Below are 115,055 nucleotides of genomic sequence, written 5' to 3' on the forward strand. Positions count from 1 at the left end.
CCGACATGTCGGTGGGCGTCACCTTGCCGGCGCGCGCGGTCGCGGTCAGGTCGGCGAGGCCGTCGGCCAGCTCGCGCAGGGAGAGCCGGTGCGCGTCCTTGATGTTCGGCACGACGAGGCCGCGGGGCGTCGCCGCCGCGATGCCGAGGTTCACGTAGTGCTTGTAGACGATCTCCTGGGACTCGTCGTCCCAGGACGCGTTGATCTCCGGGTGCCGGCGGACCGCCAGCAGCAGCGCCTTCGCGGCGACGAGCAGCGGCGTGACGCGGACGTCGGCGAACTCGCGGTCGGCGCGCAGGCGCTCGACGAGCTTCATGGTGCGCGTGACGTCGACCGTGTGGAACACCGTGACGTGCGGAGCGCTGAACGCGCTCGAGACCATGGCCTCCGCGGTCCGCTTGCGCACGGACTTCACGGGGACGCGGGTCTGGCGACCGTCGGACGACACCGTGCCCGACGCCAGCCACGGCTGGTCGTCGCCGGGGTAGGTGGCCAGCGTGCGGGCCTCCGCCTGCGCGGTGTGCGCGAGGACGTCCTCCCGCGTGACGATCCCGCCGGGCCCCGTGGGCGCGACGGAGTCGAGGTCGACGCCCAGGTCACGCGCGAGCTTGCGGACCGGCGGCTTGGCCAGGGTGTGGTGGCCGCGGTCGGGCGAAGGAGCTGACGGTGACGCGGGCGTGCCGGTCGTTGCGGGCGTGCCGGCCGTCCCTGTGCCGTCGGTGGCGGACGAGGCCGCCGCTCCCGCGCGTGGGCGTCGACCGGCGCCCGCGTCCGCGACGCCGTACCCGACGAGCACGGCCTGCCGCTCCGCGGGGGCCGGCTCGGTGACGGGCGCGCTCGCCTGAGCCGCGGGCGCGACCCGCGCAGCCTCGATCTCGTCGGCCCCGCCGGGCTCGACGCCGCGGTGCCGCTCTGCCCCGCCGACGTGCCGGACGGACCCGGTCACGACGGGAGCCTCGTCGGACTGCGCAGACGCCCCCTCGTCACTCGCCGGAGCCGCCGCAGCCGCACCGCCCGGGTCCACGTCGATCTCGATGATCGGCGTCCCGACGTCCACGGTGGTCCCGGGTTCGACGAGCAGCCGCGTGACGACGCCGGACCACGGGCTGGGCAGGTCGACGAGCGACTTGGCCGTCTCGATCTCGACGATGGTCTGGTTGACCTCGACGGTGTCGCCGACCGCCACGTGCCAGGTGACGATCTCGGCCTCGGTCAGCCCCTCACCCGCGTCGGGGAGCGGGAACTGCTGGTACGTGGGCACTGACGGACTCCTCGGTGGTTCGAGTGCGGTGCGAGCGCGGGTCAGAAGGCGAGCGAGCGGTCGACGGCGTCCAGGACACGGTCGACGCTGGGCAGGTAGTCGTGCTCGATCTTCGCGACCGGGTACGGCACGTGGAAGCCCCCGACCCGCAGGACGGGCGCCTGAAGGTGGTAGAAGCACTCCTCGGTGATGCGGGCGGCCACCTCGGCACCGGTCCCGTACAGGACGGGGGCCTCGTGCACGACGACGCAGCGGCCCGTGCGCTGCACGGACGCGGCCACGGTCGCGGTGTCGAGCGGCGACAGCGCCCGCAGGTCGATGACCTCGATGCTGGTGCCCTCGGCGGCGGCGGTCTCGGCGGACTTGAGCGCGGTCTGCACGGTGGGGCCGTACGCGACGAGCGTGACGTCCGTCCCGGCGCGGACGATGCGCGCGCCGTCGAGACCGTTGCCGGCGGGTGCGTCGAGGTCGACGTCGCCCTTCTCCCAGTAGCGCCCCTTGGGCTCGAAGAACATCACCGGGTCGGGCGACGCGACGGCCTCCTGGATCATCGCGTACGCCTGGGCCGGGCTCGACGGCGTGACGACGCGCAGGCCGGCCGTGTGCGCGAACAGCGCCTCCGGCGACTCGCTGTGGTGCTCGATCGCGCCGATCCCGCCGCCGTAGGGCACCCGGATGACGACGGGCAGCGTGAGGCGTCCGCGCGAGCGGTAGTGCATCTTCGAGAGCTGCGTGGTGATCTGGTCGAAGGCCGGGAAGACGAAGCCGTCGAACTGGATCTCGCACACCGGCCGGTAGCCGCGCAGGGCGAGCCCGATCGCGGTGCCGACGATGCCGGACTCGGCCAGCGGGGTGTCGACCACGCGTTTCGCACCGAACTCGGCCTGCAGCCCGTCGGTGACGCGGAAGACGCCGCCGAGCTTGCCGATGTCCTCGCCCATGAGCAGCGTCTTGTCGTCGTCCGCGAGCGCCCGACGAAGGCCGAGGTTGATCGCCTTCGCGAACGTGATCTTCTGCGTGCCTGCCGGCACGGGCGCCTGCGCCGCGGGTGCGGCCGCCGTCGTGGTGCTCATCGGTGGCTCCCCTCGCCGTGGTGACCGTGCTCCAGGAACGACGACTCGTACCCCTGGAACCAGGCGCGCTCGGACTCGACGACCGAGTGCGGCGTGGCGTACACGTGCTCGAACATCGACGCGGGCGAGGGGCGGCCCATGCCACGCACGGTGGTGCGGACGTGCTCGCCGAGCGCCTCGCCCTCGGCGTCGAGCTTCTCGACGAAGTCCGCGGGGAGCTCGCCGATCGACTCGAGGTGGAGCCGGAGCCGGTCGATCGGGTCGCGCTGCCGCCAGTACTCCTCCTGCTCGGAGGAGCGGTAGCGGCTCGGGTCGTCGGACGTGGTGTGCGCGCCCATCCGGTACGTGAACGCCTCGATGAAGCTGGGACCGCCGCCCGAGTGGGCCCGCTGCAGGGCCTCCTGCGTCACGGCGTAGGTGGCGAGCACGTCGTTGCCGTCGACGCGGACGGCCGGGATGCCGACGCCGGGCGCACGGTTGGCGATCGGGACGCGCGCCTGGTGCGTGGTCGACTCGCTGATCGCCCACTGGTTGTTCTGGCAGAAGAAGACGATGGGGGCCTCGTTGACCGCGGCGAAGGTCAGGGCCTCGCTCACGTCGCCCTGGGCCGTGGCGCCGTCGCCGAAGTACGTGACGACGGCCGCGTCGCGCGTAGGGTCGCCGGTCCCGACGGCCCCGTCACGCTGGATTCCCATGGCGTAGCCGGTTGCGTGCAGGGTGTGCGAGCCGATGACCAGCGTGTACAGGTGGAAGCCGTGGTCGGCAGGGTCCCAGCCGCCGTGGTCCACCCCGCGGAACAGGCGCAGCAGGTCGGTCAGCTCGAGCCCGCGGACGTGGGCGACGCCGTGCTCGCGGTAGCTCGGGAAGACGTGGTCGAGCGGGCTGAGCGCGTAGGCGGACCCGATCTGCGCGGCCTCCTGGCCGAGCGACTGCGCGAACAGCGCCAGCTCGCCCTGTCGCTGGAGCGACGTGGCCTCATTGTCGAAGCGCCGCACCAGCACCATGTCGCGGTACATCGCGCGCAGGGCGTCGGCGTCCAGGTGCGCGACGAGGCCGTCGTACCGCTCGTCGTGCACCCGCTCGCCGCCGGGGGTGAGCAGCTGGACCAGGCCCTCGGTGCTCAGGGGTCCGGCGGGCTGGGTGGGTGCCTGCGCGTTCTGGATGCCGTCGGGGGTGTCGACGCCGGTCGCGTCGGCGGTGGCATTCGTGCTCACGCGTCGCTCCTTCGCGTGCCGCGGCCGGGAAGCCGCTCCGTTGCGTCCGAGGGGGTCTCTCGAACCTACGACACCGTAGCCTACGGATCCGTAGGTTGTGGCGGAAGCCCCCCACAACGCTCGACGGGCCCGGTTGTGGATGTCCACAACCGGGCCCGTCGTGCGGTGTCGCCTGGTCCCTACCGCACGGTGATGCTGTGCGCGGTCACCTTCCGGGATGTCAGGTAGTGCGCCGACGACCCCGTCGGTGCGAACGTGACCGTCACCTTGTAGGTGCCCTTCTTGAGCGCGGGCAGCTTCACGGAGACCTTGCCGTGCGCCGACGACCTCAGTGTCGTCGTGAGGTGCTTCTTCCCGTAGGTCACCGTGACCTTGCCCGACGGGCCCGACTGGCCGGTCACCCGCACGGCCACGCTCACGCGCTTGGCCGTCGAGATCTTCGTCGCAGAGAGCGTCGACCGCACGGTCGGCTTCACCTTCGGCACGACGGACGTGGTGAACGACCGAATGAACGGCGCGTATCCCGCTCTCTTCACGGTCACCGTGACCGAGACCCTCTTGCCGACATCCGCCAGCCCCACGTCGTACGTCGGCGACGACGTCCCGGACCTGGCGATCGACGTGTTCCTCCAGCGGTAGGTGACGGTCGTGCCGCTGGGCCACACGCCTGGCGACGCGGTGAGTCTGTGCCCGACGAGGGCAGTCCCGGCGAGCCGCGGCGCGACGGTTGTCGTCAGCACCCCCGGCGCGACCGGCGCGGTGGTGAACACGGTGACGACGCGGGCGGCACGACCGGGCGCCGTGGCCGTCACCTCCGCGACGAGCGAGCGGCCGACCAGCGCGGGAGGCACGACGAAGGACGCCGAGCGCACACCGGGAACGACCGTGCCTTCAACGGTCAGCCACCTGTAGGAGAGAGAGCTACCGGTGATCCACGTGCCGGGGTCCACCGTGAGGACACGACCGACCTGCGCCTTCGACGTCAGCACCGGCTCCCGCGAGGGCGCAGGGATCTCTCCCAGGCCGACGACCTCGGGCCACGCGCGAAGCTCCCAGTCATGAGGCTCGTACCCGAACGCGCTCCCGCGGATGTCGACGGTCAGGTGCTTGCCGAGGTCCGCGGGCTGGACGTCGTACCTCGTGTCTGTCGCACCGGGGATCTCGACACCGTCACGGAGCCACCTGTAGTCAGTCGTCACGCCGCTCGGCTTCCACTGCATGGGAGCGGAGAGCCGCAGGGTCGAGCCGACCACGGCGTCCCCGACCAGATCGGGCAAGGCGGCATCGACCCACAGGTCCGGCCGGAGCACGACGGCGTCGAACGTGCTCGACGGTGCCGTCATCGCCGTCGCATCCTCAACTGCAGGAACCACGAATTTCCCCGGCCCTGCGTAGCATCCAGGGGCGCTCGTGTCCTCCACGCCATACGCATGCTGGTTGTACCGCCCGCAGATCACGTAGCTGGACCCCGCGCGCAGGCCGGTGAGCACCACCTCACCTGTCCGTTCGACGGTTGCCCCGAACTGGCTCCGGGTGTCGGGCTCCCCGGCGCGGCGCTCCCACACCGTGACGTTCAGCCGCGGCCTGCCTGTCACCGTCTCGAGCGGCCCGTCGAACGACCGGAAGCGTCCGCTGATGGTCACCGGCTCGTCCACCGTGATCGCCACCGAGGAAGGTCGACCGTCGCGGATCCACGAGGCGTCGTCCTCCCAGTCGCTCGTTCTCCCGTCCGCGGTGATCCACCCGCCGAGATGGTCAGGTCCAGCATCGAGCCACAGCCGGTAGGCGACACGCGGGTCGACTCCACGCAGGTCGAACTGGCCCTCGTCGTCGACGTAGGTCTGTGGTACGAACTGCGACCCTTCGCCCTCGGCGACGACCCTCGATCCCACAGCCCGGTCGCCGTTCGTCACGATCCCGGAGACTGTCGCCGTGTCGACCAGATCGGCCGTGATCGAGCTCCCCACGGCGAATGCCTGCGCGCCTGCCTGGTCGAGCGCGAGCCTCTGCCCGTCACCGGCGTACCACCCCCCGGCGACGGCGACGTCGCCGTCCTGCACCTTGACGTGCAAGCGCAGTGGCTCACTGACCCGGACTGCGTCGCCGATCGTCACGTCGAAGTCCTGCGCGACGTCGGCTGTCATCGTCACGGTCGTTCCTTGAACCTGTGCTCCGGTCGGGTCGACCACGGTCACGAACACGACCTCAGACACCGAAGCCGTCAGTATCCCGTGCACCAGCGAGATCGGTGCGGCCGTCGCCGGCGCGGCGGCGATCCCGCCGCCCAGGAGCCCGGCAAGCGCGGCGACGATTGCCACGCGCCGCGACAGCAGGGAGTAGAAGCGCGCCATGGTTCCTCCGGGAGCACGAATCGTCGAGATGCCCTCGGAATGTCGTCGTCCGACCCTGAGCAGCGAAAGAGTGTCGCAGGTACCGCGCACGATCACAAGCGTCGCCATCGCGATCAGCGCGGGGCGGCCTCCGCGGCGATCTCGAGGAACAGGTCGACGGCCTCGGGCTCGCCGACGCTTACGCGCACGCCGTCGCCGGCGAAGGGCCGCACGATGACCCCCGCGCGAGCGGACCGCTCGGCGAAAGCGGTCGCCGCGTCGCCCAGCGGCAGCCAGACGAAATTGGCCTGGCTGTCGGGCACGTCCCAGCCCTGCGCACGCAGACCGTCGAGCAGCCGTGTGCGCTCGCCGACGACGCGCTCGACGCGGGCCAGCAGCTCGGGGGTGTGTCGCAGCGACGCGACGGCGGCGAGCTGGGCCACGTGCGAGACGCCGAACGGGGTCGACGCCGCGCGGATGCCCGCAGCCAGGCGTGCGCGGGCCACCGCGTAGCCGACGCGCAGACCGGCCAGCCCGTAAGCCTTGGAGAAGGTACGCAGGACGACGACGTTGCGGTGCGCCGCGAACAGCGCCATCGCGTCGGGGGCCTGCGGGTCGCGGACGAACTCGACGTACGCCTCGTCCAGCACGACGAGCACGTCCTCCGGCACGGCGGCCAGGAACTCGTCGAGCTCGTCGGCGTGCACCGACGGGCCTGTCGGGTTGTTGGGCGTGCAGACCAGCACGACGCGCGTGCGGGGCGTGATCGCCGCCGCCATCGCGGGCAGGTCCAGACGCCCACCGGCCGCGAGAGGCACCGGCACACCGACGCCGCCGGCCAGGGAGATCGCGATCGGGTACGCCTCGAAGGAGCGCCACGGCAGGACGACCTCGTCGCCCGACTCGCAGACCGCGGTCAGGATGTGACCCAGCACCGCGACCGAGCCGCACCCGGCGACCACCGTCTCCGGGTCCACGCCCAGCGAACCCGCGATCGCCTCGCACAGCTCCGTGGCGTGCATGTCGGGGTAGCGGTTGATGTCGACCGCCGCGTCCGCGATGGTCGCGACCACCGACGGCAGGGGCGGGTACGGGTTCTCGTTCGACGACAGCTTGAACGCCGCCGCACCGACCGCGGCGCGGGCGCCCGGGACGTAGGGCGGCAGGTCGGAGAGGGCTCGGCGCAGGGGGACGCGGGTCACGCGTCCAGCATGCCATCCGGGACAGGTGGCAGGATCGCGGCATGTCCTTCGTCGTCCGCGTCCTCATCAACGGTGTCGCCATCTGGCTCGCGACCGTCCTGCTGTCCGGCCTCGACATCGTCGGGTACGACTCGACCTGGCAGAAGGTCGGCATCATCCTGCTGATCGCGTTGGTGTTCGGGATCGTCAACGCGGTCGTCAAGCCGATCGTCGCCTTCCTCTCGATCCCTCTGTACATCCTGACCCTGGGCCTGTTCACGCTGGTCGTGAACGCGCTCATGCTCATGCTGACCGCGTGGATCACGGAGTTCACCGACTGGGGCCTGCGCATCGACGGCTTCTGGACCGCCGTGTGGGGCGGCCTGATCATCTCGATCGTCAGCTTCGCGCTGTCGGTGATGGTCAGCGACGACCGCTGACGCACCCGGTTCACGGCGCGCGCCTGATCGTGGGTGCACGCGGCCGACCCGTCGCCGGGTCGGTCCGCACCGTCTGAGCGTTGCGGGTCACGGAGTACTGCGACGTCGTCGCGGTGGTCCCGTCGGGGCCGAGCACGTCCGCGAGCGCGGCGTCGAAGTCGCGCAGCGCCGGGCTCCCGGCGAGCTGGTCCTGGGCCAGCTGCGCGGTACGGACGTAGCCCGTGACGGCGTGCGCGTGCGCGACGTTCTGGCGGCCGATGCTCCGCCGGACCACGACGACGTTGCTCGACTCGGTGTCCGGGCGCGCGTCGGTCTGCGGCACCAGGTCCTCGTCGACGCGGTAGTGGCGCACCTGGACCGTCGCGGGCACGCGCCGCGGGACGTCGGGCGACCCCGCGGTCAGGACGGCGCGCACGTGGTACGCGCCGGCCGCGAGCGAGGCAGCCGCCACCGCGACCATCCCGCCCTGGCTGTGCCCGGCGATGGCCATGGGATCGTCGGCACCGACGCCGGCGTCCTGCAGGGCCTGCAGCACCGCCGTCGACATGTCGTCAGGCAGACCCGCGGTCAGGCGCGCGTTGGTGGTCATGTCACTGGGGACGTCGCCGCCGAAGCTGCTCGACTGCGTGCCGGGGATCTCCACGACCCAGCCGATCGTGCCGTCCGGGTGGGTCAGACGCTGCACCGAGATGGTCGACGGAGGCGTCCCCGCAGCGCCACCCTGTCGTTCGGGGTACGACGCGGCCACGTTGGTCAGCACGTCCGCGGCCGTGCGCGGCGCCGCGAGCTGGGGCGGGTCGGCGCGTGGGAGGACAACCGTGGGCGCGGTGTCCCCGCCCGCGATCTCGGCGGACAGCGCACGGAAGGGGTCGTCGACGATCGGACGGGTGCCGGGCAGCGCGCCTCGCAGGAACCCGGCGACCGCCTGGACGGCCTGCTCGGGCACCTGCGCCGCGGACAGGCTGCCCGTCGCATCCGTCAGCAGGCCGGCGACCGTCAGCCCGGCGAGCACCTCGGCGCCCGGCACCACCACCGGCGCGAGCATCGGCCACAGCGCGGGCGTCTCCCCGATCATCTGCGCGTCCAGCGTGACGAGGCGGCGCACGGTCCGCCACACCGACGACTCGGCGTCGGCGTAGTGCGTGACCACGCGGCGCAGCCGCACGACGAGGTCGTCGACCGCGCTCGCCAGCGCGTGCGCGGACCGGCAGTCGCGCTCTGCCCGGTCCACGTCCACGCCCGACGAAACGGCCGCCCCACCGGGTGCGGACACCGGACCTCCCGCAGCGCCCCACGGCGAGACCGCGGCGGCCGAACGCGCGGTCACGGCCGCTCCCCACAGCTCGGCCGACGCGGTGCGCAGCGCCCGCGCCGCCGCGTGCAGGCTCGTCACCGCCGCGGCGAGATCGGCCAGCTCGACCGTCGTCGGCCCGCGCCCGCCCGTGGCCCGCACCTCCCCGAACCCCCACGGGGCTCCTCGCCCGGACGCCGCACCGGAGAGCGCGCGAGCCGCGCTCACGGCTGGCACAGTGCGGACCCGACGAGGCCGGCCACGTCGCCACGCAAGGCAGTCACGTCGTGGACCAGCGCCTCCACCTCGGCCCGGTACCGGGGTGCGATCGGTCCGGTCCAGGGCACCTGGTCGGCGGCGACGAGGTGGCGGCGGGCCTCGTCGACGTGCTCGAGCGCCGCGTGCAGCCGGGGGAAGGGGTCGTTCCACATCCCGTCACGCTAGGCAGGCAACCACCCGGCCCGAGGGGCCCGGACGTGATCTGTGGACGAGCGTGCAGGAGACGTGGGCTGTGGTCACCTCACGGACGCGATCGACACCAGGTCACCGCGGACGCGGCAGCACCGCAGCGACCAGCCCGATCGCGCCGATCAGCGCGAACGCGCGCCACGCATCGCTCGCGCCGACGTCGGCCCCCGACACCAGCACGGCGACGACGGCCAGCACCTGCGCCCCCACCTGCACCACGGCGGGCCCTCGCGCTTCGCCCGCGAGCACCGCGACCTCGACCTTCGCGGACCACGACGCCCGCGCGGCGAACGACGACACCCACAGCACCGCGTGCGCGAGCAGCACCAGCACCATGACGGTCAGCAGCGACGCGGCCCCACCCATCAGCAGGACCACGCCGGCGACCCCGACCGCCAGCGCCACCGAGCCCGTCCACGGCCGCAGCATCACCGCACACGCGACCGCCACCGCGACGGCCACGTGCCACGGGCCGACGTGCCACCCGGACCCGACCGCCACCAGAAGCATGACCGCGACGAGCACCGCACCGACCACGCGCAGGACCCACGTGGGCACGACACGCCCGGTCTCGACCATCACCTCGACAGCGCCGCGACCACTCATCGCGCCCCCGCCCCCGTCCGCCGCTGCGCCCGACGGGCCATCCGCGCCAGCGCCACCGCCGGCGCGTCGCGCCACTGCACCACCTCGACGTCGGCGTCCGCGAGCGCGGCGAGCCGGTCCTCGCGGCTCATGGTGACGATGCGCAGCGCGATGCGCTGGCGTTCGCTGAGCTCCGAGGAGCGCACGCGCGGCAGCACGTCGACGGCCACCACACGATGTCCGGCACGCCGCCAGGAGGCGGCCACCGCTGCTGCGTCGTCGTCCAGGAACGTCGAGAACACGACGACGAGCGCGCCCGACGGCAGCTGCGGGGCGCGCACGCGCCGGGCGGGCTCGCCGACGGGCGCGGTGACGGCGAGCGCCTGCCGGATGCGGTCGAGCTGGCGCCGCCCACCGCCCGCAGGCAACGGCCGACGCATCGCGGCCAGGTCGTCGAGCCCGACACGGTCGCCCCGACCCAGGAACGCCTCGGCGACCGACGCGGCGGACTGGCGGGCCACGTCCAACGAGGTCGCGTCGGCGGCGTCCGGCGGCTCGGAGCCGCGCCACGTCGCGGGGTCCGGCCCCACGTCGTCGCGCGAGTCGACCACCAGCATGACGACCGCCTCGGCCTGCGCGTGCTCGCGCCGCACGTAGAGCTCGTGCAGGTCAGGTGCCCGACGAGCCGTCACGCGCCAGTCGATACGGCGCAGCCGGTCGCCGGGCGTGAAGGGGTGGACGTCGCGCAGCGAGCCCCCCTCGCCGGGGCGGCGGGACTCGTGCGCGCCCGTCAGCCCGCGCAGGCGCGGCGGCAGCGGGACGTCGTCGAGCGGGCGCGTCGCGGGCAGCACGAGAACGGCGCGCGACGCCGGCTCTGCCGGTTCGCTCGCGCTCGCGGCACCGGGCCCGATGCCCAGCGCGTCGACCTCGGCGAGGTCCTGCGGCCCGGTCCGGACGGTGAGGACGGACAGCGGCAGCCGCCGTTCACCGTCCACACGCACCAGCACCTCCGACATCTCGCGGTGCCGGCGGCGCACGCGCACCAGGACACCCGCGGTTCCCGCCGGCGCGCGCAGCACGACGTCCGCGAGCAGCACGCCGGGCTCGGACGGTGCGTCGGACGCCTCGAGGGCCACCGTCACGTCCGTCGTCGGGCGCCGCCACCAGTCCCACACGGCCGCGACGACCGGGGCGGCCCCCAGCACCGCGACATCGGGCCGCCCGAAGGCGGCACCGAGCAGCACCAGGAGCGCGGCGGCGACGACGCCGGCCCAGGCGCTGCGCGTGCGGGTCCAGGTCACGCGCGGTCCGCCACCCGGCGGGCGGTCGTCGGGCCGGGCACGGAGGACAGGACGTCGGCCACCACGCGCTGCGGCGCGACGCCGCCCGCCCACGCCTGCGGCGTCAGCGAGATGCGGTGCGCGAGCGTCGGCACGGCCACGGCCTTGACGTCCTCGGGTGCGACGAAGTCGCGGCCCGAGAGCACCGCGAGCGCGCGCGCCACCAGCACCAACGCCTGCGAACCACGCGGCGACGCACCCACCTCGACCGTGTCGTGCGACCGCGTGGCGGCGGCCAGGTCGACGCAGTAGCGCAGCACGTCGGGGTCCACGCTGACGGCCTCGACGCCGGCCTGCATCGCGACGACCGTCGAGGCGTCGACCACCCGCCGCACGGGGGCGGCCTCGGCGCGCCGCGACAGGCGCCGGGCCAGCACGTCGACCTCCGCGTCGCGCTCCGGGTACCCGACGGCCAGCCGCACCATGAACCGGTCGAGCTGCGCCTCGGGCAGCGGGTAGGTGCCCTCGTACTCGACGGGGTTGCTGGTCGCGAACACGTGGAACGGCTGCGGCAGGCGGTGCGTCTGCCCGTCGACCGTCACCTGCCGCTCGGCCATCGCCTCGAGCAGCGCGGACTGCGTCTTGGGGGCGGTGCGGTTGATCTCGTCGGCCAGCAGCAGCCCCGCGAACACGGGTCCGGGCCGGAAGTCGAACGTCGCCGTCGCGGGGTCGAAGACCGACGAGCCCGTGATGTCCGACGGCAGCAGGTCCGGCGTGCACTGCACGCGCCGGAACTCCAGCCCCAGGGCGGTGGCGAGCGAGCGCGCCGCCAGCGTCTTGCCGAGCCCGGGCACGTCCTCGAACAGCACGTGCCCCTGCGCCAGCACCGCGGCGAGCGCGACGCGCAGCGGCTCGCGCATCCCGACGACGGCCGTGGCGACCTCGTCGAGCACGGCCTGCCCGGCTTCGGCGACGGCCCGCACGGGCATCGGTGCGGCGGTGGGGGCGGATGTCATGAGCTCTCCGAGGTGGTGCGGGCGGTGGGACCGAGTCGTTCGAGGGCGTCGAGCGTGTGCCGCAGGTCGGCCAGGCTGGGGGTCGGGTGGCCGGGCTTCGTCAGCGTGACGTACGCGCGTTGCCCGACGAGCTCGCGTACGCGGTCGGCGTCGAGCGGGCTCGTCAGCACGACGCCGTGCCGCGCGAGCCGGCGGGCGGCGGCCTCGCGGACGCGCCGCAGGGCGCGCTCGCCCGTGCGTCCGTCCCGCCCGACGAGGCTCCATGCCAGCTCAGCCACCTCGCCGCGCGCGCCGTCACGGCGCTCGCGTGCCACGGGTTCCAGCTCGGGCTCGACGTCGGAGTCCAGGCGCCCGACGACGATCGCGAGCCCGGCCGCGATCAGGGCGACCAGCAGCGCCGAGCCGACTCGCAGGAAGAAGATCGCAGCCCAGAACGTGAGCACGAACGTGAGGACCGCGGTGCGGATCTGCCGGCGCTTCATGCTCGCGCCCCGCCCTCGTCGGCGGGTCGCGCGTCAGCCCGGACGTCCTCGTCGGTACGCACAGGGGCGTGCCGCAGGTGCGCGACGCCCTCGGCCAGGGTGGCGAGCGCCTCGCGCGCCCCCTGCACGTCGGCGGCCGTGAGCACGTGCTCGCTGTACCGCGCGTCGAGGTAGCGCCCCAGCAGCCAGCGCGTCGCAGCGGGGTCGGCGAGCGTCGCCCCGAGCACCTCGACGGTGAACTCGGACGCCGTCTGCGCCCGGTCGCGGACCACACCGCTGCGGCCGGCGGCGTCCTCGAGGGCCACCCACGCGGCGATCACGGCGTCGCCGGGCGGCACGAGGGCGTCCTCCAGCAGGCGGGCGGCCTGCGCGACGCCCTCCTGCAGCGCCGGCGTCGCGGGATACGCCTCGAACCCGGCGGGCGTGCCGGCGTCGACGTCGTCGTCACGATCCTTCGGCCCGCGTCCGGTGAGCCACCGCTTGACCATCGGCACGACGAACCACGCGACGACGGCCAGCACCACCACCAGCACCACGACGAACACCCAGCTGGGGATCGAGATGTGGTTGCTCCCGCCGTCACCCAGCGGCGCCGAGGTCACCTCGTTGCTCGGCATCGGCGGCGGCGTGTAGTCGATCCTCGGGATCCGGCCGTTGCGTGTCGAGATGTGCCACGGCCCCGCGAGCGCCGCACCGAGCACGACGAACACGACGAGCCCCGCGACGGCGATCGCCGTACGGCGCGCGTCCTGCGTCGGTCGCACGGTCCTCCCCCGGGTCGTCGATCGTCGTCGGCCCTCGTCGGCCGGCACCCAGGCTATAGACCCCAGCGCGCCCCGATGACCGCCGCCCGGGTGGTGACGCGCCGCACATTCCTCTCCATACCCGACGATCACGCCCGCGGACAGCCCGCACGCGCGCCGCGCGGCTCTGGGATCATGGCCGCATGACTGAGCGCGCGTCCCTGGCCGATGTGTCCCCCGCGATCGCCCTCGGGCCGCTCGACGGCCGCTACCGCGCGGCGGTCGCCCCGCTCGTCGACCACCTGTCGGAGGCCGCGCTCAACCGCGAGCGCGTGCACGTCGAGGTCGAGTGGCTCATCCACCTGACCCGCCACGGCGTGGTCCCGGGCGCCCCGCGGCTGACGGAGGCCGACGAGGCCTTCCTGCGCGACGTCGTCGCGACGTTCGGGGCCGACGAGGTCGCCGCGCTGGCCGAGATCGAGCGCACCACGGTCCACGACGTGAAGGCCGTCGAGTACTTCCTCAAGGGCCGCATGGCGACGGCGCCGGAGGGTTCCGCGCTGCACCAGGTGGGCGAGCTGGTCCACTTCGCGTGCACCAGCGAGGACATCAACAACCTGTCGTACGCGCTGATGGTCCAGGGTGCCGTGCGCGACGTGTGGCTGCCGGCCGCGACGACGCTGGCCGACGAGGTCGCGGCGATGGCCGTCGAGCTGCGCGACCAGCCCCTGCTCGCCCTCACGCACGGCCAGCCCGCCACGCCGACGACGCTCGGCAAGGAGCTCGCCGTCCTGGCGCACCGCCTGCGCCGCCAGCTGCGCCGCATCGCCTCCGACGAGTTCCTGGGCAAGCTCAACGGCGCGACGGGCACCTACGGCGCCCACGTGGTCGCGGTGCCGGGCGCCGACTGGCCGGCGATCAGCAAGTCCTTCGTCGAGCACCTGGGCCTGACGTGGAACCCGCTGACCACGCAGATCGAGTCGCACGACTGGCAGGCCGAGCTGTACGCGGACGTCGCGCGCTTCAACCGCGTGCTGCACAACCTGGCCACCGACGTGTGGACCTACATCAGCCGCGGCGTCTTCACGCAGATCCCCGTCGCGGGCGCCACGGGCAGCTCGACCATGCCGCACAAGGTCAACCCGATCCGGTTCGAGAACGCCGAGGCCAACCTCGAGATCTCGTCGGCCCTGCTCGACACGCTCGCCTCCACGCTGGTCACGAGCCGCCTGCAGCGCGACCTGACGGACTCGACCACGCAGCGCAACATCGGCCCCGCGTTCGGGCACAGCCTGCTGGCGATCGACAACGTGCGCCGCGGGATGAAGGCGCTGTCGGTCGACGAGGCGCTGCTGGCCCGCGAGCTCGACGAGAACTGGGAGGTGCTCGGCGAGCCCGTGCAGTCGGCGATGCGCGCCGCGGCCGTGGCGGGCGTGACCGGCATGGAGAACCCGTACGAGCGGCTCAAGGAGCTCACGCGCGGGCACCGTCTGACGGCCGACGACATGCGCGAGTTCATCGCCGGTCTCGGTCTGCCCGACGACGTCGCGGCGCGGCTCGGCGCCCTGACGCCCGCCTCCTACACCGGCCTGGCGGCCTCGTTGGTGGACTTCCTGGACGCCTGACTGACTCGTTTGGGTGGTACCACAGCCACTGGGTGAACCCCATCTGGACACGCGCCCGATTTGTCTGCACAATCGTGCGCGCACCCCGTCTGTTTCGTCCGGATTCATCGGACGGACACCCGAGGCGCGCCCTCCCTGCTCCACCCCCCAACGGCGAGGTACCCCGTGACGCTCATGCAGAAGGCGATCACGCCGGCCCTGTCCCGCGCGCACCTGAGCGCGGGCCACGACCGGCTGTCCGGCTACGTCGTGCGCGCATCGGACGTGTCGTTCGCGACGACGCCCGCGCAGCTCTTCGAGGTCCACGGCCTCGGGTACCCGGGCACGCCGTTCAGCCCGCACGACGAGCACATCGACGTGCTCCGCTTCGAGTCCTCCCCGCAGCTGCAGTACCGCGACGTGCCCGGCTACATCGTCCCGCTGTGGTGGCTGCGCCACTCCCGCATCCCCCCGGGCACGGAGCTGGTCCGCATCCACGCCGACGGCACCGCCACCCTGCTGGCCCGCTACGGCGACGTCGGCACCGGCTGGACGCTGACCTCGCTGGGCGGCCCGCGTCCCGCGCTCGCGTCCCTGTCGCGCTGCGTCGGCCCGGTCGCCAAGTGGCACGGCGCGTACCTCGAGGCCGACGTCGTGGACAACGGCCACACCGTGGTGCTCGCGCTGGCCAACCCGCCGCTCGCCGAGACCGGCTTCCGCCAGTCCGCCAACGGCCGCTGGTACCGCCGGGTCCCCCGCCAGGACGTCACCGAGCTGTTCGAGCTCGACCTGACGGCCCAGTGGAACGGCCTGTCCGTCCGCGTCGTCGACCAGTGGCAGGACGCCCAGCGCTACGTCGTCGCCCGCATCGCCCACCTGGGCGACGACATCGACCGCGCCGAGCAGCTCCAGATGGACCATCTCGAGGCCGGCGTGTACGAGGCGGTCGTCTACGCCGCCGAGCTGACGGACATCCAGACCAACCAGGTGGTCCCGCACACGTGGGCCCCCGGCCCCGCGGCCGCCACCACCCAGCGCCAGTCGGTCCACAGCTGACCAGCTGGCCCCAGACACGTGCCGGGCTCGGCACCTCCCCCTGCTACCGAGCCCGGCACGTCCCCTCACACCCGCAACGTCCGAGTCTTCGGCTGCGATAGCGACCGGTTGCTCGGACGCTTGGGAGTGGTGAGGCGGCGTCAGGCGGGTTGCACCGCCGGGATCGCGATCGCCGCGAGGTCCGCGAGCGCGGTCGCGTACGCGGCGGTGTCGCCGGCGCGGGACGCCTCGCGGGCGCGGACGGTCGGGGCGTGCAGGGCGGCGCGGGTGCGACGACGCAGCGAGCGCTCCGAACGCTCGTCGCGCAGGTCCGCCGGCAGCTCCTGCAAGGCGGCCTCGAGACCGCCCAGCACGCGGGTGCGCTCGGCGACGACGGCGGGGTTCCACTCGCGCACGCGGCGCTCGGCCTCGTAGGCGTACGAGGCGTCCTGCACGATGGCGCGCGCGGCGACGACGGCGGCGTGCTCGGCCGGGGCGTGCTGGGCGACGGTGTGCAGGGAGACGAGGCGGACGCCGGGCAGCTCGCGGACGCCGGGGTCGACGTCGTGGCGCAGGGCCAGGTCGACGACGGTCAGGGGCTGGGAGGTCCCGACGCGGGCCTCGGCCAGCGCGTCGACGCCGAGCACGGCGCCCGCGGCGCCGCTGCACGCGACGACGAGGTCCACGCCCGCCAGCTCGTCGGCCAGGTCCGCACCCGCGGGCACGGCCCGCACGCCGCGCGCGGTCGCGAAGGCCCGCGCCCGGCCGGACGGCGAGTAGACGCGGACCTCGCCGACGCCGCGCGACTTGAGCGCGGCCAGCGACGCGCCCGCGTAGGAACCGGTCCCGATCAGCACGCACCGCACGTCGGCCCACGCGGGCAGGTTCTGCTCGGCGATGTCGAGCGCGACGCCGACGACGGACCGGCCCGCGCTGCCCAGGCCCGTGGCCGCCTCGACGGAGCGGGACACGCGGGACGCCGCCTGGAAGAGGGACTCGAGGTCGCTAGTCGTCGTGCCGTCGCGCCGGGCTGCGGTCAGCGCGCGGCGCACCTGCCCCGCGATCTCGCGCTCGCCGACCACCATCGACTCCAGGCCGCTCGCGACGGCGAACAGGTGCTCGGCCGCGTCGGTGTCGGTCATGGCGTGCAGGTGCGCGGCGACAGCAGCAGGGTCATAACCGGAGCGGGCGGCGACGGTCGCGGCGGCCGCGGCACGCGCGGCGGGGGTGTGCGCGGCGTCGTCGACGTCCAGGTACAGCTCGAACCGGTTGCACGTCGCCAGGACGACGGCACCGGAGATCGAGCTGGCAGCGCCCACGATCTCGTGCCCCACGGCGTGCGTGTCCGACGAGAGACGTTCCAGCACGGCGAGGTCGAGCTCGTGGTGCGACGCGACGAGGGACAGCAGCACCACGTCCTGATTGAATCACTCCGCCATTTGTCGGGCACAATCGACGCGTGGTTCTTTCGCTCACACATCCCCTGGTCGACGGTCGTACGACCCATTCCGCGCTGGTGCGCGCCTATTCGGGCGAGCGCCCCGAGCAGCTCCCCGTCTGGTTCATGCGCCAGGCCGGCCGCTCGCTGCCCGAGTACAAGGCGGCCCGCGCCGGCACCGCGATGCTCGACGCCTGCCTGCAGCCGGAGCTCGCCAGCGAGATCACGCTGCAGCCGGTGCGCCGCCACGGCGTCGACGCCGCCATCTTCTTCTCCGACATCGTCGTGCCGCTGAAGCTGGCCGGGGTGGACGTCGAGATCAAGCCCGGTGTGGGTCCCGTCATGGGTGCGCCCGTGCGGACGGCCGACGACGTGGCGCGGCTGCGCGAGCACACGCTGACCGCCGCCGACCTCGAGCCCGTCAGCCAGGGCGTCGCGCTGACCGTTGCCGAGCTGGGCAGCACGCCGCTCATCGGGTTCGCGGGCGCGCCGTTCACGCTCGCCGCCTACCTGGTGGAGGGCGGCCCGTCGCGCGACCACCTCGCCGCGCGCACGCTCATGCACGCCGACCCCGACACCTGGCGGGCGCTGACCGAGTGGACCGCCGACCTCACGGGCGCGTTCCTGCGGGCCCAGGTGCTGGCAGGCGCGAGCGCCGCCCAGCTCTTCGACTCCTGGGCGGGCTCCCTGTCGCTCGCCGACTACCAGGCGCACGTCGCCGCGGGCTCGGCGCGCGCGTTGTCGCACGTCGCCGACCTGGGCGTGCGCAAGGTGCACTTCGGCACGGGTACGGGCGAGCTGCTCGCCGCGATGCGCGAGGTCGGCGCGGACGTCGTCGGCGTCGACTACCGGATCCCGCTCGACGAGGCGTCGCGGCGCATCGGGGGCAGCACCCCGGTCCAGGGCAACATCGACCCCGCGCTGCTCTCGGCGCCGTGGTCGGTGCTCGAGGCGCACGTGCGTGACGTCGTCGAGCGTGGCAGGTCGGCGCCCGGGCACGTCGTGAACCTGGGCCACGGCGTCCCGCCGACCACGGATCCCGAGGTGCTGACGCGCCTCGTCGGCCTGATCCACAGCCTGTAGCGGTGCCAGCAGGCCGGCCCGACGAGGCCACCGACGGCGCTCCGCAGGAGCGCTGGGACGTCGTCGTGATCGGCGCCGGCGTCGCCGGCCTGGTCGCCGCACGCGACCTGGCCGACGCCGGTCTGCGCACGCTGGTCGTCGACGGCCGCGACGCGCCGGGCGGCGCGGTGCGCGGCCACGAGGTCGCGGGCCTGCGGCTCGACGCCGGCGCGGAGTCGTTCGCGACGCGCGGCGGCGTGGTCGCCGACTACCTGACCGAGCTGGGCCTGGGCGAGCGCATCTGCGCGCCCAGCGGCCTGGGCTCGTGGGTGCACCTCCCGTCCGGCGACGGCCCGCTGCCTCGCACAGGCCTGCTGGGCATCCCGTCGTCGCCTTGGTCGGCCGACGTCCGACGCACGATCGGCCTGCTCGGCGCCGCGCGCGCCGCACTGGACCTGGTCCTGCCCCGCCGCGTGGGCGCTGACGCCACCACGCTCGGCGCTCTGGTCCGGGCTCGCATGGGCGCGCGCGTCCTCGACCGGTTGGTGCGGCCCATCGTCGGCGGGGTCCACGCCGCCGAGCCCGACGACCTGGCCGTCGGCGCCGTCGCCCCGACGCTGCCCGACGCCCTGGCCGGATCCCGCGGTTCCCTGGCGCGGGCCGTCCGCACGCTGCGGGCGTCGGCGCCGGCGGGCTCGGCGGTCGGTGGCATCACCGGCGGCATGAACGTGCTGGTCAGCGCGCTGGTGGAGGCCGTGCAGACGGCTGGCGGCGAGGTCCGGGTCCGAACAGCGGTCTCGGCAGCGCGGACTGACGACGACGGCTGGACGCTCACGACGTCCGAGGGCACGCTGCGGACGCACGCGGTGCTGCTGGCGGCGCCCACGCCGGACCTCCTGCCTGCACTGTTGCCGTCGCTCGCGCCGGCCTCGCAGCCCGACCCCGGCGCCGAGGTCACGCTCGTCACGCTGGTCGTCGACGCGCCCGCGCTGGACGGCGCGCCCCGTGGGACCGGCGTGCTCGTCGCCCGCGAGGCGACGGACGTGCAGGCCAAGGCCCTGACGCACGCGACCGCGAAGTGGCCGTGGCTCGCGGGACAGACGCCGCCGGGGCGGCACGTGGTCCGGTTGTCGTACGGGCGCGCCGACGGCGTGCGGAGCGGGGATGACGACGCCTCGCTGCCGGTGCCGGGCACGGGCGTCGACCCGCTCGCGACGGCCCTGACCGACGCGTCCGTGCTGCTCGGGACCCCCCTGACGCGGGACCAGCTCGTCGACCACGCCGTCGTCCGCTGGACGCAGGCACTCCCCCGGCCGAGCGCCGCCCACCGCGCGTTCGTCGCGTCGGTGCGTGCCGCGGTCGCGGCCGGTGCGGCGGACGCCGACGCAGGGGCGCCGACGGCGACGAGCCGCCCCCGTGTCGCCGTCGCGGGGGCGTGGGTGGCCGGCAACGGCCTGGCGTCGGTCGTCCCCGACGCCCGCGCCGCGGCGGGCTCGCTCCTCGGGTAGCGGCCCGCCGGGGCTGCCGCGGAGGCCGCCCGGCCCCCGGCGGCCTCGTCGGCCACGGGTGATGTCGCGCACAATTGTTCTGACAATGTGTCACTGAATTCCCGAGGTGCCAGCAATTGCCCCGACGACATGACCTGCGTCACGCATTTCCGGCGGGCGACGTGACAATCTGTCAGGTCAATTCCACGCGACCGGCGGCGACTTCGACACGCCGCCGCACGCAGGGGGACACTGGGCCCATGCCTCAGCCCGTCCGCATCGGTACGCGCGCCAGCGCCCTGGCCCTCACGCAGACCGGACACGTAGCCGACGCGCTGGCCGCCGCGGGCGACCTCGCGATCGAGACCGTCCGCGTCCGCACCGACGGCGACCGCCTCACGGGCTCGCTGTCCTCGCTCGGCGGCACGGGCGTCTTCGTGACGGCGCTGCGCGACGCGCTGCTCGACGGCCGTTGCGACGTGGCCGTGCACTCGCTCAAGGACCTCCCGACGGGTGACGCCGAGGGACTCACGCTCGGCGCGGTCCCCGTGCGGGAGGACCCCCGCGACGCCCTGTGCGCGCGCGACGGGCTCACGCTCGCCCAGCTCCCGGAGGGCGCGAGCGTCGGCACGGGGTCCCCTCGGCGCGCGGCCCAGCTGCTCGCGGCGCGCCCCGACCTGCGCGTCGTCGACATCCGCGGCAACGTCGACACGCGCCTGGGCAGGGTCGTCGGCTCCGGCGGGGTAGGCGACCTCGACGCGGTGGTCCTCGCCCGCGCCGGCCTGGCGCGGCTCGGGCGGCTCGAGGCCGTCACCGACCTGTTCGACGAGGCCACGATGCTCCCCGCGCCCGGCCAGGGGGCGCTGGCGATCGAGGTCCGCGCGGACCTCGACCCGCGCTCGGGGCTCGCGGGTGCCCTCGCGCTCCTGCACCACGAGCCGACCCACCTCGCGGTGGTCGCCGAGCGCGCGCTGCTGGGCCGCCTCGAGGCCGGCTGCGCGGCGCCCATCGGCGCGATCGGCGTCCTGGCGGGGAACCAGCTCAGCCTCGAGGCCGTGGTCGTGCGCACCGATGGCACGCAGTCGCTGCGGCGCACGGCGACGACGACGCTGGGCGACGACCCCGTCGCGGCGGCGCGAGCCCTGGGCGTCGACCTCGCGCAGACGCTCCTCGCCGACGGCGCCGCCGACCTGGCCGATCTGGGCGCGACCGGATGACCGAGGACGTCACGCGCACCCCGGGCACCGCGCACTCCGGCGGCACCCCGCATCCGGCCGACACCGCGCGGTCGGCCGATACCGCGCACTCCCCCGGCATCACCCGGGCCACCGGCGCGCTCGCCGGGTGGCGCGTCCTGGTCCCGCGCCCGACCGCCGGCGCGAGCCCCGCGGTCATGGCCCTCGCCGCCGCCGGCGCCGTGGCCGACGTCGTCCCGCTGATCGCGACCGTCCCGCCGCAGGACACGGCCCCGCTCGACGACGCCCTCCTGGCGCTCGGCGCCGGCTGGTACCCGTGGCTCGCCGTGACGAGCGCCGCCGCCGTCCCGGTCCTCGAGCAGCGCGCGGCGGCAGCCGGCCGGACGCTGGCGGATCTCGTCGTCGACGGCGGCGCGCGGGTCGCGGCCGTCGGACCGGGAACTGCCCGCGCGCTGGAGGCAGCCGGACTCGACGTCGCGCTCACCGCGCGGCCGTCGACGGCCGAGCAGCTGGTCGCGTCGTGGCCATCCATCGAGTCGTCGGCGGGCACGACCCCTCGGACGCGTCCCGCCAGGATCCTGTTCCCCCGCGGCGACCTCGCGGCCCCCACGCTCGCGGACGGCCTCCGTGCCCGCGGCTGGCAGGTCGACGACGTCGTCGCGTACCGCACGGTCCCGGCCGACCCGCCGCCGCGGGAGATCGTCGAGGCCTGGCGCGACGGCACCATCCGCGCGGCCTTGCTCACGTCTGCGAGCACGGTCCGGGAGCTCGTCACCCGTCTGGGTGCCCCGCCGTCCGGCACATTGCTGGTGGCGATCGGCCCGACGACGGCCGCCGAGGCGCATCGGCACGGTCTGACCCTGGCCGCGACGGCCCCCGAGCAGACGATGACGGGGCTCGTCAGCGCCCTGGAAGCAGCAGCACGCAAGGAGCAGCAGTGAACTCGAGTCAGAACCCCGGCCGCATCCGCCCTCGTCGCCGTCGCGCCACCCCGGCGATCCGTCGCCTCACGGCCGAGACGCGCCTGCACCCCGCCGAGCTGGTGCTGCCGGTGTTCGTGCGCGAGGGCCTGACGGAGGCGCGACCCATCGCGTCGATGCCGGGCGTCCTGCAGCACACGCGCGACTCGCTCAAGAAGGCGGTGGCCGAAGCCGCGGGCGCGGGACTGGGCGGCGTCATGCTCTTCGCCATCCCGAGCCACCGCGACGCGACGGGCACCCAGGCCACGGACCCGGACGGCATCCTCAACGTCGCGATCGCGGACGCGGTGGCGGAGGCGGGCGACGCCCTCGTCGTGCAGGCCGACCTGTGCCTCGACGAGTTCACCGACCACGGACACTGCGGCGTCCTGACGCCCGACGGCGCGGTCGACAACGACGCGACCCTGGTCCGCTACGCCGAGATGGCGCTCGCGCAGGCGGCGGCGGGCGCCCACCTCGTCGGGCTGTCCGGGATGATGGACGGCCAGACGGGCGTGGTCCGCGACGCCCTGGACGACGCCGGCTACGACCAGACGGCGGTGCTGGCCTACGCCGCCAAGTACGCGAGCGCGTTCTACGGCCCGTTCCGCGACGCGGTCGAGTCCCAGCTCGAGGGCGACCGCCGCACGTACCAGATGGACCCGGCCAACCGCCGCGAGGCGGCCCGCGAGGTCGCGATCGACATCGCCGAGGGCGCCGACGTCGTCATGGTGAAGCCCGCCATGTCCTACCTGGACGTGCTCGCCGACGTGGCCGCGACGTCCACGGTCCCGGTCGCCGCCTACCAGGTGTCCGGTGAATACGCCATGATCGAGGCCGCTGCTGCGAACGGGTGGATCGAGCGCAGACGGGCGATTGTGGAGTCCGTGCTCAGCATCCGACGCGCGGGTGCCGATCATGTGCTGACGTACTACGCGACGGAGCTGGCCGGGTGGCTGGCGGAGGAGACCCGATGAGCACGACGACGAGTGCCGAGGCCTTCGCGCACGCCCAGTCCGTGATCCCCGGCGGGGTGAACTCGCCGGTGCGCGCGTTCGGTGCCGTCGGGGGCACGCCGCTGTTCGTCGCTTCGGCGTCCGGTCCGCGCGTCACCGACGTCGACGGCCGCACGTACGTGGACCTCGTCGGCTCGTGGGGCCCCGCCCTGCTGGGCCACGCCCACCCCGAGGTCGTGGAGGCGGTGCAGCAGGCGGCCGCGCGCGGACTCGGCTTCGGCGCCCCGACGACGACGGAGGTCGAGCTCGTCGACGCCATCCGCTACCGCGTCCCGGCGGCGGAGAAGGTGCGGCTCGTCTCGACCGGCACCGAGGCGACCATGACAGCGCTGCGCCTGGCCCGCGCGTACACGGGCCGCGACCTCGTCGTGAAGTTCGCCGGCTGCTACCACGGCCACGTCGACGCGCTCCTGGCCTCCGCCGGCTCCGGCGTCGCGACGCTGGCCCTACCGGACTCGGCCGGCGTGTCCGCGGCGACGGCCGCCGAGACGATCGTCGTCCCCTACAACGACCTCGACGCGCTCGAGACGGTCTTCGTCGCGCACGGCGACCGCATCGCCGCCGTCATCACCGAGGCCGCGCCCGCCAACATGGGTGTGGTCCCGCCGCTGCCCGGCTTCAACGCCGAGCTGCGCCGCATCACGCTCGAGCACGGCGCGCTGCTCATCCAGGACGAGGTGCTCACCGGCTTCCGCGTGGGCTACTCCGGATGGTGGGGACTCGAGGGCCTGCGCGAGGGCTGGGCGCCCGACCTGTTCACGTTCGGCAAGGTCATCGGCGGCGGATTGCCGGTCGCGGCCGTCGGCGGGCGGCGCGACGTCATGGCCCAGCTGGCCCCGTCCGGGCCCGTCTACCAGGCCGGGACCCTGTCCGGTAACCCGGTCGCGACGGCCGCGGGCCTCGCGACCCTGCGCCTCGCGGACGCCGACGTCTACGCGCGGGTCGACGAGGCGTCGGCCCGCCTGCGCTCGTCCGTGAGCGCCGCCCTCAGCGACGCCGAGGTGCCGCACGCGATCCAGTACGCCGGCAACCTGTTCTCGATCATGTTCGGCCCCGACGCAGCCGACCACGGCGCACAGGACTACGCCGCCGTGCAGGCCACCGAGACGTACCGGTACGCGCCGTTCTTCCACACGCTCCTGGAGCACGGCGTCTACGCGCCGCCGTCGCCGTACGAGGCGTGGTTCGTCTCGGCCGCGCACGACGACGAGGCGCTCTCGCAGATCGAGGCGGCCCTCCCGGCCGCCGCCCGCGCCGCCGCGGAGGCCTGAGCCCAACCGCATCCGCGCAGGACTTCGAGGGTTCTGCACGCCGGACGCGCCGAGCTCTCGGAGTCCTCGTCGGGTGCTCAGCGCGTGCGAACCGCTGTCGTGCCCGCGAGGGTGTCGGCGATCGTCTGGCGGTGCCACAGCGGGCGCAGGAAGCCGACGAGGCTGAGCACGTCGAGCACGTGCGCCAGGTCGCGCAGCAGGGCTCGCCGCACACCGGGCGTCCGCTCGGTGCCGACGCGTTCCAGCCGGACGCCGACGAGCTGCTTGCCGAGCGACTGCCCCTCGCGGCCGTCGGCCAGCATGTTGCCGACGTACCAGCCGACGCACCAGACCAGCCCGAGCACCGTCATCAGCGCCGTCTCGTACGCGAGCGCCAGCAGCAGCGGGACCAGCATGACCGCCAGGTCGACGACGAAGCCGCCCGCCCGGCGACCCCACGACGCCGGCACCGGCCCGACGGGCGCGGGTCCGTCCGGGACTGTGACGCCCATGCCCTCGAAGGGCCACGCGCTCTCGGGCTGCGGCGGCGCCGGGCGCGGGAACGGGACGGTCGGGGTGGGCAGCCACGCGGCGGCGCCGACGACGTCGTCGTCGCGCTCGTCGTCCGCGTCCCTCGTCGGACCGTCGCTCGTGGCACTCATCGGTTCGAGTATGGCCCGCGATCCGATCCGTGCAAATCGGTCAAACGGGCGGTGCCGCTCAGCCCATCGAGCTCGACCTTGTTCACTCCATCGGGCGCGGTGGCGTGAACGGTGTCGATCTCGACGAGACGTCGGGGTCACGCCGTGCGGGTCGGCTCCAGGGCGTCAGCGAGCTCCGTCTCCAGCTCGGCGACCTGCTCGCCGGCGGCGAGCTCCGCGGCCTGCTCGCGGCGGTAGGCCCGCACGGACCACGCGACGGCGCCGGCCCAGAGCAGCGCGATGAAGCCGAGCACCAGGGCGGCCGTCGTCGTGCCGCCCAGACCCAGCCAGTCGCTGTTGAGCAGCGTGCGGGCGTTGGTCAGGACGATGATGCCGCCGACGGCCGAGCCGAGGATGCGCGGCGGGAGCAGCCGCACCAGCCACGCGGCGACGGGGGCCGCGATGACGCCGCCGACGAGCAGTGCGGCGACCCACAGGAAGTCGATCCCCTGCGACCCGAGGGCGAACAGGAATCCGAGCGAGGCGGCCACCGAGATGAGGAACTCGCTGGTGTCGATCGAGCCGATCACCTTGCGGGGCTCCATGCGGCCGGACGCGAGCAGCGCGGGCGTGCCGACCGGCCCCCAGCCGCCGCCACCGGTCGCGTCGACGAAGCCGGCGAACAGGCCGAGGGGCGCCAGGAACCGCTTGCGCAGCGGCTGGCCCAGGCGGTCCTTGCGCAAACCCTTCACCGTGAACCGGATCAGGATGTACAGGCCCAGGACCAGCAGGATCGTCGACATCACGGGCTTGGCCAGCTCGAACGAGAGGTTGGCCAGGAACGTCGCGCCCAGGAAGGCGCCGATCGCGCCGGGGACGCCGACGCGCCACACCACGCGCCAGTCCACGTTGCCGAACCGCCAGTGCGAGACGCCGGACGCGAGCGTCGTGCCGATCTCGGCCAGGTGGACCGTGGCCGACGCGGCGGCGGGGTTGGTCCCGATGGCCAGCAGCAGCGTCGTCGAGGTGACGCCGTAGGCCATGCCGAGGCTGCCGTCGACGAGCTGTGCGGCGAGGCCGACGATGGCCAGGAGCACGATCTTGCGCACGGGGGGACCTACCTCGGATCGGGAACGATAGAGAGATAATCCCGATCCGAGCAGTAGGTATTCAAGTCCGCACTCACATCGTGAGACGCGCGCCTCGCGTCAGGGGTTCTCCCAGGCGCCGTCGGACGCGGCCATGGTGCGCACGTGCGCGGGCAGCCTGCCGTCGACGAGCGACGCCAGCGTCACCTCGTCGAGCACGCCGCGGACGCTGACGCGCAGCGCGACCCACACGTCGAGCAGCGCCGCGGCCGATCCCTCGTACGCCAGGCTCGGGGGACGCTCGTCGCGCACGGTCACCAGGGGGCCGTCGACGGCGCGGATCACCTCGGCGAGCGTGATCTCGTCGGCCGGGCGCGCCAGGCGGTACCCGCCGGAGCGGCCCCGCACGCTCGCGACGACGCCGGCGCGACGCAGGTCGCCCAGGATCCGCTCGACGAAGCTGACCGGCAGCCCCTGGCCCGCGGCGAGCACGTCGGCCGCGACCGCGTCCCCGTGCGGGCTCGCCGCCAGCTCGGCACACGCCCGCACCGCATAGTCCGCCTTCGCCGAGACCCGCATGGACCCATTGTGCCTTCCCGCAAGGCTCCGCCCGGTCGTCGGAATACCCCATGGGGGTATGGTGTTGCGCAGGACATGGACCACGACGGAGGCATCATGCCGGGCTACTCCGACACCAAGGACGACCACCTCAAGCGCCTGCGCCGCATCGAGGGCCAGGTGCGCGGCATCGCGCGCATGGTCGACGAGGACACGTACTGCATCGACGTCCTCACCCAGATCGCCGCGGTCACCAAGGCGCTGCAGGCCGTGAGCATCAGCCTGGTCGAGGAGCACCTGGGCCACTGCGTCGTCGACGCGGCCCGGCGCGACCCCGACGAGGGCGCCGCGAAGGTCGCCGAGGCCAGCGCCGCCATCGCGCGCCTGGTCCGCAGCTGAGGCACCCGACGACACGAGGAGAGCACCATGAGCCAGACCACCACCTTCGGAGTCGACGGCATGACGTGCGCCCACTGCGTGCAGCACGTCACCACGGAGCTGACCGCACTGCCCGGCGTGCAGGACGTCGCGATCGAGCTGGTCGTCGGCGGGTCGTCGCGCGTCACCGTCACGTCGCAGGGACCCCTGGCGGACGACGACGTCGCGGCGGCCGTCGACGAGGCCGGGTACGCCGTCACCCCGCGGAGGTCGCTGCTGTGAGGCGCGTCCCCGTCCACCCCAGCGTCCACCGCCTACCCGAGCCGGCGCAGGCTGCCACGCCCGAGGACGCACCCGTCTCGGACGCACCCGTCGCGGTCGTCGACCTCGCGGTCGAGGGCATGACGTGCGCGTCCTGCGTCGCGCGCGTCGAGAAGCGGCTGGGCCGCCTCCCCGGCGTCACCGCCACCGTGAACCTCCCGCTGGAGTCGGCGCGCGTCGAGGTGCGACTGCCCGACGACGACACGGCCGACGGCCCGTCGGGCGCGGCGGGTGTCGACGACCTCGTCGCGGCCGTCCGCGCCGCCGGCTACGACGCGCGCGTCACGCACGTCGCGCAGACGCAGCCCACGGGCGCCCCTCACGACGACCACGAGCCCGACGCGCACACCGGCATGGACCCGTACGAGCACGCACTGTCCGGTCACTCGATGGCGCCCGGGCACGACATGGACCCCGACGACGACACGTCGGCGCCGACGGACGCACGCGGTGCGGACCTGCGCCGCCGCCTGGTCGTCGCCGCGACGCTGACCGTCCCCGTCGTCGCGCTCTCGATGATCCCGGCCCTGCAGCTCACCGGCTGGCAGTGGGTGGTCGCGGCGCTGGCGCTGCCGGTCGCGACGTGGGCGGCGTGGCCGTTCCACCGCGCCGCGGTGCGGGCCGCACGGCACGGCGCGTCGACCATGGACACGCTCGTGTCCATCGGCATCACGGCGGCGACCGGCTGGTCGCTGTGGGCCCTGCTCTTCGGCGGCGCCGGCGAGCTGGGCATGACCATGACCCCGTCGCTGTGGCCGCGGGCCGCGCACGACGGCGCCGCGCCCGAGCTCTACTTCGAGGTCGCGGCCGTCGTCACCACGTTCCTGCTGGCCGGTCGCTACGCCGAGCACCGCTCGCGCCGTCGGGCCGGTGACGCGCTGCGGGCGCTCCTGGACCTGGGCGCGAAGGACGTGGCCCTGCTGGTCGACGGCGTCGAGCAGCGAGTCCCCGTCGACCGGCTGGCGCTCGGCGACGAGTTCGTCGTGCGGCCCGGGGAGAAGGTCGCGACCGACGGCGTGGTGGTACGTGGCAGCAGCGCGCTCGACGAGTCGCTGCTCACCGGCGAGCCGGTGCCGGTCGACGTCGGCCCGGGTGACGAGGTCACGGGCGCGACCATCAACACGTCGGGCTCGCTCGTCGTGCGGGCCACGGCCGTGGGCTCCGACACACGGTTGGCCCAGATCAGCCGCCTCGTCGCGACCGCGCAGACCGGCAAGGCGCCGGTGCAGAGGCTCGCGGACCGCATCTCGGCGGTCTTCGTACCGATCGTGCTGGTGCTCGCGGTGATCACGCTGGTGGCGTGGCTGGTCGCGGGGGCCGACGCCCAGCAGGCGTTCACGGCCGCGGTCGCGGTGCTCATCATCGCGTGCCCGTGCGCCCTGGGCCTCGCGACGCCGACGGCGCTGCTGGTCGGCACGGGTCGCGGCGCGCAGCTCGGCATCCTCATCAAGGGCCCGGAGATCCTCGAGCAGACCCGCGCCGTCGACACCGTGGTGCTCGACAAGACCGGCACCGTCACCCAGGGCCGGATGGCCGTGGTGGACGTGCTGGCAACTCCCGGTGCGGCGCCCGACGAGGTGCTGCGGTTCGCGGGCGCCGTCGAGCAGCTCGCCGAGCACCCGATCGCGGCCGCGATCGCCGCAGCTGCCGCGGACGGCTCGTCGGGAGACTCGGCTCCGAGCGAGGACTCGTCCCAGGCGACCGGCGCCGACGGTGTCGCGATCGGCGCCGACCAGGTGCACGACTTCCGCGCGGAGGCCGGCCGCGGCGTGAGCGGCGTCGTCCGCACCGCTCACTCGGGCGTCGGGCTCGGCCGCCGTGTCCTCGTCGGGCGCCCCACCTGGCTGCGCGACCAGGGCCTGGCGAGCGACGCCCTGCAGGAGCGGTTCGACGTGGCCGAGGCGGACGGCGCCACCGCCGTGATGGTGGCGTGGGACGGCTCCGTCCGCGGGGTCGTCGTGCTGCGCGACCCCGTCAAGGACTCGTCGCGGCAGGCGGTCGACGAGCTGCGCGCGCTGGGCCTGCGGCCCGTGCTCCTGACGGGCGACAACCCGGGTGCGGCGCAGGCCGCGGCGCGCGAGGTCGGGATCGACGACGTCGTCGCGCGGGTGCTGCCCGAGGACAAGGTGTCCGTGGTGCGCCGGCTGCAGGCCGAGGGGGCCCGCGTCGCGATGGTGGGAGACGGTGTCAACGACGCCGCGGCGCTGGCCACCGCCGATCTCGGCCTCGCCATGGGCACCGGGACCGACGTCGCGATCGAGGCCGCCGACATCACCCTGGTGCGCGGCGACCTACGCTCCGCCGGGCAGGCCGTCCGGCTGTCGCGGCGGACGCTGACGATCATCCGCCAGAACCTGTTCTGGGCGTTCGGCTACAACGTCGCGGCCATCCCGCTCGCGGCGTTCGGGCTGCTCAACCCCATGATCGCCGGGGCTGCGATGGCGGCGTCGTCCGTCCTCGTCGTCGGGAACTCCCTGCGCCTGCGCCGGTTCCGCTAGCAGGACGACCACGGGCGGCAGTCCGAGACGCTGGACGACATCGGGGAGAACCCTGAGATCTCCCCCAGGGTCCGGGACTAGGGTGCGGCGCGTGACCGAGCAGCTGGCGCAGGACAAGGTTCCGCAGCCGTCCGACCGTGCCGTGCGGCGGCGGCTGACGGTCGAGATCTGGATCGTGCTGGGGCTGTCGCTGGGGCGGTCGGCCGTCTACGCCGTCGTGAACATCGTCGACCGCCTGACGGCAGGCCCGCCGCTCGCGGACCAGTCGACGACGCTGAACCCGACGTTGTCGCCCCGGCCGTGGCTCGACCTGACCTACCAGGTGCTGTCGATCGCGTTCGCGCTGGTGCCGGTCGCGCTCGCGCTGTACCTGCTGTCGGCCAACGGCCGGTCGGCGGTACGGCGCATCGGCCTCGACCTCTCCCGGCCCCTGCGCGACCTCGGGATCGGGGTGGGTCTCGCCGCGCTGATCGGCCTGCCGGGGCTCGGCCTCTACGCCGCCGCGCGGGCCATGGGATTCGCGGTGCAGGTGCAGGCCAGTGCGCTGGACGCGTACTGGTGGACGGTCCCGATGCTCATCCTGCTGGCGCTCAAGAACGCGCTGCTCGAGGAGGTCATCGTCGTCGGCTACCTCATGGAGCGGCTGCGCGACCTGCGCTGGCGCCCGGCCATGATCGTCGCCGCGAGCGCACTGCTGCGCGGCGCGTACCACCTCTACCAGGGCTGGGGTGCGCTGGTCGGCAACGCCGTCATGGGGCTCGTGTTCGCCGAGTACTACCGGCGCAGACGGCGCGTCATGCCGCTCGTGATCGCGCACACCGTCATGGACACGACCGTGTTCGTGGGCTACTCCCTCCTCCCGGCCCACATCCGGGACTCGCTCCACCTGTCCTGACTTCACACCTCCCGCACGTGCGGGAACGCGGCGGCGCGCACCGTCGAACCTCGCCGTCCGCAGAATGGGACAAGACTGGCAATTCGTACAGGTGTTCGATAGGTTGTGGGGGTGACGACGACCACCACGGGCGCATCTCGCGGCCCGCTCCACGCCGAGAACGGTGCGGGGCTCGAGCTTGCCTCGCAGCCGGTGGCGGATGGTCGGCTCGTCGCCAGGTGGCTCGGGTCGATGCGGGCCGCGATCGCGGCAGGTGCGGGGTCTCGGGGCGGGGGCAGCCCTGCGGCAGGGCGGTTCGATGCGCAGGACGACGAGGATCCGGGCGCGGCGCGGATCGATCTACTGCGCGCGCTCGAGGAGCTGAAGTCCGTGGCCAGCGCGCTGCAGGCGTCGCTGGCCGTCGATCTCGAGCAGGCCGAACGTGATCGCCAGATGCACGCCGGCGTCCCGAGCCGACACCGCGGGCGTGGCGTCGCGTCACAGCTCGGCCTCGCGCGACGGGAGTCGCCGCACCGCGCTGCGGCGCTCCTCGGGGCTGCCAAGGTCTGGCTGAGCGAGATGCCGTGCATGTTCGACGCGTTGAGCGACGGACGCCTGTCGGAGCACCGCGCCATGACGCTCGTCCAAGAGACGGCGTGCCTGGAGGTCGAGGACCGCCGAGAGGTCGACCGGCTCATGTGCGCCGATCCGGGCACGCTCGAGGGGATCGGCACGAGGCAGCTCGTCGCGATCGCGCGTCGGCACGCGGCCCGGCTCGACCCCGCCGCCGTGGTGAAGCGCGCCCGACGAGCAGAAGGCGAGCGGTGCGTGACGCTGCGACCGGCGCCGGACACGATGACCTACCTGACTGCGCTGCTCCCGATGGCGCAGGGCGTCGCCGCGCTCGCGGCCCTCCAGCGAGCGGCCGATGCTGCCACGGCGGCCGAGGGTGGTGACCCACGCAGTCGCGGGCAGCTCATGGCAGACACCCTCGTCGAGCGGATCACCGGACAGGCGCGCGCGTCTGAAGTCCCCGTGACCGTGAACCTGGTGATGAGCGACGCCGCACTGCTGGCGGGCGGGCACGAACCGGCTGTGGTCGAGGGCGGCGGCACGGCCGGCGGCGTGGTGCCCGCCGAGGTGGCGCGTGCGCTGGTCGCGCAGGGCATCGACATCGACGCGACGTGGTTACGACGCCTGTACGCCGACCCCGCGGGTCAGCTGGTGGCGATGAGCTCGCGCGGGCGCTTCCATCCCGAGCAGCTCGCGGATTTCCTGCGGCTGCGGGACCAGGGAATCTGCCGCACACCGTGGTGCGGTGCGCCCATCCGACAGTTCGACCACGTCGAGTCGGCCACGCGCAACGGCCCGACGAGTGCCGAGAACGGTCAGGGCCTCTGCGTGGCGTGCAACCTGGCCAAGGAGGCCCCCGGCTGGTCCGCCGCCGCCGCCTCCGCCCGCTCCGAGCCGGTCGCCGGGCGGACACCAGCGGAGCGCCTCAGAGCCGGTCCGCCAGCGCCTCTGTCGCGTCACACCGTCGAGACCCGGACCCCGACCGGTCACACGTACCTGAGTCGAGCTCCCCACCCGCCGACACCTGCCTTCTTGCCGCGGTCCGACCCTGCCGTTCTGGACCCTGCCGTTCTCGACCCTGCCGTTCTGGATCGTGAGAGCTGGACGCCCGTGGAGGCGATGTTCGGGAGCCTGACGACCGACTGGCGCGACGCAGCATGACGGCCGACGACCCGGATCGGGTCGCCGGCCGCCGGCGCTGCGGTCCGAGGAGCTGCGGCGGGCAGCGCGGGGTCAGGCCTCGATGATCGTCGGGCCGTCGGCCGCGATGCGGTTCGCGAGGGAACGTGCGGCGAACCCGCCGACGAGCAGCACCACGCCGCCCACCAGCGTGAACATGCCGAGCAGCAGCATGACCACCGCGATCGAGGTCTGCGGGTTGGTGACCAGCAGCAGACCGATCAGCAGGCTCACCAGGCCGAGCGTCAGCGGGAAGTACCAGGTGGGGTTGTCGTGGCTGTGCGCGACGATGGACGCCACGATCCCGATGACGCCCAGCAGGATCACCCAGAAGGCGACGAAGTAGAACAGCACCTGGACGGTCGGGCCGGGCCAGACCAGCAGCACGACGCCGAGGGCGATCGTCAGCAGCCCGCCCACCGTCGGCCACAGCACGCCGGCATCCCTGCGGTCCAGGAGCGCGCTGACGATGGCCAGCACGCCGTCGACGACGACGAAGATCCCGAACAGCCACACCACGGCGGTCAGGGTGTCGAACGGACGGAACACCATGAACAGACCCAGGATCAGCAGAACCACACCGCGGAGCACCGGGATCCACCAGTAGCGCCGCACCTGCGCGACGGCCTCGTTGACTGTCGTGTCGGCCATGAGCGGTTCTCCTCGTCGTCCTTCGTCGTCCTGGCCGGCACGGGCTGCCGCCTAGGACCACACGCTAGCGGGCGCGCCACCTCGTGTGCCGTAGATCGCGTCCGGAATGCCGCGTCGCCACCGGCGGGCTCGACCCGGCCTGCCTACACTCGCCTCTATGTCCGCGACGCCGCCGCCCGCTGGTCGCGCGGCCGCCGACGCCGCGGTCGACGCGGTCGACGCGCCCGAGCCGGCTCCGGCGCACCCGACGCTTCCCGACGCGCCGACCCTCGCGCTCGAGGTGATGCGCGACGACGTCCCCGCCGCACGGGTCCACCACCCGAGCGACCTGATCGGCACCATCCTGTCGGCGCTCGGCGCGGTGGTCGTGATGCTGCTGGCCACCTACGCGCAGCACACGACCACGGGCGTGGCCGAGGACGTGCAGGGCTTCGCGACCCTGCTGCGCAACATCCTCGTCGTGCCGGTGACCGTGCTCGAGGGCCTGGTCACGCTGCTGGTGCCGATCGCCGTGCTGACCGAGCTGGCCGTGCGCCGGCTGGGCAGGCAGGTGCTGGAGGCGCTCGCCGCCGCGGTCACGGCCGTCGCGCTCAACGAGGTCGTGCTGTGGCTGCTGCACCACGTCGGCAGCGACAACCTGGTCCTGGGGATGTCGGTCCCGGTCAACGGGACGTGGACGGTGGTCCTGCCGGGCTACCTGGCCATGCTCGCCGCGCTCCTGACGGTCTCCGGTCCTCGGTCCCGACGCCGGACGGTGGCCTGGTCGTGGAACGCGGTGTGGGTCGTCACCGGTGTCCTGCTCATCACCGCGCAGGTCTCGTTGCCTGGGCTCGCGGTCTCCCTGCTGCTGGGCCGCGTGGCCGGCCTGGCCGTCCGCTTCCTGTCGGGCGTCCGCTCCGAGCGCGCCTACGGCGCCTCGCTGGTCACGGGTGTGCGCCGGGCCGGGTTCGAACCCGCCCGGCTTCGCCGGGTGCCGGAGACGCCCGACGAGGACGGCGACGAGGCCGGCGCGACGCACGACGCCGCCGCGCGCGCCCTCGTCCGCTCGTCGGGCTACCGCGCGTACGAGCTCACCACGCAGGACGGCGAGCACCTGGACCTGTTCGTCATCGACGGCGACCGCCAGGTGGTCGGCATGCTGGCCCGGGTGTGGCGGTCGCTGCGGCTGCGCGGGCTCGAGGGGCGCTCGGTCGTCTCGCTGCGGCAGGCCACCGAGGGCACCGCCCTGCTCAGCTACGCCGCCCGTGCGGCGGGCGTCCGCACCCCCCAGCTCCTCGCGGTCGCCGAGGCCGAGGACTCGATGCTGCTGGTCCAGTCACGGCCGCACCGGGCGGTGCCGCTGGCGGAGGTCGAGCCCGGCGACCTCACGGACGAGCTGCTCGCTGAGGCGTGGGCCCAGCTCTCGCTCGCTCACGCGGCCGGCATCGCGCATCGGAGCCTGACCAGCGACTCGGTGCTCGTCGAGTCGGTCGCGGGCCGTCCGGTGGTGTGGCTCACCGGTTGGGACCAGGGGTACGTCGCCTCGTCGGACCTGGCGCGACGCATCGACGTGAGCCAGATGCTCGCCCTGCTGGCCCTGCGGGTGGGTGCCGCCCGGGCCCTCGAGTCCGCGGCGGGCGTGCTGTCCGACGACGACGTCGCGGCGATCGGCCCGCTGATCCAGACCATCTCGCTGCCGCGTCAGACACGCGACGAGCTGCGCACCCACAAGCAGGTCCTCGGTGAGCTCCGTGAGGCGCTCGTCGCCCGGCTGCCAGAGGCCGACGTCGAGCCTCTGCAGCTCACTCGGTTCGGGTTGCGCACCGTCCTGACGATCGTCGTCCCGATCCTCGCGGTCCTGTTCATCGTCACGCAGATCAACCTCGACGAGATCACGAGCGCCGTGGCCGACAGCGACTGGCGCTGGAGCGTGCTCGCGTTCCTGCTGGGCTTGCTCACGCTCGTCGGCGCCGCGCTCGCCATCGTCGCCTTCTCACCGGTGCGCATCCCCGTGTGGCGCGCGATCCTGGTCCAGACGGCGGCGACCTTCGTCGCGCTCGCCGCCCCTGCCGGCATCGGCCCCGCAGCGCTCAACCTGCGCATGCTCACCCGGCGGGGCGTGAGCGCCACCCTCGCCGGCGCCACCGTGGCGCTCGTGCAGGTCAGCCAGCTCATCGTGACCCTGGGCCTGCTGCTGGTCCTGACGATCGCGTCCGGCAACCAGGAGTCCGCGCTTCCGATCTCGTCGGCCGTGCTGGTGGCGATCGGCATCGTGGCCGCGCTCGTCGCCGCGACCCTGCTGATCCCCTCGGTGCGCCAGTGGGTGCTGGCCAAGATCATGCCGACGCTGCGCCAGACGTGGCCGCGCCTGATCGCCGTGCTGGGTCAGCCCTGGCGGCTGGCGCTCGCGATCGGGAGCAACCTGCTCATGACGCTCGGGTACGTGCTGGCGTTCGACGCGTGCCTGGCGGCGTTCGGGCAGCACGCCACGCTCATCCAGGTGGCGATCGTGTACCTGGCCGGCAACACCGCCGGGTCGATGGTGCCGACCCCCGGCGGCATGGGCGCCATCGAGGCCGCGCTCGGGGCGTCCCTGTCCGCCGTCACGGGGATCAACTTCGGTATCGCGACGTCCATCGCGATCCTCTTCCGCGTCGTCACCTACTGGCTGCGCATCCCGATGGGCTGGATCGCGATGCGGGTGCTGCAGCGCAGCGGCGAGCTCTGACGGGGGACGACGAAGGCCCGGTCGCGACACGCGACCGGGCCTTCGTCCTATGGCAGATCAGGTCAGGCGAGCGCCTTGGCCTTGAGCTGCGCGAACTCGGCCTCGTTGATGGCGCCGGCGTCCAGCAGCTTCTTCGCGTCGGCGATCGACTCGGTGGCCGACTTGCCGGCGACCGAGCGGATGTACGTCTCGGTGTCCTTCTGCGCCGTCTGGACGGCGGCCACCTGACGCTCGGCCATGCCCTTGCCGCGCGCGATGACGTAGATCAGCGCAACCAGGAACGGGAACACGATGAGGCCGATGATCCACAGCGCCTTGCCCCAGCCACCGAGCTCGCGGTCGCGGAAGAGGTCACCGATGATCTGGAAGAGGATCACCAGGTAGGCGAAGAAGAGGAACCACCAGATCAGCAGCCCGAACCAGTCCCAAAAGCTGTCCATGCGTCCTTCTCTCAAGCGTGCGAGCGTCGCCTCGTGTGGCGCCGCGGTCGCTTGAGATTAACGCAGATCGTGCGCAGCGGACAGAAGGCTCCGCGAGCGTCGGGCCGCGACGCCGCAGCGCGATGACCAGGAGAGACGCGAGGAGCCCCGAACCTCGCGGTTCGGGGCTCCTCGATGCGTGCGAGCCGTCTCAGGCGGCGGCCGCGTCCTCGCGCTGCGACGGGATGTAGTCGACCGTGCGGAGCCGAGCAGCGATCGCACCCCAGGCGGCGGTGCGGCCGATGACGGCGGGGGTGGCCTCGGTGGGCTCGGCGGGGTATCCAGTGGCGTCCATGCCGGTGTCCTGTCTGTTCGGTGGCCCGGCTGACCCCGTGGGTCCCGTGGCTTTGCGTCTCCCCCTTGCGGAGGGTTTGCCGTTTCGCTGACAAGTGGGACATTACCCCACTGACCAGGTGGTCAGGAAGAGGCCGCACCCGGGGCAATTCGGACATCCGTCCATTTCACCCGTACGCCTCCGACGGCGACGCCTGCGACCCGCTATCGGCGGGTGATCGGCCGCTCAAGGCGCCACCCGTCGCGCGTCATACCTGCAGGCGAACGCGTTCCCCGGGCAGCGCAAAGGGCCCTCCGCAAGCGGTAGGGCCCTGAGCGTATGGGGCGCGTGCGCCGGTCCTGCATCCCACCGTCCCGGCGCGCCCGTCAGTTACCTCACGTCGGTCAGTGGAACGCGTCCTTGACCTTCTCGCCCGCCTGCTTCAGATCGGCCTTCGACTGGTCGGCCTGACCTTCCGCCTCGAGCTTCTCGTCGTCGGTGGCCTTGCCGGTAGCTTCCTTGGCCTTGCCCTTGGCATCCTCGGCCGCGTTCGAGATCTTGTCTCCCAGACCCATGTCACGCCTCCGTTCCTTTGCGGTGCCTTGACCCTACGACGGGTCCGACGTTCCCGCATCCTGAACCGGCACTTCTTCACGAAGCCGCGGCTCTGTGCGCCGCGACGGCGCGAACCCGGCCTTGTCAGCGTAGAAGGCCCGCACGACGTCCATGTCCGCGGGGATGTCACCGGTGAGGCGGATGGTCGGGCCCAGGCCGGTCGTCATGGTGGTCCGGTCCACGTAGCCGAGGGTCACGGGCAGGTCGGCTGCGCGCGCGATGCGGTAGAACCCCGACTTCCAGCCCGACCCGCTGCGCGTGCCCTCCGGCGTCACGACGAGGTAGAAGCCGTCGGCCTCCGCGATGCGGGCGGTCAGCTCGTCGACCAGGCCCGCGGGGTCGCGACGGTCCACCGGGATCCCGCCGAGCGCCCGCATGAGGCCGCCGAACGGTCGCTTGAACAGGGTGTGCTTGCCGAGCCACTTGAAGCGGAGGTCCGCCTCGCCCGCGATCGCCAGCATCAGCACGAAGTCCCAGTTGGAGGTGTGCGGGGCCCCGATGAGGATGCCCGCCTGGTCGCGCGGCACCCGCTCGGTGACCAGCTTCCAGCGGCTGAAGCGCCAGAACGCTCGGGCGGCGGTGCGTCGCAGGCTCATGGAAGGAGGGTAGGCGAGCCGTCGTGTGCGAAGCGGACGGCCGACGATGGGCCGTGGCGCCGCAGACCGGCGGGGGTCCGGCCGGCAGCGTCGGGCCGTCGACCGATTCGTCCGGTTCCTCTTGACTCACCCCGCGACGGTTCGTATGGTCGGCGAGCACGGTTCGCAAGAACTCGACATCTACGCCGCACAAAGTAGTGCGGTGCAAGAAAGTGTTCAACGAGCGCCCAGGTCGGACGCACACCCCTCGCATCCGACGGCGCGTCAGCCCACGTTCGCAGTCCCTGCACCACCCACCCCATCGGCACGGTCGCATCGTCGCGCCCGGGCCGAGGACCCACCCGCCACGAGCGGGAGAACGAGGACGACCTCATGAGAAGGAACCTGCGCAGGACCGACCTGCGTCGCGTCGTCGTGGCCGCCGCCACCGCGGCGCTCGTCGTGCCGCTCGGCGCGATCGCCGTCGACGGCGCCCACGCCGCCACCGTCAACCTCGCGGCCGGCAAGGCGACCACCGCGAGCAGCAGCAACAGCCCCTACACGTCGGGCAACGTCACCGACGGCGACCAGGGCTCGTACTGGGAGTCGTCGGGCAGCCTGCCGCAGTGGGTCCAGGTGGACCTGGGCAGCGCGTCGACCGTCACCGACCTCAACCTCAAGCTGCCGAGCGGCTGGGGCTCGCGCAACGAGACGATCACCGTCCAGGGCTCGACGGACGGCTCGTCGTTCAGCACCCTGAAGGCTCAGGCCTCCTACACCTTCAGCGGCTCCAACACGGTCGCCGTCGACGTCACGGACACCTCCGTGCGCTACGTCCGCCTGCAGTTCGCCGCCAACACCGGCTGGCCCGCGGCCCAGCTCTCGGAGCTCGAGGTGCTCGGCACCGGGACCACCACTCCCCCGCCTTCGGGCAACAACCTGTCGCAGGGCCGGCCCGCCACGGCGTCGTCGACCACCCAGACGTACGTGGCCGGCAACGCCACCGACGGCAACGTCGGCACCTACTGGCAGGGCGGCGACGGGCAGTACCCGAGCACGCTCGCGGTGGGCCTGGCGTCGACGAGCAGCCTGACGGGCGTCGTCGTGAAGCTCAACCCCGACTCCGCCTGGGGCAACCGGACCCAGATGTTCTCGATCGAGGGCAAGACCGGCAGCGGCACCTGGACGACCCTGAAGTCGTCGGCCGCGTACGCGTTCAGCCCGTCGACCGGGAACACGGTGACCGTTCCCGTCAGCGGGACGGCCGGCGACGTGCGGCTGAGCTTCACGGCCAACACCGGCGCCGGCAACGGTCAGGTGGCCGAGCTGCAGGTGTTCGGCTCGCCCAGCACGCAGCCGACGAGCCCCGACCTGGTGGTCAGCTCCGTCTCAGCGAGCCCGGCCAGCCCGACGACGTCGGACACGATCACGCTGTCCGCGGTCGTGAAGAACCAGGGTGACGGCGCCGCCGCCGCCTCGACCGTCACCTTCGTCGTCGCCGGTCAGAGCGTCGGGACCGCCGCCGTCGGCGCGCTGAACGCCGGCGCGCAGGCGACCGTCACGAAGTCCATCGGCACCAAGACCGCCGGCACGTACGCGTTCAGCGCCGCGGCCGACTCCGCGAACGCCGTGGCCGAGTCGAACGAGAGCAACAACTCCGCCTCCGGATCGGTCACCGTGACGACGGCCCCCACCGACCCGCCGACGGACCCGCCCGCGACCCAGAACCTGTCGCTCAACCGCCCGGCCACGGCGTCGTCGACCGAGTGGACCTACGTCGCGGCCAACGCGACCGACGGCAACCTCACCAGCTACTGGGAGGGCGCGGGCGGCCAGTACCCGAGCAACCTCGCGGTCAACCTCGCGTCCACGTCGACGATCAGCGGCGTCACGGTCAAGCTCAACCCCGACTACGCCTGGGGCGGCCGGACGCAGACGTTCTCGATCGAGGGCAAGACCGGCTCGGGCTCGTGGTCGACGATCAAGGCGTCGGCCGCCTACGCCTTCGCGCCGGGCAGCGGCAACAAGGTCACGATCCCGGTGTCCGCGACGGCCAGCGACGTCCGGCTCGTCTTCACCGCGAACACCGGCTCCGGCAACGGGCAGGTCGCGGAGCTCGAGGTGACGGGCACCCCGGCCCCCAACCCGGACCTGACGGTCACCGCCGTCACCGCGACCCCGGCTGCACCGGTCGAGTCCAGCGCCGTCACGCTCAACGCGACGGTGAAGAACGTCGGCACGCTCGCGTCGGCGGCCACGACCGTCCGCCTCCTGGTGAACGGTGAGAACGCCGGCACCGTCAACGTCGGCGCGCTCGCCGCCGGGGCCTCGGCCACGGTGAGCGGCTCGGTCGGCGCGCTCGCCGCGGGCAGCTACACGATCGGCGCGACGGCAGACCCGTCGAACACGGTCGTCGAGCAGAACGAGAACAACAACACCCTGACGGCCACCTCGAAGCTGACCGTCTCCGCGGTCCCCAGCTCCGACCTGATCCCGGTGGTGAGCTGGAGCCCGACGACGCCGTCGAAGGGTGCGACCGTGACGTTCACGGCCGCGATCTCCAACACGGGCAACGTGGCGACCTCGTCGGGCGCCCACGCGATCACGGTGACGGTCAAGAACGCGTCCGGCACCACCGTCAAGACGTTCACCGGCTCGGTGGGTGGCACGATCGCGGCCGGTGCGACGAGCGGCCAGATCGCGCTCGGCACGTGGACGGCGGCCGACGGCAACTACACGGTGACGTCCGTCGTCGCGACGGACTCGACCGAGGTGGCCGGCAAGCAGGGCAACAACACGGCGACCGGCGGCATCTTCGTCGGGCGCGGCGCCAGCATGCCGTACGACTTCTACGAGGCCGAGGAGGGCCGCACGGGCGGCGGCGCGAGCGTGCTCGCACCCAACCGGACGGTCGGCGACCTGGCCGGTGAGGCGTCCGGTCGTCGGGCCGTCACGCTGGCCGACAACGGCGCCTACGTCGAGTGGACCCTGAAGAACTCGACGAACACCCTGGTCACGCGCTTCTCCATCCCGGACAACGCGGCCGGCACGGGGAACACGGGCTCGATCGACATCTACGCCGGCGGCACGTTCCTCAAGCGTCTGGATCTGACCAGCAAGTACGCGTGGCTGTACGGGAACGAGACCAGCCCGGGCAACACCCCGAGCGCGGGCGGTCCCCGCCACATCTACGACGAGGCCAACATCCTGCTCGGCACCACGGTCCCCGCGGGCACGACCATCCGCCTGCAGAAGGCCGCGTCCAACCCGCAGCCGGTGACGGTGGACTTCGTCAACACCGAGCAGGTGGCGCCGAAGGCCAACCCGGACCCGTCGGCGTACGTGACGGCCACCGGCTTCACGCAGCAGGCGGTCCAGAACGCGCTCGACACGTTCCGCCAGGACACCACCGGCAAGCTCAAGGGCGTCTACCTGCCCGCCGGTGACTACGCCACGGCGAACAAGTTCCAGGTGTACGGCAAGGCCGTCGACATCGTCGGTGCCGGCCCCTGGTACACCCGGTTCTTCGCGCCGACTGACCAGGAGAACACCGACATCGGCTTCCGCGCCGAGGCCTCGGCCAACGGGTCGAAGTTCCGCAGCTTCTCCTACTGGGGCAACTACACGTCCCGCATCGATGGTCCCGGCAAGGTCCTGGACTTCACGAACGTCGCGAACATGACGGTCGACGACCTGTGGGTCGAGCACATGATCTGCATGTTCTGGGCGTCCAACATGGACTCCAGCACCATCACGAACTCCCGTATCCGGGACACGTTCGCCGACGGCGTCAACATGACCAACGGCAGCGCGAACAACCGGGTCGCCAACATCGAGGCGCGCGGCACGGGTGACGACTCGTTCGCCCTGTTCGCAGCCACCGACGCGGGAGGCACCGGCCAGACCGGCAACGTCTACGAGAACCTGACGTCGCTGCTCACCTGGCGGGCCGCGGGCCTGGCCGTCTACGGCGGCTACGGCAACACGTTCCGGAACATCTACATCGCCGACACCCTGGTCTACTCGGGCATCACCATCAGCTCGCTGGACTTCGGCTACCCGATGGACGAGTTCGGCTCGGCGGCGCCGACCACCTTCGACAACATCTCGATCGTCCGGGCCGGCGGCCACTTCTGGGGCAACCAGACGTTCCCCGCCATCTGGGTGTTCTCCGCGTCGAAGAAGTTCCAGGGCATCCGGGTCAGCAACGTCGACATCGTCGACCCGACCTACTCCGGGATCATGTTCCAGACCAACTACGTCGGGAACAGCCCGCAGAACCCGATCACCGACACGGTGTTCACCAACGTCTCCATCAGCGGCGCCAAGAAGTCCGGCGACGCCTGGGACGCCAAGTCCGGGTTCGGCATCTGGGTCAACGAGCAGCCGGAAGCCGGTCAGGGACCCGCCGTCGGGTCCGTGACCTTCCACAACCTGACGTTGTCGAACAACTACCAGGACATCAAGAACACGACGTCGACGTTCACGATCAACCGCGACTGAGCTGTTCCGCCGGCGGGCGGTCGGGGTGCTCCCCGGCCGCCCGTCGGCGCGTCAGGCGCGGTCACGCCAGCTGCGCTGCGGGTCCCACCCCAGCAGGCGCCGGGCCTTATCGATGCCCAGCAGCGTCTCGTTCCCGACGAGCGGGCGCGTCACCGGCACGTCCGGGAAGTACTCGGCCACGAGGTCGGCGGACGGCCGGTCCAGCACGGTGTCGGGTGAGGCGACGACGAACGCCTCGAAGCCGGTCAGGTCGCTCTCGAGCGCCAGCCGGGTCGCGACGGCCCCGTCGCGCGCGTCGATGTAGCCCCACAGGTTCCAGATCCGCGAGCGCGGGTCGTCGGCGAAGGCGGGGAACGCCGCGTAGTCCTCGTCGGCCATGACGTTGGAGAACCGCAGCCCGACGTACTTCGCGGTCGGGTCCCAGCGCGCGAAGTGACGGGCCATCTCCTCCTCGACCGCCTTGCCCAGCGAGTAGGTCGACTCCGGGCGCACCGTGTACTCCTCGTCGACCGGCACGTACGGCGGCGGGACGTCGAACGGCAGGCCCAGCACGGTCTCCGACGAGGCCCAGACCACGTTGCGGATCCCGGCCTGGCGCGCGGCGAGGAAGACGTGGTGCGTCGCGACGACGTTGTTGGCGAAGGTCGCGCCGCTCGGCCGGAGCCCGGGCGCGGGGATCGCCGCGAGGTGCACGACGGCGTCCACGCCGGAGTAGCGGTCGTCGACGCCGTGCAGCGCCTCCATCACCTGACCGAGGTCCGTGAGGTCGACGCGGGTGAACGCCGCCGGCTGCCCGGCCGGTGGCGGTGCGACGTCCACGTTGACGACGTCGTAGCCGTGCGCCGCCAGCTCCTCGACGACCGCTCGGCCCAGCTTGCCGCTACCTCCGGTGACCACCACTCGACTCATGCGGGTCACGTTACTTCTGCTGGTCGCGCAGGAACTCCTCGAGCAGCGGTCCGGCGGTCGTCGAGCCGTAGACGCCCTCGTCGACGAAGACCGCGACGGCCAGGTCGCCCTGGTCGGCGATCATCCAGACGTGGTTCTTGAGGTCGCCCTCCTTGCCGAACTGCGCGGTGCCGGTCTTCGCGACGACGTCGTCGCCGGGCACGTCCTTCAGGAACGTCGCCCCGCCGTCGGTCACGACGCCGCGCATGAGGTCGTGCAGCGTGCTCGCCTCGTCCTTCGTCAGCGGCTGGACCGGGCGGGCGGACTCGGAGGGGCTCGGCGTGTCGCTGGCCGTGGGCGTCGCGGTCGTCGCTGCCGCGTCGTCCTGCCCGATGACGAGGCGCGGCGCGACCGTCGCACCCTTCGCGACCGACGCGGCAACCGTCGCCATACCGAGCGGCGAGGCCAGCACCCTCCCCTGCCCGATCATGGTCGCGGCGTGGTCGGTGCCGTCCGAGTCGCCCGGGACGGCACCCAGGAACGACGCGAACCCGAGCGTCTTGCCGGGGACCAGGCCCAGCGAGCCGGCCGCGTCGATGAGGGCGTCCTGGTCGACCTTGTCGCGCTGGGAGATGAAGGCCGTGTTGCACGAGTTGGCGAAGGCCGTGCGCAGGTCGATCTTCCCGGTCTTGTCGGCCGGGTAGTCGGGGAAGTTCTTGAACGTGCGGCCGTCGACCTCGGTGGTGTCCGAGCAGGTCACCGACGAGTCCGGGGTCTCGCCCTGGCGCAGCAGCGCGAGCGCGGTGGCCACCTTGAACGTCGAGCCGGGCGCGTACTGGCCCAGGGTGGCCGTCGACATGCCGTCGCCGCCCGGGCCGCTGGCCACCGCGAGCACGTCCCCCGTGGACGGCTGGATGGCGACGAGCGCGCTGGCCGGCTTCACGGTGGACAGGATCGACTCGGCCGTGAGCTGCATGGTCGGGTCGATCGTCGTGCGCAGCGGGGTGCCGGCCTTCTCCTCGACCTTGTCCAGCACGCGCTCGGTGTCACCGTCGGCCGACACGGCCTTGATCGTCAGGCCAGGCGTGCCGCGCAGCTGCGCGTCGTACTGGCGCTGCAGCCCGGACAGGCCCGTGACGTCGCCGGCCGCGATGGCGCCGTCGGACTTCTCGACGATCTCCGCGGTGGCCGGGCCGACCGTGCCGAGCACCGGGCGGGCGAACGCCCGAGTCGGGGCCAGCGGCATCGTCGTGGCGACGGCGTTGACGCCCGTCATCGCGGCCAGCTTCGGGACGTCGTAGTCGGCGTCGCTCTCGCGGACGGTGATCGCCTCGACGAAGGCCTTGGGTCCCGCCGCCGCGACGGTCTTCGCGTACGCGTCGGGGTCCAGGTCCAGCTTCTTGGCCAGCGCCTTGGCCGCCTTGGCCTGGTCGGGGGCATCCACGCGGGTCTTGTCGATGCCGATGCGGAAGACCTTGTGGTCCTCGACGATCGGCTCGTCGTTGGCTCCCAGAACCTCGGCCCGCTTGGGCGTCGTGCGCGTGACCTGCAGGGTCTCTCCGTCGACGAGGTCGGGCGCCAGCAGCGCCGGAGTCCAGGCGGTGCGCCACACGTCCTTGTCGTCGCGCGCCAGCTTCGCGTCCACGACGTACGTCCACTCGTCGCCCGCGTCGTCGAGCGTCCACGTGTAGCCCAGCGTCGCCGTCGCCGCGGCGTCGTCCTTCGGGTCCACCACGACCTTGGTGAGCTTCACGCTGGGTGTGCGCTCGCCCAGCCCCTCGTACGCGGCCGTCCGCTCGCTGGCAGCGGCGTCCGCGTCGTCGCCCGTCGCCAGGTCGACCTTGCTCAGGTCGCCCGACGACAGCGCGGTCGCCAGCGCCTTCGCGGCGGACTCCGGGCCCGGCGGGTCGCTGGTGCAGGCCGTCAGGCCGACGACGGTGAGGCCGACGACCGCCAGCGCGCAGAGGGGCTTGCGGGCGGACGTCATCGGTCTCCTCGGGTCGTACGGGGGTAGGACGCGTGCGTCCGCACACCGAGACTGCCGTATCAGCGAGCGGTCGTGGGCGGGGGAGCGCGAGCCTTCACCCTTCCTCCCCAAGCGGGCTGCGGTCGAGCCGAATTCAGACGCCGGCACCTCGCGCGCTGCCGTTCGCGTGCGCGCCGTGACGAGCTGGGCCACGCTGGCACGATGGACTTCCCGGCAGCGGGCGCGGACCGCACATCCGCGCAGGTTCACAACCTTCCGCCCGGTTGGCTGCGGGCCGACCGTGGCGCCGTGGTCCGGACCACCACAGCGCTGTCTGTCGACCGCGTGCCGCGGCACGGCGACGGCCGGGCCCACCCCGTACTGGCGGCCTACGTGTGGCCGGCCCAGTGGTTCGCCGTCGTCCTCGAGCGTCGCGGGTGGTACCTGCACGTGCCGACCGGGACGGCCTTCGGACTGCGCCGGAGCAAGACTCGCCCGGGTGGCTGGTCCTTGGCGGCCTTCGTGGCGGTGTGGCTGCTGTTCCGCGTGCTGCGTTCCTTCACGGACCTGTTCTGGATCGCCCTCCTCCCGTTCGCGGCGGTCGGGCTCTACACCATCCCTGTCGGCATCCTCCTCTGGTGGGCGCACCGACAGCAGAGATCCGCAGCCGAGCGGCGCGGACGGATCCGGTTCCCTGCCGACGTTCCCGGGGAGGCGTCGGCTCTCGTGGTCGCCGGCTGGCACCCGAGCCTCCCGGCAGGCGTGAACACCACTGCCGAGCAGGCCGTGCGCGAGCTCGTTCCCGTCGTCACCGCCGGGCGCCCCTTGTACGCGCGCGCGGTCTCGAAGCAGGAGGACGACCGGTTGCGCGCGACGGGATTCGACGAGGTCCCCGGCCACTTCGGTCTGTTCGTCAGGCGGGGCACCGACGCCTAGTCCGGGCGCGGGTGGTTCAGTCCGCGTCCAGCCACGTCTCCGACGGCGGGAGCAGGGCCTCCAGCGCAGGCCACAGCTCGTCGGGAAGGTCGGCGGTAGCCGCCGCGACGGTCTGCTCGACACGCTGCGGGCGGCTCATCCCGACGATCGTCGACGCGATCCCCGGGTCGCGTACCGAGAACTGCAGCGCGGCCGTGCGCAGGTCCGTGCCGTGCTCGGCGCACACACGGTGCATCTGCTCGACGGCGTCGAGGACCGGCTGCGGCGCCTCGCGGTAGCCGTAGCTCGTCGTGGTCCCGACGGGTGCCGCCAGGATCCCGCCGCCGAACACCGCGGCGTTGAGCACGCCCATCCCCCGCTCGTGGGCAGCCTCGATCAGCGGCCCGGCGCTGCGGTCCAGCAGCGTCCAGCGGTTGTGCACCAGCAGCACGTCGAACACGCCCAGGGCCAGGTAGCGCGCGATCTCCTGCACCCGACCACCGGCCAGACCGATGCGGCCCACGTGCCCCTGCTCGCGCAGCGCGACGAGCGCCTCGACCGCCCCGCCCCGGGCGGTCAGCTCCTCGAACGCGAAGCTCTCCGGGTCGTGCAGGTGCACGAGGGGCAGCTCGTCGAGCCCCAGGCGCTCGCGGCTCTCCGCGACCGACGCGCGCACCCGCCCGCGCGAGTAGTCGCGTCCGCGCGGATCCACCTTGGTGGCGACGACGACGTCGTCGGGCAGCCCGCCCGCGAGCGCCAGGGCTGCGCCGATGCGCCGCTCGCTCTCGCCGTTCGAGTAGCCGTTGGACGTGTCGATGAAGCGGATCGGGCTCGCGAGCGCGGCGCCGACCGTCGCGACGCCCTCGTCGGCCGGAACGTCCCGGCCGAACAGGTCCGGCATGCTGCCCAGAGGTCCGCCACCGAGGCAGACCGCGGACACCGTGAGGTCGGTGCCGGGTAGGGGGCGGAGCCAATCGGGCACAGGCCGGAGCCAGTCGAGAGCGCTCATGCCGCCACTGTCCCACCCGGCAGGCGCGTTCCCGTCATCCTCTCCCCCGCGTCCCAGATCCACGCCGCCGCGCGCTCGTCGCGCATGTGCCGGCTCAACCTCGTCGGCCCCGTCGGGCCCACCAGGCCCCACGTGCCGCTGGGCCCGTAGTAGCCGCCGTTCACCGCGTCCGGGTCGCACGCGGCGAAGAGCAGCGGCTCGGCACCCTGCGGCGGGTCCTGCACGGGGATCAGGGGCAGGTCCAGGAGCGAGCGGCGCGGCGGGGCGTCCCGGCCCAGCGACGCGCCCGCGGTCTGCAGGTTGGTCCGCGTGAAGCCGGGGTGCGCGGCGGCGCTGAGCAGCGTCCAGCCGCGCTCGTCGGACACCCGGGCCAGGTGCAGCGCCAGGTAGAGGTCCGCGAGCTTGGACTGGCCGTACGCGCGCTGCGGGCTGTAGCCGCGGGTCCAGTGCAGGTCGCGCGTGCGGATGCGGCCCCAGTGCGCGGCCACCGAGCTCATCGTCACCACGCGCGGCGCGGGTGCGGCGAGCAGCAGCGGGAGCAGGCGGTTGGTCAGCGCGAGCGGGCCCAGGAAGTTGGTGCCGAGCTGGAGCTCGAAGCCGTCGGCCGTCTCGAACCTCGTCGGCGGCGCCATGACGCCCGCGTTGTTGACGAGCGTGTCGAGGCGCTCGAGGTCGCCCAGGCCGTTGGCGAAGCGCTCCACCGACGCGAGGTCCGCGAGGTCGCAGATGCGGACCTCGGCGCGCGCGTCCGGGTGCTGCGCCCGCACCTGCGCGAGCGCCGCCGCGCCCTTGTCCGCGTCCCGGACCGCGAGAATCACGCGGCCTCCGGCGCCCGCGATCCGCGTCGCCGCCTCCAGGCCGGTGCCGCTGTTGGCACCCGTGACGACCACGGTGCGATCGTGCTGGTCAGGGACGGTGTACACGGGTCTCCTCCGGTCCGGGCGGTGCGAAGGCCGACGCTGCCACGAGGGTCCGACACCCACAACCGGGGGCGCTCCCGCCGTGCGGTGGAAGCGATTGCGTGGTCTGGTGGACGTGATCCCCCAACGATTGGAGTACAGGCGTGTCCACCATCCCCACCGTCACCCTGAACACCGGCGCCACCATCCCCCAGCTCGGCTTCGGCGTCTTCCAGATCAAGCCCGACGACACCGAGAAGGCCGTCCTGTCCGCGTTCGACGCCGGCTACCGCCACATCGACACCGCGCAGATGTACGGCAACGAGGCGGGCGTCGGCGCGGCCGTGCAGAGCTCCGGCCTGGATCGCTCCGAGGTGTTCATCACCTCCAAGCTGAACAACGACTCGCACGACCCCGAGGTCGCGGCGAAGGCGTTCGACCGCACGCTCGACGCCCTCGGCTCGGACTACGTCGACCTCTTCCTCATCCACTGGCCGCTGCCCGGCGTCGGCGACTTCGTCGAGACCTGGCACGCGATGGAGGAGTTCTACCGCTCCGGCCGCGCCAAGGCCGTCGGCGTCTCGAACTTCCAGCCGCACCACCTGCGCCGCCTGATGGAGAGCTCGACCGTCGTCCCGGCCGCCAACCAGGTCGAGGTCCACCCCTACCTCCGCCAGGACGACGTGCGCGCCTTCGACGCGGAGCACGGCATCGCCACCGAGGCGTGGTCGCCGATCGCGCAGGGCAAGGTGCTCGACGACCCGACCATCCGCCGGATCGCCGAGTCGTACAGCGTCACGCCCGCGCAGGTCACGCTGCGCTGGCACCTGCAGCGTGGCGACATCGTCTTCCCCAAGTCGGTGACGCCGGACCGCATCCGCGAGAACCGCGACGTCTTCGACTTCACGCTCGACGAGGTGGACATGGCCGCGATCGACGGGCTGAACCGCGACGAGCGCACCGGTCCGGACCCGGATACGTTCAACTACGTGCCGTGAGCTCGAGGCGCGCGGCTGTCGATCTGCGGGCCGGTCGCGCGTCATCCAGGCATCGCCCGACGAAGGAGGAGCCATGCCGAAGTTCGTGCTCAACGTCATCCAGCCCCCGGGGCCGCCCCCGGCGGACATCGACCGGATCATGGCCGACGTCGACAAGCTCGACCAGGAGCTGCGCACCGCCGGGCTGTGGGTGTTCGCGGGCGGCCTGGCACCCGCGTCGGGCGCCAAGCTCGTCCGGCCCGGTGAGGGCGACGTGACCGTGACCGACGGGCCCTACGTCGAGACCGCCGAGCAGATCGGCGGCTTCACCATCGTCGAGGTCCACGACGAGGCCGAGGCCCTGGCGTGGGCCGGCCGCTTCGCCCTCGCCACCGGCCTGCCGATGGAGGTCCGCGCCTTCCAGTGACGAGGCACCAGGGTAGACAGCCATGGTTGACTGGTACCCATGAGCCTCAACATCAAGAACCCGCGCGTGCACGCGCTCGCTCGCGAGGCGGCCGAACGTACCGGGCTCTCCCAGACGAGCGTCATCGAGCAGGCGTTGGAGCGCCTGCTCGATGACCTCGGACGGGCAGGACGTGCGGACCGCGAGTCCCGGATCGCGCGGATCCTGGCGGACGTGGACGCGTCGCTCTCCGACGATGATCGCGCAGCCCTCCTGTCGGACGACCTCTACGACGACGCAGGCCTGCCCGCATGATCGTGGACACCTCCGCGATCGTCGCTGTGCTGGCAGGTGAGCCGGAGCGAGAGCGCCTTCTCGCCGCGCTCCTGCAGGCCCCATCGATCAAGATTTCAGCCGCGACGCTCGTCGAGCTCGGGATCGTCGTCGATCGCCGTCGCGACCCGCGCCTCTCGCGCCGCCTCGACGAGCTTCTCTCCGAGCTGGCCGTCGAGGTGGTCGCTGTCGACGCGGCACAGGCGTCGACGGCCCGGGGCGCGTACCGCGACTACGGCAAGGGCTCGGGCCACCCTGCCGGCCTGAACCTCGGCGACTGCTTCTCCTACGCGCTCGCGTCCGTGGCACGCGAGCCGCTGCTGTTCGTCGGGCACGACTTCGTCCACACCGACCTCGAACCGGCCTGACATCACGACGGGCGGGTGGTCGACCGACCACCCGCCCGTCGTCGTGCTGCCTCAGGGCTGCGGGTACTCCGCCAGGTAGGCCGTGGTGGAGCCGCCCGGTGCGGCGGCCGCGGGGCCGCCGACGCCGTTGACGACGTGATCGATCGTGCCTGCGTTGTTGAGCGACACGATGATCATGTTGTGCAGCTTCACGCCGTGGCGCTGGGGCACCTCGAACGCGTTGGTGGCGTGCAGCGTCGGGTCGACGTTGGTGTAGATGTAGCTGCCGAGCCCCCACGCTTCGTGCGTCGTGACCTTGTCGTTGATCTTGTACGCGGCGTAGCCGAGCGTCTTGCCGTGCTGCCAGGCGGCCTGGTTCGGCGCGTCGTACGGCAGCTCGTTCTGGAAGAAGATCGTCTTGCCGCGCTCGCCGTTCCAGACCACGTTATAGCCCTGGTAGTGCTCGGCGAACAGGCCGGTGGCCAGCACGTCGTTGCCGTTGACCGTGACACCCGTCTTCGCCGTGTTGACGTCCCAGCCCACGCCGTCGGTGCCGTGGTCGGCACGCCAGGCCCACGTGTGGTCGATGATCACGTTGTTGGCGTTGACCACCAGCGACTGCGTGGCCTTGCCGACGTGGGCGCCGCCGACGCGGAAGAACACGTCGCTCAGCGTGGTCGGGTCGGACGCGCTGCTGAGCTTCGGCTTCTTGTTCAGGGCGTCGACCTGGGACAGCTGGGTGCCGACCGTGAGCAGCGACGGCGAGTTCACCGCGCCCGCGTCGAACATGATGCCCGCGATCTTCACGCCCTTGACGTCGAGCGTCTTGAGACCGACCGACCCGTTCTGCGGGACGATCGTCGCCAGCCCGAGGCCGAGGACGACCTGGTCGGGCCGGGTGACGGTGATGGGCTTGCTGTTCTTGTAGATGCCGGGCGTGAGCAGCAGGTTCTGGCCCGCCGCGAGCGCCTGGTTCTGGTACTTCACGTCGTCGCCCGGCTGCGCGATGAAGAACTTCGACAGCTTGATCGACTTCCCGGCCGTCTCACCCGTCTTGTAGGACGTGCCCGACGAGTCCTTGACCGCGTCGGGGACGAAGACGTTCCACTTGCCCTTGCCGTCGACGTACAGGAACGGCTTCTCGCGCGACAGCGGCGTGGCAGCCAACGTCGTGTACTTGTTGTCGTCCGTGAACGGGCCACCGGCGGGGGCGCCGTCGACACCGGAGAACACCTGGTTCCACACGGCGTTGCTCCAGCCCTCGACCGAGCTGTTGCGGGTGATGAACTGCTGCTGGCTGCCGCTGACCACGAACGGGAGCTTCGAGTCCGCGATGAACCCGCCGGACGCGTACTGCGGGCCGGCCGTGCAGTAGTCCATGAGCGAGAGGTTGGCGCCCGTCAGCTCCACGCGGCGCATGGGCGCAGCCTGGGAGACGGCCCAGAAGTTGGCGCTGTCGCGGCAGCCGTCACCGCCGCCGACGAAGTTGATCGACAGGTTGGACAGCGAGCGCCAGAAGTTGACCAGCGCGAGGCAGTTGGGGTCGGCGCCCTCGGCGACCGGCAGGCAGCGGTTGTAGACCTCGATGGCGCCGTTGATCTTCACGTCGCCGGGGTTCAGCCCCAGGCCCGCGACCTCGGTGTAGTAGCCGACCTGGAAGCGCAGCGGGTGCTCGGTGGTGCCGTACGTGCCGGGCTTGAACAGGATCGCGTAGCGGCCGTCGCCCATTTCGGCGTCCACCTGCTTCGCGTGGATCTCGTCGACCTTCGCCTGGATCTGGTCCACCGGCATGCTCGGGTCGAAGACGATCGTGTTGGGGCCGAGGTCGGGGTCGTGGTTCTTGGCGGCGGCGTTCGCGGGTGCGACCGCCAGCGCGGAGACGCTGACCGCGAGGGCCATCGTCAGGACGGCGGCGCCGAGGCGCCGGGCTGTCCGGGGGCTGTGCATCCGCCGGTGCGGGCGGAGCGTTCTGGGCAGCATGGAGAGACCTTTCTGCAGGGGAGGTCACCAGAAGCCCCGCAGTCGTGTCGCCGCACGTCAGGCACCCTCGTTGGCGCCTCGTTCGTTGCGGCGGCGGTGACGCGAGGTAGGACAAAACGTACCTCTCGGGCGACGGCTGTCAAGGGTTACCGACCAGAAAGTCGGCATGGGATCCGCCCACGACTGGACGCGCTTCCAGCCAGCCGTGGGAAAACTGGGCCTGGACCTCGCCAGGGTCGTGGCGATACGGTCGGCATATCGATCATCGATATGCATAGGGGGAAGTGCGATGTCGCAGCGTGGAGTGGCGCGTCTGGCCGCGTGGGTCGTGGTCGTGGGCGTCGTCGCGGCCGTCTGGGGCGTGGTGGTGTGCGCGTACGGGATGACCCGGACGGGCTCGACCGTCACCGCTCCCGTCCACGTCAGCTCCGACGACGGGAGCGGCCTCGGCAGACCCGAGGTCCATCTCGACGGCGTCACCGTGCCCGAGGCCTGGCTCGCCCCCGGCGGAGGCAGGGCCGGGGTCGCCGCGGGCAGCGACGGCACGTTGACGATCGTCGCCGACGAATCGACCTGGTACGAGCAGCTGCTCTCGCGTGGCGACACCCTCGTCTACGGCATCGGGCTGCTGGTCGGGGCGCTGATGCTCGCGCCGGTCCTGCGGTGGATCGGGCGCGGGCGGGCATTCGCGCCGGGGAACGCGCGACGGATCAGCGCGGTGGCGGCGACCATCGCGGTCGCGGGGACGTTGGCACCGATCCTGCCGGACGTGGCCGGCCAGCTCGTGCTCCGCCGTCTCGCCGTCCCGGCGGGGAACGGCGACGCGTTCGCCTTCGGCCTGACCATCGAGCTCGTCCCCACCCTCGTGGCGGTCCTGGTGCTCGCGGTGGCCGCCGCCTTCAGCGCGGGCGAGCAGCTGGAACGCCAGGCGAAGGCCATGGCCGACGAGCTCGCGGGCCTCGTGTGACCGACGACGACCACCGGGTGGTGTGCCACCTGGACCGCCTGCTCGAGGCGCGCGGCATGACGCTCGTGCAGCTCGCCGAGCTGACCGGCATCACCGTCGCGAACCTGTCCGTGCTGAAGAACGGCCGCGCCCGCGCGATCCGCTTCACCACCCTCACCGCCGTCTGCGACGCGCTGCGCTGCCAACCCGGTGACGTGCTCGCGGTGGTCTGACGGGCAGGGCGTCAGCCGGTCACAGCCGCGGGTCGACGGGATCCGACTCCATCGCGAGCACGGCGAACACGGGCTCGTGGACGCGCCACAGCGGCTCGTCCCGGGCCAGGCGCTCGAGCGCCTCGAGGCCGAGGGCGTACTCGCGCATCGCGAGCGAACGCTTGAGGCCCAGCCGCCTCTCCTTGAGGCGCGCCAGGTTGGCGGGGACCGTGTAGTCGGGGCCGTAGATGATCCGCAGGTACTCGCGCCCGCGCACCTTGAGGCCCGGCTGGACCAGGCCTCGGTGGGTCCGGGTGAGGTTGGTCAGCGGCTTGACGACCATCCCCTCGCCGCCTGCGCCCGTCAGGTCGGACCACCACGTCACGGCCTCGCCGGGCGCCGCCGTGTCGACCACGACCCGGCGCGTCGTGCGGAACAGCGCCGGGTCCGCCGCCACCAGCCGGTCCGCGACGGCCAGGTGCCACAGGTGGTCACGGTCGTGGAAGGTCGCACCCTGCGCGGCGAGCACCTGGAACACGGCGAGCTGGACACCCTCCAGCCCGTCGGTGTCCCACCGGTAGCGGCGGTAGGCGTCCGTGTAGGCGTCCGCATCGGTGCGTCGCACCGCGGTCCGGTCCGCGAGCGCGGTCACGTCCAGGCCACGGGCGGCGGCCGACGACAGCGCGTCGAGCGCGGCAGGCAGCGCGAGCCGGGCCGCGGCACCGACCGCCGCGTACTGCTCGCGCAGCAGCGCGTCGGCCTTGAGCGACCACGGCAGCAGCTCGGCGTCGAGCAGCAGCCAGTCGGTGCCGAGCTCGTCGAACAGCGGCGCTGCCGCGGCCCGGACCCGGGCGAGCAGCGTCTCGGTGAGCGTGGCGTCGAGGAACGATCGGCCGGTGCGCGTGTAGACCGCCCCCGTCCGGCCCGGTTCGCCGCCGAACCGGCGGGCCGCCGCGGCCTCGTCGGCGCACACCAGCACCACCGCGCGCGAGCCCATGTGCTTCTCCTCGCACACCACGCGGGGCACACCGGCGGCGGCGAACGCGGCGAACGCCTCGTCGGGATGCTCCAGGAAGTCCGGGCGCGGCGAGCTCGTCACCGGCGCCATCGTCGGCGGCAGGTACGGCACCCACCGCGGGTGCAGCGCGAACCGGCTCATGACCTCGAGCGCACCCGCGGCCTGCTCGGCCCGCACGGTGACCCGCCCGTGATGCGCCGTCTCGACGACTCGTGCGCCCAGCACGTCGGTGATCGCGAGGTCGTCGTCGGCCCGTGGCGCGACCGCCGGGAACGGCCGCGCCGGCTCGTACCAGACCTGCTGCGCGTCCACCTGGACGACCTCACGCTCCGGGTAGCGCAGCGCGGTGAGCCTGCCGCCGAAGACGACGCCGGTGTCCAGGCACATCGTGTTGTTGATCCACTCCGGCTCCGGGGTGGGGGTGTGGCCGTACAGCACGGTCGCCGCGCCGCGGTAGTCCTGCGCCCACGGGTAGCGCACGGGCAGCCCGAACTCGTCGGTCGCGCCCGTGGTGTCGCCGTACAGCGCGAAGGAGCGCACCCTGCCCGACGCGCGTCCGTGGTAGGCCGCCTTGAGGCCGGCGTGCGCGACGACGAGGCGGCCGCCGTCCAGCACCAGGTGCGCGAGCAGACCGTCGCACCAGTCGAGGACCGCGCGCCGCTCGTCGTCGGTCGCGTGCTCGAGCTGTGCGAGCGTCGTCTCCAGGCCGTGGCTGACCTGCACCTGGCGCCCCCGCAGGGCGCGGACCAGCTTGGCCTCGTGGTTGCCGGACACCGCGAGCGCGTGGCCCGCCGCCGTCATGCCCATCACCAGCCGCAGCACGCCCGGGCTGTCCGGCCCGCGGTCGACGAGGTCGCCGACGAACACCGCCGTGCGCCCGTCCGGGTGCACGGCGTCGGTCGGGCGACCCGCCTCGTCGCGCGTGACCCGGTACCCCAGGCGGTCCAGGAGCTCCAGCAGCTCGGGCAGGCAGCCGTGCACGTCCCCGACCACGTCGAACGGCCCGGTCCGGTCGCGGTGGTCGTTGCGCAGCCGCTCCCGCACCACCTGGGCGCCCTCGATCGCGTCGAGGTCCAGCACGTGCACCGTGCGGAAGCCCTCGCGCTCCAGCCCGCGCAGCGACCGGTGGAGCTGGTCGTGCTGGCGGCGGACCACGTGCGCACCGAAGTCGCGGTCGGGTCGCTGCTCGTTGCGGGCCACGGCGACGGCGACCGGCACGTCGAGCACGATCGCGACCGGCAGCACGTCGTGCGCCCGGGCCAGCTCGACGAGCTGCTTGCGGGCCTCCCGGCCCACGTTGGTCGCGTCGACGACCGTCAGGCGGCCGCGCTCCAACCGCTTGGCGACGATCGCGCCCAGGACCTCGAACGCGTCCTTCGACGCCGACTGGTCGTTCTCGTCGTCGGCCACCAGGCCGCGGCAGAAATCGCTCGAGACCACCTCGAACCGGCCGAAGTGACGGGCGGCGAACGTGGACTTGCCCGAGCCGGACGTCCCGACGAGGGCGACGAGGGCGAGCTCCGGGATCGCGACGCGGCTCATGCGGCCGCCTCCGACCGGAACAGCGCCAGCTGCGTCGGGCTGCCGAACGCCGCGTCCACGTCGCCGATGCCGCGCAGCTCGACCGTGTAGCCGTGCCGCTCCGCCGTCGAGCCCGCCCAGGCGGCGAACTGCGCCCGCGTCCACTCGAACCGGTGGTCCGGGTGCCGCAGACCCCCCGGCAGCAGCCGCGGGTACAGCGCGTTGTACTCGGAGTTCGGTGTCGTCACGACCACCGCGTGCGGGCGTGCGTGCGCGAACACGGTCGTCTCGAGCGCGGGCAGCCGGTCGGGGTCCAGGTGCTCGATCACCTCCATGAGCACGATCGCGTCGAAGCCCTCCAGCGCAGGGTCGCGGTACGTGACCGACGACTGGCGCAGCGTGACCCGGTCTCGCTGCCGCTCCGGCAGGCGTTCGAGGCGACGCTCGGCGCGTGCAAGCTCGCCGGCCGCCACGTCCACCCCGACCAGCTCGGTGACGGACGGGTCGGTGACCAGCTCGCGCAGCAACGAGCCCTCGCCGCAGCCCAGGTCGACGACCCGTCGGGCGCCCACGTCGCGCAGCGCCGTCGCCACGGCCTCACGGCGGGCGCGCACGAGCGCGACGCGCGGGGCGGCCTCCTCGTCGCCCTCGTCGGGCTGGACCGTTCCGTCCAGCGCGACCAGCCGCCGCGTCGCGTCGTCGACGTAGGCGCGCTGGTGCGCCAGGTAACGACGCGTGATCAGCTCGCGCTCCGGGTGGTCGGCCAGCCAGTCGGCGGCACGGACCAGTTTGTCCACCTCGTCGGGCCCCACCCAGTAGTGCTTGGCGCCGTCGAGCACAGGCAGCAGGACGTACAAGTGTGTGAGCGCGGCCGCGAGCGTAAGCGTCCCGACGAGCGTGACGTCGGCGTACGGCGCGTCGCCCCAGGCCGGCACCTGCGGATCGAGCGGCGGGACGGTCGCGTCCACGCTCCAGCCGAGCGGCTCGAACAGCCGCCGCACCAGGTCGGGACCCTCTGCGCACGGCAGCGCCGGCACGCGGACGGTCAGCGGCAGCTCGGCACCCTCGAGGTCCGGGCGCGCGGCGCACCGTCCCGCGCGCGCCGTCGAGAAGACCTTGCCGAGCGCGACCGCCAGCAGCGAGGACGCGGCGTACGGGCGGTCGTTGACGTACTGGTCCTGCGTGGCCGCACCTCCGCGAACCAGCGCGACCGGGTCGACCTCCAGCAGCAGTGCCGCCGTGCACCGGTCGTCGGTCGCCTCCGGGTAGAACACGTGCGCCGTGCCCACCGCCAGGTCGAACGTCTGGACCCGGTCGGGGTGCTTGTGCAGCAGGAAGCCCAGGTCGGAGGCCTGCGGCGCCGTCGAGGTGATGGTCAGGAGCACATGGCCATCCTGCCGGGCGCAGCTCGGGGGCGCGCCTCGTTTCTCCGGCAGACTGGCCGTATGGCTGACCAGTGGGGCACGGACCGGCTCGATCTCGATGCGTATCTGGCGCGGGTCGGGGTCGACGCCGGCGCGTCGGTGGCCGAGCTGCACCGCGCCCACCTGGCGGCGATCCCGTTCGAGAACCTCGATGTCATGCTGGGGCGCGGGGTGCGGGTGGACCTGCCCGACGTGGCCGCCAAGCTGGTCGACGCGCGTCGTGGCGGCTACTGCTACGAGCACGCGCTGCTGCTGGGAGCCGCGCTCGCGCAGCTCGGGCACCGGGTCGAACGGCGGCTCGCGCGCATCGGCGACCCCGCCGTCGAGTCCCGGCCCCGCTCGCACCTGGTGCTGCTGCTCGCGGGCGACGACGGGACCACCTGGCTGGCCGACACCGGGTTCGGCGCGGGGCTTCTGGAGCCCGTGGCGCTCGTCGACGGCGCGGTGGTGGTCCAGGGCGCGTGGTCGTTCCACACGGACCGCACCGCGCACGGCTGGCGGTTGTCCGAGCAGCGCGCGGGCACCTGGGTGCCGCTCTACACCGTGCCCGACGAGGAGACGTTCCCCGTCGACGTCGTCGGCGCCAACTGGGTCACATCCACCCTGCCGACCTCGCACTTCACCCAGCGGATCCTGGTCCAGCGCAAGGAGGCGGACCGTCTGCGCGCCCTCGTCGGCCGCACCCTGGTGACGGACACCCCGGCCGGACGCGCCGACGAGCGCACGCTCACCGACGCCGAGCTGGGCCCGACCCTCGTCGACCTGGGCCTGGATCTCCCCCCACAGGACGTCGCCGCGCTCGTCGCAACCCTCCCGCAGGCCCCCTGACCTGCTCCCGCGTAGAATCGACAGGTTGAGCTGTGCAGTTCGCGCTGATGGATGTATCGTGCAGGTATGAGTGAGGACGCGGCAGGAATCAGCGCCGGCGTCGTCGCCCGGGATCTGCGGGTCGTGTTCGGGCGGTTGCGACGGCGGCTGCGAGAGGTGGCACAGGCCGACGACCTGACGTCGTCGCAGATCGCGGTGCTGATCCGGCTCGGCAAGGGCGAGGTCGGGACCGCGAGCACGTTCGCCGCGGCGGAGGGCGTCCGGCCGCAGTCGATGGCCGCGACCATCGCGGCGCTCGAGCAGCACGGTCTGATCCAGCGCACCCCCGATCCCGACGACGGCCGCCGTCAGCTCGTCACCCTCACCGACGCCGGGCGCGAGCGCGCCGCCGGCGACCGCGAGGCCCGCGCCGAGTGGCTCGCCTCCGCGATGGAGCAGGCCTACACGCCTGACGAGCTCGCGACGATCGCGGCGGCGATCCGGTTGCTCGACCGCGTGGTGGGGGCGTGACCACGACGGCCGACGAGACGACCGTACGGCGCACCCACGGCTCCGGCCCGCGCGCCGACGCGTTCGACCGGCGCCTGATCGCGCCGATGATGCTGGGCTCGCTGCTCAACCCCATCAACTCCTCCATGCTGGCCGTCGCCCTGGTGCCGATCGGCATCGCGCTCGGCGCTCCCCCGGCCGAGACCGCGTGGCTCGTCACCGCCCTCTACCTGGCCACGTCGGTGGGGCAGCCCGTGGTGGGGCGCCTCGTCGACACGTATGGGCCCCGGCCCTTGTACCTGGTCAGCACGGCGCTCGTGGGTATCGCCGGGGTGCTGGGCGCGCTCGCGCCGAACATCGGCACGCTCGTCGCCGCCCGCGTGCTGATCGGATTCGGGACGTGCGCGGGCTACCCCGCCGCCATGTACCTGATCCGCAGCGAGTCACGCCGCACGGGGCAGGACAGCCCGGCCGGGATCCTGTCGTTGCTCGCCGTCACCAACCAGGTGGTGGCGGTGATCGGCCCGACGCTGGGCGGTGCGCTGATCGCGATCGGCGGCTGGCGGGCCATCTTCACGGTCAACGTCCCGCTCTCGGTCGCGTGCCTGGTGCTGGGCGCCCTCTACCTGCCGCGTGTGCCCGGGACCGGCGGACCGCGGCGGCGGCTCGACGCGGTCGGCATCGCCGCGTTCAGCGCGATGCTCGTCGCCGCGATGCTCTTCCTGATGAAGCCGCGGGTCGCGCACTGGTACGAGCTCGTCGTGGCCCTGCTGGCCGGCGCGGCGTTCGTCTGGCGCGAGCGCCGGGTCGACGACCCGTTCATCGACCTGCGCGTGCTGGGCGGGAACCGGCCCCTGCTCTCCACGTACGTGCGCCAGGTGCTCGCCACGACCGTCTCGTACTCCCTGCTCTACGGGTACACCCAGTGGCTCGAGGCGACGCGCGGCCTGTCCGCGTCCGACGCCGGGCTGCTGCTCCTGCCCATGTTCCTGTGCGCCATCGCCGTCACCGCGATCTCCGGACGCCGGCCCGCGGTCCGGCCCAAGCTGCTGGTCGGAGCGGTGACGCTCGTCGTCGCGTGCGCGCTGCTGCTGGCCGTCGACGCGCAGACGTCGATCGCCGTGCTGGCGGGCATCGCGCTCGTCGCCGGGGTCCCGCAGGGTCTCAACGGGCTCGCCAACCAGAACGCGCTGTACTACCAGGCCGACCCCGAGCGGATCGGGGCGAGCGCCGGTCTGCTGCGCACGTTCACCTACCTCGGCGCGATCGCCTCGTCGGCGGCGACCGCCACCTTCTTCGACGACGGCGCGACGACCGCCGGCATGCGGGACCTGGCGTGGTTCATGCTCGCGGCGGCCGTCGCGCTCGTCGTCGTGACCCTGCTGGACCGTTCCCTGCGCCGCACCGGCGCCCGCACCACCTGAGAGGCACCCCCATGGCAGTCACCACCATCGACCCGAAGACCGCGCTCGTCCTCATCGACCTGCAACGCGGCATCGTCGGCGGAAACGCCGTCCCCCACACCGGCGCCGAGGTCGTCGAGCGGTGCGTGACGCTGGCCGACGCGTTCCGCGAGCGCGGCCTGCCCGTCGTCCTCGTGCACGTGACCTCCCGCACCGACGGGTCGGACTTCGCGCGCGGCCGGACGCAGACGCCTCGCGGCGGCCCGCGCCCTGCGGACTGGGACGTGCTGGTCGACGAGGTGACCGGGCACGACGAGGACATCGTGGTGACCAAGCGCAACCCCGGCGCGTTCTACGGCACCGACCTGGAGCTGCACCTGCGCCGGCGCGGGATCACGCAGATCGTGCTGGGCGGCATCGCCACGAGCATCGGCGTCGAGGCCACCGGCCGCGCCGCGTACGACCACGGCTACAACGTCACGTTCGCCACGGACGCGATGGCCGACCGCGACGAGGTCAACCACACCCACAGCATCGAGCGCAGCTTCCCCCGCGTCGGTGAGACCGGCACGACCGCCGAGATCCTGGCGCTGCTCGCGGCGGTCTGACGCCGCCCGACACCAGCTGACGGCACCTGACGGCACCTGACGGCGCGGTAGTGCCGGCCCGCCGTCCTACGTCCGACGACGCCGCACCGCGGCCGCCGACGCGCCCGCCGCGACCAGGAGCAGGGCGACCAGGCCCGCGGGCCACGCATCGAACCCGGTGGTCGCGATCGCTCCCGGCCCGGGCGTCGGGCCGGTGCTCGGCTGCTCGGTGGGTGCCGGGCTCGGCGTCGGCGACGGCGGCACGGGAACAGTCGCTCCGGCGTCGTCGGAGACGGGGTCGCACACCGGGCACGCCCCCGACGCGGTGGCCACGTTGTCCACCTCGGCCCCTGCGTCCGCCGTCAGCCGACCGGTGACCGTGAGGTCCGGTGCGTGCGTCCCCACCGCCACGGCCCCCGCGTACGTGCAGGTGATCAGGGTGGGGGTGCGCGTGCAGGTCCAGTCGTCGCCCGCGACGGACGCGAACCGCAGGCCCTCCGGCGCCGGGTCGGTCACGACGACCGGGAGCGTGGTGGCGTTCGGACCGGTGTTGGTGACCCTGATCCGGTAGGTCACGTCACGGCCGCCCTGGTCCGTGACGGACTTGTCGACGGCGAGCGCCGACAGCGGCGTCACGGCGGCCGTGTCGGTCGCGGAGTTGTTGTCGGGGTCGAGGTCCTCGGACGGCGTCGACACCGTGGCCGTGTTCACGACCGCCGGGTAGGCGCCCGCCCCGACCGTCACGTCGACGGCCACGCGGGCGGACGCGTCCACGCCCAGCGCCGGGACGGTGCAGGTGAGCGCGCGGCCGTCGGCGGTGCACGCGATGCCGTCGTCGGAGCGGGCCGCCACGTAGGTGGTGCCCGGCGGCAGGACATCGGTGACCGTCGCGGGCAACGAGTCCGGCGTCGGCCCGGCGTTGTGGACGACGAGATCCCACGTGGCGCCGCTGCCGACCACGAAGTCGTCGGGGTGCGTCTTGGTGATCGACAGGTCCACCTGCGCCGGCACCGGGACGCCGTCGCTCGCGTCGTTGTCGTCGAGCGCCGTCTCGTGCGTCGTCGTGGCCGCGTGCACCGTGTTGGTCACCGCGGGGAAGGCGGCCGGCTCGACGGTCACGACCAGCGCGACCGGGTCCGTCGTCGCCCCGGCAGCCAGCGGGTCGGCCAGCGAGCAGGTCACGACACCGTCGTCGACGGTGCAGTCCCAGCCGTCGCCCGTCGCGGAGACGAACGTGACGCCGTCGGGCAGCGGGTCGCGCAGCGTGACGCCCGCCGCGTCCGACGGGCCGGCGTTCGTGACGGCCATCGTCCACGTGAGCTCGTCGCCGACCCGGGCCGGGGCGTCGTGCGCCTTGGTCACGCTGAGGTCGGCCAGCCGCGCGACCGGGAAGGTGTCGTCGTCGGCGTTGTCGTCGGGCGTCGGGTCCGTGGTGGCGGACGACACCGTCGCCGTGTTGGTGATCGCGTCGCGCTGGTCGTCCGCATCGATGGAGACCGTGATCGACAGGCCCGGGGCGTGCGCGTCGGCCGCGAGCGCCGTGACGTCGCTGAGCACGCACGTCACGGTCTCGCCGTCGGCCGCGGGGGTGCAGGCCCACGGCCCGTCCGACGACACGTACGTGGTGCCGCTCGGCAGGGTGTCGACCACCGTGAACGGACCGAGCGCCACGGACGGTCCGGCGTTGTGGACGTCGATGTCGAACGTCGCGTCCTGCCCCGCGATCGCAGGCTCGTCGGCAGCGTCGTGGGTCTTGGCCAGCGACAGGTCGGCGTGCGCGACGACGTCGACGTCGGCCTCGTCGGCGTCGTCGTCGGGGTCGTCGCCCGGGGTCGACGTCGACACGCGCGCCGCGTTGGTCAGCGTGGTGCCGTCCGGCACCGCGCTGCCCACGCGCGCGGTGACGTCGATCGTGCTCGTCGTCGTACCGCTCTCCGTGGCCGCGAGCGTGTCCCGCGTGCACACCACCTGGGTGCCCGTCACGTCGCAGTCCCAGCCGTCGCCGCTCGCCGCGGTCGCGGTCAGGCCGGCGGGCAGGTCGTCGACGACGCGCACGCTGTCAGCGTCCGACGGGCCCTCGTTGCGGACCGTCAGCGTGAACGAGGTGCTCGTCCCGGCGACCACCGGATCGGTGTCGTCCGCGGTCTTCGTGAGCCTGACGTTCGCGCCGTCGACGATCGTCACCTCGTCCGTCGATCCGTTGTTGGTCGTGTCCGGGTCCGTCAGCGGGCCGTCGACCGTCGCGGTGTTGGTAATCGTCGAAGGGCCGGCGTCGGGGTGGACCTCGACGTGCAGAACGATGTCCGGGGCGTCGGCGCCCGAGTCGAGCGCCGCCGATCGGTCGCAGGTGACGAGCGTCCGGCCGTCGTCGCCGACGTCCGCGCTGCAGGTCCAGCCCGTGCCGGTCGCCGACAGGACGTCGACGGCAGCGGGCACCGAGTCCGTCACCGTGATGGTGCCCGGCGAGACCGACGGGCCCCCGTTGTGGACCGCGAGGGTCCAGTCGAACGTCGAGCCGGCAGTCACGTCGCCGTCGTGCGACTTCACGATCGACAGATCCGCCTCGGACGAGAACGCCGAGTTGTCGTCGTCCGTGTTGTTGGCCAGCACAGGATCCGGCGTCACGGAGCTCACGGTGGCCTCGTTGAGGAAGAAGCCCGCACCCAGGTCGTCGGTGACGTGCACCGTGATGGCCACCGTGGCCTGGTCGCCGGCGGCCAGGTCTCCCGCGAGCGTGCACGTCACGTCCGCATCGTCGGCGTCGCAGCCCCACGTGCCGTCGCGCGACTCGAAGTCCGTGAAGGACAGGCCGTCGGGCAGCTCGTCGGTGACCGCCACCGGGGCCGCGGCGTCCGACGGCCCGAAGTTGTCGACCGTGAAGACGTACGTGGCGTCGGCGCCGGCCACGAAGCGGCCCTCGTGCGACTTCTCCAGCCGCAGGTCCGCCGATGTCCCGACGGTGACCCGGTCGGTGCCGGTGTCGTTGCTGGTCACAGGGTCCGGCGTCGTCGCCTCGACCGTGGCGGAGTTCTCCAGCGTCCCCGTGGACGACGGGTCGACATCGACGGTCAGGGCGATCTGCGGTGCGACGTCGCCGGCCGCGAGCACCGCGTCACGCGTGCAGGTGACGAGCTGACCGTCGGCGGCGCAGTCCCAGCCGTCGCCGTCGGCCGACACGAACGTGGTGCCGGTCGCGAGCGTGTCGGTCACGGTGATGGTGGGCTGGGAGTCCGACGGGCCCTCGTTGCTGACGTCGAGGGTCCAGGTGAACGGGTCGCCCGCGGTCGCGGTGCCGGTGTGGGACTTGGTCATCGCCAGGTCCGCCGACGCGGTCACCGAGGCCGTGTCGGTCGTCGTGTCGTTGGCCGGGACCGGGTCGTAGGTGCGGCCCTGGACCGAGGCCGTGTTGGTGATCTCCGTCCCGGCCGCCGTGTCGGCGGGGACGGACGTCACGACGGTGACGACGGGGAACGAGGCGCCCTTCGCGAGCGCCGTCGTCGTGGTCCCGCGCGTGCAGGTGACGGCCGTCGGCTCGTCGGCGTCGTCGGGCACGCACGTCCAGCCGCTCCCCGACGCGGACACGAGGCCCACCCCGGCCAGCAGCGTGTCGGTCACGGTGAACGGCCCGACGGCGGGGTCGTCGCCGGCGTTCGTCGCGGTGAGCGTCCACGTGGCGCGACCGCCGGCGACCACCGGCGTCGCGTGCGTCTTGGTGATCGCGAGGTCCGCGGCGTCGATGTGCGCGACGGCCGTCGACGGCGGTCCGATGTACGAGCCGGACTTGTTGGCCGTCGCCGTGGTCGCGTCCTCGCCGTAGCCCTGCGCGGTGTTCACCTGGTCGACATCGCTGCCGACACCCGGTTCGTCGACGACCGCCTCCGTCGGCCTCGCCTGGTAGCGCAGGTTCCCGGCGACGCCGGGGTCCAACGAGCCCGTGCTCGTCCACGTCAGGGTCCGCCCGTCGACCTCCGGCTCGAGAGCGACCGGGTCGCCGGTGGCCAGGGTCACCAGCGACGAGCCAGGCACGTACTCCCACCCGACGGGCAGGGTGTCCGTCAGGCCGATCGCGTAGGCGCGGGCCGTGCCGTCGTTGGTGAGTCGGACGTTCCAGGTGAACGGTTCGCCGATGTAGGCCGGACCTGCGGTCAGCGCGGACTTCGTCGTGGTCAGGTGGGGGAACTGCGGGCGGACGTTCGCCGTGGTCGACGGCCCCGCGTAGGTGCGCCCCGCCCCGAACAGCGACCGGTACGAGGGCACGGAGGCGGTGTTGACCAGGGCCGCCGTCGTCAGCTGCGCCGACGGCGCCAGCTCCGCCGTGTAGGTCAGGTCCGTGAACCCGCCGGGTTGGATACCGTCGCCGTCGCGGTCCAGCGTCCACGTGATGGTCCCACCGCCGGTCAGCGGGTCCACGTCCGTCAGCACGCCGGGTTCGGAGATGGAGTCGGGGTGCACGACGACGCCCGCGGGGACCACGTCCCTGACCACGGTCGAATACGCGGTGCTGCGGTTGCTCCCGGCGGCGTTCATGACCCGGATGCGGTAGCGGAACGTGTCCGCGGGCGCCGGCGTGGAGCTCACGACCGACTTGGAGGCGCTCAGGCTCGGTTCGAGCACCCGGACCGCTGCCGATGCCTGGCCGCCGGTGACGGTCCAGGTCGCACCGGCGCTGGTGGGCGGCGTGCCGGGTGTCGTGTTCCAGTGCGAGGTCGCGGTGTTGGTCCACGTGGTCCCGGCGGTCGACGACGGGACGTCGCGCAGCACCGAGTCGAACGTCAGGGTGATCTGACGGGCGTCCACATCGCCCATGGAGTCGGAGAAGAGCGCGGCGTAGAGCGTCGAGCCGTCCGGCTGCGGCACCGGGGTCAGCTGGGAGACGCCGGTCGTGCAGTCGGTCGTCGGCGTGCTGAGGAACCGGCAGTCGACGTCGAGGATCTGCAGGTCGCCGAATCCCGCGGGCAGCTTGTCGACGATGGCGGGCGCGTAGAACGCGGTGTTGGCCGGGATCGTCATCGACACCCGCCACGTGACGCGTTGCCCGATCGTCGCAGCGCTCGGGGTCACGGTCTTGGTGACGGCCGCACCGACGATCTGCACGTCGGTCGTGGCCGTGGCGGTGTACGACCGGGCACCCCCGGCGGCCGTGCCTCCCTCGACCGACCAGCCGGTGACGCTCGCGCGGTTGGTGTACGTGGTCCCGCCCGGCGCCGAGGTGGGCGTCCGTGCCACGTAGGTCAGCGTCACAGGTGCCCCGGCCGCGACCGTACCGACCGACCAGGTGAGACGCGTCTCGCCTGGCGCGCAGGGTGCCACCGTCGGCTGGACCGTCCCGGCGCCCGGGTCCGTCACCACGAGGCCCGCAGGGACGCAGTCCTGGACCTGGGCGTCGTGCAGTGGGGGGCGGTTGGTCGCGGTGCCGTTGGCGTTCTGGTTGGCCACGCGGAGCATGTACGTGACCGACGTCCCGCCCGGGACGGGCGCGGTCTCCGAGGCCGACTTCGTCAGCACGACGTTCGGCTGGCGCAGCGTCACGCTCACGGAGTCGGTCGTCGGCGGGCGGGCGGAGCCACCCACCGACTCGAGGCTGACGAACTGCGCGGTGTTGGTGCGGACCTGGTTGTTGGCCGTCGCCGACAGCGCGGCCGTCGTGACGAGCGTCGTGACGGTCACGCGGAACACCTGGTCGGTGTCCGTGGAGTTCGAGTACGTGTACCCGGGGCCGTCGGTGCTCAGCCTCAGCGCACCTGTCGTCTCGTCCAGGCTCACACCGTCGGGGACGTCCGCCGTGGTGGCCGGATCGGTCGCGTCCGGGACGAAGTCGACCCGCGCGGTGCCCGGGACGAGCTGGATGCCGGTCGGCAGGGAGTCGGAGAGCACGCCGGAGTAGGCCGACGTGTGCCGCGGGATCTGCACCGCGTAGGTGTAGTCGATCGTCTCGCCCACGGTCGCCTGGCTCGCGGCGTTGTTGTTCTGCTCGTCGACCGACGTCGTCGCGGTCTTGGTGACCGTCGCGCTCGGCACCACCACCCACGAGGGGTCGCTCGCGGCCGGGGCGTCCTGCGACGCGGCCGGGAGCGACGTGTCCACGTTGCTCTTCGGGTAGAACGTGGCCGGGGTGCCTGCGTTCGTCACGGACTGGTAGCTGTGCACGTACGCGGTGTTCCGCAGGGTGGTGCCCAGGCTGCTCGGCGTCCGCACAGTGCTGGTGTAGAGGACGGACAGCGTGTCCCCGGGGTCGATGCCCTGGGTGGCGACGTCGTCCGCAGTGACGCTCGGGAACCTGACCCGCAGCAGGCTCAGCTGGCTGGAGCCGGCGAAGGTGGGGTGGTCGTCGTCACCGGGGTCGGTGCACGTCACCGTCGGGCCGGGCGAGACCACCGGCTCGGTGCGAACCGACGTCAGGTCGACGTCCGAGCAGTCCAGCTGGACGGGCAGCACGTCCCACACGTCGGCGCCGCCGATCGGGTAGTCCGTCTGGTTGGCGCTCGTCCCGAGGTTGGTCAAGTCCACCCGGAACGTGACGCGCGACCCCTCGTGGACGGCGATCCCGTCCTGGTCGCTGTTGGCGTCCGCGGGTCCGAAGGCGGGGTCGTCGACGGCCTGCACACCCTTGACGACCCCCATCGGCGCGACCGGCACCACGGTCAGCGCGAGCGAGTCCCGGAACGACTGCGTGGAGTTCGACGAGTTCGCGACGACCAGCTTCATGAGGTTGCTGCGTTGCACCGGTGAGGTCCCCGTGGGGGTCTGCGTGAGCTGGGCCTGCAGGACGGTCGCGAAGACGGCACCGGCCGGCACGTACCGGCCGCCGTTCTGGTTGGCGCCGATCGCGAACCGCACCGTGGTCGCGCCGGACGCGACCGTGAACGGGGCGTCGACCGCCTCGTCTGCCGGGCGCGCGCTGCCGGCGAGGAACGAGAACCCGGGCGGCAGGTAGTCGGTGACCTGCGGGTTGCGCGTCTGCTGCCGGGCCGGGAACCGGGCGACGAGCGCGAAGCAGATCCGGTCTCCGCGCCCCAGCACGGTCTCGGCGGCGGGGAGGTCGCCGGGCTCGCCGTAGTCCGCGATGCTCGTCGGGCACGTCCCCGAGCTCGCGGACCGCGGCGCGACCAGCTTGTCGATCGACAGCGCGCCCGTCGTCTGGGTCGCGCTGGAGGAGTCCGCCACGGCCTCGTCCCCGGCCTCGCCGGTGCCCGCGATCGGGGCGCTGGTACCGGCGGCCCTGACGACGTTGGTGAACGTGTCCCCGGCCGCCGTGGGGTTGCCGTTGCTGAGGTACGTCGGGAGCATCCGGCCCCGGTAGGTGATCGTCGTCGTGCCGCTCGGGTCCAGGGCGAGCGGGCTGAGTACCACGGTGAACGTGCCATCGTCGTTCTGCGTGACGTCGTCGAACGTCGCTCCCGTGGGCGCGGTCGCCGCCGAGCCCGCGCAGGCCGCGAGCGCCGCGTCGGAGTAGTTGGTCCCCGCGTCGCCCAGCGGGCACACGCCGTCCGGGATCGTGTCCGTCAGCACGACGTCCGACGCCGACGTGTACTCGCTGGTGTCGACCGTGACCGTGTAGGTGGCGACGCCGTCGACCGTGAACTCTACGGGCGAGACCGACTTGCGGATGCGCAGGTCCTCGAGGCTGACGGTCTCGGTGTCGCTGGATCCCGCGCGCGCCGAGGCCCCGGGAGCCAGCGGACCGGTGTAGGTGCCGTCGATCCGCGCGGTGTTGGTCGCGGACCGCTCGGTCAGCGTTTCGCGCGTCGACGGCCCCGTGTTGTTGTCGAGGTTCGCGATCTGGGCCGCTCCTGCCGGCACGGGTGCCGTCCAGGCGACGTTGGCGCGCAGCGGCACACCGGCGGCGTAGCGGATGGTGATGTCCGCGTTCGCGGGCAGGTCCCCGAGGTCCCACTCGACGCGCGTGTACGTGCCCGGCGCGTACGTGGTCGACCCCGTCGGCGGAGGGTTCACGACGGTCGAGACCGCGTCGGGCTGCCGACAGCCCGGTGGTGCCGGGGTGGCCGCCAGCGACGGCGCGCCGGGGTACTCCCGGGCCGCCGAGTTGTCGACGCCGCCGCAGCCCAGGAGCTCCAGGGCGGCAGGTAGGTAGTCGACGAGCGCGACGTCGTCGCTGCCGGCGAGGGTCGAGGTGGTCGCGTGCAGCGTGTACACCGTCGTGTGGTCGTGGACGCCGCGCAGCAGCTCGCCCTCGGGGCTGGGCTCCGACTTCGTCACGGCGACGCCCGCCATCGTGGTCGTCGTCGTGTTAGTCGTCGCCTGCTGCACCGCGGGGTCGGGCACGAGGACGCCGTCGTCGTCGAACGTCGGGACGGTGAACGGGTCGGTCGACGCGTACGCGGCGGCGGTGTCGGAGACGACCGAACCAACCGGATAGACCGCCGGGTCCGGGCGCACCGTGTAGTGGATGGCGAGGGTGCTCGACACCGACAGGTCGTTGACGTTCGACCACACGAGCGTCTGCGCGCCGGTGACCGCGTCGGTCGTGACGGTCGGCTCGCCCGCGCTCGCGGGGGTGGTCGGCCCCACGTACGTGAGACCCGGCGCCAGCTGGTCGCGGAACGACACGTTGAACTCGGCCGTCGCGTCGGGGTTGCTGGCAGGGTTGCGGACGGTCAGCGTGTAGTCGATGAGCGCACCCGCCAGCGATTCCCCGTCGGCGGTCTTGGTCGCCGTGATGCCCGGCGCCGCGACCGCCACGTCGAGCGGCCCGAGCGGCACCGCGAGGAGCGCGAGGACGGCCACCAGTGCGGCCGGCCACGCGCGGTGCCACGCGCACCTGCGACCGTACATTCTTCGCATTGTGCAACGCGCCGCCCACATCGGCGATCACAACGCGGCCACGGTCAGGTCAGGTCAGGTCAGGTCAGGTCGTCGAAATCACCCCGGGCCCACGCCGCGTGCCTGTCGGCGGACCGCAGGACGATCTCCCGCGCACCCGTCGGGATCACGCCCGTGAAGTTGTTGTACATCCGGTCGAAGGGGCGACGGGCGACGTGCTGCGCCACCCGCTGCGCGACCGCCCCCGACAGCGGCACATGGTTCGGGTAGCTCCGCATGAAGGCGGCCGACGTGCGGTCGGGGTTCGCGAAGATCGTGTCGCCGCTGAGCAGCACGCCGCGCCCCTCGGCCCCGGCGGCCCAGTGGACCACCGCGCTGCCGGGGAAGTGCCCGCCGGGCTGGGAGAGCACCACGCCGGGCAGCACCTCGACCTCGCCCGACCAGGTGTGGATCGCGTCGTCGGGCCGCGCCACCCACTCCCGGTCCGCCTCAGCGACCAGCACCGGGACGCCGCCGAGCGCGCGCGACCACTCCACCTGCACGCCGTACATGTGCGGGTGGCTGGGCACGACCGCGACCACGTCGCCCAGCGCCCGCACCGCGGCGACACCCGCGTCGTCGACGTAACCCGGCGGGTCCCACAGCAGCAGGCCCGCCGGGGTCCGCACGATCTTGCTCTCCTGCCCGATGCCCACGCCGGGAGCCGTGCGGAGCGCGAACAGGTCGGGCTCGAGCTCGCTCAGCTCCAGCCGGCTGCCCGCTGCGGCCAGCTCGGCCAGCGTGGTCCAGGCCTGACCGCTCGCGGGCACCCACTGCCGCTCGTCGGCGCAGATCGCGCACACGCCCTCGCGGCTCGCGTGCTCGGTCGCGCACGTCGCGCAGATCCACCAGTCGCTCATGACGGCCTGCTCGCCTTCCCGTCGAGCCACAGCACGTCCGACTCGTCGCGGTGCGAACCGGTGCTCCCGACGTGCTTGTCGCCGATGCCCGGCCCGTTCTTGATGACGTGCACCATGGCCATGCCGTGCCCGCGGCCCACCCCGTAGTCCTCGGCCAGCCACGCGAGGATGACGCCGGCCTTCACCGACGGGTCGTCGTACCCCCGCTCGTGGGCGAGGTCGACGAGCTGGCGCGGCGTGAGCCCGGTCTTGTCCTCGACGGCGTCGAGGTAGGCCTGGAACGACATGGGATCCCCTTCGGTGGGCGGCGACAGGACGACGCTAGTCCCGTCCGCCCGCACTGGTCATATCCGCTGCACCTCAGACCTTCAGCACCGGCACCTGCAGCTCGGTCACCCAGTCCGGTCCGGGCTCGTGCCCGTCCGCCACCAGGTAGACCTCGCGGGTCGGGCCGACCATCCGGTAACCGTCCGCGACGAGCCGCTCGAACAGCGCGTTCCACGACTCGCCGATGCCGCTCATGTCGCCGTGGTGGCGTGTGGTTGCGGCGAGCGGCACGGCCGGCAGGTCGACGACGTCGTAGCCCTCGCCGGGCACGGGCGTCGGCTCGGCCGGGTACGAGATGTGCACGGTGAGCGTGTCGTCGGGTCCGCCGTCGTACCAGAACACCGACGGCTCCAGCAGCGGGCGGGCGGCCGCCTGGAGCGCGGCGTCCAGCGACCCGATGAGCGGGCCGACCATGGGCCCGACGTGCTGCGGACCCATCCCGGGTGCGACGCCGCTGACGGCGTAGACGGTGAGGGGCTCGATCGAGCGGTAGGTGGCGTCCATGGTGGTGGTTCCTTCCAGAAGGTGGAGCATCCGCCTAATCCGGGCCAGCCGGGCGGTGTCGTCGGCCATCGCGGCCTCGATCACCCGGGCCTGGTCGAGCAGCGCGGCACGGGTCGCGGTCGCCTCGTCGTCGGCCGTGACCACCGCGGCCACCCGCTCCAACCCGATGCCGAGGCTGCGCAGCTCGACGACGCGCAGGAGCTGGTGCACCTGGGCCGGCGAGTACAGGCGGTAGCCCGAGTGCTCGTCGACCCGTTCCGGCACCAGCAGACCGATCGCGTCCCAGTGCCGCAGCATCCGGACGCTGACCCGCCCGAAGGCGGCGAACTCTCCGATGGTGTACATGGCGTGACCCACGCTCGACCCTGACACGATGTGAGGGTCAAGCGCCACGCTTCGCTACAGTTCGAAGGACCCGTCGACCCGTCCGAGAGGCACCGCATGGGCACCGTCACCGGCACGTTCCCGCTCCCGGTCGATCAGGCCGCGAGCGCGCTCACCGCGGCCGCCACGCAGGCCGGCTGGGTCGTGGACGTCCACGCACGGCACGCCGGTGTCCTGCGTCTGGTCAAGAGCGTCACCGCGTTCTCCTGGGGTTCGCAGATCACGGTCGGCTTCACGCCCCTGGGCCCGACGACGACGCAGACCGCCCTGACGAGCACCGAGACGTTGGCGATCACCGACTGGGGCCGCGGCAAGCGTGCCGCTCGGCGCCTGCTCACCGCCGCAGGCGCCGTTCCCGACTGACCAGAACGCCGGCACCGACCTGAACGACGGCACTCACCGGAACCGCAGCGCGCCCCGCCACGTTGTCCTAGGGCCCGCCGAGCATCTGGAGGTCCGCGATGGGAGTACCCGTCACCGCCGTCGACCCTGCACTTCCTACCGCCACCGCACCGACGTCCTCTGCGGCGACCGGCTTCGATCCGGCCGCCGACGCGCTCGCAGAGCTGGACCGGCAGATCAGGGCCTACGACGATCTGGGCGTGGCCGCGGTGCTCGGCCAGGACGAGGCGACCTTCCGCGCGTCGCTCGCCCCGTTGGCCTCGCTCGTCTCCGGCCTCGACCTGGCCGTCCGTGCCTCGTCGTCCGACGACGCCGTCGGCTTCGTCGTCGTGCTGCCGGCGCTCGATGTCAACGACGCCGCCCCCGCGATGCGGCGCGGGCCCCGGCCCGGCGTCAGTGTGATCGACCGCGACGAGGCAGCGACCTACCGCCCGCTCGTCGAGGTCCCGACGGGCCCGTACCTGCTCTGGGGCATCGACACGGGCTCCGAGTTCTGCGGTGCACGCCCCGAGGACGCGCTGCGGACCGTGACCGACCGGGGCCGGAGTCCGCTGACGATGGCCGAGGGTGTGGCACTGACGATCGTGCGCCCGGACATGCTGCGCCCCAACCGCTGCTACTCGCTCATGGGGTCGCGCACCGGCACCAACCAGCGGGTGCCGGCGGTGTGGATCAGCGAGCGGCGCGCCAAGCTGGGATGGTGCTGGGACCGCAACCCGCACACGTGGCTGGGGGCAGCGTCGGCCGCGGGCCGGATCTCACAGGAGATTCTCCCGGAAAACACTTACTGACCAGTTGGTAACGCGCTAGAGTGCTGGCGAATCGTTTCGATCACGTCGACCTCCCAGGGAACTCCTCATGAGCGCCGAGATGCCGTACCTCGACCCGCAGCTGCCCGTCGCCGAGCGGGTCGCCGACCTGTTGAGCCGCATGACGCTGCCCGAGAAGGTCGGCCAGATGCTGCAGCTCAACGCCAAGGACGACGTGCGTCCGATGGTCGAGGAGATGCACGTCGGCTCCATCCTGCACGCGTCGCCGGAGAAGCTGGCGCTCGCCGAGGAGCTCGTCGCGCGGACGCGTCTGCGCATCCCGCTGCTGGTGGCCGAGGACTGCATCCACGGCCACTCGTTCTTCGTCGGCTCGACGATCTTCCCCACCCAGCTCGGCATGGCCGCCACCTGGAGCGCGGACCTGCTCGAGAAGGTCGCGCGCGCGACGGCCGTCGAGGTCGCCGCGACCGGCATCCACTGGACCTTCTCCCCCGTCCTGTGCATCACGCGCGACCTGCGCTGGGGCCGCGTCAGCGAGACGTTCGGCGAGGACCCGTACCTGATCGGTGAGCTCGCCTCCGCGATGGTCCGCGGCTACCAGGGCGACGGGCTCGACGACCCGACCGCCATCCTGGCGACCGCCAAGCACTTCGCGGGCTACTCCGAGACACAGGGCGGGCGCGACGCGTCTGAGGCCGACATCAGCCGGCGCAAGCTGCGCTCCTGGTTCCTGCCGCCGTTCGAGCGCGTGGCCAAGGAGGGCTGCCGCACGTTCATGCTCGGCTACCAGTCCATGGACGGCGTGCCGATCACGGTCAACAGCTGGTTGCTGAACGACGTGCTGCGCGGCGAGTGGGGCTACACCGGCACGCTCATCACCGACTGGGACAACGTGGGCCGCATGGTGTGGGAGCAGCACATCGCCGCCGACTACACGGAGGCCGCCGCACGGGCCATCCGCGCCGGCAACGACATGGTCATGACGACGCCCGGCTTCTTCGCGGGTGCGCAGGCCGCGGTGGCGCAGGGTCTGGCCGACGAGGCGCAGATCGACGCCGCCGTCGCGCGCATCCTGACCCTGAAGTTCGAGCTGGGCCTGTTCGAGAACCCGCGCACGCCGTCGGCCGAGCTCATCGCGCAGCACGTCGGGTCCGACGAGCACGCCGAGCTCAACCTCGAGGTCGCGCGCCGCTCGCTCGTGCTCCTGACGAACGACGGCACGCTCCCGCTGCCCTCGGACGGCACCCGCACGGTCGCGGTCGTCGGCCCCAACGCCGACGACCAGCACGCGCAGCTGGGCGACTGGGCCGGCTCGTCGGGCCAGGCGGACTGGCTGCCCGACGGCCACCCGCGCGAGATGACGCAGACCGTCCTGGACGGCTTCCGCGACCACGTGCCCGCCGGCTGGACCGTGACGCACGCGCGCGGCGCCAACATCGTCGACCTCATCCCCGACCCCGAGGGCGACTTCTTCCCCGACGGCCAGCCGCGTCCGCCGATCGGCGTGCCGTGCGCGCCCGACGAGGCCATGATCGCCGAGGCCGTCGCAGCCGCGGAGGGCGCCGACTACGTCGTCGCGGTCGTCGGCGACTGCATCGAGCTCGTCGGCGAGGGACGCTCGACGGCCACGCTCGACCTCATCGGCGGGCAGGTCGCGCTGCTGGACGCGCTGGCCGCGACCGGCACGCCCATGGTAGTCGTCGTGATGTCCTCCAAGCCGCTCGTGCTGCCGCCCTCCGCGCACGACGCCGCCGCGATCATCCACGTCGCCAACCCCGGCATGCGGGGCGGACGGGCGATCGCCGAGCTGGTGCTCGGGCAGATCGAGCCGTCGGGCCGCCTGCCCATCTCCTACGCCGTGCACGTCGGCCAGCAGCCCACGTTCTACAACCAGCTCCCCGGCCAGCACGGGACGCGCTACGCGGACCTCACGCAGCGTCCCGCGTTCGCGTTCGGCGAGGGCCTGTCGTACACGACGGTCACGTACGACGACCTCGAGATCCTGACGGACACGGTCACGGCCGACGACGTCGTCGAGGCGCGCGTCACCGTGCGCAACACCGGATCGCGTCCCGCGCTCGAGACGGTGCAGGTCTACGTGCACGACGTCGTGTCGTCCGTGACCTGGGCCGAGAAGGAGCTCAAGACGTACGCGCACGTGCAGCTCGAGCCCGGCGAGGCGCAGGTCGTCGAGCTGAGCCTGCCTGCCGCCGACTGCACGCTCGTGGACGCCGACGGCGTGCGCCGCGTCGAGGCCGGTGCGTTCGAGCTGCTCGTCGGGCCGTCGTCGCGCGACGAGGCGCTGCTGCGCGCACCCTTCACGATCAAGGTCTGACGTCTTCATCGATTCAGACGAAACGGACGGCGGATTCGTTGTAGCCTGACGCTCCCCGCGATGCGGTCGCGGGTTCGCAGACGGGCAGACGAGGGAGGCCGCGGTGGGTTTCGCCGGAGACGTCACCACGCTCGAGGCGGTCGCTTCCGGGCTCGCGGAGATTCCCGACGAGGCCGCCGGCGATCGGCTCGCCCGCGACGACGCCGACCGCGAGCGCACCCTAGAGCACCTGCGCGAGCTTCTGGGGACGCCGCGCCCCGAGCGCTGACGAGCGCGGGGCGCGTCCCGGCCTCGGGCATGATCAGGGCGTGAGCACGTTCGACACGCACCTCGACTCCTGGGCCGCCTACCAAGCCACTGCCTGGGGTCGGATCCGCTACCGCGTCGTCGCGGAGACGCTCGAGCGGACGTGCCGCTCACTCGGTGACGGGCCGCTGCGCGTGCTCGACGTCGGCGGCGGCGACGGCGGCGACGCCGGACCGCTCGTCGCCGTCGGGCACGACGTGACGGTCGTCGACCCGTCGGCCGCGCTGCTGGCGCAGGCCGTGGCCGCCGGCGACGGTTCGCCGGGGAACCTGCGGGTCGTCGAAGCGACGCTCGACGAGCTGCCCACGATGGGGCTGGGCCGCTTCGACCTCGTCGTCTGCCACAACCTGCTGCAGTACCTGCCGGACACGGCTGCCGCCGTCGCGACGCTCGCCGACACCGTCCGTCCCAGCGGCGCGCTGTCCCTGATGTCCCCCAACCCACCGGCCGAGGTGCTGGCGGCCGCGATCCGTCGCAGCGACCTGGGTGCGGCGACCGACCTGCTCACGGCACCCGTGATCCGCAGCGAGACGTTCGAGCACGACATGCGCCGCATCGACGCGGACGAGGCGGCGGCCGCACTGGCCACCGCCTCGTTCACGGACGTCACGCGCTACGGGATCCGCTGCGTGACGGACTTCCTGGCCAGCGACGAGCGCAAGGCCGAGCCCGCCTTCTACGCGCAGCTCGAGTCGCTCGAGCTGGCGCTCTGCGACCGCGAGCCGTACGTCCGCACGGCCCGGTTCTGGCAGCTCGTCGCCCGCCGGCCCTGATCAGGCCGGCTCGATCAGGCCAGGGCGGCGGCCTTGAGCTGGTCGAACTCGGCCTGCGTGATGGCGCCGCTGTCGAGCAGCGACTTCGCCTCCGCGATGTCGTCGGCGGGCGAACGGTGCGCGACGTCGGCGATGTACTGGTCGGTTGCGGCCTTGTTCGCCTGCAGAGCGGCGATGTTCCGGTCGGCCATCGAGCTGCCGCGGGCGATGAGGTAGATCAGCGCGGTGAGGAACGGCACGAAGATGAGGAAGAAGATCCACACCGCCTTGGCCCAGCCGCCGAGCTTGGTGTCGCGGAACAGGTCGCCCACGATCTGGAACAGGATCACCAGGTAGAGGACGAAGAAGAAGATCTCGACAAGGATCCAGAAGGATTCCCAGAACGTCACGGTGCCACCTCGGTCGGTGTAGGAGCGATGGGGATGCTCGACGCTGAGCAGTCACACCGTATCGCCTGGGCCTAGAACGTCGTGGCCAACGTCACGGCGCGCGCGCACGCGTCGGGCGACAGGTCGATCATGCGTTCGCTGACCGGGTCACCGCCGCTCGTCCGCGGCTCGACGAACGGTGAACCGTCCGCCGTCGCGGCGCGCGCGGCCTTCAGGGACTCCCAGTCCGCGAGCCACGCCGCGACGGGGGCGTCGTCGTCGATCGCGTCCTGCCCGACCGCCTCGACCTGCGCCACGAGACCGTCGATCGCCTCGTTCCCCCCGGCGACGTCCCCCGGTGACGCCTCCAGCGACCGCGTGACCTCCTCGCACCCGGCCTCCGCCGCGTACCAGAGGTCGTCGTCGTCGATCCACGTGGGGTCGTCCCTGTTGCCGTAGGCCACGAGGGCGGCGATGCCCGCACCGAGCGCCAGGGCGGGGACCAGCACGCCGACGACGATGAGCGCGATGCCCCACCCGGGCAGGCCCCGGCGCGCCGGGGTGTCCGACGTCTGCGGGAGGCTCGGCGTCGCGCCCGGCACGGGCTGCAACCGGACCCCGTCGTACCAGTACCGACCGTCGGGTGAGTAGGCGGGGACCCATCGCGTGCCGTCCCACCAGAACCGGCCGTCGTCGCTGTGCACGCACGCATCATGCCTCGCCGCCGGCGTGACACACCTCACGCCGACGGGAATCCGGTCTTTCCGCCCAGCCGAGGGCACTCCCGTCACGCATGTGCGACGGGACCGCGCCGGTCGCCCTAGGCTCGCCCCGTGCGCCGCCTGTGGATCTCCCTGCTGACCGTCTGTCTCGCCCTCGTGACCGTGGGGGTGGGTGCGTCGACCGCGTCCGCGGCCTCCGCCGTGACGGTCTCGAAGATCGCCTCGAAGACCGCCCCGTACAAGGGGAAGGCGACCGTGAAGCCGGCCGTCTCGAAGGCCAAGGGCACCAAGGTCCTGTCCAAGAAGCTCACCGTGAAGCAGGGCTCGCGCACGGTCGCGAAGAACAAGACGTCGGTCAAGCTCGCCGCCGGCACGTACAAGGTCACGACGACCGTGAAGTACAAGACGTCTCGGGTGTCCGACGGGCGCACGGTCTGGTCGGCGACCAAGACGAAGAGCCGCACGCAGACCCTGGCGATCAAGCAGGGCAAGAAGCCCAACCGCGCCGAGCCCTACTCCAACGGTGAGTGCCCCAGCTGGGCACCCGTGAAGGGCAACGCCAACAGCGGGATCTACCACGTGCCCGGTGGGCGCTGGTACAAGGTCACCAAGGCGGAGGAGTGCTTCACCAGCGCCTCGACCGCCCGCGCCGCCGGCTACCGCGCCTCTCGCAACGGCTGACCCTAGAGGTCCGTCGCCAGCCGCACGGCCCGCGCGCACACCTCGGGTGCCGCGTCGATCATCCGGCCCGTGACCGCGTAGTCGTCGTCCGTGCGCGGCACGACGAACGGGGCCCCGTCGAGCGTCGCCGCGCGCGCAGCCTTGACGGCCGCCCAGTCGTCCAACCAGTCGGCCGTCGGCATGTCGTCGTCGATCGCGTCCTTGCCCACAGCCAGCACGTCGGCGGTCAGGCGGTCGATCGCGGCGTTGCCGGCCGCGACGTCGTCGGGCGACGCGGCGATGGTCTGAGCGACGTCCGAGCAGCCCGCCGCGGCGGCGTCCGTGACGTCCTCGCGGTCGATGAAGTCCGGCTCGTCCGCGGTGGCGTAGGCGACGAGCCCCGCGATGGAGACCCCGATGAACGCGACCGGCACGAGCGCGCCGACGACGATGAGCGCGACGACCCACCAGCGCATGCCGCGACGGCGGGGCTCGTCACGGAGCGCGGCCGCTGAGGGGTAGCGCGGCGGCCCGGCGGGCTGCCACCGCGCACCGTCGAACCAGGACGACCCGTCCGGCGACCAGGCGGGCACCCACTGTGTGCCGTCCCACCAGAACGGCCGTCGTCGCTGTGCATGGAGGCATCGTGCCCGGTCGGGACGGCGCCGTGGACTCGATCCGGCCACGATCAGGTGACGGTCGGGCACACCCACGTCGCGATGCTCACGCCGCGGGGTCGGTCCACCGCCCGTCCATCGCGACGCGTGCGGCGGCCTCGGCAACCAGCAGGCGGTCGACGTCCGCGTCGTCGCATGTCCGACGAGCGATCAGCGCGTGCAGACGGTCGATCGACAAGGCGATCCCGGCGTGGTCGTCGGGCGAGGACGCCCACGCCACCTCGCGCAGGAGCTCGAGCAGGCGCGTCAGCACGTCCGGGTCCGCCGCGCCGTAGCGGCGCGGGCCGGAGACGGCGAGCTCGATCAGGTCGGCCAGGTCCGGGCGCACCAGGATGACGCGCCCGCGATCGTCCTCGATCAGCACCGGTCCCGGTTGGTGTCGCGCGGCTCTGCTGAGCAGCGTCGACGCGTGACCGAGCGCGTGCACCGCCGTCGTCGGGTCGTTGATGCCGGGCGAGAGCGCCTTCGTCGCGACGTCGGTGAGCTGACGCAGCCCGAACGCGATGTCCTGGACCGACGTGCGCTCCGTGCCGGTCAGGACGGAGCGAGCGACGCACTCGCGCACCCGTTCGGCGCCGACGAGCGACAGCTGTCCGCCCCCGCGCGACCACGCGCGACCGATCGGCACGCCCTCCACGAGCCAGCTGCCCGGCTCGCTGTCGATCCTGATCGTCGCGCCCGCGTCACCCGCGGCGGCCAGCAGGTCGGCGTCGTCCACCGAGACCAGGAACCCCGAGGCGGGTGCGAGCAGCAGGACGGAGTCGTCCGGCGCCGCGGGCAGGTCGCGGCGACGGATGCGGCGCCCCAGCGACTGCTCGGCGTCGCGGGCGAAGGAGGCGTCGAGCGCGTCCGCCGCGTCACGCTGGACGCGCAGCAGCATGGTCTCCACGCGGATCTCGCTGGCCAGGTGCGCCAGGAAGAGCACCAGGACGACCACCGAGACGATAGCGAGCACGAACGTGGTGGTCACGGACAGGCGCGGGACGAACTCGCCCGCGCCCTCGTCGGCCGACCGAACCGTCCGCAGGACGGTCAGCGCGTACGCGAAGGTGCCGAGGAACACTCCGAGCGTCCAGTGCACGAACCTGTCGCGCGTGAAGGTGCGCAGCAGGCGGGGCGAGAACTGGCTGCTGGCGAGCTGGAGCGTGACGACGGTCAGGGAGAAGGTCAGCGACGTCACGGTGATGAGCGAGCTCGCGACGGCGTCGAGGACGGTACGCGCCGCGTCGGGACCGCCGCCGAACAGCAGCGTGGTCACCCACGTCGGCATGCTCTCGTCGAACGCGCGGTCCACACGGGGCATGAGCACACCGAGGGCCAGCGCGACCGCGATGCACGCCACCGGGACCGGCCACAGCGAGGAGCGCGCCCTGTCCGCAACGGCACCCCAACGGTTCCGGACGCCGGACACCGTGCTCACGCGACGCCGCCCGTCCGGCTCGGACCAGCGCCCGCCAGCCGCTGCGCCGACTCCAGCAGCATGGCGTGCACGAACCCCTGCGGCAGGTTGCCGCGCAGCTGCCGCTCGTCCACGTCGTACTCCTCGGCCAAGATGCCAGGGCTCCCGGCGACGCCGACCGACCTCTCGAACCAGCGGAAGGCGGCCACGTCGTCGCGCTGCTGGAGGTGGGCCAGCGCCATCATGAAGCCGCACAGCACGAACGCACCTTCGGCGGAGCCGAGCGGACGCTCGTCGGGTCGGAACCGGTAGACGAAGCCCGCCCGCGCCAGCTCGCGGGTGACCTGGGCCAGGGTGGCGACCGTGCGCGGGTCGTCAGCGGCCAGCGCGCCGCGCACGGGCGGAAGCACCAGGCTCGCGTCGGTGCCGTCGTGGTCGGGACTGCGGCGCCACCATCCGGCTGGGTCCAGGCAGCGGCGGTCGGTCTCGGACAGGATCGCGTCAGCGAGGTCGTCCGCCCGACGATGCGTGCCCGCGACCGCCCGCAGGCCGGCGACGGCCGACAGGCGCGACTGGGTCCACCACGCGTCGCCGAGCTCCCAGATGCCGGCGTCGGGCTGGGTCCAGCGCTGCCCGACGACGTCGATGGCCACGTCCACCGCGCGGTGCCCGTCGGCGTCGAGCCGGTCGAGGCGGTGCGCGGCGGCGAACAGCTGCAGCACCTCCCCCAGCGCGTCGAGCTGGAACTGGTCGCGGACCCAGTTGCCCACCACGTCGCGCCCGCCCGGGTACCCGGGCAGGCCCAGCGTGGACTCGTGCGGGATCGCCGACCCGTCCACGCAGTAGCCGGGCGACAGATCCGGCCCGTGCTCGAGCACGCGCGCCACCGTGAACGCCACCGCGTCGTCGAGCAACGGGTGGGGCTCGTCGACCCCGGCGGCGAGCCCGGCATAGGCCTGGTCGCGCAGCCACACGTAGCGGTAGTCGTAGTTGCGCTTGGCCCGGATGCGCTCTGGGAGGCCGAGCGTCGCAGCCGCGACCATTCCGCCGCCCGGTGCGGTCAGCCCGCGCAGCACCGCGTACGCGTGCCGGGCCTCGCGCGGCGCCGCGCTGCGCTCGAAGGTCGGGACCGCGTCCGCCCACGTCGCACGCGTACGGTCCCACAGCTCGTCGGCGTCAGCCGGCGCGGGCAGCTCGCGGTCCGAGATCTCCAGGACCAGATCGTGCGTCTCCCCCGCCGGGACGACGAGGTGCGCGACCAGCCGTCCCGCGTCGTCGACCGACGCCCGCTGGCCGCCGCGCCACCGCATCCGCAGGTCACCCGTGCGAGCGGTCCAGAGGCCGCCGTCGCCCCGCGCGACGTCCCGCATCGGGTGCTCACCGAAGCCCGCACGCAGGTCGAGCACCACGCGCACCGACGCGTCCCGGTCTCCCGCCCGGATGCGGCGCAGGAGCACCACGCGGTGGTCGTCACCGGGGTAGGCCATCGCCTCGAGGCAGTCGATGGACGTGGTAGCCGTCGTCCAACCGCTGCGCCAGACCAGGGTGCCCGGCTCGTACGACCCGCCCCACACGAACGGCTCGGTGGGTGTCACCGCGTAGACGCCCGCACCGCCCACCATCGCGGAGATCACGCCCGGGCTGTCCCACCGCGGCGCGCACAGCCAGGCGACGTCGCCGCGCGGCCCGACCAGCGCGCCACGCCGCCCGTCCGCGAGGACCGCGTACTCGCGCAGCACGTGCGGCGGGAACTCCGCCCAGGGCGGCACGTCGTCGGTCATCCGGCCGCCCGGGCGGCACGCACGGTCACGACCCCGCTCCCGACCGCGACGGCGGCGCTCAGCAGGGCGGCGCGGCGGTAGGTGGGCGCGACGGCCGCGAGCGCGACCATCGACGCCGCGTGGATCGCGTCCACGACCGCGACGGCCGGCGAGAGTCGCTCGGGCATCAGGGCGAGGGCAGTGCCCTGCGCGAGGTGGCGGGCGCCGAGCAGCCGCACGGCGCCGCGGATGTGCGGGAGATCGGGGTCCACGCCGATCGCCTCGAGCACCGCGGCGGGCGCGACGAGCAGCGTCAGCCCGCCGGCCGCGCCGACGGCGGCGAACGCGCGCTCGGCCGGTGCCCTCACGCGGCACGGCTCCGGGCGACGAGGGCGCCGAGAGCCCCAGCGACGAGCGCTGCCGCGACCGCACCCAGCACGCCGTGGTGGTGCGAGGCCCACAGCTGCGGTGCGCTGGCCTTGGCCCGGTCGTCGAAGATGCCGTGCATGCCGAAGTCGCGGCCGTCGGCGCCGTCGGCCGGGGCCCACAGGTTCTCGGGGGCATCCTTCGGGCGGTCGTCGGACGTCTGCTGGGAGTCGAAGCCGGTCCGGGCGAGGTACCGGTCGAGTACCCCGGGCGCGACGGCGTTGGCCGCGAGCGTGCCGACGGTGCTGGCGCCCACCCAGTACTCGCGCCGGCCGGGGTGGTCTGCGGCGTACAGGACCCCGCGCGCCGCGACCTCGGGCTGGTAGATGGGCGGCACGGGCTGGGCCTGCTTGGGCTGCCGCGACAGCACCCAGGAGAACTGCGGGGTGTTGACCGCGGGCATCTGCACCATGGTCGTGCGGATGCCGCTGCCGTCGTGGAGGAGCTCCGTGCGCAGCGACTCGTGGAAGCCCTGGATCGCGTGCTTGGACGCGCAGTAGGCGCTCTGCAGCGGGATGCCGCGGTACGCGAGGGCGGAGCCGACCTGCACGATCGTCCCGGCGTCGCGGGGGCGCATGACCCGCAGGGCGGACAGCGTCCCGTGCACGTAACCGAGGTAGCTGACCTCGGTGACGCGCCGGTACTCGGCGGCGGAGATCTGGTGCACGGGCGCGAACACCGACGTGAACGCGACGTTGACCCATGTGGTGATCGGCCCGAGCTCGTCCTCGACCCGGTCGGTCGCCGCGTCGACGGCCTCCGCGTCCGCGACGTCGAGCGGGATCACGAGCGCCGTGCCGCCGGCCGCGCGGACCTCGTCGGCCGCACCGGCCAGCCCCTCCTCGCCGCGGGCGATCAGCGCGACCCTCGCCCCGCGAGCACCGAAGGCGACGGCGGTCGCCCGGCCGATCCCACCGGAGGCACCGGTGACGACGACGACCTCAGGTTCGGCGGTGGGTCGGTGAGCGTAGCGCGGGATCAACGTCATCGCCCCAGTCAGCCCGCGTCGCGGCCGTGCCGCAAACGGAGCGGGAAACTCACAGGCACGAGGCCTACGGCAGCAGGTGGCACTCCGCCTCGCTTCCCTCGTGCTCCGGTCGGCGAAGCGGACGTTGGACTGCACGCGGCGCTCGTCGGCCGCAGGGCACGGCGAGTCGTTCACCGCGTGATCCACACCGGTGGCGGATCGCGTGGTGGTCGGTAGCGTCGCAGCGATGAACCTGCTCCAGCGCTTCCGCAGTACCCCTCGTCGTCTGGCCGTCGCGTCCGCCGCCACCGCGGCCGCCGCCGTGGCCGGGTCGCTCGCCACGGACGTCGACAGCCGCTGGTACCGGCGCCGCGACCTGCCCGCGTGGCAGCCGCCAGGCGTCGCGTTCCCGATCGTGTGGACCGCGCTGTACGCCGACATCGCGGCCACGTCCGCGGCGACGACGACCTCTCTCGATGACCAGGGGCGGTTCGAAGAGGCGCGCAGCTACTGGGCCGCGCTCGGCGTGAACCTGGCCCTCAACGCCGGCTGGTGCGCGCTGTTCTTCCGCGCGCGGCGCCCGTCGCTGGCGACCGCCGGCGCGCTCGCGCTGGCCGTCAGCTCGGCTGACCTGGCCCGACGAGCGGCGGCCGTCGATCCCGCGCACGGCGCAGCCCTCGCCCCCTATGCCGCGTGGTGCACGTTCGCGACGGCGTTGTCCGCCGAGATCTGGCGCCGCAACGGCGACGGCTGAGCCGCGGACCACCGACCGCCTGCCCGGCCGAACCAGCGATCCTTGTGGCTATCGGTCCCGACAGCGCCAGGAATCGCAGGATCGGCGAAGACCGTCTGCTAGGGCAGCAGGTGGCCGGCCGCGCGGAACAACTCGTACCACTCCGGGCGGGTCAGCGGGAGGTCGGAGCCCTGTGCGGCGCCGGTCACCCGCTCCGGCGTCGTCGTGCCCAGCACCACCTGCATATTGGCGGGGTGACGCGTGATCCACGCCGTCGCGATCGCGATCGGCGGCACGTCGTACTGCGCCGCCAGGCGGTCGATCACGGCGTTGAGCTCCGGGTAGTCGGGGTTGTCCAGGAAGACGCCGTCGAAGAACTTGGCCTGGAACGGCGACCACGCCTGGATGGTGATGTCGTGCAGCCGGCAGTAGTCGACGATGCCGCCGTCGCGCTGGATCGACTGGTCCTCGCCGGCCATGTTGGCGGCGACGCCCTGCGCGACGATCGACGCGTGCGTGATGGACAGCTGCAGCTGGTTGGCGACGATCGGCTGGCGGACGAACTTGCGCAGGAGCTCGATCTGCCCGGGCGTCTGGTTGGAGACGCCGAACGAGCGGACCTTGCCGGCCTGCTCGAGCTCGTCGAACGCCCGCGCGACCTCCTCCGGCTCCACGAGGGCGTCGGGGCGGTGCAGCAGCAGGATGTCGATGTAGTCGGTGGCCAGCGCCTCCAGGGATCCGTTCACCGACTCGATGATGTGCTCGTAGGAGAAGTCGAACGTGCCCTGCGCGGGGACGATCCCGCACTTGGTCTGGATGGTGACCGCGTCGCGCTCCGACGACGACAGTGCCATCGCCTCCGCGAACCGGCGCTCGCACCTGTGCAGCTCCCCGCCGTAGATGTCGGCGTGGTCGACGAAGTCGATGCCGGCGTCGCGCGCGGCGTGCACCAGCTCGCGGATCTCGTCGTCGGACTTGTCCGCGATCCGCATCAGGCCGAGCACCACGTTGGGCGCGACGATGTCCGTACCGGGCAGGGCGAAGGTCTTCACGGCTCGACCCTAGGCGCGCGACCATCTCCGTGCCATCGTCGGGCGTCTCGGACGGCTCGATCGTCACCACGACCCGCGGAGAGCGTGTCGGTGGCCGGGTGGAGGGTGGGCGCATGACCACACCGCACCTGATCCTGGTTCCCGGCTTCTGGCTCGGCGCCTGGGCGTGGGACGCCGTCGTCGACGCTCTGGCCGCCCGCGGCCTCGCCGCCACCGCCCTGACGCTCCCGGGGCTCCATCCGCACGACGACCGGTGGCACGTGACCCGCGCTGACCAGCTCGCCGCCATCACCGACGCGATCGACACCGCCGAGGGACCCGTCGTGCTCGTCGGGCACAGCGGGGGCGGCTCGCTCGTCGGCGAGGCCGTCGACCGCCGGCCCGACCGGGTGGCACGCGCCGTCTACGTCGACTCGGGTCCGCTCGAGGACGGGGCGGTGATCGACCCGACGCTCTCAGCCGACGCCACCGAGATCGCCCTGCCCGACTGGGAAGAGCTGGCCGCGCAGGGATCGAGCATCGAGGGGATCGACGAGGCAGCACTGGCCGAGTTCCGGCGGCGCGCGGTCCCGGAGCCGGCCGCCATCGCGACCGAACCCGTCCGCGTCGGCGATCCGCGGCGGTTCGACGTCCCCGTGACCGCGCTGTGCCACAGCATCTCGTCAGAGGTCCTGCGCACCATGGCCGACGGAGGCCCGCCGTTCCACACCGAGCTCGGCCGCTACGACGTCACCTACGTCGACCTCCCGACCGGCCACTGGCCCATGTTCTCGCGGCCCGGCGACCTCGCGGCAGCCCTCGCCGATGCCGCCTCCCCTACCCCCTCGGGCGGGTGAGCCGCGTCACGAATTGGTCATATGTCCGATTCGGCGCGCCGTCTTTCACAGCACCTTCACACAGACGGGTGTTATCGAACCGTGACCTTCACACCGGTCAGTTAGCGTCGTCCGCGGTTCTGCTGGGCATCGACCGGCGACCATCCGGGTCGGACGCCGAGCGCTGCCACCGAACCGGATCCCCAGACCTCATGGCAGCGACGGGCGACCCACATCTTCACGCGCGTTGATTCGCGCTCGGGGCGCAGCACGGTCGGGGCCCCCGCCCCGCACCCGCCACAGATCCCACCGATCACCCCGTGGCACTGCGTCCGACAGCTCAGCTCGCAGGCGTCAGAGGTACCTCATGACGACCACCAACCCCGGTCACGTCCTGCCCACCCCCGAGTCATCCAGCCCCCGGCCGTCGCGCATGCGCCGCCGGATCGCGGCCCTCGCCGGCGGCCTCGCGCTCGTCGTCGCCGCGCCGATCGCCGCGGGCACCCCCGCTTCCGCCGCCACGTCGACCCACATCACGACGGCTGCCGCCAAGCCGACCGTCAAGACGGCGCGGACCACGCTCAAGATCTCGAAGCACACGCAGACCCGGTTCAAGACCGCGGCCAAGATCCGCGTCGTCGTCCGCATCGGCTCCGCGAAGGCGGCCGGCAAGGTCACCGTCAAGATCGGCTCCAAGACCTGGAAGCACCTGACGCTGCACAACGGCACGACGAAACGCGTCTCCCTGCCGAAGACCATGACCGACGGCAGGCACCACATCACCGCCGTCTACACGCACTCGGGCGTGAAGCGCTCGAAGGACAGCCAGGTCGTGAAGGTCAAGAAGGGCACCTCCAAGATCGTCACGACGGCCAAGAAGTACGTCGGCAAGCCCTACCGCCACGGCGCCACGGGTCCCAAGGCGTTCGACTGCTCGGGCTTCACCAGCTACGTCTTCAAGAAGGCCGGCATCAAGAAGCTCCCGCGCACCTCGTCGGCCCAGCGCCACGTCGGCAAGACGGTCTCGCGCAAGCACGCGAAGCCGGGCGACATCATCTGGTCACCGGGCCACGTCGCCATCTACGTGGGCGGCAACAAGATGATCGACGCCCCGCGTCCGGGCAAGACCATCCAGGTCCGCTCCATCTGGCAGCACAACCCGAAGTTCATCCGCGTCAACGCGGCCGCCGTCGCGGTCTGACGCGCCACGCGGGCTCCGGCCCTGCGGCACTCGAGAACGACCTCTGCGGGCGAGACAGACACCTGCAGAGGTCGTTCTCGCGTCTACGGGTCTGTCTCGGCCGACGCGCGGGCCTCAGCCCTCCGTCAGCCATTCCTCGAACGGGGCGAACGACGTCGGCCGGCCGAGGAACCGCTGCACCAGGTCCACGGCGTCGGCGGAACCGCCGGGCGCCAGGATCGCGTCGCGGTAGCGCCGCCCGACGACCGGGTCCATGAGGTCGTCGCCGAACGCCGAGAGCAGGTCCCGCGCGATCACCAGGCTCCAGAGGTACGTGTAGTACGCGGACCCGTAGCCGTCCAGGTGCCCGAACCCGGCGTACTGGTGCGTGCCGGGGATGGGCGCGTAGGGGCCGAACCGCTCGTCGACCTGCTCGGCGAACGCCGCGAGGTCGTCGGGCGCGTGCGCGTGCAGCCCGTAGGACAGGGCCGTGAAGCTGAGCTGACGCCGGGTCCAGGCGCCGCGCGCGAAGGTGTCCGCCCGGCGCATGCGCGCGACGAGGTTCGCGGGGATCGGCTCCCCGGCGTCGTTCGTCGCGAACGTGGCCAGCACGTCGGCGTCCCACGCCCACACCTCGAGGAGCTGGCTGGGCGCCTCGACGAAGTCCCACTCGGTGGCGACCCCGCTGAACATGGCCCAGGACTGGCCACCGCCCAGGATCTCGTGCACCAGGTGGCCGAACTCGTGGAAGAACGTGACGACGTCGTCGTGCTCCATGAGGCCGGTCGGGAAGTTGCAGACGAGCACCCCCTCGGGGAGCTGTCGGCCCGCGACGCCCGTCGTCAGCGTGAACTGCGCGGCGTGGTTGTACTTGCCCGTCCGCGGGTGCATGTCGAGGTAGACGCGCCCGATGCGCTCGCCGCCGTCCAGCACGTCGTAGACGGAGACGTCGTCGTGCCACGTCGTCGCCTCGACCGGCACGAACGCGAGGTCGAACAGGCGCGAGACGGTCGAGAGCACGCCGTCACGGACCGCCGGGTAGCGGAAGTACTGCCGCACCTGCTGGGCGTCGACGTCGTAGTCCTCGCGGCGGATCACCTGGTCGTAGTAGAGGTTGTCCGCCGAGGTGACCTGCGTGGCCTCGGGGTCGTCCTCGCGGAAGCGGGCCAGCATGGTCGCGACGTCGGCCGTCGCCGCGTCCGCCGTGAGGGCGTCGAGCCGGTCGATGAACTCCGCGACGGCCGCACCCGAGCCGATCATCCGCGTCTCGACCTCGTACGTCGGCCAGTCCGGGTACCCCAGCAGCGCGGCCCGCTCGGCGCGCAGCCGCAGCAGCTCGGCCAGGATCGGCTCGTTGGCGGGGTAGGCGAGCAGCAGGTACTCGCGTGTCAGCGCCAGGCGCGCCGCGGGGTCGGTGGCGTACGTGCGGAACGGGACCATGTCCGGGTACTCGGTGGTCAGCGCGACGAGTCCGTCGTCGCCCGGCTGGTGCGCCGCGACGAAGTCGTCGGGCAGACCCGCCAACGCCTCCGGCCGCACGTGGATGGTCCGGACGCCCTCGCGGATGTTGCGGGAGAACTCCAGGCCCAGCTCGGTGCAGCGCTGTGCCAGCGAGCGCAGCTTCTCCCGCTCGTCGGGCGTCCGGTCCACGCCGGCCCGACGGAAGTCGCGCAGCACGTGCTCGCGCGCGCGGACCGAGTCGGCGTCGAGGCCGGCGGGCGACGTCGCCGCGACCACCTGCCACAGCTCGTGGTCCAGCCCACGCTCGGTGAACACGTTCTCGGCCGCCTCCGCGCTCGCCTCGGCGGCCTCGCGGATCGCGGTGTCCGGGTGGACCTCGGCGAACAGGTGCGCGCGTGCCGACGCCGTGCCGAGCGCGATGTCGGCGTCGTTCCACAGCGCGAGCACCTCGTCAGTCGTGCGCTCGGTGCCGTCCTTGAGGCGCTCCACGAGCGTGCGGCCCTCGTCGAGCAGGGCGTCCACGCTCGTCGCGAGGAAGGCGGACCAGTCGTCGGCGGGGAAGTCCGTGGGACCCAGGGGCTGCGGCATGGCCCGACGATATCCGCGCAGCCCACCCCCGGACACGTGAATCGGCCATGATGGGGGTGTGAGCGACCGTGCCGTCGCCACCCGGCGCCCGCCGTGCGGGTGGCGGACCGCTGTCCTGCTGGGGGCGTTGGCCTTCGTCGTGCGCTGGCTCGCCTCGGGCGGCCTCGCCGGGCTCCGGTCGGAGCGCGTGTACGACGACGGCGTCTACTACGCCGCGGCCGCGTCGCTGCTGCACGGCGTGGTCCCCTACCGCGACGTCCTCCTGCTGCACCCGCCCGGGATCGTCCTGGCGCTGTCACCGTTCGCGCTGCTGGGGTCGTGGGCCGGCGACGCGGTCGGCTACGAGTCCGCCCGCATCGCGTTCATGCTGGTCGGAGCCCTGAACACCGTCCTGGTGACTCGGCTCGCGCGGCGCTGGGGCGCGCGCGCCGGCGTCGTCGGCGGCGTGCTCTACGCGTTCTGCGCTGTCGCGGCGATCTCCGAGGGCACCACGCTGCTGGAGCCGCTGGGGGCGCTGTCGCTGCTGGGTGGGGTGCTCCTGCTGGTGCGGTCGGCCGAGGCGGGGGCCGCGCCGTGGGTCGCGCGGCGGGTGGCGCCGCTGGGCGCCGTGGTGCTGGGGCTCGGGCTCGTCGTGAAGATCTGGGACGTCGTGCCCGTGCTCGTCGTGCTGGCGTGGCAGGGATGGCGGCACGGCTGGCGGCGCGGGCTGCGGCTCGCGCTCGTCGCCGGCGGGACGGCTGCGCTCGTCGTCCTGCCCTTCGCGCTGGCCGCGCCCGGACCCATGTTCCGGTACGTGGTGCTGGACCAGCTGGACCGCGCGCGCTGGTCGCTGACCGCCACCGACCGCCTCGCAGCGATCCTCGGGGTGGAGACCATCCCGGGGACGGTGATGACCGGGGGCGACCGGATCCTGCTGGCAGCGCTGCTGGGGGTCACGCTCGCCGCGGCGCTCGCCGCATGGCGGGCCCGACGAGGGCGCGTGTGGGTGGTGCTCGCGGTCGTGCAGCTCGCCGTGCTGCTCGAGTCACCGTCCTACCTGGACCACTACGGCATGTACGCCGCCCCCGCCCTGGTGCTCGTGCTCGCCGCGGGCTCGTCGACCCTGCCCGTACGACGTGGCCTGCGGTGGACCAGCGCCGTCGCGGCGGCGGCCTGTGCACTCGTCGTCGTCACCACGGCCCCCGACCTCACGCCTGACGTGCTCCCGTTCCCCGCGGCCGCCGTCCGCGCCCAGCTGCCGCCCACCGGCTGCACCACGGCCGACTCCCCCGGCGGCCTGGCGCTCGCCGACACGCTCACGCCCGATCTGGAGCGAGGCTGCCGCGTCCCGGTGGACCCGACCGGCTTCACGTACGACCGCGGTCCGCGGCTCCCCGACGGCACGCGGGTGCCACGGCTCGACAACCCGGTGTGGCAGGAGTACGGGATCGAGTACCTGACCTCCGGGTCCGCCGCGCTGCTGCTGCGTCCCGTGGGGGACGGGTTCGATCCGGCGACCTGCGCGGCGCTGACCGCCGGCACACGTGTCGTCGTCGTCGGGGACGTGCACGTCCTGCGCACCGGGGAGGCTCCCGCACCAGGCCCCTCGACCGACGCCTGCCTGCCCGCCCCGCGCCGTCGCTGAGCAGGCCGCCGGCAGCAGTCCGACACATCGACCCATCCGCTCGCCCGTCGGCGTCGAACCCCGTCCACAGGCCGCACGAACGCGGCATCGGAACGACACCCCGGCCCCTCCTGGGACCGACCGAGGAGAGCTCCATGAACGTCCGCAAGCGCGCCGCACTGGCCGCCCCTGCCCTGTCCCTCGCCGCCATGATCGCGATGGCGGGCACGGCGTCCGCCGCCAGCAACGACGGTTCCACGCAGGCCCTGCTCAAGCCGGTCGCCCTCAACGGCGTCGACGGCTCCGGCACCGCCTGGGCCTCGATCAAGGACGACGTCCTGACCGTCACGTTCACGGCCGACGGCCTGCTGGCCGGCAGCCCGCACGCCGCGCACATCCACTTCGGCGCCGACACCCGGCACGAGTGCCCGTCGGCGTCCGACGACAAGAACGGTGACGGCCACATCAACACCAGCGAGGGCATGCCCGTCTACGGGATGATCGACCTCTCGCTGACGACCTCGGGTGACACGTCGCCGAAGTCGGCGCTCGCCGTCGACCGGTTCGACACCGCCAAGAACGGCAACATCACCTACAAGCGCGGGTCGATCAAGGTCAGCGACGAGGTCGCCAAGCACATCCTGTCCGGCGACGCGGTGATCGTCGTGCACGGCGTCGACTACAACGGCTCCGGCAAGTACGACGGCGACACCAAGTCCGACCTGGACCCGTCGCTGCCCACCGAGGCCACCGACCCCGCGCTGTGCGGCGTCCTGCAGGTCTCGCAGATGTCCGACATGCCGTCGGGCGGTGCGCAGACCGGTAGCGGGTCCACCTCGGGAACCGAGGACACCGGGCTGCTCGTCGCCGGTGGCCTGGCGCTCGCCGCCGGTGGCGCCCTCGTGATGCGTCGTCGTCGCTCCGTCGACGCGGCCGTCTCGAGCGCGACGAACAGCACGGGCTCGACGAACGACACGATCGCCTGATGGCCGCCGACGACGCCCGGACCCCGGGGAGCCACCGCGCGCCCCGGGCCGGGCGGCGTCGTGCCGTCGCCACCGGCGTCGGTGTGGCGCTGCTGCTGGGCGGCGGTGCCGCCGTGGCCGTCGGGGTCATGGCGCAGGAGCCTTCGCCCCCCGCTCCCGCATCCGCCCAGGCGCTCCCGACCAGCCCGGCACCTTCGTCGGGCACACCCACGCCGACGACCGAAGCGCCCGCACCGACGGCGACACCGACGGCCGAGGCGAAGGCGCAGCCCAAGCCCGTCAAGGTGACCATCCCGTCGCTCAAGATCAGCTCCAGCCTGCTGGAGCTGGGCCTGGCGAAGGACGGCACGATCGACGTCCCGAAACCGGGCGCCGACTACGACAAGGCGGCCTGGTTCACGGGTTCGCCGCGCCCCGGCGCGGTCGGCCCGGCGGTCATCGAGGGTCACGTCGACGGGGTCCACGGCCCCTCCGTGTTCTACGACCTCGGCAAGATCGACAAGGGCGCCAAGGTGCACGTCACGCGTGCCGACGGGTCCACCGTCACGTTCGTCGTCGACGGCGTCGAGGCCTACCCCAAGGACGACTTCCCCGTGAAGAAGGTCTACGGCAACACCGAGAGCCCCGAGCTGCGCCTCATCACGTGCGGCGGCAAGTTCGACAAGCGCACCGGCCACTACGTCGACAACACGGTGGTCTACCTCCACGAGGCGTGATCCGCCGCGAGCTCCCGACATGCCGTCGGGCCTGCTCGGGCGCATGATCGAAGGAGCCGATCACGACGAGGGAGACGACGATGTCCGAGCAGAGCACACCAGTTCCCGAGGACCCTCGCGTCCACGCCGAGGCTGCGGCGGAGGGCGAGACCAAGGACGCCGCGACCGAGACGGTCCGCGAGCACGCGAGCGACCCGGCCGAGGGCGCCTGACCCCTTCCCCGCTCCCACCGAGCGGGTTCCCGATCGATGGATCGGTGGGTGAAGGACACGCCGCGCGACAGCAGTCGAGCACGCGGCGTGTCGTCCACCCACGCGTGCGACTGGCGTAGGCGGGTGTGTCGTGGCCAGGCATTTCGTGCCAAGGTGAGGCTCGACGCCCACCGACCCCGGGAGCCACATGTTCGTCGCGCTGCGTGACCTGCGGTTCGCCCGCGGACGGTTCCTGCTCATGGCGTCGGTGATCGTGCTCATCACCTACCTCGTCGTGTTCCTCGCGTCCTTGACGCGGGGCCTGGGTGAGGACTCGACGTCCGGCATCACGGCCCTGCCCACGGACCACCTGGCCTTCACGGTCCAGGCGGATGCGCCACCGTCCGGACCGGGTGGCGGCCCGACGTTCACGGGGTCGCAGGTGGAGCAGTCCCAGTGGCAGGCGTGGGCGAAGGTCGACGGCGTGACGTCCGCACAGCCGCTGGGCATCGCGCAGGTGCGGGCCACGTCGACGACGACGACGGCCGCGGTGACCGCGTTCGGGATCGAGCCCGGCGCGGGTCTGCTGCCCCACGGAGCCGGGAAGGCCGACGTCGCTGACGGGAAGGTGCTCCTGTCGTCGGGCGCCGCCGACGCCCTGGGCGCGAAGGCCGGCGACAAGCTCTCGATCGGGACGCTCGACGTCACGGTCGACGCGGTCCTCGACGTCACGGCCGCCTACGCCCATACCCCCGTGCTGTGGACGAGCCTCGACGACTGGCAGGAGCTCGGCGCGCACCTCGCGCCCGGCGCGGACCCGACGACCGTCGCGACCGTCGTCGCTCTCGTCACGAGCTCCGACGACGCTCTCGCCGCAGCCGACGACGACATCGGCACCGTCACCCAGAACCTGCACGAGTCCCTGTCCGCCATCAGCTCGTACTCGTCCGAGCACGGGTCGCTGCTGCTCATGGTCGTCTTCCTGGTGGGGATCGCGGCGCTCGTCGTCGGCGCCTTCTTCACGGTGTGGACCGTGAGCCGCAGCGGCGACGTGGCCGTGCTCAAGGCGCTCGGGGCCTCGACGCGGTACCTGCTGCGCGACGCGATCGGGCAGGCGCTCGTCATCCTGGTGATCGGCGTCGGCATCGGCACCCTGCTGGCGTGGCTGACGACCGTGCTGCTGCAGAGCGTCGTGCCCGTCGCCATCGGCCTGTCCACCACGCTGCTGCCGGCCGTCGTCCTCGTCGTCCTCGGCGTCGCGGGCGCCGCCCTGGCCATCGCCCAGATCACCCGCGTCGACCCGCACGCCGCGCTCGCGGCCCGCTGACGGGAGCCCCATGGACCTGCGCCTCGACCACGTGACCCTCGTCTATCCGGACGGCGACTCGACCCTGACCGCCGTCGACGACGTGAGCCTGGTGGTCCCGTCCGGGACGACGACCGCCCTGTTGGGTCCGTCGGGCTCTGGCAAGTCGAGCATGCTCGCGGTGGCGGGCGGGTTGACCCCGCCGACGTCGGGCTCGGTGGCCTTCGGCGACGGGCCGCCGGTCTTCACGACCACGACCACGCGCGACGTCGCCACGACCGTGCGGCTGGAACGGATCGGGTTCGTCTTCCAGCAGCCGCAGCTGATCCCGTCCCTGACCGCGCTCGAGCAGCTGGAGCTGCTGGCCCACCTGCGGGGGCAACGGCCCTCGTCCGTGCGCGAGCGCGCCCTGGAGATGCTCGACGCCGTGGGGCTGGGGCCGTGGGCGCACAAGCGGCCCGACACTCTGTCCGGTGGGCAGCGGCAACGCGTCGCCATCGCGCGTGCCTTCGTCGGCGACCCGCACGTGCTGCTGGTCGACGAGCCGACGTCCGCCCTGGACCATGAGCGGGGCGTCGAGATCATCGAGCTCGTCACCGGGCTCGGACGGCGCTTCGACGCCGCGACGCTCCTGGTCTCGCACGACGAGTCCACGCTGGGAGCCGTCGACGCGACGGCCTACCTGCTCGACGGCCGCCTGACCGAACGCCCCGCGGCAGCCTGACCCACCGGGCGGCCCAGCACTCAGTTCGTCGGGGGCGTCAGCGGGACGATCGTCGACGCCACGGTCTTGATCTGGTCGATGTCGGCACCGGGCACGATGAGGCGGAACGCGACCCCGTCGGCGTGCCACCTGAGCTCCGAACCGCCCTGGCCCTCCTGCAGGTAGACGGCGTCCTGGCCCTCGAAGTCCGTGAGGACGACATCGTTCTGGGCACGCGTGACTGCCTCGACAGGCATCTGCGCCGGGCTGGTGACCTCCAGGAACGTCGAGCCATAACTCTGCTCCCAGCGGTACATCAGGCCGTGGGTGGAGACCTTCGGCAGGGGGGCGCTGCGGTATCCGTCCGGGACGACACCGACACCGTTCGGGGCGATGACATCGTCGAGCGTTCTCACCAGGGCCTTGACGCTCATCCCGTTGGCCTCGACGTACCAGCGCACACCGGCGTCGTCGACCCACGTCACGTAGTGCAGACCGTAGGGCGGGGTCACGACGAGCGCCTCGTTGCCCTGCACGGACGTCCTCACCGTGGCGGCCTGGTGGAAGATGTCGCCCGGTCCCCCCGTCCCGGCGGGACCGTCGACGTCGCGGAACACCGTGATCCCGCGGCTGCCGTCGGGCGCGTAGAGCACCGCGACCGGGGGGTTCGTGTAGCAAGCGGCGTCGCTCGTCGCGACCGTCTCGACGTCCGCGCGCCGGCCGTCGATGCCGAACAGCACGGCTCGGAGCCCTGGCATGTGCGACCACTGGCTGCTCGCGATGTGGTTCATGGGATCCACCGCGCCGGGCATCCGGAAGAGCTCGCACCCCATCCCGTCCGCCTCCGCCCCCGCGAGGCCGACCGGGCCGTGCCCGACCGATCCGTGGTGATCCGGGGCGACGAGGGGTGCGACGGTGAAGACAGCGACAAGCCCGAACGCGGCGGCCGTGGCGCCGATGACCCGGCGAGACCTGCGCGTCGTCCGGGCCTTGCGTGCCAGTCTGCTCTCTCCTCCCTCGAGGATGGCCCACTCGACCTCCGCGTGGGCGCGGGCGAGGCGGTCGGAGTCGACGGGGCGCGTGGGAGCGAGGGCGTCGAGAACGGCGAGCGAGCTGCGTGGGGCGGTCATGAGAGCTCCTGGGCGACGACGGGGCGGAGGGCGGGCGCGCGGTCCGGGGGTGGATCGCTCGCCGTCAGCCGCTGACGGGCGCGGGACAGGCGCTTGCGGAAGGTCGAGGGCGAGCAGCCGGCCACGACGGCGGCGTCGTCCGGCGCCAGCCCGTCCCAACCCGTCAGCAGGAGAGCCTCGCGCTCGCGTGGCGTCAGCCTGGCCAGCGCCCGGAACAAGGAGTCGCGCTCGGACACGTCGACGTCCGGGCCGTCCCCATCCCGCACGAGGTGTGCCACCCGGTTGAGCTCCGCGTTCAGCACGCCGCGCCGGTAGAGCGAGCGACGCTGGTTGGCGATCGTGTTCCGCGCGACGACGAGGAGCCACGGCAACGGGTCGCCGGGGACGTCGGCCAGGCGGCGCCAGGCGACCAGGAAGGTCTCGGCGACGACGTCCTGCGCGGTGTCGGCGTCGACGTGCCGGGTGGCGTACGCCTGGACGCGGGCCGCGTACTGCTCCCACAGGGCCGCGAAGCGCGGGTGGCCCGTGCGGTCGTCCTCGGACGGTTGATGGCTCATACCTGGGTAATGTCCGGCGGCGGAGTCCTGTGACGTCGTCGCCGCAGGTTCGTCCACCGCTCCCCCGCTCGCTCGCGCGGGGCCACCGGGCCCGCGAGCGGCACCTTATCCCCGGGGGGACATCCCGTGGGGAGACGTGCGCCCGCTCAGCGAGTGATGCTCCTTCGGGCTGGCGTCGTGTCGGTGGTCGGGTCGAACATGTGTTCGTGAGTTCCGACGAGCCGCGAGCGGCGATCCTGCACGCCGACCTGGATGCGTTCTACGCGTCGGTCGAGCAGCGGGACGACGCGCGGCTGCGCAACCGGCCGGTGGTTGTCGGTGGTGGCGTGGTGCTCGCGGCGTCGTACGAGGCGAAGCGGCGCGGCGTGAAGACGGCGATGAGCGGGCGGCAGGCTCGGATGCTGTGCCCGGACGTCGTCGTCGTGCCGCCGCGGTTCGACGCGTACGTCGAGGCGAGCAAGCGGGTCTTCGAGATCTTCCGGGCGACGACGCCCCAGGTGCAGGGCGTGTCGATCGACGAGGCGTTCCTGGACGTCGCCGGCCTGCACCGGATCGACGTGCCGCCCGTCGACATCGCCGCCCGGCTGCGGGCGCAGGTCCGCGACCAGGTGGGCCTGCCCATCAGCGTCGGCGTCGCTCGCACGCCGTTCCTGGCCAAGGTCGCGTCCGGGGCAGCCAAGCCCGACGGGCTGCTGCTGGTCCCGCCCGACGGCGAGGACGCGTTCCTGCACCCCCTGCCGCTGCAGAAGCTGTGGGGCGTCGGCGAGGTGACGGCGACCAGGCTGCAGGCCTACGGGTTGCGGACCGCAGGCGACGTGGCCGCGCTGCCGGACTCGGTGCTCGTCGGGATCCTGGGGCCGGCGGCCGGGCGCCACCTGTTCGCCGTCGTGCACGGACGTACGCCCGAACGTGTGGTGACCGACCGCCGTCGCGGCTCGATCGGGGCGCAGCGGGCGATCGGGCGCGGGCCGCACCGGCCCGAGTTCGTCGAGGCGGCGCTGCTGGGGCTCGTCGACCGCGTCTGCCGACGGATGCGCGCGGCCCACCGCACCGCACGGACCGTGGTGCTGCGCCTGCGGTTCGACGACTTCGGCCGGGCCACGCGCTCCCACTCGTTCCGGCACGCGACGGCCACGGGTGCCGATGTCGCCGCTGCCGCACGCGGGCTGCTCGACGCGGCCGCGCCGCTGATCCGCGAGCGCGGCATCACGCTGGTGGGAGTCGCCCTCACCAACCTCGAGTCCGACGACATGGTGCAGGCTCAGCTCGACCTGGACGGCCCCGACACCACCGGCCTCGACGCCGCCGTCGACGCGCTGTCCGCGCGTTTCGGCTCCGGCACCGTGCGGCGCGCGAGCCTGCTGCGCTCCGGCGAGGGCCTGGCGGTCCCGCTGCTCGAGGAGTAGGGGGCGGCAACGGCCGCCGCTGGGTGAGTAGTCGGTCTCCTGCGAGGTCGTCGGTTGCAGCCGACTACCTCGAGGGGATCCCGACGACCGGCCGGAGGCGGGCGCCGCGGGCTGGTCTCGGCGGGCGGGTGTCAGCGGGGGCGGTCGTCGACGAGGAGACGGAGCGTCACGTCGTCGCCCAGCTCCAGGTCCTCGGCCGCGCGGACCATCGTCTTGATCGGGACGACGTAGCCGCCGTCCTTGGGGAACAGCGACGTCTCCCACTCGGTCGCGCCGATCCGCGCGAGCACCGGGATCATTCCCCAGCCGTAGGAGACGGTCGCCGCGGCGGCGCGCAGGCGCGCGCACTCGTCGGGCGGCACCGTCACGTAGTGGAACGGCGCCGGCCCTCGCCAGTGCCAGATCTCACCGGTGAACGTCAGCTCCATAGCCACCACTGTGCCTGGCGCCGACGGACTGCGCCCCCTCGCGGCGCGGTGACGGAGCGCAGCGCCGGGCCCTCGGCGTCAATGCTCTGCGTGTGTCGCCCCTACGCGAACAATTGCAGAGCGCTGACCGCGCGGCCGCCGCCAACGCGGCCGGACGTCGGCGCTAGGGTTCAGCGAACGAACTTCCGCGCTAGGAGCTCGCCCGATGCCCTCGTCCACGACGCTGACGCCCACGGCCCGCACGCTGCTGACCCTGTCGGGCTTCATCATCGTGCTCGCCGGGGTCCACGCCGCCCGCGGCATCCTGGCGCCGGCGCTGCTCGGCGCGGTGCTCGTCGTGATCGTGCACCCGCTGCGGCACCCGCTCGAGCGGCGGGGCTGGCCCAAGGCCGCCGCGACGACCGTCGTCATCGTCGCCGCGTACCTGATCCTGGCCGCGATGATGGCGATGCTGCTGTACGCGGGCATCAAGTTCACCGGACTCGTCACGCACTACGCGGGTGAGCTGCGACAGGCCGCCACCGATCTCGGCGACTCGCTCGACGGACTCGGGTTCGACACGACCACCTCCGACGTCGCCGCCTCCGTCGTGAACCCGACGAACATCCAGAACGTCGTCACCCACGTCGGCGGGCTGACGCTCTCGGTGGCGTCGGGCCTGTTCGTCGTCGTGACGTACGTGCTGTTCATGGCCGTGGACGCGGCGCGGTACGACGGGGCGCGCGCGGCGTTCGGCGCGACGCAGGGCAGCGTGCTGGACCGGGCGCACGACCTGTTCGGTGGCGTGCGCCTCTACTTCGTCGTGAGCGCGATCTTCGGGGCGATCGTCGCCGTGATCGACGGGCTCGCGCTGTGGTGGCTCGGCATCCCGGCGCCCATCGTGTGGGCGATCCTGGCGTTCGTCACCAACTTCATCCCGAACATCGGGTTCGTGCTGGGGCTGCTGCCGCCGGCGGTGCTGGCGCTCGTGGTGGGCGGCTGGCCGCTGATGCTCGGCGTCATCGCCATCTACTGCCTCGTCAACGTGGTGCTGCAGGTGCTGGTGCAGCCCAAGTTCGTCGCCGACGCCGTGAACATCACCGTCACCCTGAGCTTCATCTCGGTGGTGTTCTGGACGTTCGTCATCGGTCCGCTCGGCGCGATCCTGGCGATCCCCATGACGCTGCTGGCGCGGGCCGCGCTGCTGCAGGGCGGCCCTGAGACCGCGTGGTACTCCTGGCTGTCCGGGGACACGGTCACCGATGTGCCGGGTCCGGGCGTCACGGCCGACGAGGTGACCGACGGAGCCGCTCCAGCCGACCACGCCGTGGCTGCGGACACGGCTGTGGCGTCGGACAAGGCTGTGGCGGCCGACGACGGCGCGACTCCCGCCTGACGCGCGAACGCCGGCTCGCTACGGCTGGCGCCGCAGCACCGTCCAGGCACCCGGGTCGTCGAGCCCGCCGTCGCCGGCGCGCACGTAGACCAGGCGGTCGTGCAGCCGGTCGCGCCGACCGGCCCACAGCTCCACCTCGTCGCAGTCGATGCGCCAGCCGCCCCACCCGTCGGGCACGGGCACGTCGTCGGGCGATCCCGCGTCGGGGTACCGGGCGGCGAAGTGGTCGTAGGCGGCGACGAGGGCCACGCGGTCGACCACGGGCCGCGACTGCTCGCTCGCCCACGCGCTGATCCGCGACCCCCACGGGCGCGCGACGAAGTACGCCTCGATCTCGCCGCGCTCGATCGCCACGGCTCGCCCGCGGAACCGCACGGCCCGGTACATGGACGGCCAGGTCAGCGCCGCCGCGATCCCGCCCGTCGCCGCGATCTCCGTGCTCTTGGCGGAGCCCAGGTCCGTGACGAAACCGGGCCCGCGCCCGTCGAGGAACCGCATGAGGACCGTGCGCACGTTCGGCACACCGGCCGCGTCGACGGTCGCGACGGACAGCGCCGTCGGCTCGGGGACGTCGCCGCGCCCGGCCTGACGCGCCTCGGCGTCCGCCACCCAGCGCTGCACCTGCGCGAGCGGGGTGGGGGCGAGCTCCGCCTCGGCCAGCCCCTCGCCGGGGTAGTCGGTGTGCCGCACGGTCATGGCGGCAGCGTAGGCGCTCCGCCGTCCGCGCGAGCCCTCCGACCACCAGCGACGGGCCCAGCAGGGCAAGGGTCCGGCCGGGCGACGCGACGACGCCCGGCCGGTTGCCGTCACCGGGTGCGGCGGATCTCCTCGACGAACCGCGACGAGCGCTCTCGCAGCCCGGCGATGCGCCGTTCGATGATCTGCTCCTTCGCGCCCTCGGCGCTGTCGCCGACCTCGGCGCGCGTCGGCGTGCGGCGCACGTTCCTCGAGCACCGGAACTCGGTGCAGATGAGCGTGCCGATGGTGTCGCCGCGCCGACCGGCCGCGCCGCCTCGTCGGGCGACGTAGAGCGACACGTCGTCGGTCTCGACCACGTCCTCGCACCACGCGCACACCGCCTTGCGGCGACCGCGGGCAGCGTCGTTCGCGCGCAGCAGCACGCCGACGGGGCCGTCGTCGAGCTCCACGACGACGTACGAGGACAGCGGGGCCTTGCGGTCTCGCCAGCCCAGGTAGTCGATGCGGTCCCAGCGGACCTCGTCGAGGTGGGGCAGGGTCGCGTCGTTCGCCTCGCGCTTGGAGGCGTTCACGAAGCAGGAACGGATCTGCTTCTCGGTCAGGGGGTTCATGGGTCAGCCTTCGGGTTCGTCGGAGGCCGCCGCTACGTCGTCGGGCGACGACGCAACCGTCACCACGCGCATGGCGTGGACGGTGGGGCGGCAGGTGGGCGACGACCCACGCCGGTCCGGGTCAGCGGTCAGAGGCGTGGGCCCGCGGTCGGCCTGAGCAGGCCGCGACGGCCACCCCGCATCCCGCGACGACGCTACGCATCCGTCCGCTCCTCGTTTCCTGCTCCGACGACTCGTGCCGATGACCGGCGTACCCAGGGTACGCCGGTCATCGTGCGGGTTGCTCGGTCGCCGGGTCAGCTCTGCCGACGACGGATCTGGACGAGCGCGGCACCGAGGGTCAGGACCAGCACCAGCCACACCACCGCGGTCAGGGCGTCGGTGCCGGTGTGCGCGAGCGGAGGTCCGGGCGCGGGCCCTGGCGCCGGACCGCCACCGTTGCCGTTGCAGTCGAGCGGTGCGGCTTCCCCGGCGGTCAGGCTGATCGCCTGGCCCGACGACGAACCGCCGCCACCGTTCGCGTCGCCGCTCGCCGACCAGCTGTTGATGACGTCGACCGGCTCGCAGACGTCCGGTCCCACGGGGAGCGAGAACGACGCCTCCGGGGTGTCGGTGTCCGGGTCGGTCGTCGTGCTGTTCCCGTCGACGACGATCTCGACGGAGTCGGCCGAGCCGGCATCGGTCTCGGCGACCACGCAGTCGGCCCCCTGCGGGAGGTCCGTGTACACGGCGACCCAGTTCGGCGCCTTCAGCTCGCGCGTCGCGCCGCCGGGGATGTCCACGTCGGTCGTCGTGCCGTCCACGTCCTGCGTGCAGGCCAGGGACACCGTGAACACGTCGCCCTCGTGCATGATCGCGTCGGCGCCGCTCAGCGTCTTGACGACCCGCACCTCACCGACGTCGAACGTGTTGGTCACCGTGACGTCGGTCGAGCCGGAGTCCGGCACGACCACCGCGCCCGGGTCGCCGCCGTCGACCGACGAGATGGTGGTGCTGGTCGCACCGCCCGTCGTCGGCTCGGCGACCGTGCACTCGGCGCCCGTCGGCAGGCCTTCGTAGACCACGGGCGTGCCCGGCGTGAGCTCACGCGTCGCGCCTCCCGGGATGTCGACGTCGGCGCCGTCGAAGGTGCAGGCGATCGTCACCTCGAACGGTCCCGAGCCGTACAGGTCCGCGCCGTCGCCGTCCACGACCTTGTCGACCGTGACGACGCCCTCGTCGAACGTGTTCGTCACGACGACCGTCGCGCTGGTCGGCTCGCCGCGGGAGTTCGGCGGCACGACGACGTCGGCCGACGACCCGTCGGTGACGACCGGCTTGTTGCCGCCCGTCCGCACCGCGATGTTCGTCGCGGTCGCCTCACCGTCCTCGGTCTCGGTGATCTGGCACTGCGCGCCGACCGGGAGTCCGTCGTACGACACCGGCGTGCCCGGGACCAGCTCGCGCGTCGCGCCGCCGGGGATGCCGATCGGGTCGCCCTCGTAGGTGCAGGCCAGGCTGACCTCGAACGGGCCGGCGCCGAAGTCGTCGGCGCCCGCGCCGGTGACCTCCTTGTCGACCACGATGCTGCCGACGTCGAACCGGTTGGTGACCCGCACGGACACCGGGGTGTCGCCCGCGGTGATCCGCACGACGGCGGGCCGGATGGTCGTCGCGGTCGCACCGCCGTCGTCGGGCTCGGTGACCCGGCAGATCGCCCCGACGGGCAGGCGCGCGATCTGCGCGCTCAGCGGGCCGGCCGCACCGAGCACCAGGTCACGGTCGTACACGGTCTTCGGCGGGTTGGGACCCGTCGGCCCGTCGTCGTCGAACGTGCAGGTCACGTGCAGGCCGAACGGGCCCGTGCCGTACGCCTCGGCGCCGTCACCGGTCACGAGCTTCTCCACGCTCAGCGAGCCGGTCTCGAAGGTGTTGGTGATGTCCGCCGTGTTGCGTGGGCCCCCGTCGAGGTCGCCCACCAGGTGCACCGGCGCCTTCGGACCGTCGGTGGTCACGGGGTCGCGACCACCTTCCTTGACCGTCACGTCGATGTCCGTCGCGTTGCCGGTCGCCGTCTCCGTGACCTCGCAGTCCGCGCCGACGGGCAGACCCGTCAGCGTGACGACGTCGCCGTCGTTGATCTCGATGTCCATCGGGTCATCCGGCCCGTACCCGTCCGCGTAGACCGGGTTGCCCAGGAAGGTGCAGCGCACCTGCACCTCGAACGGCCCGAACTCGATCGGGTTGCCGTCCTGGTCCGTGGCGTCGCTAATGACCTGCTTGGACAGCACCAGGCTCGCCAGGTCGTAGCGGTTGACCGCGGTGATGGTCGTCGGGTTGTCGGGGTCCTCGCTGTCGATCGTCACCGTCGGTGCGATGAGCTGCGTCTGCCCGTTGAGCGGTGTGCTCTCCGTGATCGTGCAGTCGGAGCCGTAGGGGATGTTCGGCACGGTCACGGGTGTGCCCGGGGTGACGGTGATGGGGATGGGCGGGAGGTCCGTCTCGAGGAACGTCCCGACGCCGGAGGTGCACGCCACGTTGAGGTGGAACTCGTCGGGCGCGTACTTCGCGCCGTCGCCGATCACCTCCTTGGTGACCTGGAGCGGGCCGCTCGCCGTGGCGACACCGACCTTCGGGCCCTCGGTGGGAAGCAGGTCAACCGACCCACCGGCGGTCTCGGCGACACCGTTGGCCGCCGCCGAGTTCCACGCGATCGACCGGTCACCCGACGCGGGAACCACGGCCGGGTTCGCGGTGGTCCCTTCGACCTTGACGCTCTGCGCCGGGAGGAGCGGGTTGGCGTCGGTGAAGTTGACGACGACCTTGAGCGCGGTGATCTCGTCGTACACGGGCGCCGGGGTGTCGTCTGTCAGTTCCACCCAGCCGGTCGTCGGGTCGTCCGTCGGGCACGTGGGTTCGGCGGTCGGGCTCCGCAGGTCGTCCATGCAGTAGTCCTGCACGGTCGAGTAGTAGAACGTCGCCGTCGCGCCGGTCGGGGCGCCGACGAGCTCCGGCGGGTGGTCCGCGTCGGCGATCGGCCGGAACTGCGATCCGCGGTCGTCCGTGTCGTACGAGTACGTGTCGCCCGTCGCGGGCAGCCGGTCGTAGATGACGAGCTTGCTCACCGGAAGGTTCCCGACGTTCTCGACGTCGACGCGCCACGTCGCGTCGTGGCCCGGCTCGATGACGGGGACACAGGGGCTCGCGTAGAAGCCGTCGGCGTCGGCGTCGTCGGGGGTGCAGGAGGCGTCGCCGCCCGTGCCGTCGAAGACGTCGATCGCGGGGAGGTCACCGTCCGTGGCCTTGACGTACTTCGACTCGCGCAGCACCGCCGCCGGGACCGGCGTCACGTCCGCGTCCGCCTGGCACTGGCCGGTGTCGTCGTCGAGCCTCGGTGAGCAGTTGTCCCACGGACGGTCGCCCGTGACGCCGGCCGTGTTCTCGACGGTGGTTCCGGCGTCGAGGCCGATGCGGAACGTCACCTGGACGGTGATCGTGTAGGTCTGCCCGACCTCCAGCACGGTCCCCGGCGGGAACGTGAACTCCAGGTTCGCGAGGTTCCCGTTGCGGTCCACGGTCACGTCGTCCGGGTCGGTCGGCATCGCCGGGCCGTTGGCGGGATCGGGAGCGGCACCCGTGAGGGTGTAGGAGTACGGCTCGTCGACCCCGTCGGCGATCCGCAGCTCCGGACCGTCCGCGTCACGCGGCATGGGGTCGGTGACCACCGGGTCGTAGATCGGGCGGTTGCCCGTGTTGGTCACCGCGATGTTCATGGCGAACGTGGCGTTCGGGCCCTTGGTGCCGCCCGTCTGCTCGCCGGCGAAGTCCTTCTCGATCGTGACGCCGTTGGTCGTGTGCTGGTAGGTGATCGTCGCGGACGCGTCGTCGTCGCTCGTCACGGGCACCAGTCCGCCCTGCCCGTCCGAGACCAGGTCGGCACCGGTGACGGTCGACGTGACGTCGTTCGTCGCGAGGCCCGGGGCGTCCTCGCCCGGCGCCGGGTCGTTGGTCGACAGGTCGCTGGGGACGGGCGTGCTCGGGTCGGAGCGCAGCGTGTCGCGCACCTGGACCTCGAGGTGGACCGCCTGGGTCGGGTTCGCCGGGTTCTCCCAGATCGCCCCGTCGGCGCGCGTGAACGTGAACCGCAGGCCCGTCACGTCCGCAGCGTCCACATCGCTCGGCAGCGCGAACGTGGTCGCGACGTCACCGTCGTGCCACGTGCCGCCCGTGAAGGTGTCGCTCGCGGCGTCGTACGTGCCACCCGTGTAGGCGTCCACCTGGACCTGGTCGATCGGCGCGGTCAGGCTCGAGGCGTCGAACCCGGTCAGGTCGTACTGGTTCCAGAAGCTGCCGTCGATGTCCTGCAGCGTCATCTCGACCGCACGCGACGGCCCCGTCGGCTGGCCGGTGATCGTGAGCGTCGACGACGGGTTCGTCTCCGCGTCGGACCCCGGCTCGACGATCGTCGCCGGGTCGAAGGACTTCGTCTCCGCCATCGAGATCGAGGCGTCCCGCAGCACCATGTCGGCGTCGTCCCAGTCCTCGGGCACGTCGGCGGACGTGCCGCCCGGGTCGGTGACCTGGGCACCCGCGCTGTTGTTCACCGTCGCGTCGGGGTACGTGTCCACCTCGATCCGGTTGCCCGTGTCGCGGTCGCGCTCGCGCAGTCTGAGGGTCAGGTCGGCGACGCCCTGAGCCTGGGAGTCGATGCGACCCGTGAACGAGATGTCCACGGCGACGACGTCGGCCAGCTGCGCCGCCGTGCGAGCCTCGGCACCGGCCTCGTCGTACACCTGGTCGGTGCCGTCCGCGAGGGTGAGCACGACCTGCGTCGCCGTGGCACCTGACGGCGGGGTCAGGTCGATGTGCGTCAGGTCGAACGCCTGGAACGGCGACGTGCCCGGGTCCGTGACGGGTTCGATGTCGCCCTCGGCGGACGGGTCGACGATGCGGAGCTTGTCGACCCGCGCCACCGAGTTGTTCGTCGCCGTGAGGATCGCGTGCGTCGACGGGTACGCGCTGAGAGGTGTGCCCTCGGGCGGGACCGACAGCGGGCCGCCGGTCCACTCCTTGGTGATCTCGACGTTGATCGGCTCGTCGATGATCAGGACGTCGTCGGCGTCGGTGTCCGTCCGCTCGACGCTGGTGCCGTCGGGCCGCGTGAAGGTCGCCGTGCCGCGCGCCGTGTCGGTCACGAGGCCGGGGTCGCCGTCGTTGTTGTAGATCGTGCCGTTCGTCGACCCGAGGACTGCTGAACCGTCGCTGCGGCGGTCGTCGCGCAGCTGGAACGTCAGGTCCAGGTGCCGGCCGTCGGCCTGGGTCGAGCGGGCCACGCCGTCTCCGGCGGCGGGAACCGTCGGGTCGGAGGGGTTGGCGGCACGGTTGGGCGACTCCGTGTAGGTGAGCCGGACGGAGGTGGCGTCGGCCTGCTCCGCGGCCGTCAGCGTGTAGCCCGGGAAGGTCCCGACGCACGCGGCCGGGCACGGGTCACCGGTTGCCTCCACCCAGGCGCCGTCGATGTACAGCTCGACGCTCGTGACCGCGTCGTACTGCATGAGCGGGTCCACCGCGGAGGTGATCGGCTCGACGCGCGTCAGGTCGAAGGCGTCGTAGAAGGAGTCCGCGATACCGGGGTCGTCGGCGGCCACGGGATCCTGCGTGTCGCTGATGATCATGGGATCGACGTTCTGGAACCCGTTGGTGGACCACGTGATCTGAGCGGTGATGGGCTGCTGTGTGCGTGCCTGCAGGGTGTACGGCTCCCCGCTCTGGCCGCTCGGCGGGAGGAACGTCTTGTCGAGGAAGTCCAGATCACCCGGGCCCGTCGGGACCGGGAACGGGTCCACGGTGTCGCAGCCCTCCGCGGGCGGCGTCGGGTCGACCGTGCCCGACGACGCGCTCGACGTGCCGCAGTTGGTCAGGGGGTCGTCCTGGTCCTCGGGACCGTCGTAGCTCGCGATGAAGTTGGGCTGGAAGCTCGTGCCGGGCGGGAAGCCGTCGTCGGAGTGGTAGTTGAACTGCACGCCCTGCGCGTCCGGCGGAAGGTCGCAGCTCACCGTCGTCGGCCCGGTGAACGTCCCGCACGTCGGGTCGGTGACCCACTCGGTGCCGTTCCAGTAGCTGATCGTGAGGGTCGATCCGGCCGGGACATCGGTGGACCGGATGGACGTCGCGGTGAAGTCGTCCCAGAAGTCGCCGCCGTTGGCGGGGTCGCTGGGGTCCTGGATCACGACGTCGTTGGCGTCGGTCGTCGACCCGTCGGGGCCGAAGGGCAGCAGCTCGCTCGGGAGCTGGACGACCACCGTCTGCCCGGGAAGGGCGGGGATCGTGGACGGCGAGATGTTCTTGGTGGTGTCGGTCGCGAGACGGTCCGTCAGCGTCGTCAGGTCGGCGTCGGCCGTGTCGGTGGCGTTCGGGATGTCGGCCGAGATCTCGTTGGGGTGGACCAGGTCGTCGGCATCCTGGTCCGAGTCGGTGTCCGCCGTGAACGGGATCGAGGCCTCGGCGCCCGTGACGATGTCGCCCGTGAACTCGACCGTGAAGCCAGTGACCACGCAGTCCGGCGGGGGGTTGGGCAGGGTGTTGGGCGTTGTGGTGGAGTCGGTCGGCGTCGAGCCGTCGGCGCACGTGAAGTCGACCGTCGCCGTGTCGGCGTCCGACGGCCACTGCACGCCCGTCCCGTCGCCGTCCGGGCCGAACCCGGTGAAGGTGAGCGGGCTCGCGCCCTCGAAGGGGCTGTCCGTGCCGGGGGCCGGCTCGGTGATGGACATCGACGTCGTCGGATCCCCGTCGTTCGTCGCCCCGATCGTGACCGTGGTCGGGTCACCGGCACTGACCTCGTCGGGATCGAACGACTTGGACGCCGTCACACTGTTGTTGGGCGGCGTGATCACGTAGGTGTCGGAGTCCGTGGTCGGCGTCGACTCGTCGTCCCCGTGCGTGACCTGCGACGAGGCGTCGTTGGTGATGGTCGTCGGATCCGTGAGGTCCGTGACCGAGTCCGCCTGCTCGACATCGAACGGGATCGACGCGTCGGCGCCGATCGCGATGTCGCCCGTGAACTCGACCGTGAAACCACGGACGTCGCACCCAGCGGGCGGATCCGGGAACGCCGTCCCCGGGCCGTCCACCGTCGTGCTGGGCGTCGACTCGTCGGCGCAGATGAACGTCACCGTCGCCGAGTCCGCGCCGTCGGGCCAGGTGACGTCGCCGAAGCCGGTGAAAGGCAGCGTCTCGAAGGGGTTCGGCTCGGCCGTGGGGTCGACGGGATCCTGGATGACGAGGGAGTCGACCGGGTCGTTCGACGTGTTCGACGAGTCCACCGTCACCGTCGCCGGCGTCCCCGGCGAGGCGATCGCCCCGGACGGGTCGATGTTCTTGCTCGTCGTCGAGTCGAGCTCCAGGGGCACGGAAGGCGTGATGTCGTCGGAGGCCTCACCGGTAGGCGCGTTGTCGGCGGTCGACGTCGCCGTGTTGGTGATGGGCACGCCGGAGGCGGCGTACGGGATGTCGGGATCGACCTGGCCCGTGATCAGGATCTGGACCTGCTCGCCCGACGGGACGCTCGGGTTCGTGTAGGTGACGGTGTCGCTGTCGGTGTCGACATCGAGCGACCCGGCGGTCGGCTCCCGCTGGATGTCCGCCGTGACGAGGTCGATGTTGTCGGGCATCGGGTCGGTGATGGTGACGTTGGTGCACGGCTCGCCGCCCGAGCACGAGATCGTGACGACCCACCGCACCTCGTCGCCGGGCTGGTAGGTGGTCTGGGGATCCACCTCGGTCTTGTTGATGTCGAGGGTGGCCGCGAACGCAGGCTCGGCGGAGACCACCGCGAGCGGCACGACGAGCAGGAGAGCCGCGGCCGCCCCCGAGACCCACCGCTTCACACGGCTCGTCCCTCGCAGCAGGGCGAACCCGCTCCGCCTGGGGCGCGCGTGCGCGGGCCCTCGTGCCGATTCGCGCCGCTCCCCCATCGCCAACCTTCCCCTCGCCCGTCCCCGTGCTGCGCCGGCACCTCGTCGTGCCGCAGACCCCAACCCGACCCTGGCACAGCGAGGTCGGATCAGCGCGCCCAGTGCACACGGCCGGACAAGTCCGGCTTCGACGCATCTGCGCAGTTCTCCTCGATCGTCGGTGACCTGCACTTCTGCGTCAACCCTCGCGGGGAAACGAGTCCCGGTCGTGACCTCGTCCGGGAGGCAGGACCGCGGTGCTCGGACGAGTGCTCGCTTCCGGAACCACGCACGCTCGCCGTACGTTGGACACCCGGGGCGCGCCCGCGCCCCGGTCAGGTCCTGCGACCACCCGACGACCCACGCCTGCGAGGTGACATGAGCACCATCGAGCCCGCCGCGGCGAACGCCGACGGGGACGAGATCGACGCCGCCGACCGGCACCACGGTGCGATCGGCCGCCGCGTCGCGGCCCTGCACGAGCGCCTGGACCACGTCCGTGGCGGAAGGCTCGCGCTGCGCGTCACCGTCGCCGTCGTCGGCTGCACGGTGGTCCTCGCCGGCATCGCGATGCTCGTGCTGCCGGGTCCGGGCTGGCTGGCCATCTTCCTGGGGCTGGCGATCCTGGGCACCGAGTTCTCGTTCGCGCGCCGCATCAACGACTGGCTGCGGGACAAGGTGCGGCGCGGGTGGGCGTGGTGGAAGGAGCGTCGCGCCCGTCGCGCGGCGCGCAAGGGTGACGTCACCGAGGACGCGGCGCGCGACGATTCCGGGGTCGCCGAGTAAGCGTTCGGCACCGCGGCGTCCGTCGCGTACGGTCCGGGCATGGCTCCCCAGATCCGCCGCGTCCGGTCCGACGAGTGGCCGCAGGTCCGCGCGTTCCGCCTGGCGGCGCTGCTCGACGAGGCGGCACCGATCGCCTTCCTCGAGACGCACGACGTCGCCGCGGACCGCCCCGACGAGTTCTGGCAGGAGCGGGCCGCCGGCGCATCGGCCGGCGAGACCGCGGCACAGCTCGTGGCGGAGGTCGACGAGGCCTGGGCGGGGACCGCGACGGTCCTGGTCACCCCCGCGGGGACGCCCGACTTCCACGGGCGCGTCACCGAGCACCGCCGCGCGACCGTCGTCGGTGTCTACGTCGACCCGCGGCACCGCGGGTCCGGCGTCATCGACGCCCTGCTGGACGCAGCGGCGGACTGGACCGGCACGCTCGGCATCGCCGAGCTGGCGCTCGACGTCCACGCCGACAACGCCCGCGCCCAGGCCGCGTACCGCCGCGCGGGGTTCGTGCCCACGGGCGGCTCGTTCGTCGGCCGCATCGGCCCGGAGATCGACATGGTCCGGTCGCTGCGGCCCTGACCTCGCCGACGGCCCGCGCCCCAGCAGGGTGCGACGCCGACCCGACCGGGAGTCCGTAAGGTGTCCGCCGTGGACGACGCAGCAGCAACCGACCTCCCGGCCGTCGAGATGTGGACCGACGGCGCGTGCAAGGGCAACCCGGGAGTGGGGGGCTGGGGCGCGTGGATGCGGTTCGGCGGGCACGAGCGCGAGCTGTCCGGCGGCGAGGCCGTCACGACGAACAACCGTATGGAGCTCACGGCCGTGATCGAGGGGCTCAAGGCGCTGAACAGGCCCTGCGACGTCACGCTCCACGTCGACTCGCGCTACGTCATGAACGGCGTGCAGTCCTGGATCGCGGGCTGGAAGCGCAACGGCTGGCGCACGGCGGACAAGAAGCCGGTGAAGAACCAGGAGCTGTGGCAGGCGCTCGACGCCGAGGTGGCCCGGCACTCGATCCGCTGGGTGTGGGTCAAGGGCCACGCCGGAGACCCGGGCAACGAGCGCGCCGACGCGTTGGCCAACCGCGGGGTCGACGAGGTCCGCGCCCGGGGCTGAGCCGGCTCCCGCCGCTCGCGGCCCGGGCGTGCGCGGCCCGTTTTCACCCCGGTTTCCGCCGGTGAAACGTCCGTTTCGTCCGTTCCGTGGCTAGCGTGGGCCACCCACGAACCGCGGACGGACCGGGACAACGATGAGCTCCTGCACGCGTCGCGCCACCTCGGGGCTCATGACGGTCGCGGCGTCCCTGACACTCCTGCTCGCCGGGTGCACCTCCGCACCCGCGCCCACCGGCAGCTCGGCCGACCTGGTGGCCACGAGCAACCAGATCGCGCACGATGCCGAGCAGCGGCTCCTCGACCGGGGTCTCACGTCGGACGTCACGGTCCTGCCCCGGTTCACGACGCAGACGTTCCTGCTCACCGCCGAGGTGACCTTCCCGGCGGACCTGCGCGGCGACGCACTGGCCGACACTGCCGGGTCGGTGCGCCGGACGCTGCTCACCGACGACCGGCTGGCTCCCGGGCAGTCCCTGCGGGTGGACTCCCTCGAGCTCACGGATGCCGGGGTCGCGGGTTCGAGCGCCCGGTGGAACGGCGATGCCGTGGGTCCGACGACGGACGCCGAGGCTCGTCTGTGGGCGCGGGTGACCGACGCCGTCGCGGGCGGGCTCGCCGTCCGGGACGTCCACGTGTGGCACGACGACGGGAAGCCGCTGGCGGTGGAGGTGCTCGACCCGTCCGACGACAGCGCCGTGCCGGGCTCCGACCTCTACACGGACGTCCTCGACCTGATCGACGAAGCCGGGATCGACCCGCGCGCCACGCACGTCACCACCTGGGGGCAGTTCTCGGTCTCGACGGTCGGCAGTGCGCGGCTGGGTGGGCACACGCTGGCCGCGCTCGAGGCGCTGCGGGCGCTGCCCTTCATCGGCTCCGTCCAGGCGGATGCCGACGCGGACGCCGTCACGGTGCACGCGACGACGGCCACCGCGCCCGGCACCGACGAGCCGCTGCCGCTCGACGCCGACGAGCGCAGCGAGGTGCACGACGCCCTCGACGCGGCGGACCTGTCGACCACGGGAGTCACGGTGGAGGTGGCGGCTCAGGCGGTCGACCCCACCCGGTTCTGGCCGCCGCAGGACTGATCGTCGCCGGGCTGCCCGTGCGATTCACCCAGCACCGGCGGACGATGCCTCCAGGCGACGACAGGAGTGGGTAGATGATCGGGCTCGAGCTCGTGGTGGTGCTCGGCGCGGTGATGGTGGCGTGCGGGGTCCTGGCGCGGCGGGTGCACGTGGCCGCGCCGATCCTCCTGCTGCTCTGCGGGGTCGCCCTGGGCTTCGCACCTGCGCTGCGTGACGTGCACCTTCCGCCGGAGCTGATGCTCCTCGTGTTCCTGCCCATGCTGCTCTACTGGGAGGCGCTGACCATCTCGCTGCGGGAGATCCGGGCCACCCTGCGCGGGATCGTGCTCAACAGCACCCTCCTCGTGGTGCTCACGGCCGCGGCCGTCGCCTCCGTCGCGCACGCCCTCGGCATGCAGTGGGGCCCGGCGTGGGTGCTCGGCGCCGCCGTCGCCCCCACGGACGCGACGGCCGTGGGCGTCCTCGCGCGGGCGCTGCCCCGCCGGACTGTGACCGTCCTGCGTGCGGAGAGCCTGGTCAACGACGGGACGGCGCTCGTCGTCTACGGTGTCGCGGTCGGCGTCACGGTCGGCGAGGAGACGCTGACCGTCGGGCACGTGACGTGGCTGGTCCTGCTCTCGGCCGGCGGCGGCATCGGCCTCGGTCTGGCGGTCGCGTGGCTCGGCACCCAGCTGCGACGGCGGGTGCACGACCCCGTCTCCGCCAACGTGCTGATCCTCCTGCTCCCGTTCAGCGCCTACCTTGCCGCCGAGCTCGTCGGCGCGTCCGGGGTGCTGGCAGTGGTGGTGTGCGGGCTCTGGATGAGCCAGGTCGGACCGCGCATCGGTGACGCGGTCACACGCCAGCAGACCACGGCGTTCTGGAGCCTCGCGACGTACCTCATCAACGGGTCGCTGTTTGTGCTCGTCGGCCTCGAGGCGCAGTCGTCGGTCCGCGCCCTGCACAGCACCTCGGTCGCGTCGGCGGTCGGGATGGTCGGCGTCGTGTTCCTGGTGATCGTCGTGGTCCGGTTCGTCTTCCAGGTCGTCTCCGCGTACGCCATCCGGGCGATCGACCGTCGACCCTCCCAACGCGCTCGACGGATCACCCACCGGGCGCGGGCCGTCACCACGGTCGCGGGCTTCCGCGGTGCGGTCTCGCTGGCTGCGGCCCTCGCCGTCCCGACGTCGCTCTCGGCGGGTGGCCCCTTCCCGCAGCGTGACCTCATCGTCTTCGTGACGGCGGGCGTCGTGGCCACCACCCTGGTGGTGCAGGGGATGCTGCTGGGGCCGACCGTGCGCTGGGCTCACCTCCCGGCCGACGACGGTGTGGCAGCCGAGCGACACCTGGCCGAGATCACCGCGACGGAGGAGGCGCTGGAGGCCCTGCCGCGGATCGCGGGCTCGCTCGGCACGGACGACGAGGTCGTCGACCGCACCAGGACGGAGTTCGACGAGCACCTCGCGATCCTGCGGGCACGGGACGGTGACGCCGATGACGCCGACGGGACGATCCGCCTGGACGACGAGTACGTCGACCTGCGCCTGGCGCTCCTCGCGCACAAGCGGGCGACCGTCATCCGCCTGCGCGACGAGCGGCGCATCGACGACACCGTGCTGCGCCAGGTCCAGGCGCGCCTCGACCTCGAGGAGGTCCGGGCACGCCGCGAGGAGCGCGTCGACGACTGAGGTGCGGTGGTGCTGCGCCGGATCCGTCAGGCCCGCAGCGGCGAGCCGGCTGCGTCGAACGCCTCCGCGTGCGGGACGTCCGCCAGCAGAGGTGCGGCCTCCTTGATGGCCGCGCGCACGGCGTCGAGCGCGAGCGACTCGCGGTGGGCGATCGCCGACGTCCACGTCTCGCACACCAGCACGGTGTCCGGCTCGTCGTCCCGCTTCCCCACCTCGTAGGCGAGGCACCCGATCGTGCCGAGCCCCGGTCCGGGGCGCGTCAGCAGCGCGACGAGGTCGTCGCGTCGGCCGGGGGCCGCGCGGAAGGTGGTCCAGCGGACGTGGGGCATCGAGGCATCCTGACACGCACGCAGGCTCACCGCGCGCCTAGCTCTCGCGGACCGCCTCCTCGTCGGGGGCCGGGATCTCGCCCGGCCGGTAGCGGGGCAGGCGGCTCGCGGGCAGGATCGCGAGCGCGCTCACGGCGGCGAGCACCATCAGCCCGGTCTTCAACGCGCTCAGGCGCGCGTCGGCGTTGAGCTGCACGATCTGGTCCACCTGCGCGGGCGTCGCGTCGGTCCCCTCGAGCGTGGTCCGCAGGTTGTCGTTGCTGACGAAGTTGACGTTGTCGAGGCCGGCCTGCACGCGCAGCTCGTCGGGCAGGTCCGGCGAGCCGACGAACGCCGACGCGACCCCGAGGCCCAGGAGCGTCACCAGGAGGGCGCCCGACAGGGCGGTGCCGACGGCGGACGCGAGGTTCTGCGTGGTCCCGCGCAACGAGCCGACGTCGCCGGCCATCGACTTCGGCGACGACGTGACGAGCACGTTGAACAGCAGCGTGACGAGCGCCCCCTGCCCGACGCCGAAGACGAACAGCCCCAGGATCGTCGGGAACGTCTCCCAGTTGTTGGTGACCACGAGCGCGAGCCACGCCAGCGCGACCGTCGTCAGACCGAACGCGGCGCGCCCGATCGTGCGGGTGCTGAACCGGCCGTAGAGCCGCACGACGAGCAGCGCGGAGAAGAACACGGTCAGGTTGAACGGCATCATCGCGATCGCGGTGTCGAACGCGCTGCGCCCCTGCACGATCTGGATGTACAGCGGCACGGTGAAGTTCAGCGAGGCCTCGAGCGCGACGACGACGAACAGCGCGTAGACGGCCGAGCGCTCGGTGCGGGAGCGGATGACGTGCAGGTCGATCAGCGGCACGCCGCCCGACGACGAGCGCCGGCGCGTCCAGACGAAGAAGGCCTGACCCAGGATCACGCCCAGGACGACGAGCACGGGCGCCGGCGACAAGCCCGCGAGGTCGAACAGGGCGGCGTCGCGGGCCGTCAGGATGCCCCAGCTGTTGAGGTTGTTGAAGCCCATGGTGAGCATGACGACGGCCGCGCCGACGAGCACGGCCGCGACCGCGTCGATCTTCACGTCCGTGCTGCCGCGGTCGGAGCGGAGCCGGAAGCTCATGACGAAGACGGCGACGGCCACCGCGATGAGCAGCGCGAAGACGGGACGCCACCCGACGGTCGAGCCGAGGATCCCGCCGATCAGGAACGCGGACACGCCGGACGCGGCACGGGCCGACCCGAGCGATCCGACGGCGGTCGCCTGCTGCGGCCCGTGGTAGTTCTCCGCGATCAGGGCGACGAGCGACGGGACGATGATGGCCGCGGCGGCGCCCGCGAGCGCCTGCGCCGTGATGACCACACCGACGTCCCACGCGAACGTCATGAGCCCCATCGCCACGGCGAACACGACGACGACCACCCGGAAGACGACCACCCAGCCGAACCGCTGCCCCAGCTTGGCGCCCGTCATGACGAGCGCGGCGACCACCAGGCCGTACATCACGATCGCCGTGCTGACGTCGGTGGGCGGGACGTCGAAGTCGTCGACCATCCCGCCCAGCGACACCGGCAGGGCCGCGACGTTGAACGACATCAGCACCTGCGCGAGGGCGAGCGCGATCATGGGGACCCAGGAGGCCCTCGTCGTGCCCGGCGGTGTCGTCATCGGACGTCC

At 72.8% G+C, this 115,055-nt stretch carries 99 protein-coding genes and 1 riboswitch (2 of these 100 cut by a window edge); of the genes, 49 read left to right on the plus strand and 50 right to left on the minus strand.

Features of this window, described 5'->3' with window-relative positions:
* The 5 genes from IC607_RS03865 to hisC all read right to left on the minus strand — a co-directional run.
* On the minus strand, positions 1 to 1,261 hold the 5' portion of the coding sequence (locus tag IC607_RS03865; protein WP_191785647.1) for a dihydrolipoamide acetyltransferase family protein. The gene continues 266 nt to the left of window position 1, outside the view; 1,261 of the gene's 1,527 nt are visible here — the first part of the coding sequence; the start codon lies at positions 1,259 to 1,261; the stop codon falls past the left edge of the window.
* Positions 1,262 to 1,302: 41 nt separating this feature from the next.
* Positions 1,303 to 2,334, minus strand: coding sequence for an alpha-ketoacid dehydrogenase subunit beta (locus tag IC607_RS03870; protein WP_191785648.1), 1,032 nt, complete (start codon positions 2,332 to 2,334; stop codon positions 1,303 to 1,305).
* Positions 2,331 to 3,548, minus strand: a complete 1,218-nt coding sequence (locus tag IC607_RS03875) for a thiamine pyrophosphate-dependent dehydrogenase E1 component subunit alpha (RefSeq protein ID WP_191785649.1) — start codon at positions 3,546 to 3,548, stop codon at positions 2,331 to 2,333. The genes IC607_RS03870 and IC607_RS03875 overlap by 4 nt, the downstream gene beginning before the upstream one ends.
* Positions 3,549 to 3,727: 179 nt before the next feature.
* Positions 3,728 to 5,899 carry an Ig-like domain-containing protein gene (locus tag IC607_RS03880; protein WP_191785650.1) on the minus strand — a complete coding sequence of 724 codons (2,172 nt, stop codon included), beginning with the start codon at positions 5,897 to 5,899 and terminating at the stop codon, positions 3,728 to 3,730.
* Positions 5,900 to 6,012: 113 nt separating this feature from the next.
* Entirely contained in the window at positions 6,013 to 7,080 is a 1,068-nt protein-coding gene (gene hisC / locus IC607_RS03885) for a histidinol-phosphate transaminase (RefSeq protein WP_191785651.1), read from the minus strand.
* Positions 7,081 to 7,121: 41 nt separating this feature from the next.
* On the opposite strand from hisC, the gene IC607_RS03890 reads away from it, so the two are divergent.
* Positions 7,122 to 7,499, plus strand: coding sequence for a phage holin family protein (locus IC607_RS03890; protein WP_191785652.1), 378 nt, complete (start codon positions 7,122 to 7,124; stop codon positions 7,497 to 7,499).
* A gap of 10 nt (positions 7,500 to 7,509) precedes the next feature.
* On the opposite strand, the gene IC607_RS03895 is transcribed toward IC607_RS03890, so the two are convergent.
* From IC607_RS03895 to IC607_RS17775, 7 genes are all read right to left on the minus strand, one after another.
* Positions 7,510 to 9,018: a hypothetical protein gene (locus tag IC607_RS03895; protein WP_191785653.1), complete on the minus strand. Its 1,509-nt coding sequence runs from the start codon at positions 9,016 to 9,018 to the stop codon at positions 7,510 to 7,512.
* Positions 9,015 to 9,221, minus strand: coding sequence for a hypothetical protein (locus tag IC607_RS03900; RefSeq protein ID WP_191785654.1), 207 nt, complete (start codon positions 9,219 to 9,221; stop codon positions 9,015 to 9,017). Before IC607_RS03900 ends, IC607_RS03895 begins: the two co-directional genes overlap by 4 nt.
* A gap of 112 nt (positions 9,222 to 9,333) precedes the next feature.
* Entirely contained in the window at positions 9,334 to 9,864 is a 531-nt protein-coding gene (locus IC607_RS03905; protein WP_191785655.1) for a hypothetical protein, read from the minus strand.
* Positions 9,861 to 11,144, minus strand: a complete 1,284-nt coding sequence (locus tag IC607_RS03910) for a DUF58 domain-containing protein (protein ID WP_191785656.1) — start codon at positions 11,142 to 11,144, stop codon at positions 9,861 to 9,863. The genes IC607_RS03905 and IC607_RS03910 overlap by 4 nt, the downstream gene beginning before the upstream one ends.
* Complete coding sequence (locus IC607_RS03915) at positions 11,141 to 12,139, minus strand: MoxR family ATPase (protein WP_191785657.1); 999 nt, start codon at positions 12,137 to 12,139, stop codon at positions 11,141 to 11,143. Before IC607_RS03915 ends, IC607_RS03910 begins: the two co-directional genes overlap by 4 nt.
* A complete protein-coding gene (locus IC607_RS03920) occupies positions 12,136 to 12,621 on the minus strand; it encodes a hypothetical protein (protein ID WP_191785658.1) in 486 nt (161 codons plus the stop codon). Before IC607_RS03920 ends, IC607_RS03915 begins: the two co-directional genes overlap by 4 nt.
* Positions 12,618 to 13,385, minus strand: coding sequence for a DUF4129 domain-containing protein (locus tag IC607_RS17775; protein WP_191785659.1), 768 nt, complete (start codon positions 13,383 to 13,385; stop codon positions 12,618 to 12,620). The genes IC607_RS03920 and IC607_RS17775 overlap by 4 nt, the downstream gene beginning before the upstream one ends.
* Before the next feature lie 182 nt (positions 13,386 to 13,567).
* Between IC607_RS17775 and purB the strand changes: the two genes are divergently transcribed.
* Both purB and IC607_RS03935 read left to right on the plus strand, forming a co-directional pair.
* A complete protein-coding gene (gene purB, locus IC607_RS03930; RefSeq protein ID WP_191785660.1) occupies positions 13,568 to 14,989 on the plus strand; it encodes an adenylosuccinate lyase in 1,422 nt (473 codons plus the stop codon).
* 174 nt (positions 14,990 to 15,163) lie between these two features.
* Positions 15,164 to 16,024 (plus strand): hypothetical protein, encoded by an 861-nt coding sequence (locus IC607_RS03935; protein ID WP_225224507.1) that lies wholly within the window; start codon positions 15,164 to 15,166, stop codon positions 16,022 to 16,024.
* A 140-nt stretch (positions 16,025 to 16,164) separates the two neighbouring features.
* On the opposite strand, the gene IC607_RS03940 is transcribed toward IC607_RS03935, so the two are convergent.
* Positions 16,165 to 17,418, minus strand: a complete 1,254-nt coding sequence (locus tag IC607_RS03940) for a glutamyl-tRNA reductase (RefSeq protein WP_191785662.1) — start codon at positions 17,416 to 17,418, stop codon at positions 16,165 to 16,167.
* 44 nt (positions 17,419 to 17,462) lie between these two features.
* Between IC607_RS03940 and hemE the strand changes: the two genes are divergently transcribed.
* The 6 genes from hemE (at position 17,463) to hemL (ending at position 24,432) form a co-directional block, all read left to right on the plus strand.
* Entirely contained in the window at positions 17,463 to 18,524 is a 1,062-nt protein-coding gene (gene hemE / locus IC607_RS03945) for a uroporphyrinogen decarboxylase (protein WP_191785663.1), read from the plus strand.
* 2 nt (positions 18,525 to 18,526) lie between these two features.
* Complete coding sequence (locus tag IC607_RS03950; RefSeq protein ID WP_191785664.1) at positions 18,527 to 20,011, plus strand: FAD-dependent oxidoreductase; 1,485 nt, start codon at positions 18,527 to 18,529, stop codon at positions 20,009 to 20,011.
* A 239-nt stretch (positions 20,012 to 20,250) separates the two neighbouring features.
* Positions 20,251 to 21,207 carry a hydroxymethylbilane synthase gene (gene hemC / locus IC607_RS03955; protein WP_191785665.1) on the plus strand — a complete coding sequence of 319 codons (957 nt, stop codon included), beginning with the start codon at positions 20,251 to 20,253 and terminating at the stop codon, positions 21,205 to 21,207.
* The gene (locus IC607_RS03960; RefSeq protein ID WP_191785666.1) at positions 21,204 to 22,127 is read left to right on the plus strand and encodes a uroporphyrinogen-III synthase; all 924 of its coding nucleotides are present in this window, start codon (positions 21,204 to 21,206) and stop codon (positions 22,125 to 22,127) included. Before hemC ends, IC607_RS03960 begins: the two co-directional genes overlap by 4 nt.
* Entirely contained in the window at positions 22,124 to 23,122 is a 999-nt protein-coding gene (gene hemB / locus IC607_RS03965; protein ID WP_191785667.1) for a porphobilinogen synthase, read from the plus strand. Before IC607_RS03960 ends, hemB begins: the two co-directional genes overlap by 4 nt.
* The gene (gene hemL, locus IC607_RS03970) at positions 23,119 to 24,432 is read left to right on the plus strand and encodes a glutamate-1-semialdehyde 2,1-aminomutase (RefSeq protein ID WP_191785668.1); all 1,314 of its coding nucleotides are present in this window, start codon (positions 23,119 to 23,121) and stop codon (positions 24,430 to 24,432) included. Before hemB ends, hemL begins: the two co-directional genes overlap by 4 nt.
* Before the next feature lie 77 nt (positions 24,433 to 24,509).
* Here the strand turns inward: hemL and IC607_RS03975 are convergent, their stop codons facing one another.
* From IC607_RS03975 to IC607_RS03985, 3 genes are all read right to left on the minus strand, one after another.
* On the minus strand, positions 24,510 to 25,073 hold the full coding sequence (locus IC607_RS03975; protein WP_191785669.1) for an RDD family protein: 564 nt from the start codon (positions 25,071 to 25,073) through the stop codon (positions 24,510 to 24,512).
* A 137-nt stretch (positions 25,074 to 25,210) separates the two neighbouring features.
* Complete coding sequence (locus IC607_RS03980) at positions 25,211 to 26,161, minus strand: sulfite exporter TauE/SafE family protein (RefSeq protein WP_191785670.1); 951 nt, start codon at positions 26,159 to 26,161, stop codon at positions 25,211 to 25,213.
* A gap of 99 nt (positions 26,162 to 26,260) precedes the next feature.
* Entirely contained in the window at positions 26,261 to 26,719 is a 459-nt protein-coding gene (locus IC607_RS03985; protein ID WP_191785671.1) for an Rrf2 family transcriptional regulator, read from the minus strand.
* A gap of 96 nt (positions 26,720 to 26,815) precedes the next feature.
* Between IC607_RS03985 and IC607_RS03990 the strand changes: the two genes are divergently transcribed.
* The 5 genes from IC607_RS03990 (at position 26,816) to IC607_RS04010 (ending at position 32,503) form a co-directional block, all read left to right on the plus strand.
* A complete protein-coding gene (locus IC607_RS03990) occupies positions 26,816 to 27,097 on the plus strand; it encodes a metal-sensitive transcriptional regulator (RefSeq protein ID WP_191785897.1) in 282 nt (93 codons plus the stop codon).
* A gap of 27 nt (positions 27,098 to 27,124) precedes the next feature.
* The gene (locus tag IC607_RS03995; protein WP_191785672.1) at positions 27,125 to 27,358 is read left to right on the plus strand and encodes a heavy-metal-associated domain-containing protein; all 234 of its coding nucleotides are present in this window, start codon (positions 27,125 to 27,127) and stop codon (positions 27,356 to 27,358) included.
* Positions 27,355 to 29,895, plus strand: coding sequence for a heavy metal translocating P-type ATPase (locus tag IC607_RS04000; protein ID WP_370525991.1), 2,541 nt, complete (start codon positions 27,355 to 27,357; stop codon positions 29,893 to 29,895). Before IC607_RS03995 ends, IC607_RS04000 begins: the two co-directional genes overlap by 4 nt.
* Positions 29,896 to 29,986: 91 nt before the next feature.
* Positions 29,987 to 30,790: a CPBP family intramembrane glutamic endopeptidase gene (locus IC607_RS04005; protein ID WP_191785673.1), complete on the plus strand. Its 804-nt coding sequence runs from the start codon at positions 29,987 to 29,989 to the stop codon at positions 30,788 to 30,790.
* Positions 30,791 to 30,901: 111 nt separating this feature from the next.
* A complete protein-coding gene (locus tag IC607_RS04010) occupies positions 30,902 to 32,503 on the plus strand; it encodes an HNH endonuclease (RefSeq protein WP_191785674.1) in 1,602 nt (533 codons plus the stop codon).
* A 72-nt stretch (positions 32,504 to 32,575) separates the two neighbouring features.
* Here IC607_RS04010 and IC607_RS04015 read toward each other — a convergent pair whose 3' ends face one another.
* Positions 32,576 to 33,172 carry an HdeD family acid-resistance protein gene (locus IC607_RS04015; RefSeq protein WP_191785675.1) on the minus strand — a complete coding sequence of 199 codons (597 nt, stop codon included), beginning with the start codon at positions 33,170 to 33,172 and terminating at the stop codon, positions 32,576 to 32,578.
* 157 nt (positions 33,173 to 33,329) lie between these two features.
* Here IC607_RS04015 and IC607_RS04020 point away from each other — a divergent pair, with 157 nt between their 5' ends.
* A complete protein-coding gene (locus tag IC607_RS04020) occupies positions 33,330 to 35,879 on the plus strand; it encodes a flippase-like domain-containing protein (RefSeq protein ID WP_191785676.1) in 2,550 nt (849 codons plus the stop codon).
* A 62-nt stretch (positions 35,880 to 35,941) separates the two neighbouring features.
* On the opposite strand, the gene IC607_RS04025 is transcribed toward IC607_RS04020, so the two are convergent.
* The 4 genes from IC607_RS04025 to IC607_RS04040 form a co-directional block, all read right to left on the minus strand.
* Positions 35,942 to 36,319, minus strand: a complete 378-nt coding sequence (locus IC607_RS04025; protein WP_191785677.1) for an SHOCT domain-containing protein — start codon at positions 36,317 to 36,319, stop codon at positions 35,942 to 35,944.
* A gap of 190 nt (positions 36,320 to 36,509) precedes the next feature.
* Positions 36,510 to 36,653 carry a hypothetical protein gene (locus tag IC607_RS04030; RefSeq protein WP_191785678.1) on the minus strand — a complete coding sequence of 48 codons (144 nt, stop codon included), beginning with the start codon at positions 36,651 to 36,653 and terminating at the stop codon, positions 36,510 to 36,512.
* Between the two features lie 16 nt (positions 36,654 to 36,669).
* A riboswitch (cyclic di-GMP riboswitch) is annotated at positions 36,670 to 36,744 on the minus strand.
* Between the two features lie 292 nt (positions 36,745 to 37,036).
* A complete protein-coding gene (locus tag IC607_RS04035) occupies positions 37,037 to 37,207 on the minus strand; it encodes a CsbD family protein (RefSeq protein WP_191785679.1) in 171 nt (56 codons plus the stop codon).
* A 33-nt stretch (positions 37,208 to 37,240) separates the two neighbouring features.
* Positions 37,241 to 37,843 (minus strand): 1-acyl-sn-glycerol-3-phosphate acyltransferase, encoded by a 603-nt coding sequence (locus tag IC607_RS04040; RefSeq protein WP_191785680.1) that lies wholly within the window; start codon positions 37,841 to 37,843, stop codon positions 37,241 to 37,243.
* A 372-nt stretch (positions 37,844 to 38,215) separates the two neighbouring features.
* Between IC607_RS04040 and IC607_RS04045 the strand changes: the two genes are divergently transcribed.
* Positions 38,216 to 42,325 (plus strand): CARDB domain-containing protein, encoded by a 4,110-nt coding sequence (locus tag IC607_RS04045; protein WP_191785681.1) that lies wholly within the window; start codon positions 38,216 to 38,218, stop codon positions 42,323 to 42,325.
* Between the two features lie 51 nt (positions 42,326 to 42,376).
* On the opposite strand, the gene IC607_RS04050 is transcribed toward IC607_RS04045, so the two are convergent.
* Both IC607_RS04050 and IC607_RS04055 read right to left on the minus strand, forming a co-directional pair.
* Positions 42,377 to 43,234, minus strand: coding sequence for an NAD(P)-dependent oxidoreductase (locus IC607_RS04050; protein ID WP_191785682.1), 858 nt, complete (start codon positions 43,232 to 43,234; stop codon positions 42,377 to 42,379).
* A gap of 10 nt (positions 43,235 to 43,244) precedes the next feature.
* Positions 43,245 to 45,200, minus strand: a complete 1,956-nt coding sequence (locus IC607_RS04055) for a penicillin-binding transpeptidase domain-containing protein (protein WP_191785683.1) — start codon at positions 45,198 to 45,200, stop codon at positions 43,245 to 43,247.
* A gap of 201 nt (positions 45,201 to 45,401) precedes the next feature.
* On the opposite strand from IC607_RS04055, the gene IC607_RS04060 reads away from it, so the two are divergent.
* Positions 45,402 to 46,115 (plus strand): hypothetical protein, encoded by a 714-nt coding sequence (locus IC607_RS04060; RefSeq protein WP_191785684.1) that lies wholly within the window; start codon positions 45,402 to 45,404, stop codon positions 46,113 to 46,115.
* A 16-nt stretch (positions 46,116 to 46,131) separates the two neighbouring features.
* Here the strand turns inward: IC607_RS04060 and IC607_RS04065 are convergent, their stop codons facing one another.
* Both IC607_RS04065 and IC607_RS04070 read right to left on the minus strand, forming a co-directional pair.
* Entirely contained in the window at positions 46,132 to 47,103 is a 972-nt protein-coding gene (locus IC607_RS04065) for an aldo/keto reductase (RefSeq protein WP_191785685.1), read from the minus strand.
* Complete coding sequence (locus IC607_RS04070) at positions 47,100 to 48,026, minus strand: SDR family oxidoreductase (RefSeq protein WP_191785686.1); 927 nt, start codon at positions 48,024 to 48,026, stop codon at positions 47,100 to 47,102. The genes IC607_RS04065 and IC607_RS04070 overlap by 4 nt, the downstream gene beginning before the upstream one ends.
* Before the next feature lie 140 nt (positions 48,027 to 48,166).
* Here IC607_RS04070 and IC607_RS04075 point away from each other — a divergent pair, with 140 nt between their 5' ends.
* The 4 genes from IC607_RS04075 to IC607_RS04090 all read left to right on the plus strand — a co-directional run bounded on the left by IC607_RS04075 (position 48,167) and on the right by IC607_RS04090 (position 50,086).
* Positions 48,167 to 49,000, plus strand: coding sequence for an aldo/keto reductase (locus IC607_RS04075; protein ID WP_191785687.1), 834 nt, complete (start codon positions 48,167 to 48,169; stop codon positions 48,998 to 49,000).
* 73 nt (positions 49,001 to 49,073) lie between these two features.
* Positions 49,074 to 49,406, plus strand: a complete 333-nt coding sequence (locus IC607_RS04080) for a YciI family protein (protein ID WP_191785688.1) — start codon at positions 49,074 to 49,076, stop codon at positions 49,404 to 49,406.
* Positions 49,407 to 49,445: 39 nt separating this feature from the next.
* The gene (locus IC607_RS04085) at positions 49,446 to 49,700 is read left to right on the plus strand and encodes a type II toxin-antitoxin system VapB family antitoxin (RefSeq protein ID WP_191785689.1); all 255 of its coding nucleotides are present in this window, start codon (positions 49,446 to 49,448) and stop codon (positions 49,698 to 49,700) included.
* The gene (locus tag IC607_RS04090; RefSeq protein WP_191785690.1) at positions 49,697 to 50,086 is read left to right on the plus strand and encodes a type II toxin-antitoxin system VapC family toxin; all 390 of its coding nucleotides are present in this window, start codon (positions 49,697 to 49,699) and stop codon (positions 50,084 to 50,086) included. Before IC607_RS04085 ends, IC607_RS04090 begins: the two co-directional genes overlap by 4 nt.
* A 51-nt stretch (positions 50,087 to 50,137) precedes the next feature.
* Here IC607_RS04090 and IC607_RS04095 read toward each other — a convergent pair whose 3' ends face one another.
* Positions 50,138 to 52,045, minus strand: coding sequence for an adenylyl cyclase (locus IC607_RS04095; RefSeq protein ID WP_225224314.1), 1,908 nt, complete (start codon positions 52,043 to 52,045; stop codon positions 50,138 to 50,140).
* A gap of 289 nt (positions 52,046 to 52,334) precedes the next feature.
* Here IC607_RS04095 and IC607_RS04100 point away from each other — a divergent pair, with 289 nt between their 5' ends.
* Complete coding sequence (locus tag IC607_RS04100) at positions 52,335 to 53,012, plus strand: hypothetical protein (protein WP_191785691.1); 678 nt, start codon at positions 52,335 to 52,337, stop codon at positions 53,010 to 53,012.
* Positions 53,009 to 53,224, plus strand: a complete 216-nt coding sequence (locus IC607_RS04105; RefSeq protein ID WP_191785692.1) for a helix-turn-helix domain-containing protein — start codon at positions 53,009 to 53,011, stop codon at positions 53,222 to 53,224. The genes IC607_RS04100 and IC607_RS04105 overlap by 4 nt, the downstream gene beginning before the upstream one ends.
* Positions 53,225 to 53,243: 19 nt before the next feature.
* Here IC607_RS04105 and IC607_RS04110 read toward each other — a convergent pair whose 3' ends face one another.
* Positions 53,244 to 55,763, minus strand: coding sequence for a polynucleotide kinase-phosphatase (locus tag IC607_RS04110; RefSeq protein ID WP_191785693.1), 2,520 nt, complete (start codon positions 55,761 to 55,763; stop codon positions 53,244 to 53,246).
* Entirely contained in the window at positions 55,760 to 57,127 is a 1,368-nt protein-coding gene (locus IC607_RS04115; RefSeq protein ID WP_191785694.1) for a 3' terminal RNA ribose 2'-O-methyltransferase Hen1, read from the minus strand. Before IC607_RS04115 ends, IC607_RS04110 begins: the two co-directional genes overlap by 4 nt.
* A 60-nt stretch (positions 57,128 to 57,187) precedes the next feature.
* Here IC607_RS04115 and IC607_RS04120 point away from each other — a divergent pair, with 60 nt between their 5' ends.
* From IC607_RS04120 to IC607_RS04135, 4 genes are all read left to right on the plus strand, one after another.
* Entirely contained in the window at positions 57,188 to 57,994 is an 807-nt protein-coding gene (locus tag IC607_RS04120) for an arylamine N-acetyltransferase (protein WP_191785695.1), read from the plus strand.
* Between the two features lie 66 nt (positions 57,995 to 58,060).
* The gene (locus IC607_RS04125) at positions 58,061 to 58,504 is read left to right on the plus strand and encodes a MarR family winged helix-turn-helix transcriptional regulator (RefSeq protein ID WP_191785696.1); all 444 of its coding nucleotides are present in this window, start codon (positions 58,061 to 58,063) and stop codon (positions 58,502 to 58,504) included.
* Complete coding sequence (locus tag IC607_RS04130; RefSeq protein WP_370525992.1) at positions 58,501 to 59,907, plus strand: MFS transporter; 1,407 nt, start codon at positions 58,501 to 58,503, stop codon at positions 59,905 to 59,907. Before IC607_RS04125 ends, IC607_RS04130 begins: the two co-directional genes overlap by 4 nt.
* Positions 59,908 to 59,918: 11 nt before the next feature.
* Positions 59,919 to 60,494, plus strand: coding sequence for an isochorismatase family protein (locus IC607_RS04135; RefSeq protein WP_191785697.1), 576 nt, complete (start codon positions 59,919 to 59,921; stop codon positions 60,492 to 60,494).
* A gap of 66 nt (positions 60,495 to 60,560) precedes the next feature.
* Here the strand turns inward: IC607_RS04135 and IC607_RS04140 are convergent, their stop codons facing one another.
* The 4 genes from IC607_RS04140 to IC607_RS04155 form a co-directional block, all read right to left on the minus strand.
* Positions 60,561 to 69,266 (minus strand): DUF11 domain-containing protein, encoded by an 8,706-nt coding sequence (locus tag IC607_RS04140; protein ID WP_191785698.1) that lies wholly within the window; start codon positions 69,264 to 69,266, stop codon positions 60,561 to 60,563.
* Between the two features lie 68 nt (positions 69,267 to 69,334).
* On the minus strand, positions 69,335 to 70,153 hold the full coding sequence (locus tag IC607_RS04145; protein WP_191785699.1) for a hydrolase: 819 nt from the start codon (positions 70,151 to 70,153) through the stop codon (positions 69,335 to 69,337).
* A complete protein-coding gene (locus IC607_RS04150; protein ID WP_191785700.1) occupies positions 70,150 to 70,440 on the minus strand; it encodes a DUF4287 domain-containing protein in 291 nt (96 codons plus the stop codon). Before IC607_RS04150 ends, IC607_RS04145 begins: the two co-directional genes overlap by 4 nt.
* A gap of 73 nt (positions 70,441 to 70,513) precedes the next feature.
* A complete protein-coding gene (locus tag IC607_RS04155; protein ID WP_191785701.1) occupies positions 70,514 to 71,329 on the minus strand; it encodes a MerR family transcriptional regulator in 816 nt (271 codons plus the stop codon).
* A gap of 96 nt (positions 71,330 to 71,425) precedes the next feature.
* Here IC607_RS04155 and IC607_RS04160 point away from each other — a divergent pair, with 96 nt between their 5' ends.
* From IC607_RS04160 to IC607_RS04180, 5 genes are all read left to right on the plus strand, one after another.
* Positions 71,426 to 71,731: a hypothetical protein gene (locus tag IC607_RS04160; protein ID WP_191785702.1), complete on the plus strand. Its 306-nt coding sequence runs from the start codon at positions 71,426 to 71,428 to the stop codon at positions 71,729 to 71,731.
* A 98-nt stretch (positions 71,732 to 71,829) separates the two neighbouring features.
* The gene (locus IC607_RS04165) at positions 71,830 to 72,561 is read left to right on the plus strand and encodes a DUF5701 family protein (RefSeq protein WP_225224315.1); all 732 of its coding nucleotides are present in this window, start codon (positions 71,830 to 71,832) and stop codon (positions 72,559 to 72,561) included.
* Between the two features lie 67 nt (positions 72,562 to 72,628).
* Positions 72,629 to 74,875 (plus strand): glycoside hydrolase family 3 N-terminal domain-containing protein, encoded by a 2,247-nt coding sequence (locus tag IC607_RS04170; protein ID WP_191785703.1) that lies wholly within the window; start codon positions 72,629 to 72,631, stop codon positions 74,873 to 74,875.
* Between the two features lie 103 nt (positions 74,876 to 74,978).
* Positions 74,979 to 75,143, plus strand: coding sequence for a hypothetical protein (locus IC607_RS04175; protein WP_191785704.1), 165 nt, complete (start codon positions 74,979 to 74,981; stop codon positions 75,141 to 75,143).
* Positions 75,144 to 75,183: 40 nt separating this feature from the next.
* Positions 75,184 to 75,954 carry a methyltransferase domain-containing protein gene (locus IC607_RS04180; protein ID WP_191785705.1) on the plus strand — a complete coding sequence of 257 codons (771 nt, stop codon included), beginning with the start codon at positions 75,184 to 75,186 and terminating at the stop codon, positions 75,952 to 75,954.
* 14 nt (positions 75,955 to 75,968) lie between these two features.
* Here IC607_RS04180 and IC607_RS04185 read toward each other — a convergent pair whose 3' ends face one another.
* Positions 75,969 to 76,343 carry an SHOCT domain-containing protein gene (locus IC607_RS04185; protein WP_191785706.1) on the minus strand — a complete coding sequence of 125 codons (375 nt, stop codon included), beginning with the start codon at positions 76,341 to 76,343 and terminating at the stop codon, positions 75,969 to 75,971.
* A 71-nt stretch (positions 76,344 to 76,414) separates the two neighbouring features.
* Positions 76,415 to 77,026 (minus strand): hypothetical protein, encoded by a 612-nt coding sequence (locus tag IC607_RS04190; protein ID WP_191785707.1) that lies wholly within the window; start codon positions 77,024 to 77,026, stop codon positions 76,415 to 76,417.
* A 129-nt stretch (positions 77,027 to 77,155) separates the two neighbouring features.
* Between IC607_RS04190 and IC607_RS04195 the strand changes: the two genes are divergently transcribed.
* Positions 77,156 to 77,725 (plus strand): hypothetical protein, encoded by a 570-nt coding sequence (locus IC607_RS04195; RefSeq protein WP_191785708.1) that lies wholly within the window; start codon positions 77,156 to 77,158, stop codon positions 77,723 to 77,725.
* 2 nt (positions 77,726 to 77,727) lie between these two features.
* Here the strand turns inward: IC607_RS04195 and IC607_RS04200 are convergent, their stop codons facing one another.
* From IC607_RS04200 to IC607_RS04220, 5 genes are all read right to left on the minus strand, one after another.
* A complete protein-coding gene (locus IC607_RS04200) occupies positions 77,728 to 78,297 on the minus strand; it encodes a hypothetical protein (RefSeq protein ID WP_191785709.1) in 570 nt (189 codons plus the stop codon).
* 130 nt (positions 78,298 to 78,427) lie between these two features.
* Entirely contained in the window at positions 78,428 to 79,801 is a 1,374-nt protein-coding gene (locus tag IC607_RS04205; protein WP_370525993.1) for a DUF2254 domain-containing protein, read from the minus strand.
* Complete coding sequence (locus IC607_RS04210) at positions 79,798 to 81,561, minus strand: glycoside hydrolase family 15 protein (RefSeq protein WP_191785710.1); 1,764 nt, start codon at positions 81,559 to 81,561, stop codon at positions 79,798 to 79,800. Before IC607_RS04210 ends, IC607_RS04205 begins: the two co-directional genes overlap by 4 nt.
* Positions 81,558 to 81,908, minus strand: coding sequence for a hypothetical protein (locus tag IC607_RS04215; RefSeq protein WP_191785711.1), 351 nt, complete (start codon positions 81,906 to 81,908; stop codon positions 81,558 to 81,560). Before IC607_RS04215 ends, IC607_RS04210 begins: the two co-directional genes overlap by 4 nt.
* On the minus strand, positions 81,905 to 82,954 hold the full coding sequence (locus IC607_RS04220; RefSeq protein WP_191785712.1) for an SDR family oxidoreductase: 1,050 nt from the start codon (positions 82,952 to 82,954) through the stop codon (positions 81,905 to 81,907). Before IC607_RS04220 ends, IC607_RS04215 begins: the two co-directional genes overlap by 4 nt.
* A gap of 226 nt (positions 82,955 to 83,180) precedes the next feature.
* Here IC607_RS04220 and IC607_RS04225 point away from each other — a divergent pair, with 226 nt between their 5' ends.
* Positions 83,181 to 83,687: a TspO/MBR family protein gene (locus IC607_RS04225; protein WP_191785713.1), complete on the plus strand. Its 507-nt coding sequence runs from the start codon at positions 83,181 to 83,183 to the stop codon at positions 83,685 to 83,687.
* 98 nt (positions 83,688 to 83,785) lie between these two features.
* Here IC607_RS04225 and IC607_RS04230 read toward each other — a convergent pair whose 3' ends face one another.
* Positions 83,786 to 84,718: an aldo/keto reductase gene (locus IC607_RS04230; protein WP_191785714.1), complete on the minus strand. Its 933-nt coding sequence runs from the start codon at positions 84,716 to 84,718 to the stop codon at positions 83,786 to 83,788.
* 113 nt (positions 84,719 to 84,831) lie between these two features.
* Between IC607_RS04230 and IC607_RS04235 the strand changes: the two genes are divergently transcribed.
* Positions 84,832 to 85,554 carry an alpha/beta fold hydrolase gene (locus IC607_RS04235; RefSeq protein ID WP_191785715.1) on the plus strand — a complete coding sequence of 241 codons (723 nt, stop codon included), beginning with the start codon at positions 84,832 to 84,834 and terminating at the stop codon, positions 85,552 to 85,554.
* Between the two features lie 346 nt (positions 85,555 to 85,900).
* Positions 85,901 to 86,734: a C40 family peptidase gene (locus tag IC607_RS04240; protein WP_225224316.1), complete on the plus strand. Its 834-nt coding sequence runs from the start codon at positions 85,901 to 85,903 to the stop codon at positions 86,732 to 86,734.
* A 114-nt stretch (positions 86,735 to 86,848) separates the two neighbouring features.
* Here IC607_RS04240 and IC607_RS04245 read toward each other — a convergent pair whose 3' ends face one another.
* The gene (locus tag IC607_RS04245) at positions 86,849 to 88,762 is read right to left on the minus strand and encodes a M3 family metallopeptidase (protein ID WP_191785716.1); all 1,914 of its coding nucleotides are present in this window, start codon (positions 88,760 to 88,762) and stop codon (positions 86,849 to 86,851) included.
* Positions 88,763 to 88,820: 58 nt separating this feature from the next.
* On the opposite strand from IC607_RS04245, the gene IC607_RS04250 reads away from it, so the two are divergent.
* The 6 genes from IC607_RS04250 (at position 88,821) to IC607_RS04270 (ending at position 94,288) form a co-directional block, all read left to right on the plus strand.
* Positions 88,821 to 90,386, plus strand: a complete 1,566-nt coding sequence (locus IC607_RS04250) for a hypothetical protein (RefSeq protein ID WP_191785717.1) — start codon at positions 88,821 to 88,823, stop codon at positions 90,384 to 90,386.
* A 134-nt stretch (positions 90,387 to 90,520) separates the two neighbouring features.
* Entirely contained in the window at positions 90,521 to 91,351 is an 831-nt protein-coding gene (locus IC607_RS04255) for an LPXTG cell wall anchor domain-containing protein (protein ID WP_225224317.1), read from the plus strand.
* Complete coding sequence (locus IC607_RS04260) at positions 91,351 to 92,067, plus strand: class F sortase (protein WP_191785718.1); 717 nt, start codon at positions 91,351 to 91,353, stop codon at positions 92,065 to 92,067. Before IC607_RS04255 ends, IC607_RS04260 begins: the two co-directional genes overlap by 1 nt.
* Before the next feature lie 80 nt (positions 92,068 to 92,147).
* Positions 92,148 to 92,279 carry a hypothetical protein gene (locus tag IC607_RS17605; protein ID WP_255502240.1) on the plus strand — a complete coding sequence of 44 codons (132 nt, stop codon included), beginning with the start codon at positions 92,148 to 92,150 and terminating at the stop codon, positions 92,277 to 92,279.
* Positions 92,280 to 92,466: 187 nt separating this feature from the next.
* Positions 92,467 to 93,585: an ABC transporter permease gene (locus IC607_RS04265; RefSeq protein WP_191785719.1), complete on the plus strand. Its 1,119-nt coding sequence runs from the start codon at positions 92,467 to 92,469 to the stop codon at positions 93,583 to 93,585.
* Positions 93,586 to 93,595: 10 nt separating this feature from the next.
* Positions 93,596 to 94,288, plus strand: a complete 693-nt coding sequence (locus IC607_RS04270) for an ABC transporter ATP-binding protein (protein ID WP_191785720.1) — start codon at positions 93,596 to 93,598, stop codon at positions 94,286 to 94,288.
* Positions 94,289 to 94,308: 20 nt separating this feature from the next.
* On the opposite strand, the gene IC607_RS04275 is transcribed toward IC607_RS04270, so the two are convergent.
* Both IC607_RS04275 and IC607_RS04280 read right to left on the minus strand, forming a co-directional pair.
* Positions 94,309 to 95,397, minus strand: coding sequence for a hypothetical protein (locus IC607_RS04275; RefSeq protein ID WP_191785721.1), 1,089 nt, complete (start codon positions 95,395 to 95,397; stop codon positions 94,309 to 94,311).
* A complete protein-coding gene (locus tag IC607_RS04280) occupies positions 95,394 to 95,954 on the minus strand; it encodes an RNA polymerase sigma factor (RefSeq protein ID WP_191785722.1) in 561 nt (186 codons plus the stop codon). The genes IC607_RS04275 and IC607_RS04280 overlap by 4 nt, the downstream gene beginning before the upstream one ends.
* 206 nt (positions 95,955 to 96,160) lie before the next feature.
* Between IC607_RS04280 and dinB the strand changes: the two genes are divergently transcribed.
* Entirely contained in the window at positions 96,161 to 97,360 is a 1,200-nt protein-coding gene (dinB, locus tag IC607_RS04285) for a DNA polymerase IV (RefSeq protein WP_370525995.1), read from the plus strand.
* Between the two features lie 131 nt (positions 97,361 to 97,491).
* Here the strand turns inward: dinB and IC607_RS04290 are convergent, their stop codons facing one another.
* On the minus strand, positions 97,492 to 97,788 hold the full coding sequence (locus tag IC607_RS04290; RefSeq protein ID WP_191785724.1) for a DUF1905 domain-containing protein: 297 nt from the start codon (positions 97,786 to 97,788) through the stop codon (positions 97,492 to 97,494).
* Between the two features lie 205 nt (positions 97,789 to 97,993).
* Here IC607_RS04290 and IC607_RS04295 point away from each other — a divergent pair, with 205 nt between their 5' ends.
* The gene (locus IC607_RS04295; RefSeq protein WP_191785725.1) at positions 97,994 to 99,163 is read left to right on the plus strand and encodes an AI-2E family transporter; all 1,170 of its coding nucleotides are present in this window, start codon (positions 97,994 to 97,996) and stop codon (positions 99,161 to 99,163) included.
* An 18-nt stretch (positions 99,164 to 99,181) separates the two neighbouring features.
* Here IC607_RS04295 and IC607_RS04300 read toward each other — a convergent pair whose 3' ends face one another.
* The 3 genes from IC607_RS04300 to IC607_RS04310 all read right to left on the minus strand — a co-directional run bounded on the left by IC607_RS04300 (position 99,182) and on the right by IC607_RS04310 (position 108,338).
* Positions 99,182 to 99,859, minus strand: coding sequence for a pyridoxal 5'-phosphate synthase (locus IC607_RS04300; RefSeq protein WP_191785726.1), 678 nt, complete (start codon positions 99,857 to 99,859; stop codon positions 99,182 to 99,184).
* Between the two features lie 110 nt (positions 99,860 to 99,969).
* A complete protein-coding gene (locus tag IC607_RS04305; protein WP_191785727.1) occupies positions 99,970 to 100,473 on the minus strand; it encodes an FBP domain-containing protein in 504 nt (167 codons plus the stop codon).
* A gap of 296 nt (positions 100,474 to 100,769) precedes the next feature.
* Positions 100,770 to 108,338, minus strand: a complete 7,569-nt coding sequence (locus IC607_RS04310) for a DUF5979 domain-containing protein (RefSeq protein ID WP_191785728.1) — start codon at positions 108,336 to 108,338, stop codon at positions 100,770 to 100,772.
* A 444-nt stretch (positions 108,339 to 108,782) separates the two neighbouring features.
* Here IC607_RS04310 and IC607_RS04315 point away from each other — a divergent pair, with 444 nt between their 5' ends.
* The 5 genes from IC607_RS04315 (at position 108,783) to IC607_RS04335 (ending at position 113,054) form a co-directional block, all read left to right on the plus strand.
* The gene (locus IC607_RS04315) at positions 108,783 to 109,190 is read left to right on the plus strand and encodes a TIGR02611 family protein (protein ID WP_191785729.1); all 408 of its coding nucleotides are present in this window, start codon (positions 108,783 to 108,785) and stop codon (positions 109,188 to 109,190) included.
* Positions 109,191 to 109,229: 39 nt separating this feature from the next.
* On the plus strand, positions 109,230 to 109,763 hold the full coding sequence (locus IC607_RS04320) for a GNAT family N-acetyltransferase (protein WP_191785730.1): 534 nt from the start codon (positions 109,230 to 109,232) through the stop codon (positions 109,761 to 109,763).
* Between the two features lie 108 nt (positions 109,764 to 109,871).
* Positions 109,872 to 110,300: a ribonuclease HI gene (rnhA, locus tag IC607_RS04325; protein ID WP_191785905.1), complete on the plus strand. Its 429-nt coding sequence runs from the start codon at positions 109,872 to 109,874 to the stop codon at positions 110,298 to 110,300.
* A gap of 133 nt (positions 110,301 to 110,433) precedes the next feature.
* A complete protein-coding gene (locus IC607_RS04330; RefSeq protein ID WP_191785731.1) occupies positions 110,434 to 111,387 on the plus strand; it encodes a hypothetical protein in 954 nt (317 codons plus the stop codon).
* 74 nt (positions 111,388 to 111,461) lie between these two features.
* Positions 111,462 to 113,054, plus strand: coding sequence for a Na+/H+ antiporter (locus IC607_RS04335; protein WP_191785732.1), 1,593 nt, complete (start codon positions 111,462 to 111,464; stop codon positions 113,052 to 113,054).
* Positions 113,055 to 113,080: 26 nt separating this feature from the next.
* On the opposite strand, the gene IC607_RS04340 is transcribed toward IC607_RS04335, so the two are convergent.
* The 3 genes in view from IC607_RS04340 to glsA are tightly spaced (at most 37 nt apart) and all read right to left on the minus strand, a layout consistent with a single transcriptional unit that may run on beyond the window.
* Entirely contained in the window at positions 113,081 to 113,383 is a 303-nt protein-coding gene (locus tag IC607_RS04340; protein WP_191785733.1) for a putative quinol monooxygenase, read from the minus strand.
* Positions 113,384 to 113,420: 37 nt separating this feature from the next.
* Positions 113,421 to 115,046 carry an MFS transporter gene (locus IC607_RS04345; protein WP_225224319.1) on the minus strand — a complete coding sequence of 542 codons (1,626 nt, stop codon included), beginning with the start codon at positions 115,044 to 115,046 and terminating at the stop codon, positions 113,421 to 113,423.
* Positions 115,043 to 115,055, minus strand: the final stretch of a protein-coding gene (glsA, locus tag IC607_RS04350; RefSeq protein ID WP_191785734.1) for a glutaminase A. The gene runs 1,010 nt beyond the window's last position; the window shows 13 of its 1,023 coding nt (coding positions 1,011-1,023); the start codon falls outside the window, past its right edge — the gene reads right to left on this strand; it ends in the stop codon at positions 115,043 to 115,045. Before glsA ends, IC607_RS04345 begins: the two co-directional genes overlap by 4 nt.

It is taken from the genome of Cellulomonas sp. JH27-2 (genome assembly GCF_014837175.1).
GTDB lineage: Bacteria > Actinomycetota > Actinomycetes > Actinomycetales > Cellulomonadaceae > Cellulomonas.

Excerpts from the sequence above, each read along its gene's own strand:
- IC607_RS03870 (WP_191785648.1), bottom strand. The coding sequence starts at position 2,334 with ATGAGCACCACGACGGCGGCCGCACCCGCGGCGCAGGCGCCCGTGCCG.
- IC607_RS03880 (WP_191785650.1), bottom strand. The coding sequence starts at position 5,899 with ATGGCGCGCTTCTACTCCCTGCTGTCGCGGCGCGTGGCAATCGTCGCC.
- IC607_RS03890 (WP_191785652.1), top strand. The coding sequence starts at position 7,122 with ATGTCCTTCGTCGTCCGCGTCCTCATCAACGGTGTCGCCATCTGGCTC.
- IC607_RS03900 (WP_191785654.1), bottom strand. The coding sequence starts at position 9,221 with ATGTGGAACGACCCCTTCCCCCGGCTGCACGCGGCGCTCGAGCACGTC.
- IC607_RS03905 (WP_191785655.1), bottom strand. The coding sequence starts at position 9,864 with ATGAGTGGTCGCGGCGCTGTCGAGGTGATGGTCGAGACCGGGCGTGTC.
- IC607_RS03915 (WP_191785657.1), bottom strand. The coding sequence starts at position 12,139 with ATGACATCCGCCCCCACCGCCGCACCGATGCCCGTGCGGGCCGTCGCC.
- IC607_RS03920 (WP_191785658.1), bottom strand. The coding sequence starts at position 12,621 with ATGAAGCGCCGGCAGATCCGCACCGCGGTCCTCACGTTCGTGCTCACG.
- purB (WP_191785660.1), top strand. The coding sequence starts at position 13,568 with ATGACTGAGCGCGCGTCCCTGGCCGATGTGTCCCCCGCGATCGCCCTC.
- IC607_RS03935 (WP_225224507.1), top strand. The coding sequence starts at position 15,164 with ATGCAGAAGGCGATCACGCCGGCCCTGTCCCGCGCGCACCTGAGCGCG.
- hemC (WP_191785665.1), top strand. The coding sequence starts at position 20,251 with ATGCCTCAGCCCGTCCGCATCGGTACGCGCGCCAGCGCCCTGGCCCTC.
- IC607_RS03960 (WP_191785666.1), top strand. The coding sequence starts at position 21,204 with ATGACCGAGGACGTCACGCGCACCCCGGGCACCGCGCACTCCGGCGGC.
- hemL (WP_191785668.1), top strand. The coding sequence starts at position 23,119 with ATGAGCACGACGACGAGTGCCGAGGCCTTCGCGCACGCCCAGTCCGTG.
- IC607_RS03975 (WP_191785669.1), bottom strand. The coding sequence starts at position 25,073 with ATGAGTGCCACGAGCGACGGTCCGACGAGGGACGCGGACGACGAGCGC.
- IC607_RS03985 (WP_191785671.1), bottom strand. The coding sequence starts at position 26,719 with ATGCGGGTCTCGGCGAAGGCGGACTATGCGGTGCGGGCGTGTGCCGAG.
- IC607_RS03990 (WP_191785897.1), top strand. The coding sequence starts at position 26,816 with ATGCCGGGCTACTCCGACACCAAGGACGACCACCTCAAGCGCCTGCGC.
- IC607_RS03995 (WP_191785672.1), top strand. The coding sequence starts at position 27,125 with ATGAGCCAGACCACCACCTTCGGAGTCGACGGCATGACGTGCGCCCAC.
- IC607_RS04015 (WP_191785675.1), bottom strand. The coding sequence starts at position 33,172 with ATGGCCGACACGACAGTCAACGAGGCCGTCGCGCAGGTGCGGCGCTAC.
- IC607_RS04020 (WP_191785676.1), top strand. The coding sequence starts at position 33,330 with ATGTCCGCGACGCCGCCGCCCGCTGGTCGCGCGGCCGCCGACGCCGCG.
- IC607_RS04025 (WP_191785677.1), bottom strand. The coding sequence starts at position 36,319 with ATGGACAGCTTTTGGGACTGGTTCGGGCTGCTGATCTGGTGGTTCCTC.
- IC607_RS04030 (WP_191785678.1), bottom strand. The coding sequence starts at position 36,653 with ATGGACGCCACTGGATACCCCGCCGAGCCCACCGAGGCCACCCCCGCC.
- IC607_RS04035 (WP_191785679.1), bottom strand. The coding sequence starts at position 37,207 with ATGGGTCTGGGAGACAAGATCTCGAACGCGGCCGAGGATGCCAAGGGC.
- IC607_RS04040 (WP_191785680.1), bottom strand. The coding sequence starts at position 37,843 with ATGAGCCTGCGACGCACCGCCGCCCGAGCGTTCTGGCGCTTCAGCCGC.
- IC607_RS04045 (WP_191785681.1), top strand. The coding sequence starts at position 38,216 with ATGAGAAGGAACCTGCGCAGGACCGACCTGCGTCGCGTCGTCGTGGCC.
- IC607_RS04050 (WP_191785682.1), bottom strand. The coding sequence starts at position 43,234 with ATGAGTCGAGTGGTGGTCACCGGAGGTAGCGGCAAGCTGGGCCGAGCG.
- IC607_RS04055 (WP_191785683.1), bottom strand. The coding sequence starts at position 45,200 with ATGACGTCCGCCCGCAAGCCCCTCTGCGCGCTGGCGGTCGTCGGCCTC.
- IC607_RS04060 (WP_191785684.1), top strand. The coding sequence starts at position 45,402 with ATGGACTTCCCGGCAGCGGGCGCGGACCGCACATCCGCGCAGGTTCAC.
- IC607_RS04065 (WP_191785685.1), bottom strand. The coding sequence starts at position 47,103 with ATGAGCGCTCTCGACTGGCTCCGGCCTGTGCCCGATTGGCTCCGCCCC.
- IC607_RS04080 (WP_191785688.1), top strand. The coding sequence starts at position 49,074 with ATGCCGAAGTTCGTGCTCAACGTCATCCAGCCCCCGGGGCCGCCCCCG.
- IC607_RS04085 (WP_191785689.1), top strand. The coding sequence starts at position 49,446 with ATGAGCCTCAACATCAAGAACCCGCGCGTGCACGCGCTCGCTCGCGAG.
- IC607_RS04090 (WP_191785690.1), top strand. The coding sequence starts at position 49,697 with ATGATCGTGGACACCTCCGCGATCGTCGCTGTGCTGGCAGGTGAGCCG.
- IC607_RS04095 (WP_225224314.1), bottom strand. The coding sequence starts at position 52,045 with ATGCTGCCCAGAACGCTCCGCCCGCACCGGCGGATGCACAGCCCCCGG.
- IC607_RS04100 (WP_191785691.1), top strand. The coding sequence starts at position 52,335 with ATGTCGCAGCGTGGAGTGGCGCGTCTGGCCGCGTGGGTCGTGGTCGTG.
- IC607_RS04110 (WP_191785693.1), bottom strand. The coding sequence starts at position 55,763 with ATGAGCCGCGTCGCGATCCCGGAGCTCGCCCTCGTCGCCCTCGTCGGG.
- IC607_RS04120 (WP_191785695.1), top strand. The coding sequence starts at position 57,188 with ATGGCTGACCAGTGGGGCACGGACCGGCTCGATCTCGATGCGTATCTG.
- IC607_RS04125 (WP_191785696.1), top strand. The coding sequence starts at position 58,061 with ATGAGTGAGGACGCGGCAGGAATCAGCGCCGGCGTCGTCGCCCGGGAT.
- IC607_RS04135 (WP_191785697.1), top strand. The coding sequence starts at position 59,919 with ATGGCAGTCACCACCATCGACCCGAAGACCGCGCTCGTCCTCATCGAC.
- IC607_RS04140 (WP_191785698.1), bottom strand. The coding sequence starts at position 69,266 with ATGTACGGTCGCAGGTGCGCGTGGCACCGCGCGTGGCCGGCCGCACTG.
- IC607_RS04145 (WP_191785699.1), bottom strand. The coding sequence starts at position 70,153 with ATGAGCGACTGGTGGATCTGCGCGACGTGCGCGACCGAGCACGCGAGC.
- IC607_RS04150 (WP_191785700.1), bottom strand. The coding sequence starts at position 70,440 with ATGTCGTTCCAGGCCTACCTCGACGCCGTCGAGGACAAGACCGGGCTC.
- IC607_RS04155 (WP_191785701.1), bottom strand. The coding sequence starts at position 71,329 with ATGTACACCATCGGAGAGTTCGCCGCCTTCGGGCGGGTCAGCGTCCGG.
- IC607_RS04160 (WP_191785702.1), top strand. The coding sequence starts at position 71,426 with ATGGGCACCGTCACCGGCACGTTCCCGCTCCCGGTCGATCAGGCCGCG.
- IC607_RS04165 (WP_225224315.1), top strand. The coding sequence starts at position 71,830 with ATGGGAGTACCCGTCACCGCCGTCGACCCTGCACTTCCTACCGCCACC.
- IC607_RS04170 (WP_191785703.1), top strand. The coding sequence starts at position 72,629 with ATGAGCGCCGAGATGCCGTACCTCGACCCGCAGCTGCCCGTCGCCGAG.
- IC607_RS04210 (WP_191785710.1), bottom strand. The coding sequence starts at position 81,561 with ATGACCGACGACGTGCCGCCCTGGGCGGAGTTCCCGCCGCACGTGCTG.
- IC607_RS04220 (WP_191785712.1), bottom strand. The coding sequence starts at position 82,954 with ATGACGTTGATCCCGCGCTACGCTCACCGACCCACCGCCGAACCTGAG.
- IC607_RS04225 (WP_191785713.1), top strand. The coding sequence starts at position 83,181 with ATGAACCTGCTCCAGCGCTTCCGCAGTACCCCTCGTCGTCTGGCCGTC.
- IC607_RS04235 (WP_191785715.1), top strand. The coding sequence starts at position 84,832 with ATGACCACACCGCACCTGATCCTGGTTCCCGGCTTCTGGCTCGGCGCC.
- IC607_RS04240 (WP_225224316.1), top strand. The coding sequence starts at position 85,901 with ATGACGACCACCAACCCCGGTCACGTCCTGCCCACCCCCGAGTCATCC.
- IC607_RS04245 (WP_191785716.1), bottom strand. The coding sequence starts at position 88,762 with ATGCCGCAGCCCCTGGGTCCCACGGACTTCCCCGCCGACGACTGGTCC.
- IC607_RS04255 (WP_225224317.1), top strand. The coding sequence starts at position 90,521 with ATGAACGTCCGCAAGCGCGCCGCACTGGCCGCCCCTGCCCTGTCCCTC.
- IC607_RS04260 (WP_191785718.1), top strand. The coding sequence starts at position 91,351 with ATGGCCGCCGACGACGCCCGGACCCCGGGGAGCCACCGCGCGCCCCGG.
- IC607_RS17605 (WP_255502240.1), top strand. The coding sequence starts at position 92,148 with ATGTCCGAGCAGAGCACACCAGTTCCCGAGGACCCTCGCGTCCACGCC.
- IC607_RS04265 (WP_191785719.1), top strand. The coding sequence starts at position 92,467 with ATGTTCGTCGCGCTGCGTGACCTGCGGTTCGCCCGCGGACGGTTCCTG.
- IC607_RS04270 (WP_191785720.1), top strand. The coding sequence starts at position 93,596 with ATGGACCTGCGCCTCGACCACGTGACCCTCGTCTATCCGGACGGCGAC.
- IC607_RS04275 (WP_191785721.1), bottom strand. The coding sequence starts at position 95,397 with ATGACCGCCCCACGCAGCTCGCTCGCCGTTCTCGACGCCCTCGCTCCC.
- IC607_RS04280 (WP_191785722.1), bottom strand. The coding sequence starts at position 95,954 with ATGAGCCATCAACCGTCCGAGGACGACCGCACGGGCCACCCGCGCTTC.
- IC607_RS04290 (WP_191785724.1), bottom strand. The coding sequence starts at position 97,788 with ATGGAGCTGACGTTCACCGGTGAGATCTGGCACTGGCGAGGGCCGGCG.
- IC607_RS04295 (WP_191785725.1), top strand. The coding sequence starts at position 97,994 with ATGCCCTCGTCCACGACGCTGACGCCCACGGCCCGCACGCTGCTGACC.
- IC607_RS04300 (WP_191785726.1), bottom strand. The coding sequence starts at position 99,859 with ATGACCGTGCGGCACACCGACTACCCCGGCGAGGGGCTGGCCGAGGCG.
- IC607_RS04305 (WP_191785727.1), bottom strand. The coding sequence starts at position 100,473 with ATGAACCCCCTGACCGAGAAGCAGATCCGTTCCTGCTTCGTGAACGCC.
- IC607_RS04315 (WP_191785729.1), top strand. The coding sequence starts at position 108,783 with ATGAGCACCATCGAGCCCGCCGCGGCGAACGCCGACGGGGACGAGATC.
- IC607_RS04320 (WP_191785730.1), top strand. The coding sequence starts at position 109,230 with ATGGCTCCCCAGATCCGCCGCGTCCGGTCCGACGAGTGGCCGCAGGTC.
- rnhA (WP_191785905.1), top strand. The coding sequence starts at position 109,872 with ATGTGGACCGACGGCGCGTGCAAGGGCAACCCGGGAGTGGGGGGCTGG.
- IC607_RS04330 (WP_191785731.1), top strand. The coding sequence starts at position 110,434 with ATGAGCTCCTGCACGCGTCGCGCCACCTCGGGGCTCATGACGGTCGCG.
- IC607_RS04335 (WP_191785732.1), top strand. The coding sequence starts at position 111,462 with ATGATCGGGCTCGAGCTCGTGGTGGTGCTCGGCGCGGTGATGGTGGCG.
- IC607_RS04340 (WP_191785733.1), bottom strand. The coding sequence starts at position 113,383 with ATGCCCCACGTCCGCTGGACCACCTTCCGCGCGGCCCCCGGCCGACGC.
- IC607_RS04345 (WP_225224319.1), bottom strand. The coding sequence starts at position 115,046 with ATGACGACACCGCCGGGCACGACGAGGGCCTCCTGGGTCCCCATGATC.